The sequence below is a fragment of the Flavobacterium micromati genome (genome assembly GCF_900129585.1).
Lineage (GTDB): Bacteria > Bacteroidota > Bacteroidia > Flavobacteriales > Flavobacteriaceae > Flavobacterium > Flavobacterium micromati.
In genome coordinates, this window is sequence record NZ_FQWF01000003.1 from 115,343 (window position 1) to 230,685 (window position 115,343).

A 115,343-nucleotide genomic window follows, 5' to 3' on the forward strand; every position below is an offset into this window, starting at 1 on the left:
CCGCTCTTACAGCAGTTCCTTTTACTTTTTTAACAACAGCGGATTTATCGGTTGTAGATGCAACATATACAATTAGAGCAGGTATAGACGAAATAGATGGTAATGTAAATAATAACATTTTAGAAAAAGTAGTTTTTAATAAAAATGCTTTGCCAACTAATACTAACACAAATGGTTTTGCAATAACCTCATTACGATGGAACGATGTTGTTAATAATTCTGGCATAACAGGATATTCCGATTTTAAAAATGTTAAAATTCCAGTTTATGCAGGTTTTACCTATCAACCACAAATTACTATTTCAAAAGTTGAGAGACCGTTACCTAATTTCTTGGCGGCGGTACCCGGAGTTTTCACGATGATCGTAATCGATTTAAATGGAGATGGAAATTTAACAGATGAATTTTATGCAGGTACGTTTTGGGTTAATACTTTAAATACAGCAAGTGCACCAGCTATTTTATCCACTACAAGTACTCATAATTTTAGGAATAGTTCTAATCAAACAGGTGGACTAACAATTCCAACTGCAACAACTGCGGGCGAGAAATTAATGCGTGTTATTCACATGTTCCGCTCACCGAATGAGTTCTACAATGTAAATCTAGGACCTACAATAGACGGTTTAACGACTTCGAGAGAAGATTTTGAAATTGAAGAATATACAATTAACGTTCTTCCTTTTACAGCTGCTGACGCAAGTGTGGAAAGGATCACAGCACCGCTAAAACCGGGTAAGAGACCAGTAGTTGTAAGTGCAATTGTGCGAAATTTTTCCAATGCTCCAATCTCAAATTTTCCAGTAGCTTATAAAGTAAATGGTGGTACTGAAGTTGTTCAAACAGTTACAGCATCAATCGCTGCTGGAGCTACTGCAAATGTTGTTTTTACAACTAATGCAGATTTAAGTGTGCCAGGCGAATATACGGTTGAAGTATATACAAAATTAGTTGGCGATACAGATATCACTAACGATTCAAAGTCTATAGCATTATCGCATGTGCCTAATGCTAGTACAAACGTTACTGGAACTTTTGACGGTATTAATGATTACATTGTTTCTGATATTACTCCTGCTTTAAACCTTACAAACAATTATACATTTGAAACATGGATAAATAGAAAGAGTCCAACTGTTTTTGGTAGAATACTAGAGAAAGGTTCAGTTAATCTATTTGTGCATACCAATAATAATGTAGCTCTTTATCGGGAAAACAGTTTGGTATTATCTGTAACAACTGCTACAGGATCTTATGTATTAAATACGGGTTTAAATTCGATGCAATTAAATAAATGGCATCATGTTGCACTCAGTGTTAGTGCTGCTAATGTTTATACTATTTATATCGATGGAGTTGTAGCGCCATTTATTGCAACAGGAACTGCCGCAGCTGCTAATTCTAATGCACTAAACGCTGCTTTTATAGGGAATAATGCTGGCTTAGCACGAGGATTGGATGCTAACATTGACGAAATACGTATTTGGTCTGGCGTTAGAGATCAGGCAACAATTGCGGCAAATACTATGACTAAGTATACCGGCAATGAACCTAATTTATTAGCATATTATTCATTTAGCGAAGGAGACAAGCAATTTGTATTTGATAGCGCGCCGAATGACAATACTGCAGTGGTTACAAATGCAGATACAAATGGAACGGGTGAAGGAAAATTTTGGAATACGCCAGTTCTTTTGCAAGACCTACGGTTACAAAACCAACTTTCATCAGCTTATGATCCTGCATCTAAGACTTATACAATTTTATTAAATGATGGAGTTAACATTACAACTGCAGTAGCTGAATTTACTGCTGGAATGAATTCAATTGCTAAAGTCAATGGAGTAACTCAAGTAAGCGGAATAACTGCAAATAACTTTACAAATCCTGTGACTTTTACAGTTGAAGGCGTTGGATTTAATACTGGAATCACTGAGATTTACACAATAAAAGTTCTTTCAGGATTAAATAGCGAAAGTAATTTACTTACTTATAACTTTAAAACCGCTGCAAATGCTGGTTTGACTCAAGAAATAACAACAGTAATTTCGGGAGCTAATGCCTCAGCAATTGTTCCTTTTGGAATAAATGTGTCACAATTGAAAGCTGATTTCAGCGTATCTCCTGGTGCCGAGCTTTTTATAGACAATGTAAAACAAACATCAGGAATAAATGAAGTTGATTATTCGAACAGTATTTTTGTAACCGTTGTATCAGAGAATAAGCTTTCCAGAACAAATTATATGGTAACGGTAGATGCTAAAAATACTGAAACAAAATTCCTAAGCTATGCCGTTACTAACCAGTTTAGCCCTACCGTTATTACGGATCTGGGAAAAACTGTTCAGGTATTAGTTAATAATAATGCAACGTTAAATGCATTAGTTCCGGTATTTCAAGTATCTCAGAATGCTACAACTACTATTGGAACTTACCGTCAAGATAGTGGCGAAACGAAACTTAATTACACTGCACCTGTTGAATACAATATTATGGCTCAAAATGGAACATTTCAAAAATGGATGGTCACTATTGAAAGGGCAAAACCTGTAATCAGTTTATTAGGTAACCAGGTAGTTTCTTTGTCGGCAGGCTGCGCATATATAGAAGCTGGATTTTCAGCGATCGATAACTTAAGCAAGGACATTACATCGATGGTTGTAACTTCGGGAGCTCTCAATGTAAATATTGTTGGACAGTATGTGATTACGTACCGCGTTTCGGATGATTTAAACAATGAATCATTTGTAACTAGAACTATAAATGTGCTAGCAAATCAAAAACCAGTAATTATTGCCACTGCAAACGTAATAGTAAATAGTGCTTCTACATTATGTGGAGCAATGGTGGTTGTACAAAATGCTACCGCTACAGATGATTGCGCTGTGGGCACACCAGTAGGAGTAAGAAGTGATGGATTAGGACTAAACACTTTATACCCTGTTGGAATTACCACAATTAGGTGGAACGTGAATGACAATCTTGGCAATGCAGCAGTTGAAGTGCTTCAAACTGTAACCGTTGAAGATAAAGTTTTACCGATAGTTTTCACTAAAAATATCACAGTTCAACTAGACGCTTCATCAAATGTTACAATAGCTGTTGCGGCTATTAATAACGGCTCGACTGACAACTGCGCAATACGTGTAATTGAACTTGATAAAACAACTTTCAACTGTGCAAATCTTGGAAACAATACAGTTACGCTGAAAGTCACAGATGTAAATGGCAATGTTGCTTTTGGAACTGCAACCGTAACAGTTGTAGATAGTCAACCTAACTTGATTAGAAGACATTTTGATGATGTTATCTTCTTTGACAATAGTTCGAATAGTTTTAAGGGGTACAGTTGGTATAAAAATGGAGTTCTAGTGTCAGGTCAAACTGCTCAATACTACAAAGATAGCGCGCCTTTAAACGGTACTTATTATGCTGTAGCGACTAAATTAGACGGCACTGTAGTCACTACTTGTCCGTTGACTTTGTCACCTTCAGTGGAACAAGAGTTTTTAAGGATTGCACCCAATCCTGTTAAAAGTAATGCAGCGTACCAAATTAACACTAATGTCGACTCAGCTAAAATTCAAAATGCACGAGTTATGGTGTTCAATATTCTGGGAACTGTTATAACCAATCAGGTGATTGATAAAAACACAATTGATATGGTGGCGCCAAGTGCTGAAGGTGTTTATATTGTAAAATTGACCTTAGCAAACGGCAAAATTTTCACAAAAAACCTATTGGTTAAAAACTAAAACAAAACGCGTATAAAAGGGTATGAAATCCTCATTGTAGAACAATGAGGATGGATTATTCTGATACTAAAAACATAAATAAATATGAAATTTAATATTAAATATATTGCAGGAATTGTAGTAGTTATTTTTTCAACAGCTGCTAATGCACAGTTTTATATTGGCGTACAATCAGGGATCGCCAATATAAAAAGTGACGTGCAAGGAGTTTCAGCATCCACAATGGTTGGAGGAGCCTTGAAGGCGGGATATATTTATTCTATAACTAATAACTTAGGAATTGGTTCAGGAATAGAGTTTTCCCAATATAAACAGAGAGTATTTTTAAATCAAGGATCAACAACACTAACAAATTTTGAAGTTGATGCAACTGGTTCAGCATTCGTTTACAATGTGACGACAGGAAATTATAGAGAAAATCAAACGTTACAAGCTATTCAAATTCCACTTTTTTTACAGTATAAAAAAAATATAAATAAGGGTGTTGACTTTAACTTTAGAGCTGGTGCTAAATATTTTTTACCTATCAATTATAAGATAGAAGCATCTGCAAATTCTGTCAGAGGGACTGCTTTTTATCCTGATGTTAATCTGATTATCGATAATTTGCCAGAATATGGTTTTGGTAACCAAACGAATTATACCGCATCAGGAGAGTATGAAACTAACGGTGTTATAATGAGTTCTTTTGAATTAGGATTTACTTTTAAAGTGAGTGAAAAGAATTCACTGTACGCTGCCATGTTTTTAGAAAACAGTTATGGATCAATTTTGAATCAAGAACGAAGCGAGTCCTTTGTGGGCTATAATCCAGCTTCCATCTCTAACAGAAAACCAAACGGATTGTATAGTACTGACAAAGATGCGAAAATACAACCAGTATCTTTTGGTTTAACATTAGGATTTAATTTTTTATAAACGAGAGCGTTATTAGCTCAAAAAAACATTAAAATTAACGAAAAACAATTTTTTAAAAACTAAATCAGAAGAAACTTAGTTTTGGTTTAAACGAGTGTTTATTGATGTACACTGCGCATAAAGATAAGATTACAAGAAGAGGTTGCCTATTTAATCAGGCAGCCTCTTTTTTCGTTTTTAAAAAAAAATGAAATAATACCCTTTATGTTTTGAATTTACTGTTAAAAAGAATTGAAATTTGTCAGGTTGAGCACCTCATCCTGATTGTAATGAAGCACGACACGTTGTTTGTAAGTCGTTCGTAATCTCAACTGCGCTCATTTTGACAAAAATATTACAATAATTTCAGAGACATTTGACATAAAAATCTACGTTAATATTGCGGTCATGATTTCCTTCTCAAAATTCAATATATAAAAAAAAAGCTATCGTTAATCACCGATAGCTTTTTCTCGTAAGCTTTTATAAATATTAGCAAATTGAATTCTCAATAATAATTTTTGACCGCTAGTTTGAAACACAGCATCAAAACCGATAATTTTAAAATGCTAATAATTATTTAAATTCTTTTTTTTTAACCGCTGATTTTTATATTTTTAAAACTGATTTATTGTTTTTCTGATCGCAACTAACTTTGTCATTAGAGATTCAAAATAATTCAAATGCAACATATTAGCTCCATCGCTTTTTGCATTAGCAGGATCAAAATGGGTTTCAATAAAAATTCCATCAACACCTACAGCAATTCCAGCTTTGGCCACAGTTTCAATCATATCTGGTCTTCCGCCTGTAACACCAGCTGTTTGGTTGGGTTGTTGCAACGAATGCGTAACATCAAGCACCGTTGTCGCGAATTGTTGCATTGTAGGAATTCCTCTAAAATCCACAATCATGTCTTGATAGCCAAACATCGTTCCTCTATCAGTGATCATAACACTTTCATTTTGACAATCCAATACTTTCTGAACTGCATGTTTCATGCTTTCTGGACTCATAAACTGTCCTTTTTTCAGGTTCACTACTTTTCCAGTATTGGCCGCAGCCACAACTAAATCAGTTTGACGTACTAAAAAAGCAGGAATTTGTAAAACATCAACATATTGCGCAGCCATATCCGCATCTTCGTTAGTATGAATGTCTGTCACTGTAGGCACTTTAAATGTTTCTGAAACTTTTCTCAAAATTTTAAGTGCTTTTTCATCTCCAATACCTGAAAAGCTATCAATTCGAGAGCGGTTCGCTTTTTTGAAAGAACCTTTGAAAACAAATGGTATTTGCAAATTATCAGTTATGCCAACTAATTTTTCAGCAATTCGCATTGCCATTTCTTCGCTTTCAATGGCGCAAGGACCAGCTAAGAGGAAGAAATTACCACTTTCGGTATGTTTTATTTGCGGAATATTATGGATGTTCATAGTAGTTATTTTTTGAAAGTGCAAAGATAGCTAGGTTTTGTGACTCTCGTTTATGGTTTTTGCTTTTATTTGGAGCTATTTCCTGCTATACGTTGCAATCTTTTCCTTTTATTTTCATAAAAGGAAAAGGATTTCCACTTCTATTAGGGCTAAGGGATACTGTTACAATCCTATTTTTTCTTTAAAGTAAGCCCAACAGGAACCATCAAAATTCCTTTTTCGTAAATATTTAAATACAGTTTAATTGGTTTTTTTTGTCCAGTCCATTTTAGTTCATAGACATCAAGAAATCCAGCACCTAGGTCAGTTCTCTTCGTTGGGAAAGGACAGCAACTTTCTAGTTTTACAAAGCTAATTTTTTCTCCTTTTGGTCCAGCTAAAGCATTTAAAAATCGCTGTTGGTTGGCAGTATCGTTCAATGTGTTGTAATAAAAAATGTTTATTGGGTAATCAGCGTCATAACCGTATTTTTTATCGGTGCTATAATTGGCAATGACAAAAGTATTTTCATTAGATAGCATTAGATTTGGCGCAGTGTCATCTACATTCTTCAAAGTAGATTTGGTACCAACGCAAGAAACACCAATAATTAACATTGCGATGAAAAGAAGAGGTTTGTTCATGTTGTTCATAATTCTGTAATATTAAATAATTTGTAAATGTTTTAGCAAATTATAAATTAGTGGTACAAAGATAAACAGAAGTTTATTTGATACTATTAATTTTTTTTAGTCAGTAGTATGAGGTCCTTGCTCCTTAGTAAAAAGTCCTTACTCTAATCACTTAAACAGCTAATCCTTCACACCTAATTTCGCTAAAATAGTATCCATCAAACACCATTTACTAATAGATGATTGTAATAAATTGGCTCCTACAAATGCAGTAAACCACAACCAATTTTGGTCAACATAAATTGATAAAAGCAAACTTATTAATATAAAACTTCCGGCTACGAATCTTACTATTCTGTTTTTCATATTGTCATTGCGAGGTACAAAGCAATCTCGTCCTCTGATTTAGTTGTTATTAATTAGATTTTTCGATATTTAATACCGCAATGTGAATGTTTGACATGGTTACTTGTTTACTATTGAATTCAGTAACCAACTCAAATAAGGGGTCGATATTTTCTTTTTTAACAAAAGCGTAAAATAATATTGACTCTGTTTCATCCATATCACCAGCAAACCAATTGCTCTCTATTGCTTCCTCTGAAAGATCTGTAAAACCCCTTACTTCTTTGTAAGTAAAGGTTTTAACATGAACTTTTTTAAGCATATTCTTGATGTCTTTTTCAAAATCTAAGACAGCGGTTATAATTAGTAGTTTCATATTTTTTTTCATTTAAATTTTTAAGTCCAGGGTAGAAAGTCCATAATCCGTAGTCAAGAGTCCAAAAGGCAAATTCCAAATTTTAAAGTCCAAAGTCCAGTGTTCAAATTCCAAAATCCAAAATCTAAAATCTAAAATTCAAAATCTAAAGTCCTTAGTCCAAATTTCAAAGCTCCAGTCCAAAGTCCAAGTCTCTAATAATTAATATTTAAAGACTGTTAAGGAATAGATTGCTTTTACATTTTTTCAGAAATATCAGGTTTAGACTCCCCTACTTCGGAGGGGCTGAGGGAAGCCTCCCATTTTTTTCGCTCTACGATATAATAAATTAATGGCACGACTAGCAATGTCAAAATAGTAGAAACTATCGCACCAAACACTAATGAAATCGCTAATCCTTGAAATAATGGGTCAAATAAGATAATGGATGCTCCAATAACTACTGCTCCTGTGGTCAACAAAATAGGTGAGGTTCGCACAGCTCCAGCTTCAATGATGGCTTGTTTTAATGGAACTCCGTCCTGCAATCTAATTTCGATAAAATCAATCAGTAAAACCGAATTTCGAACCATAACACCTGCTAAAGCAATCATACCAATGAAAGAAGTCGCTGTAAAATATGCACCTAACAACCAATGTCCAAAAACAATCCCGATCAACGATAGCGGAATAGCTAACATCATTACAATTGGTGTTTTAAAGTTTTGAAACCAGCCTACAATCAGCATGTAAATAATGACAATTGCTACTAAAAATGCAACACCTAAATCACGAAAGACTTCCAGCGTAATTTGCCATTCTCCATCCCATTTTACAGTAAAATTGCTTTCATCAGTAGGTTGTTCCATATACAATTCATCTACTTTATACCCTTTTGGTACTTTCATTTTAGTCAGTTGTTCGCTCATTCCTAAAATTGCATAAACAGGACTTTCTAATGCTCCAGCCATATCAGCAGTCACATAAACTACACGTTTTTGATCTTTCCTGTAAATCGTTTTTTGTAGAGTATCTATTTTTACTTTTACCAAATCACTTATCGGAATCATATTACCTTGATTTCCTTTTATTTTTAAATTCTGAATGTCTTGCAAACTACTTTTATCTTTATCGTCTAGCGAAAGAACAATAGCTACATTGTCATTTGAATTTTCGTCGTACAAATTAGAAATCGGATATTCTTTCAACAAATAGGTCAAATTTCCAACCACTTGTTGCGGAGCGATTCCGTTAAGCATCGCTTTTTCTTTATCCACTTCCAGTTTGTACTCGACTTGATTGTCTTCAACCATCCAATCGATATCCACTACATCGGAAGTATTTTCTAAAATAGTTTTTACTTGCTTAGCGACTTTTATTTGTTCGTCATAATTAGGCCCTCCATATATTTCAGCAACTAATGTCGATAAAACTGGCGGTCCTGGCGGAACTTCAATCAGTTTCACATTCGCACCGTATTTTTTAGCAATCTTCTGAACAGCGGCACGCATGTCTCTAGCAATCGCGTGACTTTGTATCGTTCTTTCTTCTTTATGTAATAAATTAACCTGAATGTCAGCCATATTACTACCACCTCGCATGTCGTAATGACGTACTAATCCGTTGAAAGTGATAGGGGCAGAGGTGCCAATGTAATTTTGATAATTAACTACTTCTGGTCTTGCTGATAAGTATTGAGCAATTTCTTTTGTTACGGCCGCTGTGCGTTCTAGCGTAGTTCCTTCTGGCATATCAATTACCACTTGAAATTCATTTTTGTTATCAAAAGGCAACATTTTTACTACCACAGATTTTGTGAAAAACATAAAAACTGAACCAAACAGCAATAAAACTGTCACCGCTAAAAGAATTCTTCTTTTTGAGCTACTTTCTAATAATGGACGCTCTAATTTGTTGTAAATTTTATAAATACGACTTGTCTCTAATCCTTCTGATTGTTTATGTTCTTGCGTATCCTTTTCTTGAAGTAAATGATATCCTAAATATGGCGTTACGGTCAAGGCTACAAATAGCGATAAAATCATTGCGATCGAAGCTCCAATAGGCATCGGGCTCATGTAAGGTCCCATCATTCCTGATACAAAAGCCATAGGTAAAATAGCAGCAATTACTGTAAAAGTGGCTAGGATAGTTGGATTTCCTACTTCATTTATCGCATAAATAGCAGCTTGTTTAAACGGCAGTCGCTTCATCTTGAAATGACGGTGCATATTTTCGGCAATAATAATACTATCATCAACCACAATTCCCACTACAAATACTAGCGCAAAAAGCGTAATTCTATTTAAGGTATAATCCAATAAATAATAGCTAAATAAAGTCAACGCAAATGTCAAAGGAACCGAGAAAAACACCACTAAGCCACCGCGCCATCCCATAGCCAGCATCACTAATACAGTTACCGCCACAATTGCAATAAATAAGTGAAATAGAAGTTCACCTACTTTGTCTGAAGCTGTTTCTCCATAATTTCTGGTTACTTCCACATGAACATCATTCGGAATTAAATCTTTCTTCAATAATTCCACTTTATGAAGTATTTTCTCTGAGATTTTCATCGCATCAGCTCCTTTTACTTTTCCTATAGAAATCGTAACAGCAGGATATTCTGATTTGGCTGTTTTAAATTTTTCATTGGCTTTGCCATAACCAAAAGATACATAACTGCGAGGAGTTTCAGCCCCATCTACCACTTTTGCTACTTGTTTTAAATAAATAGGCATATTTTTATTGACACCCACAACTAAGTTTTCTACATCCTCAGCATTCGATAAAAATTGTCCAGTAGTCACTAAATATTCTTGATCATTTTGAACAAATCCACCGGATTGTGAACTACCATTATTAGCCTGAATCATTTGCATAATTCCCAAAGCATCCACGCCATTTTCGGCCATTTTATCTTTGTCTAAAACTACTTTTAGTGCACGATTACTGCCACCAATTTCTTTAGTAATGGCAACATCTTTTATTTTTTCAATCTCTGAAGTCACTTCTTCAGCAATTTGGCGCAATTGAAAAGCATCCTCTTTTTCACTCCAAAGTGTAATTCCTAACATCGGAACATCATCAATCGAACGCGTTTTCACCATTGGTTTATAGACACCTTTTGGAAACATATCCTCGTGTTTTGCTAACTCGTCATACAATTTTACATACGAGCGCTCCACATCTTGACCTACGTAAAACTGTACAATCAACATCGCTTGACCATTCATGGCCATAGTGTGCACATGCTCAACGCCTTTTATGTTGGATATAATTTTCTCCAGTGGTTTTGCCACACGGCTTTCCACTTCCGTAGGACTAGCACCTGGATAACCTACTAAAATGTCAGCCATTGGGACATTAATTTGTGGTTCTTCCTCTCTTGGAATCAAAAACGAACTGTAAACTCCAATAATCATTAAACCAATCATCAATAAGATGGTCAGTTTTGAGTTCATGAAAAAATTGGCTATTTTGCCTGAAATACCTTCTTGCATTGTTATTTATTTATTTGGGCGTGACCCTCCCAAAAGGTCGGGTCGGGCAATACGTTACAATCTTTTTGTGTCGTTTATTAACGATACAAAAAGGATTTTCACTGCTATCCCTCACGCGGAATTAATGACGAATTCTTCTTCTTTACTTAAACTGATCACTGCTCACTTGCTGACCAAAGAATACTTTTTACTGCTCACTGCTCACTGACCACTACTCATTTTTTTACTGAACACTGACTACTGATCACTGAACACTCACAAAAGCTCCATTGTATAATTTTCCGTCAGCCGATATGATATATTGCTCATTCGCCGAAAGTCCGGATAAAACTTCAACTTGTTCACCAAAGCTTTTTCCAATACGCAACCATCTCAATATGGCTACATTTCCAGTTCCTACTGTATATATTCCAGATAATTGCCCTTGTTTTACTAAAGCTGATTCTGGTACTAAAAGCACTTCGCTTTTTGATGTGTTTACTTTATTTTCAATTGGAAACTGAACATTTACAAACATTCCTGATAGTACGGTAGCATCTTTTTTATCTAAATCTACTTTTACTAAATATTGCCCTCCAGTATTAGTAGCCGAAATGCTTACTTCGCTTACTTTTCCTTTTAATTTCTCATTGGAGGATTTTACTAAAACGCTAACTGGCATTCCTTTTTTAATTGCTGCAATATCATTTTCAGAAACCATTGCCATAACCTGCAATTTAGTGGCGCCTTCCACGCTTACTAATGGCATTCCTGGATTTGCCATATCACCCTGCTTTATAAAAGTATTAGTTACCACGCCCGAAAATGGCGCTGTGATATTCGAATAACTAAATTGTGCCATTACTTCGTTTCTCATTTGTTTAGCGCCTTCTAATCCTGCTTTTGCCATTTCGTAGCGAGCTGTCATATCATCCAATTCTTTTTGTGAAGCACTTTGCTGTTTAAACAAACTCACAAAACGATCATAATCCTTTTTAGCATTGCTAAAACCTGCTGATGCTTGAAGAATACTAGCATCTACTTGCGCTCTTTTAGCTTGTAAATCAGTATTATTTATACTAACTAATAATTGTCCTGCAGCTACTTTTTGTCCCACTTGTACATGGACTTTATTTACATAACCCATCATTCGAGTGCTCAAGTTAGCACTGTTTTTAGCTTCAATTTTTCCACTTGCAGTTACATAAGGACTTGTATTGTTATCAGAAACTCCATTCACTTTTACAGCAATAGCAGGTTCTTTTATAATTTGCTCTTTCTTTTCGCTATTACAAGAAGCCAGAAGAACTAGGGCTAAAACGGATATAAATATTTTTTTCATAGTTTTATTTTTATTGATTTTGCAATTGATCTTTGCAATTATAAGTGAATTTTGATTCCTTTATTTAGTTAAAAATTGCAAATAGTTTTGAGTGAAATTGTATTCAAAAACAGCTTGTAAAAATTCTAATTCTTTTTGAAACATAAGTGTTTCTGATTGCAACAAGTCAGTTGTTTTTTCTAAACCTTGAGTAAAACGGTTGCTGCGAATACGATATGCCTCCTGCGATTGTTCTAAAGCTAGATTAGAAAGATTCACTTTATTTTCAGCGTCTTTAAGTTGACGATTAGTTTTGTTCAATTCCATTTGGCTTTTAGCCTTGTATTGCTGTGTTTCGATCTCTGATTTTTGGAATTCTGCTTTTGCTTTTACCATTTTTCCTATTGATTTATAGCCGTCGAATAAACTCCATGACAATTGCGCTCCCACTACGTATCCTTTTGCATTAGTTCCAAATAGTGTATCGTCGTATAACTCGTAACTTCCAAAAGCATTTAATCTTGGTAAAAAGTTCATTTTGCTGGATTGTAGCATTTTTGCGTAAGCTTCAGATGATTTATCCATCGCTTGAATATCTTTTCTAGTGATTGAAAGGGTAGGATTTATTGTTTCGATAATAATCGAATTTTCTAATACCTCAATTGGTTTATAAACTTTATTTGTATTGTCTTCATCTAAAAGGAAAGCCAAATAATCAGATGCATTTTGTACATTACTTTTAGCATACTGCAACTGATTTTGAATTTCGTTGACACGAACTTGAACCGAAAGTAAATCTGTTTTTTGAAGTATACCTTGCTTAAAATAGTTTTGAATCAGTTGTAAATTGGCATCAGACGTCTTATTAGCTTTTTCTAAAACGCTAACGGCTTTATAACCTAATTGTAATTCCATGAATGCTTTACTAACTTCTAGTTCGAGATATTCTTTAGTGCGTTCTGTTTGCAACGATAAAGCTTCCATCTTGGCTTTAGCAGCTTTTCTTTGATAAATTCCGTCAACATTTATCAAAGGTTGTAAGATTTCAAATTTAGTAGCAAAGTTTCTAGTTCGTGCGGGATTATTGAGTCGACTTGGATCAAAATCAGAGGTTGTCAAAATTTCCTGATTTAGTCTAGAACCAAAAGCCATTAATGGGTTAGTTGTTGAAATGGCAGTATGAGAAGCCGAAATACTAGGTAAAAACAATGAATTAGATTGTCTGTAATCCGCTTGTGCCGATTTGAAATCTTGATTTGCCATTTTGATTTGGAGATTTTTATCGAATGCTTTTAACCAAACATCTTGTTTAGAAATGGTCAAAGTATCTTGACTGTATAAAGCATTAATGGAGATAATTCCAAGGAGTAGTATAAAATTTATTTTGTTCATAATTGTTTTATCAGGATTATGAAGCAAAGATATAGGGACAAAAAAGGCTGTATGGTAACTTATGTCACACTAGGCAAGAAATGTATTTTTTCAGTATATAAAATGTGATATCAAGTTTCCCTACTGCAATTTTAGTTTTCACAATTCTTTCAAGCTTCGCGTAGTTGCAAAATCAGTACATTTCGCTTGAAAAGTCCTTCGTTGTATTGAAAATGCATGCTATCTTTGTAAAAAAATCAAAATATGGAAATAATATTTCAAACGTGGCCTTGGTACGTTTCAGGATTTATAATAGGTTTGATTATGCTTTGCTTAATTTATTTTGGAAAAACGTTCGGAATGTCGTCTAATTTACGTTCACTATGTTCTATTGCAGGCCTAGGGAGAAAAGTATCTTTTTTTGATTTTGATTGGAAATCACAAAGGTGGAATTTAGTAGTCGTTGCAGGTGCAATGATTGGTGGTTTTGTTGCGGTGAATTTTATGAGCGACCCATCAAACGTTGCTATTAATTCTCAAACAATAGAACAATTAGCTGCAATGGGAATTGATGCACCAAACGGTAAATTAATGCCCGAAACACTTTTTGGCACACAAATTTTTGATTCGCCTAAAATTATTTTAATTCTTCTGGTCGGTGGTCTTTTGATCGGTTTTGGTTCTCGGTATGCTGGCGGTTGTACTTCAGGTCACGCTATTTCTGGATTGAGTAATCTACAAATTCCTTCACTAAAGGCGGTAATTGGATTTTTTGTTGGTGGGTTGATTATGGCTCATTTTTTATTGCCACTTTTATTAAGCTAAGACAAAACCCCTTTCAATTCAATTTAGATAAAAAAACAAAGCATGAAAAACATTTTAAAATATATAATAGTTGGTTTCATTTTCGGAATAGTTTTGACTAAGTCAGAAGCCGTTTCTTGGTATCGCATTTACGAAATGTTCCAATTTCAATCCTTTCACATGTATGGCATTATTTCAGTCGCTATTTTGACAGGAATCATTGGAATACAAATTATTAAAAAAAACAATGTAAAAGATAGTTCAGGCGAACCTATAATAATTGAGGATAAAGAAAAAGGTTCTGCTCGTTATTGGCTTGGCGGCTTATTCTTTGGACTAGGTTGGGCTCTGGTTGGTTCTTGTCCGGGACCTATATTTATTTTGATAGGAGCTGGATTTTGGACTGTTTTTATAGTTCTCTTTGGAGCACTTCTAGGAACTTATCTTTACGGCGTTTTTAAAAATAAATTGCCTCATTAATTTTCACTTTTTTAAAAGCATTATCCATTTTTGATTTCATCTCAAATAATACTCTTTCTGTTTAACGATTGTGTCAATTTAGGAGAAAAAATAAGATGGGCTTAACTTTTAAAATAAAAGTTAAGCCCATCTTTGTAAATATTAATTTATTTTTTACTCTTATTTAAAGGATTTCAGCATTAATTCCTGCTTCTAATAACCGTGTACATTGAAGCTTTAATTTGTCATAATCACCAGTTTTTACAATACATTTTCCGTTATAATGTACAATTAGTGAACATTGTTCTGCTTGTTCAGGGGTGTGTTCACAAACTCGAATTAATGTTTCAATAACGTGATCAAAAGTGTTTACATCATCGTTGTAAACTACAATTTCATTATTTAAATGAACTGATTCTTTACCACTTACTTTTTCTCTTACTTTTTCTTTAGTGCTCATAATATGAAATTTTTACTTTTGTAATTAATAGAAAAAAGTAACACTAGTTTACGAATTTTAAAGATGACCAATTGTTTCTTTCCAGTTTTTTAACAAAAGTTAATCCTTTTTCAGTACAAGAGGTATCAATAAATGGAATGTCTTCTTGATAAAAACCACTTAAAAGCAAAGTGCCATTTGTATTTAAACAATCAACATAGCTTTGCATGTCATTTAATAAAATATTTCGGTTGATATTAGCAATAATCAAATCGTATTTTTTCCCTTGTAGCAATGCCGCATCACCTTCATAAACGCTAATGTGTGTGCATTTATTACGTTCTGCATTTTCAATCGAGTTTAGGTAACACCAATTATCAATGTCGATCGCGTCAATAGGTAGTGCACCTTTCATTTCAGCAAGAATAGCTAAAATTGCTGTGCCGCAACCCATGTCTAATGTTTTCATTCCAGCAACATCCATTTCTAATAAATGTTGAATCATCATGTGGGTTGTTTCATGATGTCCCGTTCCAAAACTCATTTTAGGTTCAATTACAATATCATATTCAGCATTAGTTTTAGGATGAAATGGAGCGCGAACATGACAATTCCCGTCAACATTAATAGCTTCAAAATTCTTTTCCCATTCTTCGTTCCAGTTCACTTGCTCGATTTCTTCAAAAATATAATCGATTGTAAACTCCTCCGACTGCAAAATTTGAATATCATTAAGAATCATTTCGTCCCATAAATCTTTTTGCACAAAAGCCGAAACACCGTTCGCAGTCTCTGTAAAGCTTTCAAAAGCTTTTTCTCCTAATTCTGCAATCAAAATTTCTGATCCCAATTCTTTGGGTTCGATAGTAAAATGATAACCGATATAAATATTTGACATCTTGTTTTTTTTGCAAAGGTAACAATCACTTATCAAATCGTATTTGTAAATCAAATTTTATTTTAAATTTGCACCATACACACAACTAACAATGAAAAGAATCATAATTTTTTTTTTACTGCTCCTTAATTTTAAAGGATCAGCTCAAGAAAATATAATACCTACAAAACTAGATAACGATTTGAAATTATCGGCGCTACCTTATTATAGCTTTGGTAAAGGAATCGGTATTACTTCTCCAGATAGTTTGTATCAGCTTAATATTAGATTCCGAGTTCAAAACAGAGTTACTTATACTGAAAATGAGGGTGAGGAAGGCGCTTATGATGGCCAAATTCGGCGCTTGCGTCTACGATTAGATGGTTATGTAGGTAACCCAAAATTTCTTTATGCCGTCCAATTGTCATTTGCTCCCGGCGATGTTGGCGAAATACGAGAAGGTGAAAACATTAATATTATTCGCGATGCTGTTGTTTTTTACAGACCAAATAAGAATTGGAATATTAGTTTTGGACAAACCAAACTACCGGGAAACCGCCAGCGATTAAATTCGTCGGGAGCTTTGCAGTTGACCGATCGTTCTATTAATAATGCGCGCTTTACTATTGATAGAGATTTTGGATTTCAAGTCCATAATTTAAATGAATATAAAGATAAGTTTTCATACAATTTTAAAACAGCCATTTCCACCGGTGAAGGACGTAATGTTACTGGTAATGCTGACTCTGGTGTTGCATTGACTGGGAAAGTAGAATTGCTACCATTTGGTGCATTTGAGAAAGATGGTGCTTATTTTGAAGGTGATATTATAAGAGAAAAAACGCCAAAATTATTACTGTCAGGAGCTTTCCAGCAAAATAATCGTGCAAGACGAACTCAAGGACAATTAGGGAATGATTTATTTGAGGAACGCACAATGAAATCCGTAATGCTAGATGCAATATTGAAATACAATGGATGGGCAGCGATGTCCAGTTATATGTCTAGAACTACCGCTAAAAACGCTGTAACCGTCAATCCAAACGATGCAATGCAATCTAATTTTGTATACGTAGGTCATGGATTTGATTATCAATTGAGTTACAATTTCCCTTCGAATTACGAAGTTATAGGGAGATTTTCAACTCAAAAAGTAGGAGACGATATAAAATTTTTGGCGCCCGATTCTAAACAGTACACTCTTGGTTTGACTAAATATATTTGGGAACATAACTTTAAGCTACAAACTGAACTAACATTTGATACTCTGAATTCGTTCGATGGCAGCAGAACAAAGAATTGGTATGTGCGCTTTCAAGTAGAAATTGGAATATAAAAAAAGCGATGAAATTAATTATTTCATCGCTTTTTTATGGCTGTAATAAAGTCTAAATAGAATTTACTATTGCTACAAAATCATCTGCTTTCAGAGCAGCGCCGCCAATAAGACCACCGTCAACATCTGGTTTTGAGAAAATTTCTTTTGCATTATCAGGTTTTACGCTGCCACCATAAAGAATCGAAACATTTTCTGCAATATCAACACCAAAGGCAGTTTGAACAGTTTGTCTAATAAATTCATGCATTTCTTGCGCTTGCTCTGGAGAAGCTGTTTCCCCGGTTCCTATTGCCCAAACTGGCTCGTAGGCCAAAACTATACTTTCCCAGTCCTTAGCTTCGATATGAAATAGACCCTCTTTTAATTGGTTTTCAACCACATTAAAATGATTTTTAGTCTGGCGATCTTTTAATTCTTCTCCAAAACAAAAAATAACTGTCATTTCATGTTCTAAAGCGGTATCCACTTTATTGGCAATCAATGCATCCGTTTCTTGAAAAATTGCTCTTCGTTCTGAATGTCCAAGGATTACGATATCAACTCCAACATTCTTTAACATGTCTGCAGAAATTTCTCCAGTAAAAGCGCCAGATTCTGATTGATGAACATTTTGTGCAGCAACATTAATGTTAGTGAATTCTAAATGATCTACAGCAGAAGCTAAATTCACAAATGTAGGAGCAACAATAACTTGTACATCAGTATCTGTTGGTATTTTTGCTATTAATTCGTTTAATAAATCTTCGGTTTGCTCTGCATTTTTATGCATTTTCCAGTTTCCTGCAACAATCTTCTTTCTCATTTTTGTTGTGTTATTTTATTTGTGTTTTTCTTTGGAGCGTGAACTCCTCAATCGCTATTGCAATTTTTTTAAAGTTTCATTAATTTTTTCAAAATCAGTTTCTATAGCGCGGTATAAAACGATTTTACCTTCCTTGTCAACAATGATGTATCGGGGAATCCAATCCACATCAACTGCTTTTGCAAAAACCCCTTTCATTTGGTCATTTGCCATGAAATGAGCTCCTTGTAAATCATGCTTTTCAATACCTTCTTTCCATTTATCAGCGGCTCTATCCATTGAAATAAACAAGTAGGAAACGGTTGGATTTTGCGCTTGTAATTCTTTTATTTTTGGCATTGCTTTCACACAATCACCGCACCAAGAAGCCCAAACCTCAATTACTAATGTCTTTCCTTTATATTTTTGTAAAATATCTTTGAAAGCAACTTGATTTCCATCTGTTGCCAAAAGAGTTTCAGATAAGGCTACTTGCGAGAATTCCGTTTTTTCGCTTTTAGAACATGAAAATGCTGAAAAAGCAAATAAAGCTAATATGATTTTTTTCATTTTTAATAATTTTAGTAAAGTTATAAAAAGAATTGGAATCGATAAGTAATTATAAATTTTCAAAAGTGAATATAAAATTTACTATCGATATAGTTAATAAGTTCAACGTCGCTTTACTCTCGTACAGATCTATAAAAAGCACAAGGTTAAAAAGAACTAGAACTTTAAAATTTTTATTTTGAATTAGTTTTACAACTTCAAATCGCTGAGATCATTGTGATGTACTTTTTGCATTACCGTTCCTTTTTCAAGGATGATAATACTTGGATTCGCTCGTTCAATGGTTTTTAACGTAATTGCATCACAAAAATAAAAATCAAATGTCATCCCAAATTGTTTTTTTGCAATAGCAATTTGCTCCGTCGAAGAAGCTGTCATTCCTGCAACCTTATAGCCTTTTACTTTAGCTTCCAAATATAATTTTTCCATTTTGGCTAAACCGTCTTTATCAGCATTTGGTAAATCGTACGCCACAATCAGCATCGATTTTGGAGCTTCTAAAAATTCTGCTGTATAATCAGAATCGTCTATTTCCATCGTGAAATCGTGAATAGGGGCAATGTAACCTTCAGTAATCACTTTGTCCTTACGGTCAATAAATACGGCTCCCTCGGGAATATTCATCAATTCTTTTTCAGTAAATTCTTTATCTACACCGTTTACTTTATATATAAAGATCATCTCAACCACTGATTTTTCAGCATTATCAGGAATACGCATCCCTGCTTGAATATTATTTCCTACTTTGAAAGGTCTAAAATCAATAATTGGAAGGTGATTTAAAACCATAATCCCCATAAATGAACATAAAATAATGCTGAGATAAATAATTACATTTTGAACAGCATTACTGAATAAAGGCTGGACTAATTTTCTATTGAAATATAAAATTAATATAAAAAATAACAGTACAACATCCTTTGTAAACGATTGCCACGGTGTCAATTTTAGCGCATCGCCAAAACAGCCACAGTCTTTTACAACATTAAAGTAAGCGGAATAAAATGTGAGGAAAGTGAACATCACGATTAAAAGTAGCAGACTCCAAATAGTAATTTTACTTTTATATCCAATGAGTAGCATAATTCCTAAAACCACTTCAAGAATTACTATAAATAAAGCCAGTCCTAAAGAGAAAGGAACAAAAAAGGGCATGTTAAAAACAGGTTCACTAAAATATTCTGCTAATTTATAAGAGAATCCAACGGGATCATTGAGTTTGATCAATCCTGAAATAATAAATAGTATTCCGACAAATATTCTTGAAAACTGCGTTAATATATTTTTCATTTTTGATATTTACTTTTATAATTTTTTTCCAAAACCCATTAAAATCAGCGCAAAAACTGAGTAATTAATCATGTCCTGATAATTAGCATCGATTCCTTCAGATACAAGAGTTTTTCCTTTATTATCTTCAATTTGTTTCACACGAAGGAGTTTTTGCAAAATCAAATCGGTTAGTGAACTTACTCGCATTTCGCGCCAAGCTTCACCATAATCATGATTTTTATTCTCCATCAATTCTTTGGTCAATTTAATTTTGGCATCGTATAATTCAGTTGCTCGTTGAACACTTAAATCGGGTTGCTCTACAACGCCTAATTCTAGTTGAATTAATGCCATAATTGAATAATTGACTATCCCAATGAATTCGCCGCTTTCATCTTCATCTATTTTACGTACTTCATTTTCTTGTAAACTTCTAATACGTTGCGCTTTTATGTAGATTTGATCAGTCAACGATGGAAGTCTCAAAATACGCCAAGCACAACCGTAATCTTTCATTTTATTGACAAATAGTGCCCTACATAGTGCAATAACAGTATTATATTCCTTTGAAGTATTCTTCATTATTGATGTATATTTGTATTCAAATTTTTTCAAAAATAAGACATTTTTTTTTGAAAGTAGAATTTTGATCTCTTTTAAACTATAAACGTATGACTATTAACTGCAAAGGAATATTGGTTGATTTAGCAAAGCCAAAAGTGATGGGTATTTTGAATGTCACGCCAAACTCTTTTTACGACGGTGGAAGGTATAAAAATGAAACGGAAATTCTTTCTCAAGTCGAGAAAATGCTAATAGACGGAGCTGATTTTATTGATATTGGTGCATATTCAAGTAAACCTAATGCTGATTTTGTTTCGCAAGAGGAGGAAATTGCACGAATTATTCCTGTTGTCAATTTAGTTCTAAAACATTTTCCAGAAACCTTTCTATCCATCGATACTTTTAGAAGCAAAGTTGCAGAAATGACATTACAAAATGGTGCAGCAATTATTAATGATATTTCGGCAGGAAATCTTGATGAGAAAATGTTTGCAATAATTGGAAAATATAACGTTCCTTATATTATGATGCATATGCGTGGCAACCCACAAACAATGCAAAGTCTAACCAATTATGATGATGTTGTAAAAGAAATAATGTTCTATTTTTCAGAAAAAATAGCTACTGCGAGAAGTTTTGGAATAAATGATTTAATCATTGATCCTGGCTTTGGCTTTGCTAAAACTTTAGATCAAAACTATGAGGTTTTCCAAAAAATGGAATTATTTAAAATGTTGGAAGTACCATTGCTATCTGGTGTATCTAGGAAATCGATGATTTACAAAACGCTTGATATTGCAATTGAAGATGCATTAAACGGTACAACGGTTTTAAATACGTTGGCACTTACCAAAGGGGCAAAAATTTTAAGAGTACATGATGTAAAAGAAGCGAATGAATGTGTTACCTTATATTATAAAACAAATTCATAATTATGAAATATTTCATGCTAATTGTTTTTTTTGTACTAGGTGCATGTGGTAATGAAGAAGATATTTTTTTGCCAAAATCAAATGTTACGGTCGTAGCCGATATACAAGATCATTCTCCAATTTATATATTTTTTAGACCAAACGGGAAGGATACATTGGCAGAAGTAAACAGGAAAAACAGTATCATTTCTACGAATTGGATTTTGAATATTGATAAGCGTTTGCCTCTAAGATTGGTCATTCCTGAAGTTATGAAACTGCAGCAAAAAAAGCGCATTGAAAAAGCGCACAAGAATGAAAAAGCAGAAAATTATTATTCTTATGCTGATACTATTGGTAAAAACTTAGCTTTTATTCCTTTTACGGATGTGTTTTATAAAATGGAGAAACCTAAAAAATTGACAAGTTTTTTTTATTTTAAAAAGAACGGAGTTACACAATATAACAATAAGACGATCTCAAGAAAAGAGTTGGTTACGGTTTTAAATAATAAATATTCTAAAGATGAAGTAATTTTTTGCTTTGACAAGAATATGTCTTTTGGAGAATACGTCCGCACTACAGTTTTTATAATGGGTTTAAAAGACGTTACAAGTAAAAAAATTTGGAAAGATAGTTTTGAGTTTATTTATTAAGAATAAAGATTTAGTCCCACGATCTTAGTTAGAAATAATTAAATCAAATTTATGTAATTCCTGCTGTAAGCTTAAATAAAAAAAGTCTTAACTCATTATTTTTAATGATGTCAAGACTTTTCGTTTTTAAATAAAAGTAAAGAAATAAACGTTAATAGCCTCCTCCAGTTCGTCCTCCAGTGGTAGCTCCTTGAATTAGCTGACCTCTTATTTCTCCCCCAGGAAATGCCGCACTATGCAAATTTACGTAATACAAGTTTGCTTTTAAATCTGCTTCTTGCGAAGGCGTTAGGGCAACACTTGTAAATGCAATAGGTGAGGCAACACTAGAAAACGGAAAAACTACAGCACCATTTGAGCCCACAGCTCCCAGATGTATATGTCCCATTGTGATCGCTGTAAGAGTGTGAGTAACCGTGATAGAAATTACCTTTGTGGTGTTGTTAAACGAAAGCGTTGCTGTTCCTGTTGCAGTTGAATTATTTGCCGGAACCTCATTTGCACCATTTATTGAAGCAGTAAAAGTGGTAATGCTTGGACCATCGTTTGAGTCATCGTCATTACAAGATATTAAAGTCAAAACAAAAATTGAAAAGGCAAAAAATCTAATTAAATTTTTCATGATTAGTTAGTTAGGATTAAGTTGCTCTAAATTTATAGATTGTTTGTGAAGTTTTAATTTTATTTAACATGAAATTATTTGATGTTTAACTTGCTTTTTAATTATTGAAAAATAAATTTAAAAAGATTATTTATGGCTATTCTAGTTTTGATTTTCATCATGAATTATAATTTTTTAAATCTACTTTAGATTTTTATGAAAAAGTAGTCATATGATTTTTTTAAATGTTGTAGAGTAGGTAAAGATTTTTAGTGAATTATTAATGAGCATTGAGACGCTTCCAGCGTGACAAATAGTGTAATAATTATACAAAGTTACATGACTAACTATCTTTGTCTCCATTCCTAGACGCTTCCAGCGTGACAAATAGAGTAGTAATTTTACAACATGGTACATTAATTGCGATGTTGATCTTCATTAAGAGACGCTTGTAGCGTGACAAATAGAGGTGAAAAATTGACAAGATATTTGATAACAACCTAATGCTATCTGACCACTAACCTCGCATCTTGTACTTGGTGCCTCTAACTTCGCACCTCACACCTTTAAACTCGTACCTCTAACCTCGTACCTCTAACCTCGTACCTCGTACCTCGTACCTCGTACCTCGTACCTAATGCCTTTACCGATGATGATATGGTTCATTTTTCAAAATTGTAAAACCTCTATATAATTGTTCGATAAAAAATAAACGTACCATTTGATGTGAAAAGGTCATTAATGAAAGTGAAATTTTTCCTTGTGCTTTTCCATAAACTGTGTCTGAAAAACCATAAGGTCCACCAATTACAAAAACTAGAGTCTTCACGCCTGAGTTCATTTTTTTTTGTAATTCACCAGAAAAAGCAACACTAGAAAAGGTTTTTCCATTTTCGTCTAATAAAATGAGTTGGTCAGTAGGAGTAATTTTAGATAAAATCAACTCTCCCTCTTTCTCTTTTTGCTGACTTTCAGATAAGTTTTTTACATTTTTGATATCTGGGATAACTTCCAAATCAAATTTGATATAAAAACTTAAACGCTTAGCGTAATCTTCAATTAAAGATTGCAAAGCTGTGTTATCGGTTTTACCAATAGCAATTAATTTGATGTTCATATTATTTCAGTGTCAGACGTAAAACTATTTATTGAACCTTAATACTTTCGATTAATAATTTAAAACTTTCTGTTTCTTTATTTCCAATCAAAAAAGCTATTTCTTCCAAAGTGGAACCATCATAATGGGGAATCGATAGGTTTTGACCTCGAAATGCAGGATACAGTTCCTCAATTGGAATAGTAATAGTTTGCCATTCGCCTGATGTTTTAAAAGGGAATACATAAGAATGAGAATCATTTCTATTAGACTTTACCCTAAACTGATATTGCTTATGATCTCCTTTTAATCGGACTACGAAAAACTTATTTAAAGTTAAAGAAACAGGATTACAATTGTATTTTACAGAACAAAATCCACCATTATTTTCTAATGAAATTTCCCCCTCAAATGTTCCTTGACCTTTATCATTGAGGTAAAATTGACTTTTAGACTCTCCGCCCATAACACTGTCATTGACGACTTTCCAATTGCTAAGATCGCTTTTTGAAGTAAAGTCAAAAATCACTAAATCATCCATAAGTATCTGATTAAAAAGAATCGATAGAATTATTATTTCGGCAACGGTGCGCCAACAGCGATATCGCATCTGTGATTAGTTTGTCCGTGTGGAGGATTCATACCTTCTGGAGTTGGAGTAGTTGGATTTGCTACCGGTGGATTTGTAACTGTTGGAGACGCGTTATTTGAAACAGTTGTTGTTGCAGTTGGAGTAATATTTGGAGTAACAGTTGAAATAGCAGTTTTTGATGTTGTAGGGGCAGAGTTTAAGGGTGCTCCTACCGGCAACTCACAAAGATGTCCCGGTTGGCCATGTGCTGGATTTAATCCAGTGCTTTTATCAGGTGTGTTTGTACTTGTTGTATTAGCAACCGTTGTTTGCTGTTGCAATTTCATTTGATTTCCTACTTCAGTAAATGGAACCACTGTTTTTCGGGTGCTATTTGTGTTTTCAACTTCTGCTTCTTTTTTACAAGAAACTAATAAAATGGTTGATGCAAGAGCTAAACTCAAAAAATATTTCATCGACTTGTGTTTTAATTGTATTTTCAAATGTATGATTTTTAAAAATAAGGCACTAACAATTACAATCGATTTTACTGTTAAATTTAACTTTGCAGCGATATGATAATTAAAAGTACATCAAGAAAATTATTTTCTGGGATCTATTTATACTTTTTTTTAAGAAGGGACTATTGATATTTTCAAATCCGTAAAATATACATTACTTTAGCGTTCTATAAATTTTGTAAAATGATTAGTGAATCGCAGTTCGATAGAGAATTAGAATTAATAATTAAAAATGCAATTCGGGAGGATGTTGGTGCTGGGGATTATAGCTCACTTGCGTGTATTCCTGCAACAGCGACTGGAAAAGCTAAATTATTAGTGAAGGATAACGGCATTATTGCGGGAGTAGCTTTTGCTAAAATGATCTTCAAGTATGTTGATCCAAATTTAGAGGTTGAAACTTTTATAAAAGACGGAGATCAGGTAAAAAAAGGAGACATTGTATTTCACGTTTCTGGCAGTTCGCAATCCATTTTAAAATCAGAACGAGTGGTGTTGAATTCAATGCAAAGGATGTCGGCTATTGCATCAAAGACAGCACAATATGTGCACTTATTACAAGGAACAAAGACAAAAATTCTTGATACACGTAAAACAACTCCAGGATTTAGAGCATGCGAAAAATGGGCTGTAAAAATTGGCGGTGGCGAAAATCATCGATTCGCTTTATACGATATGATTATGCTGAAAGACAATCATAATGATTTTGCAGGCGGTATTACTTTGGCTATAGCCAAAACAAAAACGTATTTAAATAAAAATAATTTAGATCTCAAAATTATTGTTGAAGCTAGAAATTTAGATGAGATCAAAGAAATATTGGAAAGTGACGGCGTTTACAGAATTTTAATAGATAATTTTAATTTTGAAGATACTAAAAAAGCGGTAGTTCTGATTGGCGATAAATGCTTAACAGAATCATCTGGCAATATTAATGAAAGCACCATTCGAACTTATGCAGATTGCGGAGTTGATTATATTTCCTCTGGTGCTTTGACACATTCTGTTTATAACATGGATTTGAGCCTTAAAGCAATATGAGTTTAGAAATTGAAGCAAAATTAGAGAGAATCCCACTGGTACGGAATCTTGTTCACGTCCTAAAAAAAGTAAAGTTGCCATGGCTGGCAGGTTTATCCTTATATGATTTACTAGAACTTTATGGTTTAGGAATAGTTGAAAGCGCATTAACTTACCACGCGAGCGCAATTGCTTTTAGCTTTTTTATGGCTTTATTTCCATTTGCATTATTCATTTTAAATTTAATTCCATTTATACCAATTGAAGGTTTTCAGGAAGATTTCTTAATGTTTGTTAAAGAAGGCGTGCCACCCAATACGTACGACGCAATTTATAAAATCATTAGCGATATCCTTAATAATAGTGATTCTGGTTTATTGTCCTCTGGATTTTTACTTTCCATCTTTTTAATGGCAAATGGTCTCAATGGAATTTTAGGTGGATTTCAAACTTCTCGTCATGTCCTAGTAAAGCGAGGCTTTATTCGGCAGTTTTTAGTTGCATTAGCCATGTCGCTTTTATTGTCGCTGTTACTAATTGTTACTGTATCAACAATTGTTGTTTTTGAAGTCATCATACAAAAAACAGTTTTTAGTGATCAAGTTCAGCTTATCGTTTTAGGAAGATATGCATTTGTAATTTTAATGATTTTAATTACGACTTCAATACTGTTTAAATTTGGAACAAAATACAGTAACGAAAGAGCATTTATCTCAATAGGATCGGTATTTACAACCATTTTAATCATTTTAGATTCGTACTTATTTGGGATTTGGGTGATACAATTTTCACAATACAATGAATTATATGGTTCAATAGGAACATTATTGGTGTTGATGTTTTACATTTGGATCAATTGTATGATTTTATTGTTAGGTTTTGAACTTAACGGTACAGTCAACAAATTAAAAAGAAAAAACAATTATAAAAAAAATTAAAAATGAAAATTACAATAACATTCCTGACTTTACTTATATCAATGACTTTTATAGGTCAAAATCAAACTGTTTTAGGGAAATGGAAAACAATCGATGACGAGACAGGTAAAGCTAAATCTATTGTTGAAATTTACGAACGTTCAGGTAAAGTTTATGGCAAAATCATAGATATACTTGACGTAAATAAGAAAAAAAGCTTGTGTACGAATTGTACTGGTGACGATAAAAACAAGCCTGTTCTTGGACTTGTTATAATAAAAGGCCTCAAGAAAGACGGTGCCGAATATAATTCAGGAAAAATTTTAGACCCAATAACGGGAAAAGAATACAAATGCTTTTTAGCATTAGAAGGGAATGAAAAATTAAAAGTCCGCGGTTATATTGGTATTTCATTATTTGGACGTACACAAACTTGGCAGCGAGTAAAATAATTTTAAAATGTGAGTTATGAGTTAATTATACCAATTCAAAACATACCTCAAAACATAACTCATAATTGATTTTCAATGTATTTTGTAGAAGTAATTTTACCGCTTTCGTTAGCCAAAACCTTTACGTACAGTATATCAGAAGCCGAATTTCATTACCTAAAAATAGGAATGAGAGTCGCAGTTCCTTTTGGCAAAAGTAAAATTTACACTGCTTTGGCTATAGAAATCCATCAAAATAAACCCACTTTATATGATGCTAAGGAAATTCATCAAATTCTTGATGAGTTTCCTGTCGTGACACCCATTCAAATTGCTCATTGGCAATGGATTGCTTCCTATTATATGTGTGCAATAGGTGATGTATACCGCGGTGCTATGCCAAGTGCACTCTTGCTGGAAAGTGAAACTTTAATTTCCCAAAATAATCACCAGGTAATTGATCCCAGTCAATTAACTGATGATGAGTTTCTTATTTACGAAGCTTTACAACAACAAAGCTCATTAAAAGTTCAGGATATAATTGCGATCCTAAACAAAAAGAATATATTTCCTGTTATCCAGAAATTGATTGACAAAAATATTTTAGTGCTGCAAGAAGAAATTCAGGAAAGTTACAAGCCAAAGTTAGTTCGATACATTCGCCTTCATCCTAAATACGATTCCAATCAAGGATTGAGCGAATTATTAGAAAGTTTAAAAAACGCTAACAAACAAAAAGCGGTTGTAATGCGTTATTTCCAAATAAGCGCATCGGAAAAAAAACCTATCTCAGTAAAAAAACTAGCTAATGAAGCTAATTCTACTGCTGCAATTGTTAAAGCTTTGATTGAGAAAGAAATTTTTGAAGATTACTTTTTAGAGGAAGATCGAGTAATTTTCAAAGGAAAAATAACTGAAAAAGAACTACAACTTAGTGCACAACAAAACAGGGCTTTTCTCGAAATAAAAGAGAGTTATTTAAAAAAAGAAGTTTGCTTACTTCACGGTGTAACAAGCAGTGGAAAAACAGAAATTTATATTAAACTAATTGAAGAATACTTAGAAACGGGAAAACAAGTTTTGTATTTACTGCCAGAAATCGCTTTGACGACTCAATTAGTAGGTCGATTAAGGACTTATTTTGGAAATAAAGTCGCTGTTTTTCATTCGAAATATAATAATAACGAACGCATCGAAGTTTGGAACCAAGTTTTAAAAAATTCTGAGAAGGCTCAAGTGGTGATAGGAGCAAGGTCTGCTTTGTTTTTGCCATTTGCTGATCTAGGATTTATTATTGTGGATGAAGAGCACGAACAAACTTTTAAGCAAGTGGATCCAGCGCCGCGTTATCATGCACGAGATGCCGCAATAGTATTGGCTTATTCTCATAAAGCAAAAGTGTTATTGGGTTCAGCAACTCCTAGTATCGAAACGTATTTTAATGCTAAAAGTGGAAAATTTGGCTTGGTGGAAATCTCAAAACGTTATGGAAATGTGATGATGCCTTCTATTGAATTGGTTGATTTAAAAGATAAATACTTTCGAAAAAAAATGACTGGGCATTTCAGTGATATTTTAATTGAAGAAATAACTAGCGCGCTATCAAGGGACGAACAAATAATATTATTTCAAAATCGCAGAGGCTATTCTCCCGTTATTGAATGTATAACGTGCGGTCATGTTCCACAATGCCAGCAATGCGACGTGAGTTTGACGTATCACAAACACAAAAACCAGTTGCGCTGTCATTACTGCGGTTATACGATGGCAAAACCCACACATTGCCAAGCTTGTTCCAGTGTTGATTTGACTACAAAAGGATTTGGGACAGAACAAATTGAACAAGAGTTAATTTCAATTTTTCCACAATCTAAAATTGGAAGGATGGATCAAGATACTACTCGAGGAAAATTTGGTTTTGAGAAAATCATTGATAGTTTTAAGAACAGAGAAGTTGATATTTTAGTAGGAACACAAATGTTGGCCAAAGGTTTAGATTTTGATAACGTAAGTCTTGTTGGGGTCATGAATGCCGATAATATGTTGTATCATCCTGATTTTAGGGCGTTTGAACGCAGTTATCAAATGCTAACTCAGGTTGCTGGTAGATCAGGACGAGCCGAGAAGCAAGGTAAGGTAATTATTCAAACGTATAATCCAGATCATAATATAATTCAGCAGGTGACAACTAATAATTATGGCGCGATGTACAATGAACAGTTATATGATCGCCAAATTTATAAATATCCACCCTATTTTAGAATTATAAAAGTAACATTGAAACAGCGTGATTTTGAAAAATTAAAAGCAGGTTCATTATGGTTGTATGAAGTGATGCGTCAAAATCTTCTAATGCCCGTTTTAGGTCCGGAAGAGCCAGTAATTAGTAGGATACGGAACGAGTACATTCGAACTATAATTATAAAAATACCGCAGAATATATCAATTGGAATAACAAAAAAAGCGATCCAAAAAATGTTGAATAGTTTTGAAGCCGTGGCGCAGTTTAGAGCTATTAAGGTAACCCTAAATGTTGATTTTTATTAAAGTGGCAAAAGCGTAAAATTATTAAAACGTAAACATAAAAAAAATTCTAATTCTTGCGATGGCTTATAAAACCTAGTGCAAGAATTAGAATAATTTAACTTGTTATTGTTGCCAGTTTATTGATAAGAAAGAGCTTTAATTAAGTCTTCTTTTTTATGACGACTCAGGGGAATTTTAGTTGGACCAATCTCCGCGAATTTACTATTGAAGCGTTCAACTTTATCAATATTGATAATGTATGATTTATGAACCCTTACAAATTTATCTTTTGCCAAGTCATTTTCAAAAGCTTTCATTGTTGAAAGAACTAGGTTGCTGTCATCTTCAGTTACAACCCGTACATAATCCCCAAAAGCTTCAATCCACTTAATTTTTGAAGTGAAAATTTTTAATTTTTTCAGATTACTTTTGATAAAAATATGCTCTCCCTCTTCCTCTTTGGGATCATTTTTCAGCGCATAAAAATCAATAGCTCGCTTTACAGAGGCATTAAAACGATCAATAGCAATTGGTTTTTGCAGATAGTCGGTTGCATCATAATCAAAAGCTTTCATCGCATATTCAGCCTTGGACGTTATAAAAATAATTTGTGGTTTTACTTTGAGTCCATCAAGAAAATCAAAACCACTAATCACAGGCATTTCGATATCGAGAAAGATTAAATCAACATTGTAAATTGACATACAGCTTTTTGCTTCTATAGCGTTAGAAAAATCGCCGATCAATTTAAGATTCTGATGATTATTAACTAACTTTGCAATAATCATTCTCTGTATAGAACTATCATCTACTACAACACAGTTTAGTTTCATAATTAAAAAATTTAGATTAAGCTTTGTAAACTTAAACTTTTTTATTGAAATAGAAACTGTTGTAACTATTTTTTTTGTTTTTAAACGAATTTAGCAATAAAGCCATTGCTGGATCAGTTAAATTGTTTACTTTTGCACCCAAAATAACAAATAAATATATATTTATGAATCATTATGAAACTGTTTTCATTTTAAATCCCGTTTTATCTGAAGTTCAGGTAAAGGAAACAGTAAGCAAATTTGAAGATTTTCTTACTAGTAGAGGAGCAGAAATGGTGTCGAAAGAAGACTGGGGCCTGAAAAAAATGGCTTACGAAATTCAAAACAAAAAATCTGGTTTTTACCATTTATTCGAATTCAAAGTAGCTGGAGAAATTCTAATTGCTTTTGAAACTGAATTTAGACGTGACGAGAGAATCATGCGTTTCTTGACTGTAAGTCTTGACAAACATGCAATTTCTTGGGCTGAGAGAAGAAGAACTAAATTAAAAGCAACAAAAGCATAATCATGGCTACACTACAACAATCGGCTTCAGGAAAAAAAGACGGAGATATTAGATATCTTACGCCTTTAAACATAGAGACAAACAAACAAAAAAAGTATTGTCGTTTTAAAAAATCAGGTATCAAGTATATTGATTATAAAGATGGTGATTTCTTATTGAAATTCGTAAACGAACAAGGAAAAATTCTTCCTCGTCGTTTGACAGGAACTTCATTAAAATACCAAAGAAAAGTTTCAGTTGCTGTAAAAAGGGCGCGTCACTTAGCTTTAATGCCTTACGTGGCGGATTTACTAAAATAATATTAAACTCAGTTGTTGGTTTTCTGAAATATGAAACCTAACTTCTATAATAAAGGACAACAACATGGAACTTATTTTAAGACAAGACGTTCAAAATTTAGGATTTAAAGACGATATCGTTACTGTAAAAAACGGTTTTGGTCGTAACTTTTTGATCCCAACAGGTCAAGCACATTTAGCGACTTCTTCTGCAAAGAAAGTATTAGCTGAAAATCTTAAACAAAGAGCGCACAAAGAAGCTAAAGTAGTTGCAGATGCTAAAACATTAGCAGAAGCGCTTAAAGCTATTGAAATTAAAATCTTTGCAAAAGCAGGTGGAGAAAAATTATTCGGATCAATCACGAATATTGATATCGCCGAAGCATTAACTAAAGGTGGACAACAAGTAGAAAGAAAATTTATTACAAGCGGTATCGTTAAACGTACTGGTAAATATAACGCTAGCGTTCGTTTACACAGAGACGTAATCGTTGAATTAGATTATGAAATTGTTGCTGAGAAATAGTATTTGTTAATATATTGTTAATAAATTATTAAAATCACTCTTCGGAGTGATTTTTTTTTGTTTAATTTCGCGCCATAAACAACACAAACTAACAAAAATGAACAAGATTATTACATTTTTTCTAATTTTTTGTAGTTTTTACCTTTTGCAAGGGCAAACAACTACATCAAGTATTAAAGGAATTGTTAAAAGCTCAAGCGGTGAAACACTTCCGGGGGCAACTATCCAGGCAGTTCATACGCCAACTGGTTCTAAATATTCAGCGTTATCAAATACTGATGGTAGATTCAATATGTTAAATATGAGAGTTGGTGGGCCTTATAAAGTTGTAGTAACTTTTATTGGTTATCAAACACAAGAGCTTAACGATGTTTACCTTGAATTAGGAAAACCACTTATCTTTGATGCCTTGTTAAATGATGAAAGTCAGCAACTGAATGAAATTAAGATTACGGGTTCAAAAAACAAAGTTTTTGGAAGCGGAAGAACAGGGGCTGAGACGACTATTAGTAGAAAAGAATTGACTGTTTTACCTACAATTTCTCGATCTGCTGCTGATTTTACTCGTTTAGAGCCTTCTGCAAGCAAAGGATCTTTTGGTGGTAGAAATGAAAAGTACAATAACTTTTCTCTTAATGGAGCAGTTTTTAATAATCCGTTTGGTTTAGATGCAGCAACTCCGGGAGGTCAAACAGGTGCTCAACCAATTTCGTTGGATGCCATTGAGCAAATCCAAGTAGCGACTGCGCCTTATGATGTAACTTTATCAGGATTTACAGGAGCATCAGTAAATGCAGTTACTAAGTCTGGTTCTAATGAATTTCACGGTACTGCTTATGCATTTTTTAGAAATCAAGATTTAACAGGAAGTAAAATTAACGGAGAAAAAATATTTGTTCCTTCATTAGAGCAAACGCAAGCGGGATTTAGTATTGGTGGACCAATTATTAGAGACAAATTGTTCTTTTTTGCCAATTATGAAATTGATGAAAGAAGTGATTTAGGTTCTAATTTTGTTGCCAATAATGGAGACGGCATTACTGGTGTAAATGAATCCAGAGTATTAGAAAGTGATTTAATTGCTATTTCTTCTGCACTAGGAGGATTAGGGTATGATACTGGATCTTATCAAGGATTCAAGCATAATTCTAATTCAAATAAAGGAATTATCAAGTTAGATTGGAATATCAATGACAACAATAAATTAGCTGTTATTTATAACTTTTTGAATGCATCCAAAGATAAACCAGCACACCCATCGGCATTAGGTTTTAGAGGTCCAGATGCAAACACACTGCAATTTGAAAAATCTGGTTACCAAATTAACAATGAATTAGATTCGTTTTTAGTGGAATTGAACTCTAAAGTTAGCGAAACAGTATCTAATAAATTGCAAGCCGGATACACGCATTTTAATGATTTTAGAAATCCATTTTCTGCTCCAGCTCCAGTAATTAATATTCAAAAAGATGGATCTAATTATATTATTGCAGGACATGAACCGTTTTCGATAAATAACACATTGGATCAAAAAGTATTGCAAATCACCAATAATTTAAGTTATACCGTTGGTAAACATGCTTTCACATTTGGTGCTTCATTTGAAAAATATCAATTTAAAAATTCATTTAACTTAGGGGGTTATGATAATTTTGGTAACCCTAATGGTTATGCTGGTACTTTCTTCTCTCCTTATTTTACAACTCAGAACTTTTTGGATGATGCTGCAAGACCATTTGCGACTAGTATTATTGCTCAAAATTTGCTATTTGCACAAACTACTAATACTTCAAGAAATTCTTTTGGAGTTGGTGAAGACAATGGATGGAGATTAGCAGAGTTAAATGTAGGCCAAGTAGCTTTGTACGCGCAAGATGATTGGAATATAACTGAAAATTTTAAACTAGCTTTAGGATTAAGAATTGATAAGCCATTGTATTTTGACACTTCTGATTTAATTCAGAAATACATAAACACACAAAATGGAGCTTCTAGAGATAATAATATTTCATACTACAACCCTCAAACTGGAGCGAATGAGCAATTAATTTCTACAACATTGCCAACTGACAAATTGTTATGGTCTCCAAGAATGGGGTTCAACTGGGATGTATTGGGAGATAAAACGACACAAATTCGTGGAGGTTCAGGGATTTTTACTGGTAGACTTCCTTTTGTATGGCTAGGAAACCAAGTGAGTGGTGCTGCTGATGATTTTTTCCAAATCATGGATAAAAATTTCCAATGGCCACAAGTATGGAGATCTAGTTTAGGATTAGATCACCGTTTTAAAAACGATTATATCGCTACATTTGATATGTCATATAATAAGGATATTAACGGAGTTCATGTTCAAAACTGGGGCTTAAGAACACCTTCGGGTACTTTAGCAGGAACAGATAATCGTGCGATTTACAACTCAACTGATAAAGGCGCGAAAAATGCTTATGTAATGACAAATTCTAATAAAGGATATGTTGTAAATACATCTGTTAAATTGCAAAAAACATTTGATAATGGTTTATTCGCAAGTTTAGCTTACAATTATTTAGTTTCGAAAGACGTAAACTCTATCGAAGCTGAAATCACAGGTGATGCATTTGCATTTAATCCAGCGTTAGGCAATGTTAATAATGCTGTTTTATCTAATTCTAAATACGGGGATACACATCGTTTTATAGGTGTAGGTTCTAAGAAATGGAAATATGGTGCTAATGAAAAGTGGGCTACAACTGTATCAACTTTCTTTGAATATGCTCAAGGTGGTCGTTTCAACTATATTTACGGTGGTGATATCAACAATGATGGTTCATCAACAAATGATCTAATTTATGTACCTACTACAGCCGAAATTAGTTCAATGGCTTTTACTGGAGCAAATCAAGGTGCGGCTTTTAATGCTTTTATAGATCAAGATAAATATTTAAGTGAGAGAAGAGGCCAATATGCCGAGCGCTACGGTGCTTTATCTCCATGGAGAGGAAAGTGGGACATGAAATTGATTCAAGATTATAACTTTAAACCTTCTTCAAGTTCTAATCAAACCAACACGATCCAGTTTAGTGTTGATGTGTTAAATGTTGGAAACTTGCTGAATTCTGATTGGGGATTAGTTCAAGTTCCTACAAGTATTCAACCAATTGGTGTAGCTGTAGATCAAACTACTAAAGTTCCTACTTACACTTTCAACGGAACTCAGACTAAAACATTTAATTTTGATGCGAGTTTATTGTCAAGATGGCAAGCACAATTTGGAATTAGATATATATTCTAATATTTAGAAATAATAATTAAAGCCTTCTTGAAAAAGAAGGTTTTTTTTTGGTTTAAAAATTATAAATTTGCACAGAATTAAATAGTTAAAACTTTCTGCTCTCGCGGGCTTTGCAGTAAAATAAATTTCATGAAATATACCAGATTAACAAAAGAACAATTTGAAGAATTACATCAAGAGTTTAGTACTTTTCTAGCTACTCAAACAATTGATAAAACTGAATGGGATACAATTAAAAAAGAAAAACCTGAAGTTGCTGAACAAGAATTAGATATTTTTTCTGATTTAGTTTGGGAAGGTGTTTTAACAAAAGCAGAATATCTAGAACATTTTTCTAAAAGTCATATCTTTCTTTTTCAATGTTTTGACACTTACGTAAATTCTATTGTTTTAAAATCAGTAGTACCAGAAACTGATTTTTTAACTCGAGAAGGTCTGCAATGGCTCAGCGATAATATGTTCACTGATACAATTGAAATGAAGATTGGAAAAAAGGAATTTACAGAGGAACGCAACAGTTCTATATTTGAATTAATTCAACAAGGTGCTTTCTTGAGCGACGGTCTTTTATACAAACAAATAAATTCTATAATTGAGGGATAAAGTTATTGTTTTATACTCAAATTAGTTATTTTAGTGAATTCGTAGAAGAAACCAAATAATTACCTTTTTTATTCAACATGGACATTCAAAATACAATTCAAACTTTACGAGAGGAATTAAATCAGCATAATTATAATTATTATGTGCTGGATCAAGGTATTATTTCGGATTATGAGTTTGACCTGAAATTAAAACAACTTCAAGAGCTTGAAAGTTTATATCCTGAATATTTTGATGACAATTCGCCTTCGCAAAGAGTCGGTGGAGCAATAACTAAAAATTTTCAAACCGTTCCCCATGATTACCGAATGTATTCTTTGGATAATTCCTATTCAAAAGAAGAAGTACTTGACTGGGAAAAACGAGTCCAAAAAGTGCTGGGAGATGTTCCTTTAGAATTTACTTGCGAATTAAAATATGATGGTGCATCGATAAGTATCACTTATGAAGACGGAAAATTAAAACGTGCTGTTACGCGTGGAGATGGTTTTCAAGGTGATGATGTAACTAATAATATCAAAACCATAAAATCGGTACCATTAAAATTAAAAGGAGAATTCCCTGCTAAATTTGATATTCGTGGCGAAATTATTTTGCCCTTTGCCGGTTTCGAAAAAATGAATCAGGATTTAGTCGAAATTGGAGAAACACCTTATTCTAATCCACGAAACACAGCCTCTGGAAGTTTAAAATTACAGGATAGCGCAGAAGTTGCAAAACGTCCATTAGATTGTTTATTGTATTTTATAGTTGGAAACAACTTACCATTTAAGTCCCAGTTTGAAGGGCTTGAAGTTGCCAGAAAGTGGGGCTTTAAAGCTCCTGTAGAAGCAAAATTAGCCCACAATTTAAACGAGGTTTTTGATTTTATTGACTATTGGGACACACACAGACACAATCTTCCTTATGAAACCGATGGTGTGGTAATAAAAGTAAATTCATTCTATCATCAGGATGAATTGGGTTTTACTGCTAAATCGCCACGTTGGGCAATTGCCTATAAATTTAAATCAGAACAGGTTTCCACTAAATTAAATTCTATTTCTTATCAAGTTGGTCGAACAGGCGCGATAACACCAGTTGCTAATTTAGAGGCAGTGCAACTTGCGGGAACTATTGTAAAAAGAGCTTCATTACACAATTCTGATCAAATTGCGAAATTAGATATTCGAATAGGCGATACTGTTTTTGTCGAAAAAGGAGGCGAAATCATCCCAAAAATAATCGCAGTTGATTTGAGTAAACGCTCTGAAGATTCCGAATTTACAGAATATATTACACATTGCCCGGAATGCAAAACTTTGCTAGTACGCAATGAAGGTGAAGCAAATCATTATTGTCCCAATTTTTATGGTTGTCCACCCCAAATTATTGGTCGAATTCAGCATTTTGTTTCAAGAAAAGCCATGGATATTGAAGGTTTAGGCGGTGGTACGATAGATCTACTATATTTTAATAAGAAGATTTTAGATTATTCTGATTTATATTTTTTGAAATATGAACACATTTTTGGCTTAGAAAAATGGTTAGATAATGAAAATGCGGGAAATAAATATAATAGTCAGCTTCAAGTCAAATTAGATAAAGCTATTTATGGCTTGTCAAAAGGATGGGGAAATTTGACTCTTGATGATTGTATAAAAATTGGAAATAAAATTGTATCAATTAATGATGTTTTTAATATAAATGTATTAGAGTCAGAAATTGATTCGAAGAAATACAAAGTCTTTCTAGACAAAATGTCATCTGCTAAAAAAATAATCCAAGAAACTAATTATAGTTCTTTTGATCATTATGTTTCGTTAAATTATTTGTTAGATTTAAAGTTTAGCAGCTATTTTTTAAATGATATTTTTATGCAAAATTCTTTAATAAAAATGAATTATATTGATAATTTATTGACTTTGGAAACTTTAAAAAACGACAAAAAATTTGAAGCTTTTGTTGTCAGTATATCCGATAGAAATCGAGTTGGAATTAAAGACCAATCAGCAAAAATTATAATAGAATCAATTAAAAAGTCGAAAGAAATTCCTTTTGAAAAAGTATTGTTTGCAATTGGTATAAATGATGTTGGTGAAGTGGGGGCAAAAAATTTAGCTATACATTTTAAAAACATTGAAAATTTGTATAAAGCTTCTCATGAAGAGTTAATTGCAATTAGAGATATTGGTGAAAGCACTGCAAAAAACATTATTACTTTCTTTAATAATGCTCATAATGTTGAAATTATTGACCGATTAAAAAACTGTGGTTTAACTTTTCACAGCGAAAGTAAAAAATTAGAATCAAATAAATTGGATACTTTAACTTTTGTGATTTCAGGGACTTTTAGGATTGAAAGGAATCAACTTAAAAAAATTGTAGAAGAAAATGGTGGTAAAGTATCTGGTTCTATTTCTAAAAGTACATCATATCTAATTGTAGGCGAAAATATGGGACCAGCAAAAAGAGAAAAAGCTGAAAAAGATCAAATAAAAATGATTTCTGAAGATGAATTTTTTAAATTATTACAATGAAAAATAATTTTGTAGCTTTTGATTTTGAAACTTCTTTTGGACACATACCTTGTTCTATAGGAATTATGGAATTTATTAATGGACAAGTTGTAAATGAATATTATTCATTAATCAAGCCAATTGACTTAAAGTTTAATCCGATAAATTCTAGAATAAATGGAATTCATTTGCAAGATGTTTTTAATGAAAGAGAATTTGATGAAATTTGGAATGAAATTGAATTTTTTTTTATTGATCGAGTAATAGTTGCCCATAATTCTTCAACAGATATTTCAATTTTAGAAAAAACTTTAGATTACTACAAAATTAACAAACCTAATTATAAATCTTTTTGTACTCTAAGCATTGCTAGAAGTGTATTAAATATTGAAAACTATAAATTATCCACTTTGGCAAAACATTTTACAATCCAGCAAAATAATTACCATAACGCATTAGAAGATGCATTTGTTTGTGGTAAAATTTTTATTGAAATGTTTGAGGACTATCATAATAAAGTTTATTCTTCCAATGACGGTATTAAATCACCGAGATCCACAATTAATAATTACAATAAATACTTGCGGGTAAACAATAGTGTGAAACAGATAAAATCGACCTATGTCTGGTGCATTTCAGATATACTTTCAGGAAAAACATTTGTTGTTTCCGGTGTTTTTGAAAAATTTTCTCGAGACGATCTAAAAAAAGCGATCGAAGACAACGGGGGAAAGGTGGGAAGCTCAATTTCTGCCAAAACAAATTTCGTAATAGCTGGAGATAATATGGGTCCTGCAAAATTAGAAAAAGCTACTAAATTAAATGTTGCAATAATTACTGAAGAAGAATTTATAAATTTGATTAACTTAACTTAAAATTAAGTAAGATGATAGCCATTAAAAAAACAGATATATTTGAAAATGCTACAACGCTGCTGCTGTTCTCGTTGATTTTCTTCGAAATTATTGCCACAATGATGTCGTTTGAGGTTGTACAATTTGCTTTTAGACCGTCTGTAATAGTTTTGATTTTGTATTTATATTGGCGTACTTCCACAGCGAGAAATATACTTTTTTTTGTGCCTTTTGTGTTTTTATTAGTAACTAGTGTCTGTATACTTTTTAAGGATCAATATATTGTTATGATAGGTTTGATAAGTGTTGCGATACATAGAATTATGCTAATTTATTTTATCATTAAACTAAATAAAATTAAAGATTTTATACCAATATTAATTGCAATAGTTCCTTTTATATCTATTTTTTCGCATTTGCTATATCTAGCTGACGAAATTCCTGCTAGAAGTTTTTACCCTTTAGTGATTCAAAATGTCTTAGTTTCAGTTTTTGCAGCGGTTGTTCTCTCAAATTACTTTATGAATAAAAACAGTAACACAGCTTGGTTGTCTATATTTGGATTATTATCAACTTCGCTTTACTTTATTGTATTTATCGAAAAATGTTTTTTATCTAGTTTGCCTCCTACCTATTTTACACCTGTAGGGATGATTTTGTTTGCATCGAGTTACTACGCTTTTTATAAATTAGTACGTGAATCCGAGCGAACAAATACTTATCAAACTAGTTAAAAAGTGAAATGCTGCAATGAAAAATAATTTAAAAGATCAATGCTAAACTATAATTGATTTTCCCTCAAATGCTTTTGCTTTATCGTTATCTAAATAAAAATCGATTCTTCCCAAGTTAATTCCGTAGCAGCCTACCTGATTTACTAAAACCTCTTTACCGATCAAATTTTTACTGATAGTTGGTTTATCTAAAAAAGTGTGGGTATGCCCACCTATTATTAAATCAATGTCTTGTGTCAATTCAGCTAATCTAAGATCGCAAATTTTTGTTTCATCATCTCGGTATTTATATCCCAAGTGCGACAAACAAATTACAATATCACATTTATTTTCTTTCTTTAAAATCCTAACCATATCTTGTGCAGTTTCAACCGGATCATTGTAAACCGTTTCTTTGTACATTCCTTTGTTTACTAGTCCTTCGAGCGCAATTCCTAGACCAAAAACACCGACTTTTATTCCGTTTTTATTGAATATTTTGTAGGGTTTTACAAAACCATCCATAACCGTATTTTTAAAATCATAATTAGCTGAAATAAAGTCAAATTTTGCGTGCGGCAGTTGCGCATGCAAACCTTCAATGCCATTATCAAAATCGTGATTTCCTATAGTTGACGCATCATATTGCATCATGCTCATTAATTTAAACTCTAATTCACCACCATAATAATTAAAATAAGGAGTTCCTTGAAAAATATCACCTGCATCGAGTAAAAGTACATTCGGATTCTCTTTTTTAATACTTTCAATCAAAGATGCTCTTCGTTCCACACCACCCATATTGGCATTTCTTGGATGATCTGCAGGAAAAGGATCTATATAACTATGAACATCATTTGTGTGTAAAACAGTGAGTTGTTTGATGTTAGTGTTGCCAAAACTACTCAATGACACACCTAAACCTAATAATGCTGAACTTGCAGCAGTTTTTTCTATAAATTCTCTTCTTTTCATTTTTAAGACTTTTTGCTCGTTCTATTTTTAAATATAATTTGGAGCTGTTTACTTCGTCAGTTCGCTTCGCTCGTGTCCTGTTTTACGCTGTATCTTTCTCTTTTAGCAAAGAGAAAGGATGCCGCTTCAATCAGGGCTAGGGTTTACGTTTTTTCTGACTACTTTTATTTTTATAATTCGCTTACTTATTCAGTCACTATCCTGTTATCTCTCAAAACTGGAATTGTATCTACTTCTTTAAAATAATCAATAAGAATATTTCTTAATTTATAATCTAAATCATATTTCTGAATTCCTTTTTTAAAGAAGGTCATATTATCACCACCGTCAGATAAATAATCATTGGTTCCCACATAATAGATAGTTTCCTTTTCTACAGGTTTTCCTTGAACTAAAATATTTTTTGGTTGGTTTTTTTTATCGATCAAAAATGTTATCCCAGCAAGCGGGTGTGCTTTTCTATCGGCAACGAAAAAATCCACTAATTCAAATATTTGTTCCCCTTTTAGAGCTATCACAACCATACTGTTTTCAAATGGCATAATTTCAAAAGCATTTCTAGCGGTAACATTTCCTTTAGGAAGTATAGAGCGGATACCACCGCTGTTGAATAAACAAATATCAATATTTTTTTTCTCTCTGCTTTGAAATACTAGATTTCCTCGCTTCAGCGAAACATCAGCCATCAAATTCCCAATAGTTGTTTGCCATTTTCCCGAACTTTTGTCAAGTGTTTCTGGACAATAAGCTAAAACGCTGTCTAAATCTTTATTAATACGTTCTCTGTACGGTTTAATATAATTCTCAATTTCAGGAATTTGAGCTTGTATTTCAGTAATAGGGATTCGTTTTCCTTCAATTTTAGTAACGTCATAACTTCGGGTGCTACACGAACCGAAAGAAAATAATGTTAAGAATATAACAAAAAGTTTAGAAACCTGATTATACTTTTTTAGATTTACCATTTTAAATGCGACTTATTAATTAATTTTGTAACCGGGTAAAAGTAATATGTTTTTAAATTATACAAAGGATTTTATTCTAAAAAAATTAATAAAAAAAAGCTTAAAAAATTTAGATACTAATTATTCTGCTAATAGTATAAAAAAAATTGGTTTATTGGTTGACTCCACATCATTTTTTGAAACAGAAAAATTAATTGAGGATCTAATTGCAAACGGGATTTTACTTGAAAATATTACCACGATTATTTATTTCGTAGAGAATAAAAATATTGAAAAGCCTAATTTCATTTCATTAACAGGATCACAACTTTCTTGGAACGGTAAGCTTACAGGAGTAGAAATAAATGATTTTATCATTCAAAAATTTGATCTTTTAATTAATTATTATGATATCGAAAAGGCAATTTTATTAAAAATTACTCACAAGTCTAATGCTCTTTTTAAAGTTGGTTTTTCGAGTATTGACAATCGTTTCAATCATTTTCTGATTACTACAACGATTGAAAATCATGTCACTTTTACAAAAGAATTATTTAAGTATTTAAAATTATTAAACAAATTATAAATTTCATTATGCAATCATTAATAGGTACAGGTGTTGCGCTAGTAACGCCATTTAAAAAGGATTTTTCAATTGACACTGAGGCGTTAAAAAGAGTTGTCAATTTCTGTGTAGCTGGAGGGATTGAATACTTAGTCGTATTAGGTACAACCGCTGAAAACGCTACACTGTCTCCACAAGAAAAAGAGCAAGTAATAAGTACGGTGATTGAAGCTAATAATGGTCGTTTACCTTTAGTTTTAGGAGTAGGAGGTAATAATACTATGGAAGTAGTCCAAGAATTGCAAACCAGAGATTTATCAGCATTTGTGGCAATATTATCGGTTTCACCTTATTATAATAAACCTACACAAGAAGGAATGTATCAGCATTTTAAAGCTATTGCCGAAGCTTCGCCTATTCCCGTGATTTTATATAATGTTCCTGGAAGAACTGCAAGTAATATGCTTCCGGAAACAGTTGTGCGTCTCGCTACCGATTTTGAAAATATTGTCGCTATTAAAGAAGCGGCTGGAGATATTGTTCAAGCGATGCAAATTCTAAAAAGTAAACCAGAAAATTTTCTCGTAATTTCAGGAGACGATATGATTGCCTTGCCAATGGTTTTAGCTGGCGGTGCAGGCGTAATTTCAGTAATTGGTCAAGGTTTTCCAAAAGAATTTTCTGAAATGATACGTTTGGGTTTAAATAGAAAAGTTGATCAGGCCTATAAATACCAATATCTTTTAGCGGATGTAATAGATATGATCTTTGAACAAGGAAATCCAGCTGGAATCAAAGAAGTATTTGCCTCATTGGGAATTTCCGAAAATACCGTGCGTTTACCATTAGTGAATGTAGATCAAAATCTGTCATCAAGACTCTATCATTTTGTAAAAAAAACTAATAATTCCATTTAAAAATAGTCTGATTTTTAAACAGAAAATATATTTTGAAGTCGCTAAATTAATGACTAAATTTGCCACCGAAACTTCGGTATGATTTTGTGGTTTTTTAACTGCAAAATCATTATAAAAGTAAAAATATGAAAAAAATAGTATCTCTATTATTGCTCATCACTGTATTTAGTTCTTGTGGTGAATACCAAAAAGCCTTAAAATCTGAAGATGTCGCTGTCAAGTTCGAAATGGCCACTAAACTTTATGATGCGGGAAAATATAGCAAAGCGATACGTATTTTTGAACAAATTGCGCCTGCGTACAGGGGAAAGCCACAAGCTGAAAAATTGTTTTATATGTTTGCTCAATCCTATTATAAAACCAAGCAATTTACATTGTCCGGATATCAATTTGAAAGTTTTGTTTCTGGCTATCCTAAAAGTGAAAAGCTACAGGAGGCAGCATATTTAGGAGCAAAAAGTTATTCAATGTTGTCACCGGTTTATAGTTTAGACCAAACTGACACTAACAAAGCGTTAGATAAATTACAAACATTTATAGATCTTTATCCTAATTCTGAATACATAGTGGAAGCTAATAGTGCTGTAAAAGTGCTTGGTGAGAAAATAGAGAAAAAGGTATATGAAAATGCAAAGGGTTACAACACAATTTCAGACTATAAAGCAGCAATTGTCGCTCTCGATAATTTTGTTGCTGATTATCCGGGAACGCCATTTAAAGAAGATGCATTATACTATAAATTAGATTCGGCGTATCAGTTAGGAATTAACAGTATTCCTGCAAAAATGGAAGAACGATTACTTGTAGCTAAAACAGCTCAAGTAAATCTTCTAAAATTTAATGGCGAAACTAAATATAAAAAAGAAGCTGGCGAGATGTTAGTTCGAATAGAAAAAGATTTACAAAAATTTACTAAATAAATAAAGTCATGGATTTAAAAAAGACGAATGCTCCAGTAAATACAATAACATACAATAAAAGTGTTATTGAAGAGCCTACTGGAAATGTGTATGAGGCAATAACCATTATGGCTAAAAGAGCAAATCAAATTAATTCTGAAATTAAAAAAGAATTAACTGAAAAGCTAGAAGAGTTTGCTACATACAATGATAGTTTGGAGGAAGTTTTTGAAAATAAAGAACAAATAGAAGTATCTAAATTTTACGAAAAACTACCAAAGCCGCATGCATTAGCAGTTCAAGAGTGGCTTGATGGTAAAATCTATCACAGAGATTCTAATAAATAATAGTACGATGTCAGTTTTAAACGGTAAGAAAGTTTTACTAGGTATTTCTGGTGGAATTGCCGCATATAAAACAGCAAGTTTAGTACGCCTTTTTATAAAAGCAGGTGCGCATGTCCAAGTGATAATGACACCTGCTTCTAAGGATTTTATAACACCACTTACATTATCTACGTTATCTAAAAATACTGTCTTTTCAAGTTTTTACAACGAAGATGATGAAAATGAAAAATGGAATAACCATGTTGAATTAGCACTTTGGGCCGATTTAATGATTATTGCTCCTGCAACGGCAAATACATTGTCAAAAATGGTTAATGGAACATGCGACAACCTTTTAATTGCCGCTTATTTGTCAGCAAAATGTCCCGTCTATTTTGCACCCGCCATGGATCTAGACATGTATAAACATCCTTCTACCATCAGCAATTTTAAACTACTAAACGAATTTGGAAATACAATTATTCCAGCTGAAACAGGTGAATTAGCCAGCGGTTTATCTGGCGAAGGTAGAATGGCCGAGCCAGAAAATATTGTTAGTTTTATTGAATCTGATTTGAATAATCAATTACCTTTAAAAGGGAAAAAAATTCTTATTACTGCTGGACCCACTTATGAAGCGATTGATCCAGTGCGTTTTATTGGTAATCATTCATCAGGTAAAATGGGTTTTGATATTGCTGCAAGCGCCGCAAATTTAGGGGCTTCTGTAATTCTAGTCTCTGGTCCTACAAATTGTAAAGTATCAAATCCTTTGATTCAATTAATTCCAATAATTTCGGCAGACGAAATGTATAATGTATGTCATCAATATTATGAGGACGTAGATGTTGTCATCGCAGCTGCAGCGGTGGCAGATTACAAGCCAAAAATGGCTGCAGAACAGAAAATAAAAAAAATATCAGATAACTTTGTTATTGAATTAGTAAAGACTGAAGATATTTTAGCATCGTTAGGTTTAAAAAAGAGAAATCAGTTTTTAATTGGTTTTGCATTAGAAACCGAAAATGAATTCGAAAATGCAATACTCAAAATTCAGAAAAAAAACTTAGATTTGATAGTTTTAAATTCGTTACAAGATGAAGGCGCAGGTTTTGGTAAAAGCACTAATAAAGTAACGTTTATTAACAGTGATTTTACTATTGAGGCAATGGAATTAAAATCGAAAGAAGCTGTTGCTGATGATATTTTAAATAAAATAGTATCTCATTTTAAACATATACATAACGCAATTTAATTGTATATTTAGATTTTAAAATTTTAGAAATAAAAAATAATATACTAGCAATGAATAAATTATTTACGTTTTTCCTGCTTTTTGTTTTCGGAATTTTGCAAGCACAACAACTAAATTGTACTGTGACAGTTGACTCGCAGCGTTTAAATGCTACAAATCAGCAAGTCTTTAGAACCTTAGAAACTTCAATTACAGAATTTGTAAACAAAACAGATTGGACAGGAGCGACAGTTAAACAGAATGAAAAGGTAAATTGCTCCATGTACATCACTATCGTTTCAAACAGTTCTGACCAATTTACTGCTACTATTCAGGTTCAGTCCTCCAGACCTATTTATAATTCCTCTTATGCATCACCAATATTTAACTATAATGATAAAGATTTTAGTTTTAGATATGTAGAATTTGAAAATTTAGTATTCAATCCCGCCTCTTTTGATTCTAATTTAGTGTCAATTTTAGCTTTCTATAGTTATGTAATTTTAGGTTTTGATGCTGATACTTTTGTTTTAGAAGCAGGAAATCCACACTTTGAAATTGCGCAAAATATATCCAATGTGGCTCAGCAAGGAGGTTCAAAAGGATGGAGTCAAGCCGATGGTCTTCAATCACGTTTTTTTTTAATTAATGATCTATTGTCACCGACATTTAAGCAAATTAGAACAACAATGTTTGAGTTTCATACTGGATTAGATCTTATGACAAAAGATTTGAAATCTTCTAAGGAGAAAATTAAAGGATCATTAGCAAATTTGAATTTACTCAATAATTCTCGACCAAATGCTTATTTAACAAGAGTGTTTTTTGATGCTAAGTCTGACGAAATTGTTTCAATTTTTTCAGGTGGTCCAAGTATAACAGTTTCCGATCTAACCGATAATCTGAATAGAATTTCCCCGTTAAATTCTACTAAATGGGCTGCAATTAAATTCTAATTGAGTTTTTTTAATTGATTTTCTTTTTATAATTCCAAAATAAACTAAATAAATGATAACGTCACTTTCGATAAAAAACTATGCTTTAATTGAAAAATTGACAATCGATTTTTCAAAGGGTTTTTCTACAATAACTGGAGAGACAGGAGCGGGGAAGTCTATAATTCTCGGCGCAATAGGTTTAGTTTTGGGTAAAAGAGCTGATTTAACTTCATTAAAAAATAAAGAAGAGAAATGTGTTATTGAAGCACATTTTGAAATTTCTAAATATAATTTAGTTCCTTTTTTTGAAGCCAATGATTTGGATTTTGAAAATGAAACAATCATTAGACGAGAAATTTTACCCTCTGGTAAATCACGTGCTTTTATCAACGATAGCCCTGTAAATCTTCAGGAACTTCAAGATTTGAGTTTGTTCTTGATTGATATTCATTCACAGCAGCAAACTCAGGAGCTTTCTGAGGAAAATGTTCAATTTAAAATTATTGACGCTATTGCTAATAATGCAGACATTATTGTACAATATCAGTCACTTTTGAAAGAGTATAAAGCGGAAAAATCTAAATTAAATGCGTTACTAAAAAAGCAAAGCGAATCAAACAAAGAACAAGAATACAATACATTCTTATTAAATGAATTAGTTGCTGCTAAGTTAAAGTCAGGTGAGCAAGAAATATTAGAAGCTAATTTTGAGCAATTAAACAATGTTGAAATTATCAAAGAGTCGGTTGACAAAGCTTTAGCAATTGCTAATGATGAACAGTTAGGCGTGTTGAATAATTTAAAAGAAATTAAAGTTTCATTGCAAAAAATTGCTCCTTTCTCCATAGAATATCAAGTTTTACTTGAAAGAATTTCTAGTATTGCAATTGAATTTGATGATATTTCCGAAGAACTAAATCGAAGCTCGGAAAAAGTAATTTGTGATCCAGAGCAATTAGATTTAATTAGTCAAAAACTGCAAGTTATTTTTAATTTGCAAAAAAAACATCAAGTTTCTACCGTCGAGGAGTTACTCAATGTGCAAAGTAGTTTAGAAAATTTAGTACTTGAATTGGGAAATATTGAGGAGGAGATAGAAAAATTGATAATTGCAATTAACCAAAAAACAATTGAATTAGATTCTTTTGCACATAACATCAGTCAAAATAGAGCAATAGCAATTCCGTTGTTATCTGAAAAGTTAATTGTGATTTTAGCCACTTTAGGAATGCCAAATGTTCGTTTTAAAATTGATGTTGCCGCAACAGAAACTTATTTTCTAAATGGAAAAGATGAACTGCGGTTTTTATTTTCGGCGAATAAGGGAACTGATTTTGGCTTACTTAAAAAAGTCGCTTCCGGCGGCGAAATGTCAAGAATTATGCTCGCTGTCAAGGCAATATTAGCACAATATTCCAAATTACCTACATTAATTTTTGACGAAATTGATACCGGTGTTTCTGGTGAAATTGCAATAAGAATGGGTGAGATAATGAAACAGATGAGTCACGAAATGCAGATTTTTGCAATTACGCATTTACCACAAATTGCTGCGAAAGGTGATGCACATTTTAAAGTAGCCAAATCAACTATTGGCGACGATACACTATCTGAATTGAAGCTTTTAAAGGCTGATGAAAGAATAGTTGAAATTGCACAAATGTTGTCAGGAACCACTGTTTCTGATTCGGCCTTAAATCATGCAAAAGCCTTGCTGAACTGATAAATTCATTTATATTTGTCATTTGAAAACATTGGGCTAAAGCCGTTACAATTATAGAAGATATTAAATTTAAAGTATACCAAATATGATTATTGAACCTAGAATGAGAGGATTTATTTGTACAACTTCTCACCCAAAAGGATGCGAGCAAAATGTTAAAAATCAAATTGATTATATCAATTCGAAAGGGATTATAGAAGGGGCAAAAAAAGTATTAGTGATTGGAGCTTCGACAGGGTTTGGTTTAGCTTCAAGAATTACAAGTGCTTTTGGTTGCAATGCTGCAACTATTGGTGTGTTTTTTGAAAAAGAACCTTCTGAAGGAAAAACAGCCTCACCAGGTTGGTACAATTCTGCAGCGTTTGAAGATGAAGCGCACAAAGTTGGATTATATGCTAAAAGTATTAATGGTGATGCATTTTCGAAAGAAATTAAAAAGCAAACTTTAGAATTAATTAAAGCTGATTTAGGTCAAGTAGATTTAGTCATTTACAGTTTGGCTTCGCCTGTTCGCATGAATCCTGAGACAGGAATTTTGCATCGTTCTACTTTAAAACCAATAGGTGATGTATTTACTAATAAAACAGTAGACTTTCATTCCGGAAAAGTGTCTGAAATTTCTATTCAACCTAGTAGTGGTGACGATATTGAAAATACAGTTGCTGTAATGGGTGGCGAGGATTGGATGATGTGGATTGAAGCTTTAAAAGCTGAAAATTTATTGGCAACTGGAGCAACAACAGTTGCTTATTCTTATATTGGGCCATCGTTAACTGAGGCAGTTTATAGAAAAGGAACAATTGGTCGTGCAAAAGATCATCTTGAGGCGACAGCATTTGCCATAACAGATAGCTTAAAAGCTATAGATGGAAAAGCCTATGTTTCTGTGAATAAAGCACTAGTCACTCAAGCCAGTTCTGCTATTCCTGTAATTCCCTTATACATTTCATTATTGTACAAAATAATGAAAGAAGAAGGAATTCATGAAGGTTGTATCGAACAAATACAGCGTTTGTACCAAGAGAGATTATATACAGGGAATAAAGTTCCTGTTGATGAAAAAGGTAGAATTCGTGTTGATGATCTAGAAATGCGCCCTGATGTGCAGGCCAAAATTGCTCAATTATGGGCTGAGGCAGTGACTGAAAATTTAGCCGAATTAGGAGATCTTGAAGGATACAGGAAGGATTTTTATAATTTATTTGGGTTTGATGTCGACGGAGTTGATTACAAAATTGAAGCCGACGAAATGGTAAATATTGATAGTATTGCTAAAGTGTAGTGATTTATGGTTGTAAAACCAGATAAATTATGTGATAATTATTGAAAACCATCAACTTTTAGTTGGTGGTTTTTTTATCGATAAAGATTACATTTGTTAAAATTTTTTAAGTCGAAAAAATCTAATACTTATTTTTAAGATATGTTGTTTTCTCTAATAATACCAGTGTATAATAGGCCAGAAGAAGTTGACGAATTGCTGGAAAGTTTAACTCAGTCAACATATCAAGAGATATTTGAAATTGTACTCGTTGAAGATGGGTCAACTTTATTATGTAAGGATGTTGCTTTGAAATACAGTGATCGCCTTGATATTTCATATTATTTTAAAAATAATTCGGGTCCCGGAGACTCTCGTAATTACGGTATGAAAAAAGCTAAAGGAGATTATTTTATCATTTTTGATTCAGATTGCATTATCCCAAAACAATATTTGACAGAGGTGGACATGGCTTTAAAACAAGATTATGTAGACTGTTTTGGCGGACCAGACATGGCTTTAGATAGCTTTTCCGATATCCAAAAAGCCATCAATTTTGCTATGACCTCATTCCTTACTACTGGTGGAATAAGAGGTGGTTCTGAGAAAATCGATAAATTTCAGCCACGCAGTTTCAATATGGGTTTGTCCAAAAAAGCATTTGAAGCATCGAATGGTTTTGGAAATATCCATCCTGGTGAAGACCCTGATTTATCAATCCGTTTATGGAATTTGGGTTATGAAACCAGACTTTTTCGTCCTGCTTTTGTATATCACAAAAGAAGAATTGATTGGCAAAAATTTTCAATTCAAGTTAGTAAATTTGGTAAAGCAAGACCAATTCTGAATAGTTGGCATCCCAATTACAGTAAATTAACTTATTTTTTTCCCTCAGTATTTATTATTGGTTTTTTCTACTCAATTTTTCTTTTATTGTTTTTTAATTTTGATCTTTTATTACAATTATATTTTTTATATTTTTTGATATTATTTTTAGTTTCATCTTATCAAAATAAAAGTATTAAAATAGGCTATTTATCTTTAATAGCGGTCTGGAAACAATTCTTTGGCTACGGTATAGGCTTTATGAAATCGTATTTTCAAATTATAATATTGAAGCGTAATCCGCACGAGGCATTTCCAGAATTATTTTTCAAAATTTGATATGACAAAAATCATTGGATTGACCGGCGGAATTGGTAGTGGCAAAACTACTATTGCAAATTATTTTCATGCTTTTGGAATTCCTATTTATATAGCTGATGACGAGGCTAAAAAACTGATGGATTCTAATGAATTAAAAAATGCTGTCCAAAACACATTTGGCAAAGCAATTATGGAAAATGGCATAATGAGCCGCGAGAAACTCGCTAAAATTGTTTTTGATAATCCCGAAGATTTAGAAAAGCTCAACGCTATAGTCCATCCTGCCGTAAAAAGTCATTTTAAGAAATGGTTATCTCAACACAAAGCAGCTGCCTATATAATTTATGAAGCTGCAATTCTTTTTGAAAGTGGAAGTTTTAAAAACTGCGACTATATTGTAACAGTTACGGCTCCTATTGAAACACGAATTGAAAGAGTGATTAAGCGCGATAATTCTAGTCGTGAAAAGATTCTAAAACGTATGGATGCGCAATGGACTGATACACAGCGTATATCAAAAAGTGATTTTATTATTCAAAATCTTAATACTGAAGAAGCTAAGCAAGAAATTAAAAAAATTCTTAATTTTTTAAAGATTAAACAAAAAGATGCATAGGTGTTAATGTTTGGTTAATGCATTATTTAATTTATTGTTAAAATACTAAATTTGTTTCGATGAATAGACTTTTTTTTAAATTATTGGTTTTGTTAATGAGTATATCCCTGATTGGGATAATCCTTGTTCAAGTATATTGGTTTAATGCTTCTTTCAAAAATAATGATGAACAATTTAAATTTCACGTAAAACAAGTTATTAGTAATGTTGCAAATAAAGTGCAAAAACAAGAGGCTTACAATTTTTACGCTAGAATTAATCAATACAAAGATAGCACTGGAAAAGTCCCTAAAAAGAATGATATATTAGAATTTTATTACGTTCAAAAAAATCCTAAGACAAATAAAACAATAATTTATTCAAACAGCATAATTTCTGAAGATTACAATATTTCACCAACGTTCATTGATAAAAAATTCGTTAATGATAATTTTAAAAGCTTTAGTTCCAAACGGGTTACAGAAGTGTATAATGATAAATCTATAGATAAATCTGAGATTTCTCAAAGTTTGATACCTGATGTTCGAATTGAAAAAACTGGAAATTTAGATGTTTTAGACAATGCTTCATTTGAAATATATTATAAGGATTTTGCTTCCGTATTACCTATTCAGGAACGGGTAACAAAAGAAACGTTAAGCAAACTTATAAAAAAGGAATTGCAAGAGGCGGGTGTAAATACAAATTTTGAATTTAGTGTTTACAGTAACAATCTCGCAACTAATGTAAAATCTAAAGATTTTAAATACGATAAGGATGCAACTTATTCAATTCCTGTCTTTACTGATAATGAAGGCAATAGTCGTTACCAATTATTAATAACGTTTCCGTACAAGAAAAGGTTTTTATTGTCTGAATTAGTAAGTATCACTATTTTGTCTATTGTTTTTACGCTAATTATAATTATTGCTTACACAAGTGCTTTAAATCAGCTAATTCGGCAGCGTCAGATTTCTGAGATAAAGAATGATTTTATCAATAATATGACGCATGAGTTTAAAACACCTATTGCAACAATTAATTTAGCATTAGACGCAATTAGAAACCCGAAAATAATTGATGATAAAGAGAAAGTATTTCGATATTTGCAGATGATCAAAGATGAGAATAAGCGCATGCATGCTCAAGTAGAGAATGTTTTGCGAATATCAAAATTGGAAAAGAGGGAGTTAGATATTATAAAAGAGTCTCACAATATTCATGAAATTATAAATGATGCAATAGAGCATGTAAATTTAATTTTAGAAGACAGACAGGGAACTATAGTAAATCATTTTAGTGCTTTAAGAAATACAGTTTTAATTAACGATGTGCATTTTACGAATGTGATCGTTAATATATTAGAAAATGCGGTAAAATATTCTCCTAATATTCCGGAAATCGAGATTTTTACTGAGAATATCAAGGATATGATTATTATTAAAATTAAGGACAAAGGTTTAGGAATGAGTAAAATAGCTCAAAAAAGAGTTTTTGAAAAATTTTATAGAGAACATACGGGTGATATCCACAATGTAAAAGGTCATGGTTTAGGATTAGCGTATGTAAAAAGAATTGTTGACGACCATAACGGTCAAGTCTATGTTGAAAGTGAAAAGGGAAAAGGGAGTACCTTCATAATAAAATTACCATTAATAAATTAGAATATGGAAAATGTAAATAAAAAAATACTTTTAGTAGAGGACGATCTTAATTTTGGTGCGGTGCTAAAGGATTATTTAATGCTAAATGATTTTGATGTCACTCTAGCTAAGAATGGAATGGAAGGATTTGAAAAGTTCAAAAAAGACACTTTTGATTTGTGTATTCTTGACGTAATGATGCCATATAAAGATGGCTATACGCTTGCGAAAGAGATCAGAGAAAAAAATAACGAAGTTCCAATCATCTTTTTGACTGCAAAATCGATGAAAGAAGATGTTTTGAAAGGATATAAAGCAGGCGCTGATGATTATTTAAATAAGCCATTTGACTCTGAGGTGTTGTTAATGAAAATCAAAGCAATTATTCAGAGAAAATCTTCAGATGTTAAAGCCGAGCAAGTGCAGTTTGAATTTAATATTGGCAAATTCCACTTGAATTCCAAGCTTCGTTTTCTGACTTTTAATAATGAAGAGCCAATTAAATTATCTCCAAAAGAGAATGAGTTATTAAAAATGCTTATTCTTCATGAAAATGATTTAATGCCAAGAGAATTAGCATTAACAAAAATATGGAGAGATGACAACTACTTTACTTCTAGAAGTATGGACGTGTACATCGCCAAACTAAGAAAGTATTTAAAACTTGATGAAGATGTTGAAATCCTAAACATTCACGGAGAAGGGTTTAGATTAGTTGTCAAAAATAAAGTATCAGTATAAAGATAATAAGGCTCCAAGAAATTGGAGCCTTATTTTTTTAGATTTATAAACGCATTTAATTATTATCTGGTTTTTAAATGAAATTAATTGCAACTAGTCAAAATAGAATTACATTCAAAAATTTATAAAAGGGTTGTTATTCCCAATTCAATTGCAACGCAAAACTCGTTTTATCATCTTTAGTGATGCTAAAGATAGTTTCTGTTTCTGAAATATTTTCATGAATTAACACTTGGTCCATTAACGATAATTCTTTTAAAAAATTCATTTCAAAACTTTTTAATTTTTGCTTCAGAATCAAATTTGGTGCAACAAAATCCAAGCACCATTCTAGATATTTTACATTATTTACATGGTTAACAATATCCAAATCAGATAAGAAAACAGTTTTCTCAAAAATCGTTTCTCTCTGATAATTCAAATTGATTTTTGAAAATCCTGTTACAGTAGCTTTATTATCTGGGTACAATTCAAAATGTAGAAATGGTAAAGCTAGTGCCTCAGGCCGCCGTTTTTTTGTATTAAAAACTGCCCAAAACGTTTCAGAACCAATTATTTTAGTACCATTTAAGTACATTTCTAAGGCACGTACAGAACGAGAATTTTCTAAAGAATTGATCCATGTTTTTACAGTAACTGTATCTCCTGATTTAGGTAATCTATCAATTTCAACTCGCATTCTGCTTAAAACCCAAGCTTGGTTGGAGACTTGCATATCTTGAAAACTAATTCCCCCTATTTCAGAATGTGCAGCAGCTGTGAGCTGAAGCATATTGCATAAATCAGTGTATTTTAAATATCCATTTGGAGAACATTGCGTAAAATTGATATCCCAATCTTTGCTTAATATTGATGTGAAATTTGATGCTATTGGCATTGCAGTAATCGATTTATTATTTTTATTATTGCTTAAATGTTGTGCTTGTTATTTTTTTAGTTTAATAAAAGAAATTATATCTTCTATTGGTTCATTATAATCAAACCACTTTGTATCTTGATTCCTTTTAAACCACGTTAATTGTCGCTTAGAAAATCGCCTTGTGTTTTTCTTTATTTCCTGAATGGCAAATTCTAATGATATTTCATTTTCAAAATAACTAAAAAGCTCTCTGTAACCAACGGTTTGCAACGCATTTAGGTCTTTATTAGGATATACTTTGTTAGCTTCTTGCAATAAACCTTGGCTCATCATGGTATCAACACGTTGATTAATACGTTCATAAATTATGGTCCTTTCAGCTTCTAAGCCAATTAAAATAGCAGTGAAGTCTCTGGAATTGTGTTTTTGATTTAAAAAGGAAGAATAAGGCTTTCCAGATCCTACACAAACTTCAACAAATCGCATCATCCGTTGCGGGTTTTGTAGTGTTTGTGGATTATTAGCTTTTAAACTTTGATAATAATTTGGATCTAAAAATTCTAGCTGTTGTTGTAAAAATCCGATTCCTAATTTTTCATATTTTGAATTGATTTCTGCTCGTACCTCGGGATCTATTTCTGGGAATTCATCAAATCCTTTTAGAACAGCATCTACGTACAAACCAGATCCACCTACTAAAATTGCGACATCATTTTTAATAAATAATTCGGCTAGTTTTGCGATGGCTTCTTTTTCAAAATCGCCTACTGTATAATTTTCAAAAATAGATTTATTTTGGATGAAATGATGTTTTGCTGCCGCCAACTCAGTCACATTTGGTACCGCGGTTCCAATGGTCATTTCCTTAAAAAATTGTCGGCTATCACAGGAGATAATTTCGCATTTAAAATAATTTGCAATGGCAATGCTCAAGGATGTCTTTCCTATAGCTGTTGGTCCCACAATAGTGATTAGATATTTCATATTTTTTTAGCCCAGATGGAAACGGAAACCCCGAAGCTATTGCAGTTTATTTTTTCTTGGGGTAAAAGAGCGACTGGAAGAAGCTCCTTTTATGCCTTAGAAAAATAACTGGAATAGCGAGGAGTTGCAGTGTACAGCTGGATTAGCTTCAAATTAATAAATTAAAGTTTTTCGCCACAGTTGTAGCAAAATTTAGCATTATATTCGTGCCCTTCAACGCCGCAATTAGGGCATGGATTTATTTTATCGGCAGTTGCTTTTTTATTTCTAAAACTGGCAAATTCTGCCGAAACAATTCCTGTAGGAACGGCAATTATTCCGTAACCCATTATCATTACGAGCGACGCAATAGATTGACCTAATGGTGTTATAGGCGAAATATCCCCGTATCCCACTGTTGTCAATGTTACGATTGTCCAGTAAATACTGATGGGAATACTTGTAAAGCCGCCCTGATCTCCTTCCACAACATACATTATTGAACCTATTATGACACTGCTGACCATCATAAAATATATGAAAATAATAATTTTACCTTTGCTTGCTATCAAAGCTTCCTTTAAATGTATGGATTGATTTGAGAATGTAGGATGTCTTAAAATTTTAAATAATCGCAGTAGCCGCACTGAGCGTAAAATGGATAAAACGCTGGTTCCAACAAAGAACAATGAAAAATACATTGGTACAACTGCTAGTAAATCTATAATACCATAAAAGCTAAAAATATATATCAGTGGTTTTCTGATAGAAATGATTCGTAGGATATATTCGATAGTGAAAAAAATAGTAATAATCCACTCTAGAAGGATGAGTTCTTTGTGATATTTTACATCAATTTCCTTTACAGTTTCCAACATTACCAAAATAACACTAAACACAATCACTGCTAAAAGTACAAGATCAAATAAGCGGCCAGCAACCGTATTTGTGCCGTAAATAATGATGTTTGTATTTTGTCTAAAAGTGTCGAATTTCGACTTTACTTTTTCCATTATCCAGTGTTTTTGAACTTTATTTTTAGAAATTTAAAGTTTTAATAGTTTTACTTTTTCTCATTTGTCCTTTGATGATATTCTTAGTATCGCGATTATTTTGCATTGGAATAATAATATTTCGTAAAATGTCAATATTATTAATTTGGTAATTTAAATCGTAGAAAGCATAGCCTTTGTATATTCCGTTTTCTATTAAAACAGCTGAGCGTTCGCTGATATTTCGACCTCTATCGATCAGAATCATGCTTTGATTTTCAAAACTATTTTTTTCTATAAATTGAGTTACTCGAGCGTTGTAAATTTCTGGTGCTTCGTCGTTAATGCAGGCACCATCGCATTCTTTTATGCTGTATTGGAAACAATTTGATTTAGTGTGGTACAAGCCATTCAATTTTTGGCATAAATTGTAATGAGCTGTAATTTTGAACAATGCATTTTTTCCTTCTTGAATAGAGGTAAAAGAGGTGATTTCTCTTTTTCGACCATCAGCCTTTTGCAATTTTAAATTGATATACCCTTTTTCGTCTTTTTCAGCATACAATGCAAGTTGGAAAATACTTTTACGCTGTGCTCTGTTAAGTATTGGTTTATTTACTTTTATTTCCTGACTCTCTTTTAACAATGCAATTAATTCGCTACCTGTTTCATCATAAGTTACAGTATAAACTTGGTCTTGAATTTTTTTACATTTAGACGATGTTCCTGTAAAATGTTGATTGATGCGTTTTTTAATATTTCGGCTTTTGCCAATGTAAATTAAATTACCTTTCTCATTATGAATGTAATAAACGCCTGTTGTGGAAGGTAAGCTTGCAATTATATCCAGCAATTTTGGTGTAATTCCTTTTTCAACTGTTAGCTTTATAAAATCCTTTACTATTTCTTTTTCTAGATCTTTTTCTAACAGAATTTTAAATAATTTAATCGTTGCTAATGCGTCGCCACTTGCTCTATGACGATCAGCCATAGGAATTCCAAGAGCGCGAACTAGTTTGCCTAAACTGTGAGAAGGTTGCTCGGGTAATAATTTTTTGGATAATTCTACCGTACAAAGTGTTTTCGCTACAAAATCGTAACCCAATCTTCTAAATTCGGTTCTTAAAATTCGGTAATCAAACGATGCATTGTGAGCAACAACTACGCAGTCATTTGTCATTTCGATGATGCGTTTTGCCACTTCATAAAATTTTGGTGCTAAACGTAACATCTCATTATTGATTCCCGTTAATTTTACGACAAAAGGCTGAATAGGGATTTCAGGATTTACTAAACTGACAAATTGATCCACGATTTCATGACCATCAAATTTATAGATTGCGATCTCAGTAATTCCTTCCTCGTTGAATTGTCCTCCAGTAGTTTCTATGTCTAGTATTGCGTACAAATTTTAGTATTCAGTATTGGGTATTCGGTGTTCAGTGCTCAGTTTTTAGTTCTCCGTATTCAGCATCGATCTTTAAGTTTTCAAATCTGAAATCAAAAATCGTTAATCAAAAATCAAAAATCAACTTCTCCCGCCAAAGATACTACTTCCTATTCGAATCATTGTACTCCCGCAGTCAATCGCAAGTTTGTAATCACCTGACATGCCCATTGACAAGGTTTCGAGTTTACAATTAGAAGTATTCATCTTTTGAAGCTTGTCAAATATGGATTTCAAATGCAAAAATTCTTTTTTGATTTGGCTTTGATTATCGGTAAAAGTTGCCATTCCCATCAGTCCGACAATTCGAATATTTTTCATTTCTGGTAGGTTTTCAGGAGAAAGAATTTCATTGAGTTCTTCTTCGTCGAGTCCAAATTTAGTTTCCTCTTCTGCAATGTGCATTTGAAGTAAACATTCTATAATTCGATCGTTTTTTTTTGCTTGTTTATCAATTTCTTGCAACAATTTTAAACTATCAACGCCGTGAATCAAATTGACGAATGGCGCCATAAATTTCACTTTATTAGTTTGTACGTGGCCTATCATTTGCCACTGGATATCTTTCGGCATGGCTTCCCATTTCTCTGCCATTTCTTGAATTTTATTCTCGCCAAAGATGCGCTGACCTGCATCGTAAGCTTGCATCAAGTCAGAAACAGGTTTAGTTTTTGAGACAGCAACGAGAGTCACTTGTTCAGGTAATGTTGATTTTATAGAAAGTAAATTTTGAGCTATTTGCATTTTTCTACTATTTAATACTGTTATTTTTGTTAACCTAAAGTTCGTAGATGACTAGTCCGCTTCTGAATTTAGGTTCGATGTAAGTACTTTTTGGTGGCATAATTTGGTTGGCGTCAGCAAGTGCTTTAATTTCTGCAATGTTAGACGGAAATAAAAGGAAACCAACTGCAAATTCGCCTTGATCAATTTTGTTTTTCACTTCTATTACAGCTTGTTTACCGGAAAGATACTCAATTCTTTCGTCGTTGCGAAGGTCTTCAATTCCTAAAATAGGCAGAAGTACATTTTTGTATAAAATTTGAGTATCTAAACTTTCTAAAGGAGTACTAAAATGCATATCATCTTCTTTTAAAACTAAACTATAAAAGTCATTGTCAAGATACATTCCAAACTGATGTTTTTCCTCAGGTTCAAATGGTTGTTGAAATCTATTTTCAACACTAAAATTCTTTTTTAATGCCTTTATGAATTCAGATTTCGAGTAACCATTCAAATCTTTTATTAAACGATTGAATTCATATATTTTGACGTTATTTTCAGAGATCAAATAACTAAGAATGTGATTTTTAGAGGTGTTTTCTAGTTCATCATTTTCTTCTGCAAGTAGTTTCAACGCTTCTGTTCTATGGTGACCATCAGCAATATAAAGATGTTCTGTTTTTTCAAAAATATTTTGCAGCCAATTTATTTCTAAACTATCTTCAATTTTCCACAAATAATGAATTTCTTTTTTAGTGGTCGAAAATTCGAAATCGGCTAACTTTTGACAGCAGTTAAAAATCCAGTCTTCAATGATTTTATTATCTGGATATGTCATTAATACAGGCTCTGTATTAAACTCGGCATATTTCATATAATCCTTCAAGAGTTGTACTCTAAAAGCAAGTATGTCTTCGTGCTTTTTAATAATGTTGTTGCAATAATCTGTGACACTTGTTCCTGCAATTATTCCAGTAAAGGAATGTGTTTTATTCACAATTTTATGAATATAAATGGCAGGCTTGTTGTCTTTTATTAAAATAATTTCATCTTTAAATTCCTGATATTTTTGATGTACTTGTCGGTATCTTTTTTCGAAAGAAACTGTTTCTTGATTAGTATAAGCGGGTTTTAAAATATGTAAAAAGGATAATGGATTAAAATCTAGCTGCGCTGCTAGCTCAGCATTTACGTACTCTTCATACGAACGACAGGTTACAAGGCAAACCTTATCTCGTGTTGGTCGCACAGCTTTAAAAGGAACTATTTTAGCCATAAATTAATTAAACATTGAAAGATTATAAGCTGAAATTTTAAAAAAAATAATTAATTTCAGGCTTTTAATTGTGGAGCCTACAAAAATTGTTTTGAAATTTTTTCTGCTTTTTTACTTTCAGAATAATCATAAAAACCCGCACCAGATTTAACGCCCATTTTTCCAGCACGCACCATATTTACTAGTAATGGACAAGGGGCATATTTTGGATTTTTGAAGCCGTCATACATTACATTTAAGATTGCTAAACACACATCAAGACCGATAAAATCAGCAAGTTGTAATGGTCCCATGGGATGACCCATACCCAATTTCATTACAGTATCAATTTCATAAACACCAGCAACCTTATTGTACAATGTTTCAATTGCTTCGTTGATCATTGGCATCAAGATTCTATTAGCAACAAATCCAGGATAATCGTTCACCTCCACTGGCGTTTTTCCTAATTTAGAAGATAATTCCATGATACTTTTTGTCACTTCGTCTGAGGTATTGTAACCCCGAATTATTTCAACTAGTTTCATGATTGGTACAGGATTCATAAAATGCATTCCTATGACTCTTTCTGGATGTGATACAACCGCTCCTATTTGTGTGATTGAAATTGAAGATGTGTTAGTCGCTAAAATGGTATCATGAGAGCAAGCTTCATTAAGTTGTTTGAAGATATTAAGTTTTAATTCAACATTTTCTGTAGCTGCTTCTACAACTAAATCGACCCCTACAACACCATCTTTAATATCAGTGTAGGTAATTATATTAGTGATTGTTTTTGCTTTATCGTCTTCTGTTATTGTTCCTTTTGAAACCATTCGGTCTAAGTTTGCAGCAATAGTTGCCATTCCTTTATCCAATGATTTTTCTGATACATCAATTAATTTTACGGTAAAACCGCTTTGAGCAAATGTGTGAGCGATTCCGTTACCCATTGTTCCTGCTCCAATTACAGCTATTGTTTTCATAAAAATTCCCCTAACCCCGCTACAATTGGGGAATTCCTATTAGGGGTAAATAGGTTGATAAATGTTGTTTTTAAATAATTTAGATCTGAAATTGTCTACAATTTATTGTTTTCGTAAAGACATTCCGGCAGACAGTATAAAGTACTTTTATTTCTTAAAGCAATCAATAATCTGATATGCTACTCGTAAAGCTTCTGTAGCATCTTCCAAAGTAACGACAGGTGTGGAATTATTGTTTATTGCATCGGAGAATGATTCGAGTTCATCAAGTATGGCATTATTTTGCTCTACATCGGGATTTGAAAAATAGATTTGCTTTTTTATTCCTTCTGCATTTTGCAAAATCATATCGAAATCACCAGGTATTTCAGGTGCATCTTTCATTTTTACTACCTCACATCGCTTTTCTAAGAAATCAACCGATATGTACGCATCTTTCTGAAAAAAACGAGATTTACGCATATTTTTCATTGAAATTCTGCTGGCAGTTAAATTTGCTACGCAACCATTTTCAAATTCAATTCGCGCATTCGCAATATCTGGAGTATCACTAATAACGGAAACTCCACTTGCACTGATATTTTTCACTGGCGATTGTACCACGCTTAATATCGCGTCAATGTCATGAATCATTAAATCCAAAACTACCGGAACATCAGTTCCACGAGGGTTAAATTCAGCTAAGCGATGCGCTTCAATAAACATAGGATTCTCAATCATACTTTTAGTGGCGATGAAAGCAGGGTTGAAACGCTCTACATGACCAACTTGACCTTTAACATTATATTCTTTTGCTAAAGAAATAATTTCCTCGGCTTCTTCAATAGTATTTGAAATGGGTTTTTCTATAAATACATGTTTGCCTGATTTGATAGCAACTTTGGCACATTTGTAATGGGAAAGAGTTGGTGTTACAATGTCAATTACGTCAACTGCATGAATAAGAGTGGCAATTGTGCTAAAATGCTTGTAGCCAAATTCTTTTGCAACTTTTTCAGCATTTTCTTGATTTGGATCATAAAAACCAACTAATTCGTATTTTTCCGATTGCTGTAATAAGCGTAAATGTATTTTTCCTAGATGCCCAGCACCTAATACTCCAATTTTTAGCATAATGATATTCTTTCTACAAAAATAGGAATAAATATTAAAATTCAGTTCGATAAATACTAGTTTTTAATTAAATCGATAAGTCAAAGAAGTGTGATTTACTATTTGTTTTTTGGCATTTTAACGTCTATTTTTACCAAAAAAACAACATTCAATTTTGGAAGATAAAGCCAGACATCAAGGACTTCGGAATCAATTAGTAAGCGTTTTAGAGCAAAAAGGCATTACTGATAAGAATGTTTTGGATGCGATAAAAAAAATACCGAGACACTTATTTTTGGACTCCAGTTTTGAGGTACACGCTTATCAAGACAAAGCTTTTCCCATAGGATCTGGTCAAACTATTTCTCAACCTTATACTGTAGCTTTTCAATCGCAACTACTTGAAGTCAAAAAAGATCACAAAATTCTAGAAATAGGAACAGGATCTGGTTATCAAACTGCAGTTTTATGTAGTTTGGGTGCTAAAGTTTTTAGTATAGAAAGACAAAAAGAATTGTTTAAGCAAACTTCTAGTTTGTTTCCAAAACTCAATATTCGACCTAAGTATCTTTCTTTTGGAGACGGTTACAAAGGTTTACCTAGTTATGCTCCATTTGATAGCATTATTGTCACAGCGGGTGCTCCATTTATACCGCAGCCCTTGATGGCACAACTTAAAGTAGGAGGTAGGCTCGTTATTCCACTAGGTGAAGATGTTCAAATTATGACATTGTTAATTAGAGTTAATGAGACTCAGTTTGAAAAACATGAATTTGGAGAGTTTCGATTTGTGCCGCTATTGGAAGATAAAAATTAGAAATTTATGATTTATTTTGTAGACATATAAGCGTCTGTAAAATAGTTTAGTGACTAATTTTATTAATATATTGCTCCAGACTTTCTTTTTCCGTTCGAGCAATCAATAGCACAAAATCTTCTTTTACTTTTTTGGTCTGGGTTATTTCTAATGATTGATGATATTCCATTTTGCTATTGGAATCACCTTTTATATTTGCAATTGTATAACCGTTTTGGAGTAAGATTAAGTTCATAATCAACCGAGAAGTTTTGCCATTACCATCAATAAATGGATAAATTGTCACTAAACGCTCATGAATTTCAGCAGCTAAAACTATCGGATGTAATTTACTTTTATTGGTTTCAAACCAAATAAATAATTCGTCCATTTCCTTTGTAATAAGCTTTGATTGCGGCGAAAAATTTGTATTGTCTTCAACTTTGACTATAACTTTTCGATATTTTCCAGCATCTTCGGGGTGAATACCTCTCAAAATTAAATTATGAATGGCTAATATATCACGCTCATTTATTGAAGTACTTTTTAAAGCTAAATCTTTAATAAAAGCAATAGCCTCCTGATGATTTACAGCTTCAAGATGCTCACGCATGCTTTTCCCGGCGATTGTTAAACCTTCATTTATCACTAAAGTAGTTTCACGAAGTGTCAGTGTATTTCCTTCAAGACGATTACTTTCAAAAGTGTATTCTAGTTCTAAATCTTGAGTTATTTGATAGTTGTCATCTTGGTTTAAGGAATCTAGTCTTGCTTTTAAAGTATCTATTTCAGCTAAAAGTTTATGCAACTTGGAAGACAATTTTGGATTAGAAGGTTTACTTTGAAATCGAAGTTCTTCCTCAGCAGCCATTAAAGCTTGCAGTGCAAATTCATCTTGACCTATTTCATGGAGGATTTTCTCTTTTAACCAAGCTATCATTATCGTTTCAAAATCGATTTCTAATAATGAAGCTAATTTAATAACCTGATCTTTTGTCGGTTTGCGATTACCACTTTCAAATTTACTGATCAAAGCTTGGTCAATGCCTAAAATTTGAGCTACTTCTCTAGTTTTAAAACCCTTTGCCTCTCTGGCATTTTTAAGTAATGTTTTCATTTTTTAGAAATTAAAATTCAGGTCATGACTTTTTAGGTCATTATATCTACACAAAAAAAAGGAGAAATTTACTTTCTCCTTTTTGATTTAAAATGCTTTCTTTATTCGATCAAGATCTCGTTTTGTATCTTGTTCTTTCAACGATTCGCGTTTATCGTAGGTTTTCTTTCCTTTACAGAGACCTATTTGCAGTTTTGCCAATCCCTTTTCATTTGTAAACAATTTCAAAGGAACTATCGTAAGTCCTTTAGCTTGAACGCTTTTTAGTAAACCTTTCAATTCCTTTTTGTTTAAAAGTAATTTTCGCTCGCTTCGCGCTTTGTGATTGAATTGGTTGCCAAAAGTGTATTCCTCGATGTAAGTATTTATCGCAAAAAGTTCATTGTTGCTAAACTCACAAAAACTCTCAGTTATATTAGCTTTTCCTAATCGAATAGACTTTATTTCGGTGCCAGCTAAAACGATTCCCGCAGTAAACGTCTCGATAATTTCGTAATCGAATTTAGCTCTTTTATTAAATATATTTATTGTTTTAAGCATAGTTTTGCAAAGGTAGGATAAAAAATAAAAATTGGTAGAATGAATAATAGATTTAGTTCTTACACAATTTAGTTAACAAGAATTATTTATCGTAATTTTAATAATTGATGATTTATTTTATCATCACAAACAACCACAATATAAAGATTTCCAAATGTTGCATCTGCAATGTCTGAATATATTTTTTCATTTATAATTTGATTTACAAAATTGGGTATCGAATTGCTATGTCCCACAATCAAAACCTTTTTACCAACATTCTCCTTCTTAAAAGATTCTATGCTTAAAGTTTTTGGCTCGTATAATTTAATAGCAATTTTTTGAGTTGCTGCAATGGGAGTTACCGTTTGCAGAGTTCGTTTGTAATCAGTTGAATAGATCGCATCAAATTTAATTTCAGCAAATATGTTGTCATAAAGTCTTGCTCTTTCAAAACCAACTGTTGATAAATCAGGATTTTTGGAAGCATCCACTTTTTCGGCATGACGAATAAAATAATAAGTGGTTGTATTGTTTTGACCAAAACTTATTTGGAAAATTAAAAATAAAGCTATCAATAAATATTTTTTCATTTTTTCGAATTTAAAAATTGTTGATTCTCATTTATATATATTTGCACAATGGAAAATACAAAGTCAAAAGATCCGCTTCACGGAATTACTTTACTCAAAATTCTCGAGCAGTTGATTGATCATTATGGATTTGACACCTTAGGAGAATTAATCAAAATTAAATGTTTCACTGATAATCCAAGTTTAAAATCGTCATTGACATTCCTGAGAAAAACGGATTGGGCAAGAAAGCAAGTAGAAGAATTATATGTCGAATCAGTTCATAAATTTAAAGTTTAAACTATTCAAGGCTGTAGGAAACCATAACTCCGCCACGATATGGAAGCCATTCCCCACTTTTATTATAGTTTTTAGCGCTTTCATAGCGTTCTCCTGTAGTTAAATTATAGCCTTTATAAAACCCTTGATGATTTCCTCCTCCTATAAAACAATCTAGCATAAACCGTTTGTTTATTTTTGTTTGGAAACCTATAGTTGCTCCCATAACGTATCCCAGCCCTTTTTCATAAAGATCAGTATTTAAATAATTCCACTTTTGAAAATTAAACAAGGTCATACCTACATGTGCTCCAACATAAAATCCATTGTATTTTTCTTTAAAATGATAGCGGTACTCAGGGATGAACATATAAAATTCTCTAGGTTTTCCGTTGATTGATTTCCAAGGGGAAGCTAAAATATCAAATTGAAAGGTTGATTTTTTTCCAATACTTGTTTCAATACCAATATTAGGAATTGTTAATAAGGTAGTAAGCGCATTCACTTTGACGTAAGTTTGGCTTTGTGATAAAAACGGTAAAATAAGAACTGACAAAACGAGCAATTTTTTCATAGTAAAGATTTTCTGCAAATTTTAATGGTGTCGATTAAAATCTGCGACTGCAAATGTAAATATTAAAGAATTATTATTTTATTCTTTGTCTTGATAAATAACGTCATTATTAAATTTTTATTTATTTAAAAGTGAATAAATAACAGAGTCTAAGTACCGACCATCAAAAAATTCATTTTCTTTCAAATGTGCTTCCTTAACAAATCCATTTTTTTCTAAAACTTTAGCCGAAGCCAAATTTTCAGGATCAATAACTGCTTCAATAGAGTGCAATTTCATTGTTTCAAAGCCATATTTTATAACTGCTTTAATTGCTTCGGTTACAATTCCTTTACCATTAAATTCTGGAAGAATCATATAGCCAATTTCTGAACGATGATGTTCTGGTTTCATGCGATAGTGGCCTATTATTCCAATTAATTGTGGATTATCTTTTAGTGTGATTGCCCAATTTATACCTTCATTTGCTTCAATTTTATCATTAATCATAGCAATGTGATCCAAATCGTCCTGGTCAGTTTTCACTAATGGTCTCGGAATGTATTTCATTGTTTCAGGATTTGAACGTAGTGTAATTACCTCTTTAAGGTCATTATTTACTACTCTTCTAAGCAGTAAACGTTCTGTTTCTAAATTTTGAAAAGGAGTAAAATTTATAGTGATCATCAATTATTATTTAATTTAAAATTTCAATACTAAATTTGGACTTAAAAGTTTCTGCGACATTCAAAATTTGAATTCCTTCTTTATCAAACAGATTTCCCGAGCTTTTGACAGTGTCAGAATACCCAAACCACGGTTCGATACATATAAAGGGCGCATTGACTTTCGTCCAAATTCCTAAGCTGGGAAAATCTTCAAAATTTACTTTTAAAAACGGTTTTTGATTTTCCAGAATGGTAATCGAATTCGATCTGAGTTTTTTAAAAATTAATGCATCATTTTCAAATAACGTGTAATTTAAAGGAACTTGCTTGTCATGATGTATTATTTTTTTAGTTACATCAGAAATGAGATCATTTTCTAAAAGGTGGTAATCTAACGATTCCTCTTTTTCAAATGCCAATGAATAATTTGTAAAATCATTTGGTAAAGCAAAAGCAGGATGCGCTCCAATAGCAAATGGCATCTTGTTATCTCCACTATTTATAACTTTGTATTCAATAATTACGCTAGCATCAACTATGGTGTAGATTAGTTGCAGTTCAAAATCAAATGGAAATAGCTTCAAAGTTTCTTCAGAAGATCGCAACGAGAAAGTAACACTATTTTGTACTTGATCTAGTAATTTAAAATCCATTTCTCGTGCAAAACCATGTCGGAGTAGAGTATATGTTTTACCGTTAAGTTGGTAACAATTATTTTTCAAAGTTCCTACAATTGGAAATAAAATAGGCGAGTGTTTCCCCCAAAAATTAGGATTCCCCTCCCAAATATATTCTTTGTTATTTTGATCCGTCAGAGAACATAGTTCTGCTCCAAGACTTTTAATTGTAGCTGTTAATACCGAATTAGAAATAGTGATTATCAAAATAGTATTTGTTTATGTTGCGCTTTAATTCATCTTGTAAATATATCTTTTTTAAATAAAACGAAGATTATTTAAATCCTAATTTTCCTAAAACTTTGCTAATTTTCATACAATTATAAAAATTTACGTTTAGCATTTAGAATATTTTTCATTTATTTGCTGGATAAATTTAAATAGATGAAAAACTTTCGTTTCGCAGCTGTCTTGCAGTTTGCTTTTATTTTCGGATTTAGTTCTGTATCGGCGCAACAGAAACCGAGTGATGCAACACCAAAGACCATATCAAATTACGATTATCATGACGCCTTTTCTCCGTTTTTTTATTCCAAAAATGGAACTACTACACGCTCTGCAAGTGGTCAGCCCGGAGCTGAATATTGGCAAAATAGAGCTGATTATCAACTCACGGCAAAATTAAATGAGGCTAATAATGAAATTGTTGGCTCAGGAATTATAACTTACACTAACAACAGTCCAGATAAATTGTCATTTGTTTGGATGCATTTAGACCAAAATTTATTTAAAGCTGATTCTCGTGGAAACGCTGTTATTCCATTAACTGGAAGTCGCAATGGAGCTCGTGGACAGGTTTTTGATGGAGGTCACAAAATAAAAGCAGTGAAAGTAATCAGTACTGTAAAAGGTAAATCGTCGGAAACTGACGTAAAATTTTTAATTACTGATACTAGAATGCAAGTTTTTCTTCCGCAAGCATTAAATGCAAAAGGTGGTTCGATAAAGATCAAAATTGATTTTTCTTATATTTCACCAGAAGAAGGTTCAGATAGAACTGGTGTGCTAGAAACAAAAAACGGCAAAATTTTCACAATCGCTCAGTGGTATCCTAGAATGTGCGTTTATGATGATGTGCGAGGATGGAACGTAAATCCGTACCTTGGAGCATCAGAATTTTATTTAGAATATGGAGATTTTGATGTAAAAATAACAGTACCTTCAAATCATATCGTAGTTAGTTCAGGCGAATTACTTAATCCCACCGCGGTTTATTCAACAGTAGAACAGCAACGTTTAGCGCAAGCCAAACAAAGTGACAAAACAGTATTTATTCGCACCGCTGAAGAAGTAGAAAAGACATCGAAAAGTGTTTCAACGACTACTAAAACTTGGAACTATAAAATAAAAAATGCGCGTGATTTATCGTGGGCATCTTCGGCGGCATTTATGTTAGACGGTGCAAAAATAAATTTGCCTAGTGGTAAAAAATCATTAGCGTTATCAGTTTATCCTGTTGAAAGCGCTGGAAATGCAGCGTGGGGACGTTCAACGGAATACACAAAGGCTTCAATTGAAAATTATTCTAAACGATGGATGGAATATCCCTATCCTGCAGCTACGAATGTTGCTGGAAACGAAGGTGGGATGGAGTATCCTGGGATCGTTTTTTGTAGTTGGGAATCTAAAGGAGCAGATTTATGGGGCGTTACAGATCACGAGTTTGGACACATTTGGTTTCCTATGATTGTGGGTTCTAATGAAAGAGTATTTGGCTGGATGGATGAAGGATTTAATACTTTTATTAATTCATTAAGCTCTGCTGATTTTAACAACGGAGAATATAAGGAACCAAAAGCTGATATGCATCAAAGGGCGGAATATTACACGAATCCAGCCCTTGAAACAATTATGTCTTCGCCAGACAATGTTAAGGAAGCTAATATTGGACTTTTAAACTATTCCAAACCAAGTTCAGGTTTAATTATTTTACGCGAACAGGTGCTGGGAGCGGAACGTTTTGACTTTGCGTTGAAAACCTACATTGAACGCTGGGCTTATAAACATCCTCAACCTGATGATTTTTTTAGGACGATAGAAAATGTGGCTGGAGAAGATTTAAGTTGGTTTTGGAGAGGTTGGTTTCAATACAACTGGCGTTTAGATCAAGGAATTAATTCAATCAAATATGTAAAAAATGACCCAAAACAAGGAGTTATAATTACAATTGAAAACTTTGAAAAAATGGCAATGCCAGTAAATTTAGATGTGAAAACTAAAAGTGGAAAAGTAACTCGTGTTAAGTTACCCGTCGAAGTTTGGCAAAGAAACAAGGAATGGTCATTTAAGCATGATTCTACAGAAGAAATTGATAGTATCACGATGGATCCTGAAAATGCATTGCCGGATAGCAATACTGCTAATAACAGCTGGACTTCTGACAAAGGATTGATTGAAAAAGATGTAATCTTAGATGGATTTATAGGAACTTATTCTACTAAAATGGCACCTATAAAAATCACCTTTTCCGAGAAAAATAGTGTCCTTAAAGTGCTGATTACAGATTATCCAAGTTTCTCTGTTGAAAACATTGGAAAAAATAAATTTGAATCTAAATTAGCGGGTCTTAAATTTGAGTTTAACGATAGTTTAGATGGATTTGAAATGTTAATCCCTGACGGACAAAAAATAGCATTTACAAGAGATAAATAATATACAATAAAGCTCAATAATGAAAAAGACTTGCATTCGATAATAGAATGCAAGTCTTTTTTTATATATAATCTAAACCGGAATTTGCTGGCTCAAACAATGCAGCGTTCCAAAACCCCAAATAAAATCAGTGCAATTGATTCCAATAATTTCTCGATCTGGAAAACATTCTGACAATATGTTTAGGGCAACGCGGTCATTAGCATCATTGAAAGTAGGAACCAAAACACAATTGTTTAAAATCAAGAAATTAGCATAACTAGCTGGCAATCTAAGACCATCAAAATCTATTCGTTTTGGCATTGGCAGAACAACAATAATTGGAGATTTTCCATCTTCTAGCTTTGCATTTTGTAGCCGTTTTAAATTATCTTGTAGCGGTTTGTAGTTATGATCTTTCGGGTCGGTTTCCACAATTGTAACAATAGTATCTTCATTTACGAATCGGCATAAATCATCAATATGTCCATGCGTATCATCGCCTTCAATTCCATCACCAAGCCAAATAACATTGCTAATTCCCAGATATTCTTTAAAAACAGCTTCGTAATCTGCTTTAGTAAAATTTGGATTGCGAACTTGAATATCGGGATGCATTAAACATTCTTCGGAAGTTAACAAAGTTCCTTTTCCGTTACTGTCAATTGCGCCACCCTCGACAATTACTGGTTTTCCTTTATACATCACTTGCGTAACAGGAATATTTAAGAAATTGCCAACTTTACTAGGAATAAATTTGTCTAATTGGATGTTTTTATATTTGGCCCAACCATTGAAATTAAAGTTCAAAGCCTCTAGTTCATTCCCTTTTTTAACAATAATTGGTGCTGAATCGCGCATCCAACTCCGATTCGTTTTATGAACGATATAAGAAATATTTGAAAGATTAATTTGTGCTTTTTCCAGCATTGAATTTACTTTTTCTTCATGACTTTTATCAGCAACGATTAGAAAAACGGTTTCAAAAGTGGCTACTTTTTTAATAAATTCTACAAAAGCCCATTGCACTGCTTCATATTTTCCGGGCCAATCATTACCATTGTGCGGAAAACAAAGTAAAATTCCTTGTTGCTTTTCCCATTCAGCGGGGAATCTTCTGTTGTTTGTATCCATGATCAATCTATTGCTCTTTTTGTAATATCTTCAAAAGCGTCTATTCTTCGGTCTCTAAAAAACGGCCAGTTCTGGCGTACGTTTTCTTGTAAGTCTAAATCGACTTCGGCAATTAGGATTTCTTCTTTGTCGTGAGAGGCTTGCGCCAAAATTTCGCCTTGTGGTCCCGCAATAAACGATGCACCCCAAAACTGGATTCCATCTGTATCAGGTAAATATTGTTCTAAACCAATTCTATTTGCTGCGGCTACATAAACTCCGTTAGCAACTGCATGTCCTTTCATTACGTTCATCCAAGCACCGTATTGATTCTCGCCATATTGCTCTTTTTCTGCTGGATGCCAACCTATAGCTGTTGGGTAAAATAAAACTTCGGCACCTTTCAATGCTGTAATTCGAGCCGCTTCTGGATACCACTGATCCCAGCAAATTAATGTTCCAATTTTTCCTTTCTGAGTTGGAATTGTTTTAAAACCTAAATCTCCAGGTGTAAAATAAAATTTTTCATAGAAATGAGGATCATCCGGAATGTGCATTTTACGGTATAATCCCGCTTCTGATCCATCGATGTCAATAATATAAGCACTATTGTGATAAATTCCAGCCATTCGTTTTTCAAAAAAAGGAACAATAATTACAACCCCCAACTCTTTTGCTAGAGCACTAAAAGCAATGAATGAAGTGCTGTACAATGGTTCTGCTAATGCAAAATTATCGACATCTTCACTTTGGCAGAAGTAATGACTACTGTATAATTCAGGTAACGAAATTACTTCTGCACCAAGATTTGCTGCGTCACGTACCCATTTTAAACATTTTTTAAGGTTGTTCTCAGCAACATCGTTTAAATTTAATTGAATGACTGCTATTTTGTATTTCTTATTTGGCATGACTAAAAATTTAGGTGCAAAAATAGTTATTTTAAAGAAGAGTAGAAAATAGTGAAACTGTGATTTATCGGTTTTATTTGGTGCACTTTGACATTTATTGATTTTGGTTGACATCAAGCCGCACAGAATTTAATTAATAAATAGTCAGAAGTACGTTTCCCAAAACTCGCATTAACAAACATTAATAAAAAATTGGCAGAAATAAAAGTACCGGATTATATTTTTGCCTAAAATATTAGCAGTTGGAATGAACTTCGACCGCAATAATCCACTAAAATATTAATAAATTATACAAATTATGACAACTGAATTCGAGATCGTTGATAAAGAGCATATTGCAATTCTTAAATTTCCGCAAACTGATGTTCTTAGTGATGATGAAGAAATAAAAACGAGATTAGGCGAAATCAACAGAGCTTTATCATTGGGAAATTTAGAGCATTCAAAATTAAAAATTTACTTTGAAGACTCTGAATCTAAGAAAGTTGTCGACACGACAGTTTGGGGAGTTACAGATAAAAATGTAATCCTAAAACAGGGCGTGCTGATTCCTATTCACAGAATTCATAAATTGTTCTAAATTTTTTATAAATAAAAATTTTTCAATAGAACTACAAATTCTAAATATAGTCACCAGCCCTTTGGCTGGTGATTTAGTTATAATAAAGAAGTTTATAATTAACTAAAAACTTCTGTTTGATTTCTAAAAAATAATTTTCCAAAAAAAGCGTCGATGAGAACAATGCATTCAGTAGTTGTTTTGCCGGATAATATTTCTTTTGACATCTCATTTTAAAGATTTTACTAAATGACTCTTTTCTAGGATTTGTATTAAATAGAGGATAATATTTTCACTAGTCCCGATTTTAATTTATAGAATCTTTTTGGAGTTTAAACGGCTGAATAAGTGCTAGCAGGAATTGATCATTGTGCATCGTTATTCGGATTTTCAAACACAATTTTAATTACATTTGTAGTATGTTATCAAAAAGTCAATTACATATCATAATCGAAACTTTAAAACCCTATCATCCCAAAAAGATAGGATTGTTTGGCTCTGTGGCTAGAAATGAAGAAAACATAGAAAGTGATATTGATATTCTTTTTTCTTTGCATAAACCTATTGGATTGTTTACGCTATCCAAAATTCATTTTGAGTTAGAAGAAAAATTACATAGAAAAGTAGATTTAATTTCTGAAAATGGCTTAAATAAATTTATCAAGGAAAAAGTATTAAAGGAAGTACGATATTTTTATGAAAACTGAAAAATATAAAATCTATTTTCTTCATATCCTTGAAGCTATTGAAAAATTAGAGTTGGTTGCCAGTACAACAACAAAGGAAGAATTTTTAGAAGATTGGCTTAAACAAGATGCAGTTCTTAAAAATTTTATTGTAATTGGCGAAGCTATTGCGCAGATAGATGAAGAAATAAAACAAAAATTTCCTGATGTAGATTGGCGTGGAGCGAAATCCATGCGTAATTTTATTGTGCACGAATATTTTTCGGTTGATAATAGTTTTGTGTGGGAGACAATTTTTGAAACTATGCCTGATTTCAAAATTCAAATAAGCGATATTCTTAATTCGTTAAAATAAAAAAAAAGCAACATTAATATTACAAATTAGCACAAAGTATATTCGGAGTCAGTAAATTTATTTAAAATCTTTTTATGTCCTTGATTACACTTTGCGCTTCTGTTTTTATTCAAAATTGTATACTTTCCGTTTAAAAGTGGTGCAATTTTAGAACAACTCGCTTTGATTTCTAAAAACTAATTTTCCGTCAAAGGCGTCGATGAGAACAATGCTGTCTGTTGTAATTTTCCCTGAAAGAATTTCTTTCGATAATTCATTTAAAATATCCCTTTGAATCACGCGCTTAACTGGTCTTGCTCCAAATTGTGGATCGTAACCTTTTTCAGATAAATATGCAATGGCTTCTGGAGTCGCACCCATTGATATTCCTTGTAATGCAAGCATTTTTGTTACACTTTTCAGTTGGAGTTCTACGATTTTAGCTATATTTTCTGTCGTAAGAGGTGTAAACATTACAATTTCATCAATTCGATTGATAAATTCAGGTCGGACGGTTTGCTTTAAAAGTGCTAATACTTCGACTTTTGCCGCCTCGATAGCCGCTTCGACGTTTCCTTTCATCCCGAAGTCTCGGGAATCAAATTTCTCTTGAATAATTTGGCTTCCCATATTAGAAGTCATAATAATAATAGTGTTTTTAAAATCAGCCAATCGACCTTTATTGTCTGTCAATCTTCCTTCGTCTAATACTTGCAACAAGATATTGAACGTATCAGGATGTGCTTTTTCAATTTCATCAAGCAAAATCACTGAATAGGGTTTTCTGCGCACGGCTTCTGTTAGTTGTCCGCCTTCGTCATAACCTACATATCCGGGAGGCGCCCCCACTAATCGGCTTACGCTATGACGCTCCTGATATTCACTCATATCAATACGAGTCATCGCATTTTCATCGTCAAATAAATATTCGGCTAAGGCTTTTGCTAATTCCGTTTTTCCTACTCCTGTTGTTCCAAGGAAAAGAAATGTTCCCACTGGTTTTTTCATGTCCTGTAAACCAGCTCGACTTCGGCGTACAGCATCACTGACAGCCTGAATTGCTTCTTCCTGACCTACAACGCGATGATGTAATTCGTCCTCTAATTTTAGAAGTTTTTCTCGTTCTCCTTGTAGCATTTTCATTACTGGAATCCCTGTCCATTTGGCAACGACCTCTGCAATATCCTCTCGAGTAACTTCCTCTTTTATTAACGAAGTTCCTGACTGATTTTCTTGCAATTGTTTGACAAGTACTTCTAATCTTTCTTGTGCTTCTTTAATTTTTCCGTATCGAATTTCGGCTACTTTTCCATAATCGCCATCTCGTTCGGCGCGCTCTGCTTCATATTTAAAATCTTCAATTTCTGTTTTTACGGCTTGGATATTATCAACTACATCTTTCTCTGATTTCCATTTGGCATAAATTTCGTTGCGATCTTCCTTAAGATTTGCCAAATCCATTCCCAAAATTTTGAGTTTACTTTCGTCTTTTTCACGTTTAATAGCTTCAATTTCAATTTCTAACTGCATGATTTTTCGATCTAAAACATCGAGTTCTTCAGGTTTGGAGTTTATTTCCATACGCAGTTTTGAAGCGGCTTCATCCATTAAATCAATCGCTTTGTCTGGTAGAAAACGATTAGTAATATAGCGTTGTGACAATTCAACTGCGGCAATAATCGCATCATCTTTAATCTGAACTTTGTGATGTGTTTCATATTTTTCTTTAATTCCGCGCAATATTGAAATAGCACTTTCAGTATCTGGTTCCACAACTACTATTTTTTGGAAACGTCTTTCAAGAGCTTTATCTTTTTCAAAATATTTTTGGTATTCATCTAATGTTGTAGCTCCAATTGCACGAAGTTCGCCACGAGCCAAAGCAGGCTTTAAGATATTAGCTGCATCCATTGCACCTTCGCCACCACCAGCACCCACTAAAGTATGAATTTCGTCAATGAATAAAACAATATCTCCTTCGGCAGAAGTAACTTCTTTTACCACTGCTTTTAAACGCTCTTCAAATTCTCCTTTGTATTTGGCACCAGCAATTAGCGCTCCCATATCAAGAGAATAAACAATTTTATCTTTTAAATTATCAGGAACATCACCATCAACAATTCTATGTGCTAATCCTTCTGCGATGGCCGTTTTCCCTACACCTGGTTCGCCCACTAGCATTGGGTTGTTTTTTGTTCTACGCGTGAGGATTTGTAACACTCTTCTAATTTCTTCATCACGCCCAATGACTGGATCAAGTTTACCAGCGCGAGCTAGTTCATTCAAGTTTTTAGCATACTTGTTTAAGGAATTATACGTTTCTTCTGCAGATGCGGATGTCACACGCTCTCCTTTTCGCAATTCTTCAATAGCAGCTTTCAACCCTTTTCCAGTCACTCCTTGATCTTTTAAAATTTGTGCTGCTTTAGTTTTGGAATCAAAAATGGCTAAAATTAAGTGCTCGATCGAAACGAATTCATCGTTCATTTTTTTAGCAATTATTTCCGCTTCATTAAGTGTTGTATTTGCTGTTCTTGAAAGCATTAATTCGCCACCAGAAACTTTTGGAAAACTTTGAATAGTACTATCCAATATTTGGATAAATAGCGGAACATTTACATTCAGCTTTTTTAGGATAAAAGGGGCAACATTTTCGTCAACCTCAAAAATGGCCTTAAAAATATGTTCATTTTCTATTTGCTGCTGATCGTGGCTTTGCGCCAATTGTTGCGAAAGTTGTATTGCTTCCTGTGACTTTATTGTAAATTTATTTATGTTCATGATTTTAATTGTTTCGTTAATTGATTAACTTTGAAAATTAATGTTCAATATATATTCCATCACAACAGTACAGACAAATTGTCAGAATTTAGATGATTGTTATCATTTATTAATGTCGAATTGTCTTAAAATAAAACAATTATGAGTTTTTTTAAAAACATTTTTTCTGGTTCTAGCGAAACAGGAATAAACGAAAATAAGTGCAACTGGACTGAATTAACTGATTTAGGGCAATTGAATGAAATTATCACTTTATCAAATGAAAAACCGGTAGCTATTTTTAAACACAGTACACGCTGCAGTGTAAGTAGAATGGCTTTGAAACAGTTTGAGAAGGAGTTTAATATCGCAGATAAAGTTACTCTTTATTTTTTAGACCTGATTGAAAACAGAGCTATATCTAATGAAATTGCAACACGGTTTAATGTTGCGCATCAATCACCACAGTTACTTTTAATAAAAGAAGGAAAAGCAATTTACCACGTTTCTCACAGTGATATTGACGCCGAGGTTTTGAAAGATAAAGTATAGTTCTTAAAAACTGTAGCCAGCTTGCCACGAGTTTATTAATTATTTATTAATTTCTAATCCCGTGGCTTTTTCTATTACAAAAGCTATAATTTTATCTGTTTGTTTTGTTTTTAATCCGTTTCTAAAATTACTTTTTTTGCTTTTTACAACTGTTCTTCTCCTTCAATAGCTTTTTTATTTTAGTTAAAATTACAAAACCATTTCATCTTTATATTTTCAAATACTTACTCAAAATTTTTCATTTTCATTTTGTTTTCGAAAACTTATTGTTTTGATACCTCATTCTACGTTTTCTTAATTGTTTCATAATGGTTGATCAAAATATCTTAATCGTAATTATATAAAAAAAATCTTTAAAAATATAATTTTTAAGAAAATTCATTTACCTAACTTACGCAATATTAAGTTTATACATAATTTAATTGAGTATGGGTGACCGTTTTTTAAAAATTAGAGAAAATTCAGAACAGCTTTGTAAACCTTTAATGATCGAAGATTATTCGCTTCAAGCGAGTGAATTTGTATCTCCGCCAAAGTGGCATTTAGCGCATTCCACTTGGTTTTGGGAAGAATTTGTGTTGACAAAATATGTCGAAAACTATGTTCTTTACAATGAGGATTTTCATTTTTTATATAACAGTTATTACAATAATGTTGGTAAACGTGTTTTGCGTCCAGCGAGAGGTTTAATGTCTAGGCCTACGGTTGCTGAAGTTTATAAGTATAGAAAATATGTTACTGCTGCTGTAATTGCTTTTTTAAATACAAATCCAAAGAAAGAGATTTTAGATATTATTGAAATTGGTATCAATCATGAAGAACAGCATCAAGAACTTTTGGTTTACGACATTAAATATATCTTAGGAAATCAGCCTACCTTTCCTGTATATCAAGATAGTTTTAAAACTAAAGTTATATCGCATGCAGCTGGTTTTATCAAGATTGACGCAGGTTTGTATCAAATAGGTCATCAAGGAAATGGTTTTTGTTTTGATAATGAATTAGAGAGTCATAAAGTGTATGTAAATGATTTTGAAATTAGTAATACGCTAGTTACCAATCAAGAATATTTAGATTTTATTTTGGCTGGAGGCTATGGAAATTTTAATTTTTGGCACGATGACGGTTGGAGTTGGATAAATAGTAATAAAATTGAAGCGCCACTATATTGGTACAAAATAGAGAGTGAATGGTGGAATTATACTTTAAATGGTTTAGAGAAAGTAGTTCTTGATTTACCTGTGATGCACATTAGTTTTTATGAAGCTTTTGCATACAGCGAATGGAAAGGCTGCCGTTTACCAACCGAATTTGAGTGGGAAATTGCAAGTGATAAATTCCAGTGGGGACAATTGTGGGAATGGACAAATAGTGCCTACTTAGCTTACCCAGGATTTAGTAAATCACCCGGCGCGCTTGGAGAATACAACGGTAAGTTTATGATTAATCAAATGATCCTTCGAGGAGCATCGGTAGCAACTCCAGAAGGACATAGTCGAAAAACATATCGCAACTTTTTTCCTCCAGATATGCGTTGGCAATTTGGCGGGTTGAGACTAGTAAAATAATTAAAAATCAATATTATGAAAGCAATATTTAACAAAGTAGTGATTGCTCAAAGTGAGCATCCTGTGGTGATAGAAGGAAATTATTATTTTCCGCTAGAAAGTGTCAATATTGATTATTTGAGCGAAACGAGTCATCATTCGACTTGCCCATGGAAAGGAGAAGCTTCTTATTACACTGTAAAAGTTAATGATGAAATTAGTGAAAACGCGGCTTGGTTTTATAAAAATCCTAAAGATGCGGCTAAGGAAATAAAGAATCATGTAGCATTCTGGAAAAACGTTTCGGTTGAAAAATAAATTTTTAATTTATAATGCAGATGAAAAAGTTTGATTTTGTAATTATCGGTAGCGGGCAAGCGGGAGTACCTTTGGCATTTAGCCTTTCAAAAAAAGGGACGGTGGCAATTATAGAGAAAAGTTTTTTAGGTGGAACTTGCGTTAATAATGGTTGCGTTCCTACAAAAGCTTATGTGGCCAGCGCACGCAGGATGTGGGATAGCTTGCATGGTGAAGAAATGGGAATTGAGATTCCAGCTGGCGCAAAAGCCAATCTTGAAAAAATAAAAGAACGAAAAGATATTTTAGTAAAAGGTTCCCGAAAAGGAATTGAGAAAAGTATTGCCAGTAATGACAAGATCACTCTTTTTAAAGGTGAAGCGCATTTTATTTCTAATAATGAAATTGCGATTAACGATGACACAATTACCGCGAAACAAATTTTTATAAATGTGGGAGCGAGGGCAATGATTCCTTCAGATTTTACGCACGTAGATTATTTAACTAATATCGATATTTTAGAGTTGACAAAATTACCTGAGCATTTAATAATTATTGGCGGAAGCTATATCGGTTTGGAATTTGGACAAATGTTTAAGCGTTTTGGTAGTAAAGTAACAATCATTGAAAGCGGGGATCGACTCATTAGTAAGGAAGATGAAAATGTAAGCAACGCAATTGCTAAAATTTTGCAAGATGAGGATATAGCAATAGAGTTTAATGCTAAAGAAATAAATGTAACTCAGGATAGTAACGTAATTCTAGTAAAAGTAAAAGGATCCGATAAAGAAATTACTGGCACTCATTTACTTCTAGCTGTAGGTCGGGCACCAAACACAGACACATTACAGTTAGATAACACCTCAATTATCTATGATGAGAAAGGATATGTTGCCGTAGATGATTATTGCAAAACGAACATAGAAGGTATTTTTGCGATAGGCGACTGTAACGGAAAAGGTGCGTTTACTCATACTTCTTACAATGATTTCCAAATTGTAGAGGAGTATATTCTTGGAGATAAAAAAAGGAAAATTAGTGACAGAATTACTACTTATGGATTATTTATAGATCCACCATTAGGAAGAGTAGGGTTGACAAAAGCGGAAGCAGAGAAAAAAGGTTTTTCCATTTTGACAGGGTACAGGCCAATGAATAAGGTGGGTCGTGCTAATGAAAAAGGAGAAACTAAAGGTTTTATGGAAGCAATTATTGATGCGAAAACTAAACAGTTCTTAGGCGCTTGTGTTTTAGGTGTAGGTGGTGATGAAATCATAAATGGAATTACAAATTTGATGTATGCAAAACAACCTTATACGATTTTTAGAGATGCAATTCATATTCATCCTACCGTTAGCGAATTAATACCTACCATGCTAGAAGATCTACAACCAACTACTAAAGGATAATATTTTGATCACAAAATTATACGGTCATTCACGGCCAAGTAGCTTATTATTTTACGGCGCACTATTTGGCTTATTTTTCTTTCTGACTGGTTTATTTGCACCAGCATTTTTATCACAAGTATTGAATAAAGTAAACCAAAATTTATTAACTGTCTTTGGCACCTATTATTTATGGGTTGGCTTGATTACAGTCATAGCAGCAGTGGCTATTTTATTTATGCCTTTGCGAAAGCAGCGTTTAGGAGATGAAAAACCCGCTTTTTCTTATTTCAGTTGGGTTGCTCTTTTATATAGCACTGGAATGGGTTCGGGATTGTTGTTACGCGCAGTTCAAGAGCCTGCATACTATCTCAACAATCCTCCTGTTGCCACCGCTAATAATAAGGTCACGGCTTTACAATACACTTTTTTTCATTGGGGTTTTACACCGTGGGCCATGTACAGTTTATTTGGATTGATTGTGGCTTACAATCTTTATGTAAAAAAAGTCCCAAATTTATTAGATGCCATTGTTCCTTACACTAAAAGTAAAATGATAAAATTCATAGCTACACTATTTATTGTTTTAATTACAATAACCGGAGTTATAGCATCAGTAGGGTTAGGCACTGCCCAAGTTGTAAATGGGATACAGTATGCTTTTAAAGTGGATTTTGGTACTAATTTTTTATTATTAATGGTTGTCTTTATCGGAATTATAGCTACCTATTCAGCTTTGACAGGAATAAACAAGGTGATCAAATTTTTAGCTGATTTTGATTTTACATTTTCAATTTTACTAATGTTGTTTATCGGTTTTTTTCTTAATTTTAATTCTTTTTTGTACCAAACTGCTTTAGCTTTTTATAATTATGTAATTCATTTTTTTGAAATGAGCCTGTCATTTGGAAGCTTTAAGACCTCTGAAATTTTTACGCAAGAATGGACCGTTTTTTATTGGGCCTTTTGGTTAGCTTGGGTTCCATTTACGGGAATTTTTATCGCTAGAATATCAAAAGGTAGAACGATAAAAGAGTTTTTAATCACAACGATTTTCGTTCCAACAATAGCAACCGTTATTTGGTTTTCCATATTTGCAAATTCAGCTTTTAATATAATTTCGATGGGAGATAAGACACAATTTGATACGATTTTCAGTTCATTATTTATTTTTTTAGAGCATTTTCCGTTTCAGTACATTACCTTTTTTATCGCTGGATTATTGGTGCTTATTTCCATTATAAATTCTGTGGATTCAGCCATCTTTGTATTAGGAATGTTCAGCGATAACGGAAACGAAAACCCTTCTAAAAGGCATAAACTAGGCTGGGGATTTATAATAACAGCTACCGCACTTGGACTTACTGCTATTGGAACTAATGAATTACTCAATGGGATAAGTAATTTATTAGTGATTATGGCTTTACCTTTTAGTTTTTTATATGGTTCTATTATTTTTTTATTTTTTAAAAATATAATTATAAACAAAGAATCTTCAAGTCAAATAAGTAAGCATTGAGTTAGTGTTTGAGCATTGTAAATGTTAAATATTTTAAACCAAGTAAAGATGAGCGAGACAAAAATAACAAAGAAAAAAAAACACGATAATAGCATTATTAACCACTTTAAAAAAGAGGTTGATGAAGGATTAAGTAACGCAGAAAAGTCTTTGCCTTCAAAGTATTTTTATGATAAAACTGGAGATGCTCTATTTGTAAAAATCATGCATTTACCAGAGTATTATGTAACACGATCAGAACACGAAATTTTTAAAACGCAAAGTCAGGTCATTATTAAAGCGTTGCAGCTTAATCCCGAAACTTATTTTGAATTAATTGAGCTTGGTGCTGGCGATGGTTTAAAGACCAAGGAATTGTTAAGAGAATTAATCCAATTCAACTATAGGTTTGAATATATGCCAGTAGATATTTCTCAAAACGCTTTGGACAAATTGGAAACGAATTTAAATCACGAATTACCAAAATGCAAAATTACTAAAGAACACGGCGATTATTTTGAGGTTTTAGAATTATTAAAAGAAAATATGCATCCAAAAGTGATTTTGTTTTTAGGGTCAAATATTGGAAATATGCCTGATGCTGTTGCTACTGATTTTTTGTCGAAATTAAGCGATAATTTACAAAAAAAGGATAAGTTATTTTTAGGAGTAGATTTAATTAAACCGGCCTCCATTGTGCTTCCTGCTTACAATGATAGCCAAGGAATTACAGCGGCTTTTAACCTAAATTTATTAGATAGAATAAACAGGGAGTTAGAAGCCAATTTTGATTTAAAATTTTTTAAACATCAACCTGAATATAAGGAGAGCGACGGAATTGCTAAAAGTTATTTGGTTAGTACCAAAGCGCAACAGGTTTACATTGCTCGACTCAACAAAAGGTTTGATTTTTATAAAGGTGAACGGATATTAACAGAAATATCCAGAAAGTATAATGATACGATCTTAAACTCAATTTTAAGTAAAACCGATTTTGTAATTAAAGGTAGAATAACAGATAGCAAAGCGTATTTTGCTAATTATATTTTAGAGCGGAAATAAAATGAAATATTGGATAAATTCAGTTGTTAATTTTGCAAGTTGTAAAGCTTTTTTTTAATTTAAATGTTATCTAGCTTTAATTTTTTAAAGTTGATTTTATTTACTTGACCGATCAAGTTGTTAAAATAAATTTTGATTAGGTTTCTCTAAATATAACTCTTAAAATTCAGTTTCATTCTGAAGTTATAAATAAAAAAAGCACTGTTATTTATAGTATTTTTTGATACGACAAGGTTATTACTTTTGATATGCTAACACCATCTTTTCTTTTATTTCTGCTAAACACAAATTATTAATACTTCCTTCGTGAGTATGTTTTGTTTTTTTTGGAGACTGGAATGACCCATTTTCTAATTGTTCTGCCACTAATTTATACGCATCTCTAAAAGGCACTCCTGCCACAACCATCTCGTTCAAGGCATCTACTGTAAACAAATAATTATATTTTTTATCTTCTAAAATATGTTCTTTGACTTTGATATCCTTTATTGAAAATATAGCAATATCTAAGCAAGCTTTTAAATTTTGAATGGCTGGAAACAAACCTTCTTTCAACAATTGTAAATCTCTGTGATAGCCACTTGGAAGGTTATTTGTTATTAATGTGATTTCGTATGGCAAGGCTTGAATTTTGTTACATTTCCCACGTATCAATTCAAAAACATCAGGGTTTTTTTTGTGAGGCATAATACTTGAGCCTGTTGTAAGGTGCGAAGGCAATGTAATAAAATCAAAATTTTGACTCATGTATAAACAAACATCCATCGAGAATTTAGACAAAGTTGCTGCGACGCTGCTCATGGCAAAAGCAACTATTTTCTCTGATTTTCCGCGACTCATTTGGGCTGCAACTGAATTGTATTTTAAGGTTTCAAAACCCAATTCTTGAGTTGTAAAGGTTCTATTTATAGGGAAAGAGCTCCCGTAACCTGCTGCTGAACCTAATGGATTTTGGTCCACAATTTTTAAGGCGGCATTTAGCATCGTGATATCATCGATTAACGTTTCGGCATAAGCGGAAAACCACATCCCGAAAGAAGATGGCATTGCAATTTGCAAATGCGTGTAACCTGGTAATAAAACATTTTGGTGTTTTTCTGCTGATTCCATTAGCAAATCAAAAAGGCTTTTTACTTGACGTTTAAACTCTAAAACAACATCCTTTAGATACAAATTGACATCCACTAAAACCTGGTCGTTACGCGATCGGGCGGTGTGAATCTTTTTTCCGGCATCACCTAGTTTTACCGTCAATAAATATTCGATTTTGGAATGTACATCTTCAAAACTGTCTTCGATTATGAAATTGCCTTTTTCGACATCTGCGATGATTTCTTCTAAAGCAACTACTAAGGACTCGGTTTCCCCGTTTGTAAGTAATCCAATTTGGCCTAGCATTTTTGCATGAGCGATTGAGCCTAATGCATCGTATTTGGCTAAAACTAAATCCAGTTCTCTGTCGTTTCCAACGGTGAATTGTTCTATTTGTTTATCGGTTGGTATTCCTTTTTCCCAAAGTTTCATAGTTTTATTTTTTTGTTGTAAGGACAATTCGTGAACTGTCTGTACTTATTGTTTTTAGCCCCGATAGCAGTGAAAATCCTTTTTATTTTTCTTTAAAAATAAAAAGATTGCAACGGATAGCGGGAAGCAGCTCCAAATTATTTTAGTGCTTAAAAAAATCTGTCAAAATTTTAATATACAAATCAATTCCTTCTTCAATTTCATTCAAATATATAAATTCATCCGCAGAGTGGGACCGTAATGTATCGCCAGGACCTAATTTTAAGGATTGGCAACTCAAAACCGCTTGATCTGAAAGGGTAGGAGAGCCATAAGTTGTTCTTCCTAATACCATTCCAGCTTGCACTAATCCATGAGTTATAGGGATTGAGGATGCGTTTAAATGCATCGAGCGCGGAGTGACTTCGGCTTTTACATGTTCTTTTACTACTTCTAAAATTTCAAGATTAGAATAACAATCATTGACTCTAATATCGACAACCAAATGACATTCTGCAGGAACTACGTTGTGCTGTTTTCCAGCATTGATTAGCGTTACAGTCATTTTTACAGCTCCTAAAACTTCCGATATTCTTTCGAATGTATAGTTTTTGAACCATTCTATAACAGGCATTGCATTGTAAATAGGATTGTCAGGATTATTGTGTGCGGCGTGACTGGCAGTTCCTTTGACAATTACGTCGAGCACAAGTAATCCTTTTTCGGCTATAGCTAATTGCATCAATGTTGGTTCACCCACAATGGCACAATCGAGCTCAGGTAAATGTTTTAAGACGCTGTTTAATCCCTTTTTGCCACTGCTTTCCTCTTCTGCGGAAGCGACTACGATAATATTGTAAGGCAGATTTTCATCTGAATAAAAATAAGCAAAAGTTGCTAAAAGCGAAACCAAACAACCGCCAGCATCATTGCTTCCTAATCCATATAATTTGTCTTCCTTTACGATAGCTTCAAATGGATTATTTAAATATCCTTGGTTTGGTTTTACAGTGTCGTGATGCGAATTTAGTAAAAGCGTCGGTTTTGTTATATCAAAATTTTTATTAAAAGCCCAAATATTATTATTCTCTCTTTCGAAAGGAATACTATTTTGAGTAAACCATTTTTCGATTAAGAGTGCCGTTTGATCTTCTTCACTTGAAAAGGAGGGAGTTTTAATTAGCGATTTTAATAACTCAATGGCTTCTTCTGTTAGGATTTTTATGTTTTTCATGTTTTATTTGCCACAAGGGCGCTATTTTTTTGCCACGAAGACACAAGGGCACAAAGTTTTTAATCTGTGTAAAATTGTGAAATTTGCGTTATCATTTTATAATTCTATCGTTGTGCAAATTGAATCGTCATTTTGCAACATTCTGTGATGGCCAATTTTTATTTTTTGAACTCCTTTGGACAAGCTGTGAAAACAATTATCCAGTTTTGGAATCATGCCAGAATGTATCGCCTTTTCGGCTTTTAATTTGGAATACAATTCTTGATTTATGGTTGCAATTACGGTAGAATCGTCTTCAGCATCAAGTAAAACACCGGGTTTCTCAAAGCAGTAATTCAAAGTTACATCAAAAACCTTCGATAAAGCAATCGCTAATTCACTGGCAATGGTGTCTGCGTTTGTATTTAATAATTGCCCTTTCCCATCGTGCGTAATCGCGCAAAATACAGGAACGATTCCGCTCAAAAGTAAATTGGTTAGCAAATCAATATTTACTTTTTTGACATCTCCTACAAAACCATAATCGATGCTAGGATGGTTTCTCTTTTCGGATTGGATTAAATTCCCATCAGCACCGGAAAACCCCATCGCATTGGTATGATTTGCCTGCAATTGAGCAACGATATTTTTGTTGATTTGTCCCGCATAAATCATCACAACAACTTCAAGCATTGCTGCATCAGTAATGCGTCGTCCATCAATCATTTGAGGAACTAAACCAATACTTTTAGCCATTTTAGTAGCTGATTTTCCGCCGCCATGAACCAATATTTTATAACCTTCTCCCGAGTATTCGGGATTAGAAAAATCAGCTAAAAACTGAGATAATTCGGTTGGATTATCAATGATGTTGCCGCCTATTTTTATGATCCTCACCCCCAACCCCTCTCCAAAGGAGAGGGGAGCTGAAACTGGCAGATGGGAGTTTTGAAATGGTAATGTCATAATGCACTATTTTTATTTTGCAGATTTACTTTTAAAAAGCACCTCCTTTGGAGGGGTTGGGGAGGATTTCAATATTTTATGAAGCACTAATTGTACCGCATACGTTCTATTATTGGCTTGTTCAATTACAATCGAATTCTCGCTGTCAATCACTTCATCAGTTACAATTACGTTACGTCTTACGGGCAAGCAATGCATGAATTTAGCATTATTTGTCAATTTCATTTTATCAGCTGTTACAGTCCAAGTGGGGTCAGTGTTGGTGATTTGACCATACTCCTTGTAATTACTCCAGTTTTTGGCATAAATGAAATCGGCATTTTTAAAAGCTTTATCTTGATCGTACTCAATTCTTGAATCTTTGGTAATTTCTGGATTCAATTCATAACCTTCGGGATGTGTAATAACAAAATCAGCATCTTGTAACTGCATCATTTGCACAAAGGAATTTGCAACCGCTTGCGGGAGCGCTTTAGGATGAGGTGCCCAAGTCAAAACGACTTTTGGTCGGTGTTTTGTTTTGTGTTCGGTCATTGTGATAGCATCGGCAAAAGCTTGCAAGGGATGCCCTGTAGCGCTTTCCATATTTACAATTGGAACCGTGGCATGTTTTAAGAAACCCATGAGTACAGTTTCAGCATTATCTTTTTCCTTATCTATCAATCCTGCAAATGCCCTGATAGCAATAATATCACAATATTGGGAAACTACCTCTGCCGCCTCTTTAATATGTTCCGAAGCGCCAGAATTCATGACAGCACCGTCTTCAAACTCTAATGTCCAACCCTCACTGGTAAAATTCATTACCATTACGTTCATTCCAAGATTTAAAGCAGCCTTTTGCGTGCTCAAACGCGTTCTTAAACTGGAATTAAAAAACAACATGCCTAAGGTTTTGTTTTTACCTAGTTTCTTGTTTTTAAGTGGTTTTTGCTTAATCTTGAGGGCTTGTTTTACCCATTTTTCGAGCGAATCTATATTTTGGATGGAGATGTAGTTCATTGCTATAGTTTATATTAGGTTTAAAATAATTCAACGGTTGTAAATTTAGAAAAAGAACAAAGTGAAACCTTTCTACTTTTTTTTATGTTGAAAAATAGTACGATTACTTCACAGCCGCGTTACAGTTAATACGGCTTCATCTATTTATGTTTCTGTTTAGATTATTTGTAATTCGGCCAAACTTTCTTTTAAAGCGGTAATAAAAGTATCTATTGCTTCTTTTTTTATTGTCAATGGTGGAAGGATTCGCAATAAATTTTTATTGCTGGCACTTCCTGTAAAAATATGCTTTTCAAGAATTAGTTTTTTTCGTAGGGCACTAACATCAAAATCAAATTCGACACCCAGCATTAAACCTCTGCCTTTTACTTTAATTACTTCTGGAATAGATTTTATTTGTTCCTGAAAATAAGCAGAAATAGATATTGCATTTTCCATCAGTTTCTCTTTTTCTATAATATCCAAAACAGCAATTCCAGCGGCGCAAGACAAGTGGTTTCCACCAAAAGTAGTTCCTAACATTCCATACACTGCTGCAATATGATTGCCAATTAAAACGCCTCCAATAGGAAATCCATTTCCCATTCCTTTAGCAATAGTAATTATATCGGGTTTGATGTTATGGTGTTGAAAACCAAAAAACTTACCCGTTCTGCCATAACCAGCCTGCACTTCATCTAAAATAAGAACGACGTCGTAGGTTTTACACAATTGTTCTAAAGCGTGAAAAAACGTGGTCGAAGCTTGGTCTAAACCGCCTACACCTTGAATGGATTCGATTATAACAGAGGAAACATCTCCTTTTTTAAGTTCATTTTCTAAGGCAGCAACATCATCAAAAGGCAAAAAAGTAACTTTTTGTTGCTTGTTTAGAGGGGCATTAATTTTTTCGTTATCAGTAACAGCGACAGCCGCAGAGGTTCTTCCGTGAAAAGCGTTGTTAAAAGCAACTATTCTTGATTTGCCATTAGCAAAGGAGGCTAACTTCAATGCATTTTCATTGGCTTCAGCCCCAGAACTGCACAAGAATAAATTATAATCTTCACAACCAGATAGTTTTCCTAGTTTAGTAGCTAGTTCTTCTTGAATTGGATTTTGAATCGCATTGGAATAAAATGCCAAATGATCCAATTGATCTTTAAGTTTTGCCACATATTCTGGATGCGTATGACCTACTGATATGACGGCATGACCACCGTAAAGGTCTAAATATTCTATTCCTTTGTCATCTGTAATGATGCAATCTAGTCCTTTAACAGGAGTTACATCATATAATGGGTAAACGTTAAATAAGTTCATATTGTTCCTCCCCCTAACCCCCTCCGAATGAGGGGGAATCTATAACAACGGGGGGTGTTGCTTTTAAAATCAAATGAATATTTATGATGTAATTTTTAATTTTATTTATCAGTATTTTTTTTGTTCCCCGGCCGTGGCTGTATCAGGGGGATCTAAAACCCACTTGGTTTCAATTTTAATCCTGTCGTTTCATCCAATCCAAACATCAAATTCATGTTTTGAATCGCCTGTCCCGAAGCACCTTTTGTTAAGTTATCAATTACGGAAGTAATCAGTAACCGATTTCCTTTTTTCATTAAACTGATGATGCATTTGTTCGTTTGCACTACTTGCTTCATGTTGATCGCGCTAGTTGTCACGGTTACAAAAGGCTGATCAGCATAGAAAGTTTCATATTTTGACACTATTTCTTCTAAACTTTCCTCGATTGTAGTGTACAAAGTCGCGAAAATTCCTCTGGCAAAATCGCCTCTGTTCGGTATAAATATTAATTCATTTTTATAATTGACTTGCAATTGGTTTACACTTTGGTTTATTTCGCCCAAATGTTGGTGTTCAAAAGCTTTGTAATGCGACATATTATTGGATCTCCAACTAAAATGTGTCGTTTCCGAAGGGGTAACTCCAGCGCCGGTGCTTCCTGTTGTGGCGTTTATGTGAACATCAGTTGTTAGTACTCCGGCTGTCGCCAAAGGCAATAATGCCAATTGAATTGCGGTTGCAAAACAACCGGGATTAGCTAAAAATTGCGCGTTTTTGATACTCGATTTATTTAACTCAGGTAAACCGTAGACAAATGATTTTCCTTCGAATTCTGCGTCTTTTGTCAAACGGAAATCATTTCCTAAATCAATGATTTTAGTGTGAGTTGCAAATTTATTTTGCTCTAAAAATGATTTGGATTTACCATGACCTAAACAGAGGAATACCACATTTACATTAGGATTAATAGTGTTGGTAAAATTCATTTCAATATCCCCAAGTAAATCTTGGTGCGCAACCGAAACTGGTTTTCCAGAATTAGTGGTACTGTAAACAAAATCAATTGTTGCATTGGGATGAAACATCAATATTCTGATGAGTTCTCCCGCTGTATAACCGGATCCACCTATTATTCCAACATGTATCATTATCTCTTTTTTTAAATATTTTTATTGTTTTAACAGGTAAGGAATCAAGTCACCTTTAGTACAAAATTCATAATTTTTTAAAAGTTTATCTAAATTTCTTTTGAAAACTAAAACTTGATTTTTAGCCCCGATTGAAGTGAAAATCCTTTTCCTTTTTATTTTCAAAAAGGAAAAGATTGCAACGAAAAGCGGGACAAATTTTCTTCAAAAACAAAGTATTTCTGCTCCTAAAAAAGCATACTATTTTACACGTACGTTTCCTTATTCACCGATGAAAATATGTTTTGCGCATTGCCTAAAATTTTGATAAACCCTTTGGCATCGTCAGCGGTCCACGCATTGTTCATTTCGCCATATTGACCAAAACCGGTGTTCATTAAATCATTATCAGATTCAATTCCGTCCAACGTGAAATGATAGGGTTTTAACGCTACTGTCACCGTTCCATTTACTGTTTTTTGCGTGTCTTCAAGGAAAGTTTCGATATTTCGCATCACTGGATCCAGAAATTGACCTTCATGAAACAGCATTCCGTACCAGTTTCCCAACTGTTCTTTCCAGTGCTGTTGCCATTTTCCAAGGGTGTGTTTCTCCAGTAAATGGTGTGCTTTGATAATAATTAACGGCGCGGCAGCTTCAAAACCAACTCTCCCTTTTATTCCTATTATCGTATCGCCAACATGTATGTCTCTACCAATTGCAAAGGCGCTTGCGAGTTTTTCCAATAAAATGATATTTTTTACAGGCGTATCCATTTTGTTATTGATCCCTACCAATTCTCCTTTTTCAAAGTGCAAAGTCACTTTTTCTTCGCCCTCTCTTTGCAATTGCGAAGGATATGCTTCACTTGGAAGCGGAAGGTTTGAGGTCAAGGTTTCTTTGCCGCCAACACTCGTTCCCCAAAGTCCTTTATTGATGGAATATTGTGCTTTCTCCCACGAATATTCTACACCGTTGGCCTGTAAATACGCCACCTCTTCCTGTCTTGATAATTTCAAATCGCGGATAGGGGTGATGATTTCTATTTCGGGAGCGATGGTTTGAAAAATTAAATCAAATCGGATTTGGTCATTTCCTGCGCCAGTGCTTCCGTGAGCAATTGCATCAGCACCAACTGATTTGGCATATTTAATCGCTTCCATAGCTTGAAAAACACGTTCGGCACTTACTGATAGTGGATACGTATTATTTTTTAACACATTTCCATAGATCAAATATTTGATTGCCTTATCATAATATTTATCTACAATAGTAAGATTGATATGTTTTGCGCTTCCTAAATCATAAGCTCTCTCTTCAATTGCTGCTAATTCGGCTTCGTCAAATCCTCCTGTGTTGATAAGCACGGTATGAACTTGGTATCCTTTTTCGTTCTTCAAATATCTCAGGCAGTAGGAGGTATCTAATCCTCCGCTATATGCTAATACAACTTTTTTCATAATATTATTTTTTTCCTTTCCCTTCCCGACGCTTCGGGACGCTCCAAAGGAGGGGGAGCCAAAACTGGCAATTGGGAATTTTTATTTATTGATACTAATTATTTTTTTTCCTCGATTCCTTCTTTTTTAGTGAAGGCTATGGAGGGAATTATTATTTTAAGAATAATGCAGCTTTTATTGATTTTAGTCTTTTGAGAACCCGGACATTAAATGGATGTTTTGGAGGATCTTTCGGTTGTTCTTTCGGGTCATAAAGCATTCCTGTGCAGAGACATAACTTATTGTCTTTGCTTTTTAGGATTTCATAATTAGTGCAGGTTTGGCATCCTTTCCAAAAACTCGGATCGTTAGTCAATTCTGAAAAAGGAACTGGCTTGTACCCTAAATCTGAATTTATTTTCATCACAGCTAAACCTGTTGTAATTCCGAAAACTTTGGCATCTGGATATTTCTCCATTGAATAGTCAAATACTTTTGATTTGATTTGTTTTGCCAAACCTAAATTTCTATAATCGGGATGTACAATTAAACCAGAATGCGCTACAAATTTCCCATGTTGCCAACTTTCGATATAACAAAAACCGGCAAATTTTCCGTTATCTAAGGCGATAACTGCATCCTGGCTTTCCATCTTTTTCTGGATGTATTCAGGTGTTCTTTTTGCTATTCCTGTACCTCTTAATAAAGCAGACTGTTCAATGGTATCGCATATTTCCTGCGAATATTTATAGTGTTCTTCCTGTGTTATAATTATAGAAATATTCATTTTAAGAGTTGAATTTCAGAGTTAAAAAATGAGCTGTAAGTTTGTTTTGAAACGTATTTTTTATCCCACTAAAATTAAAACTTAAATACGAAATTACAATCCAATAAATTGAATAACAATGTATTAGTCGTATTAGTCTAATGATTTTGGAATATGCTATTCCACCAGAAATTAAATGTGATTTCAAAACGATAAAATGAAAAATTAATAAAAATATATCAGAACACTTGTGGAAACTATACTAATAGCGTCCGTACTTCGGGAGAAGTAGTAGGTCTGTTTGTCCGTGAGGTTGGATTTATATTTAAATTATTATTTAGCATTGGGTCAAAAGTAAACAAATTTTTGTAATGAATGACTCAATTAGTCATTTGTAACAAATTTTTATGGTATTGTTGATTTTTGTTCAAAAAAAACCCCTGATCGTTTTAAATCAAGGAGTTTTATAATAATTGTATTTATGTTTTGAATTTACTGTTGAAAAGAATTAAAATTTGTAAGGTTTACCACTTTAACATGATTGTAATGGAGCACGAAACGTTGTTTGTAAGTCCTTCTTAATCAAGCCTGCGCTCGATTTGACAAAAACATGACAGTAATTTCAAAGACTATTTTGTATAAGTAAGTAGTAACACTAATTTCTAAATCGATTTTGGCTAATTATTCCTTTTAATTTTGCTTTTAAATCTTCACCAGTGTCATAAACCATCTGCTCGCTATCAGGAAACTGAACTGATGTTCTGTCAAAATATGAAAAATAATTATCATCTGATGCTCGTCTATCTCCTTGATAAGTGGCATATATGTTTTCAAAAACATATTCGCTAGTTAACGGGAAGGTTTTTAGTAATTGATTGTTTCTCAGATTTGTATAATCAATTTTAGCTGTAATTTGGCATGACTTAAATTGTCTAAATTCGTAAATACTCGCTGTGACCGTTCTTAAATTATCAACTAGAACTACTTTCCCTTTTTCGTCAACAACTTCTTTTCCATTGGCATCGATTAGTTTTTTGAAACCATCTTTAATGATTCGTTCTTTTGCAAATTCTCTTTCTTTGATTTGCTCTGGCGAAATAAATATTTGTCTAAAATTGATTATCATTCCGTAATCATAATTAGTTCCTTTTTGCTTTGAACTATGGTAGACGGTCCATCTATCATTAATTCCCAAAGTGCTAAAATCTAATAAATCATTTTGCAACCGAACAGGAATAATCATATTGGTTTCATTTTTAGTATAAACCCAAACAAAATCCAGTCCTTTAAATTTAGCTTCATCCATTAATTGTAGAACATTTTTGTAATTTGGATTTATTTGATTCAAATATTCCAAATCGTCAAACGCTTGCCTAAAATTCATTTTATCTGAAGTGATCATTAATTTCTTAGCATTGGCATACAAATAGGCTGCCAAGGCGTTTTTACTATCTATAATTTGATCGTTATAATTTTCAAATGGAAATATAGCATTTCTTCCTTCGCGTAAAAGTTTAAGTGGCAATATTGGTTTGATTTTTTCTTGACGCTGGTTTAGTTGTAAGTAAGTATTGTACATCTTTTCCAACTTTGCAGGATTTGCATCTTTTACAAGTAAATTGATCGCGTTTAAGTCGCGCTCCTTTGCTTTGGCGAAAGCCTCTTCAATTAAATAGACGTAATCTTGCTTGCTTTTTTTGTCTTTATTAGTCCGTAGATTAGAAATAGCGTTGTCAATTGCTTGATCATAATTGCCCGAACTTAAAAAGTTTCGTGTTTGCTTTAAACCGCAGCTAATGATAATAATAAAGAACGAGAATAGTAAGGTAATTTTTTTCATAAGCATTTTTATAAATTGGAGTATTTCTGAGCCTTTCTTATTATTGAGATTATATAGTTTTAAGTTTGAAGCCAAAAATAATGCCATAAAAAAACCTAACAAAAATAAAGAATTGTTAGGCTTAAAAACTTTTATTTTTTACTTTATTTTCGGACGAATGTTGGTAATAATTTACTGGAAACTTCACCAAAACCAATTCTTACATTTTCATTTTGAGAATATCCTTTCATAATTACCGTATCATTGTCATTGATAAATTTACGTTCGGTTCCATCATTCAACTTGATTGGGTTTTTTCCTCCCCAAGTTAATTCCAGCATCGAGCCAAAACTACTAGGTGTAGGTCCTGATATAGTACCTGAACCCATCATATCGCCTGAATTTACTCGGCAACCATTTGAAGTATGATGCGCTAATTGCTGACTCATTGTCCAATACATATATTTGAAATTAGAACGTGATATTACAGTTGGCTCTCCCTTTTCAGGCTGTATTGCGACTTCTAGATTTATATCAAAAGAGTGTTTTCCTTTTTGTTGTAGGTAGGGAAGTGGTGTTGGTTCTTGCTTTGGGCCTTTAGTTTTGAAAGGTTCTAACGCATCCATAGTTACAATCCATGGCGATATTGAAGAGGCAAAACTTTTTGCTAAAAATGGACCAAGTGGCACATATTCCCATTTTTGTATATCTCGAGCGCTCCAGTCATTTAGCAAAACCATTCCAAAAATATATTCTTCGGCTTCGGTAATTAGAATATTCTCGCCCATAATGTTGACATCAGTAGTAATAAAGGCAGTTTCTAATTCGAAATCTACTAAACGTGACGGACCAAAAACAGGAGTTGATTCACCATTTGGCAATGTTTGACCCATTGGTCTGTGAACCGGAATTCCTGATGGAACTATTGTAGAACTTCGTCCATGATAACCTACTGGAATGTGAAGCCAGTTTGGTAATAATGCATTTTCTGGATCGCGAAACATTTTCCCCACATTAGTCGCGTGCTCCTTGCTAGAATAAAAATCAGTGTAATCACCTATTAGAACCGGCAATTGCATTTCCACTTCATCCATCTTAAAAATGATGGTTGCACAATCTTTAGCGTTTTCCTGTAATTTTGGATTTTCCACGTCAAAAAGTTCTGCAATACGATTGCGAACTAAACGCCATGTTTTTTGACCATCTGAAATAAAGTCATTCAAAGTATCTTGCATGAACATGTCATCCGTAAGTTCAATTCCCTCGAAATAGTTTAATTGCTGGAGTGCTCCAAGATCAATGGCAAAATCGCCAATTCTAGTTCCTACAGTTACTATATTTTCTCTTGTAAGAAAAACTCCAAAGGGTATGTTTTGTATTGGGAAATCACTGTTTGAAGGAACTTCTAACCATGATTTTCTATTAGTATCGTTAGCTGTTATTGGCATATCGTGTTAATTAATTTGTTAAAAAATAACTCGTCAAATATATTATAATCTAACTATTAACCAAACGTTTTTTTGTATTTTTGCATCAAATTAACGAAAATCAAAAAAATGCAACGCGACAAACAAATTTTTGACCTTATTCTAGAAGAACAAGAAAGACAAATTCACGGATTAGAACTTATTGCCTCAGAAAACTTTGTAAGTGACGACGTGATGGAAGCAGCTGGTTCAGTGTTAACTAACAAATATGCTGAAGGATATCCTGGCAAAAGATACTACGGAGGTTGCGAAGTGGTTGATGTTGTGGAGCAAATTGCTATAGATAGAGCCAAAGAATTATTTGGTGCTGAATATGCCAATGTGCAACCACACTCGGGATCCCAAGCAAATACTGCAGTTTACCATGCTTGTATTAAACCGGGAGACAAAATCTTAGGGTTTGATTTAGCTCATGGTGGTCATTTAACCCACGGTTCGCCGGTTAACTTTTCAGGCCGTATTTATACACCTTCGTTTTATGGTGTTGATAAGGAAACTGGATTATTGAACTACGATAAAATTCAAGAAATAGCAACTAGAGAACAGCCAAAATTAATTATTGCAGGAGCATCAGCATACTCTCGTGATATGGATTTTGAGCGTTTTAGAGTTATCGCAGATAGTGTAGGCGCAATTTTATTAGCCGATATTTCTCATCCTGCTGGGCTTATCGCCAAAGGTTTGATGAATGATCCGTTACCGCATTGCCATATTGTTACCACTACAACACATAAAACATTACGAGGTCCTCGTGGTGGATTAATTATGATGGGTAAAGATTTTCCAAATCCATTTGGTTTAACAACTCCAAAAGGAGAAATAAGAATGATGTCATCTTTATTAGATTTAGCGGTTTTCCCCGGAAATCAAGGTGGTCCATTAATGCACATCATTGCTGCTAAAGCTGTCGCTTTTGGTGAAGCATTACAAGATGAATTCTTCACTTATGCTTTGCAATTACAAAAAAATGCAAAAGCTATGGCCGAAGCATTTGTAAAAAGAAGTTACGAACTTATTTCGGGAGGAACTGACAATCACATGATGTTGATCGATTTAAGAAACAAAAATATTTCTGGAAAAGACGCTGAAAATGCTTTAGTAAAAGCAGAAATCACAGTAAATAAAAATATGGTTCCATTTGACGATAAATCGCCATTTGTAACTTCTGGAATTCGTGTAGGAACAGCAGCGATTACTACTCGCGGACTTGTAGAGGCAGATATGGAAACTATTGTTGAATTAATCGACAGAGTTTTAGTCGATCATACTAATGAAGATGTTATCGAAGCGGTTGCTAATGAAGTAAACGAAATGATGAGCGATAGATCTATTTTTGTGTATTAATACATATTAGCATTCAGTTTTAAGAGTCGAAAGTTAAAATTAGAAAAGATAGTTAAGTATTCTTTTCCAATTTTGATTGTCGACTTTTGATTTCAACTAAAAAAATAATAATTATGTCAGTACTAAGATTGAAATTACCAACGGATCCAAGATGGGTCAATATTGTAGAAAAAAATATAGAAGAAATATTGACAGATCACGCTTGGTGTGAACAAAAAGCAGCTACCAATGCAATTACTATTATCACAAATAACTCAGAGCATCAGGATTTAGTGCAGGATTTATTGGCTCTAGCCAAAGAAGAGCTTGATCATTTTGAACAAGTGCATAATATAATCATCAAACGTGGATTAAAGTTGGGACGCGAGCGCAAAGACGATTATGTAAATGAACTGTATTTGTACATGAAAAAAAGCGGTAACGGCAGCCGCGTGTCCAGTTTAGTAGAACGATTACTTTTTTCGGCTATGATTGAAGCTAGAAGTTGTGAACGTTTCAAAGTGCTTTCTGAAAATATCCAAGATGAAGAATTATCAGTATTTTATCGAGATTTGATGGAAAGTGAAGCAGGTCATTACACCACTTTTATTACATACGCCAGAAAATACGGAATAGGAATAGACGTAGAAAAAAGATGGAGGGAATGGATTGAATATGAAGCATCGATCATTGCAAACTATGGCAAAAGCGAGACAATTCATGGATAATGTATAAGTAATACCTTTTATTTTAAAGATGTCAAAGTCACTCCATAATGTAAATTCGATTTACAAGAAATCCCAATTTTGAACTCAAATATCCATTTAATTATATCGAGGAAATAATATCTAAAAAAACGTAAAAAATTATACTTAAGAATTAACTCTCCTAAATGAGTTACTCAAATCGTCGTTTCAACTTTTTTACTTGTTCAAAAATGTATATTTTAAGTCGGAATTATATAACAATAAATCTCTATGGAGCTTGGTTATTTTTTTGTATATTTATTTAAGGACTGACTTCAATTTAATGCCAAAAAAATAGGTAAAATGATTTCGAAAATAGCTCTATCATTTTTTATTCTAGCTTTTAATTTAACTTCTTGTTCTAAAAAAGAAATAGAAGAAATACAACCTACGATAGGTGAAGTTACTGAAAGCGTTTATGCATCAGGAGTGATAAAAGCGGAAGGCCAATACACTGTTTACTCTACTGTGAATGGAACATTACAGAAGATCAACGGTAAAGTTGGTCAGTTTATAAATAAAGGACAAACACTTTTTGAACTAGAAAGTGACAAGGCAGAATTGAATATTGAAAATGCTCGATTGGCTTATCAATTAAATGAAGAAAGTAGTCGATATAACCGAGATAAAATTGCGGAGATAGAGCTGAAAGTCCAATCAGCAAAAGATAAATTAGTGTTAGACGAATCCATTTTGAATCGCAATAAAAATGTGATTAAACAAGGCGGAATTTCAGAGGTTGATTTTGAAAGAATTGAGTTAGCTTACAAAAGTTCCAAAATTAATTATCAATCTACTCAAAAACAGCTGACGCAACTCAAAGCGCAATTGAAAAATGATCAAAGTAGAAATTCTAATAATCTAAGGTTAAGTCAAGAGTCCAAAAATGATTTTAATATTAAAAGTGCTTTTTCGGGGCAACTATTTGATGTCTCAGTAAAAGAAGGAACTTTTATTACTCCTCAAGTGCCGCTAGCTATAATTGGCCAAGCCAATTCTTTTTTATTAGAATTAGAAGTCGATGAAAACGACATGGTCCGCGTAAAAATTGGACAAAAAGTAATTGTAACAATGGATAGTTACAAAGGAAAAATTTTTGATGCCAGCATTGATAAAATTTATCCTATTATGAATGAGCGTTCGCGTGCTTTTAAAATTGAGGCGCATTTTATAAAACCACCTGAAAAATTATATCCAAATTTAACCGCTGAATCTAATATAATCATCCAAATAAAAAAAAATGCGATTACGATTCCCAAATCATATTTAGTTGACGGAAAATACGTTTTAGTAAATAAAGACGAGAAGAGAAAAGTAATTACAGGCCTAAGCGATTATGAAAAAGTTGAAATTTTATCCGGACTAACAGCCGATGAAACGATTTATAAACCTAAATAATGAACACGAAACTTATTTTGAACATTGCACTGCATTTGCTCCAAGCACGACTAAAACAAACGATTGTGGCAGCGGTTGGAGTAACGTTTAGTATTGCTATGTTTATTGCTTTAGTAAGTTTTATGAATGGATTAAATGATTTGTTAGATGGATTGATGTTAAACCGGACACCGCATGTGTTGTTGTACAACGAGATCAAACCTTCTAAAATTCAACCTATTTTTTTAGCGGAAGATTTTAAAAGTAAAACTAATTTTGTTCATTCTATCAAGCCAAAAGATATTGGAAAATCTATTTACGATAGCCAAACAATTATCTCGGTTTTAAAAAAGGATGAACGAATAATAGACGTTGCGCCAAAGGTAACATTGCCTGTTTTTTTTAATTCAGGAACTATAGAAATTTCAGGAATAATAAACGGTATTGATGTTTTGCCAGAAGAAAAATTATTTAATATTAGTGATTATATTATACAGGGGAAAATTGCCGATTTGCTACAAAATAACAGTATCATAATTGGAAAAGGTTTAGCAGACAAAATGTTGCTTACTCTGGGCGATATTATTAAAATTACAACTTCTAAAGGAAACTTGGCATCGCTAAAAATTGTTGGAATTTCTGAAATTGGAATAGCAGAAATTGATAATACAATGAGCTATACTTCATTAGTTACGGCCCAAAAAATATTAGGTGAGCCTACAAATTACATTACTGATATTCAGTTAAAATTATTTGATATAACGTCAGCTCCGGCTATTGCAAAAGAATTTAAGGATAAATTTAATGTTGATACCATTGACTATCAAAGTGCAAATTCTCAGTTTGAAACTGGAAGTTCAGTGCGGAGTATTATTTCTTATGCGGTGGGATTTGTACTTTTGATTGTGGCTGGATTTGGAATTTATAATATTCTAAACATGATGATTTATGAAAAAATGGACAGTATTGCGATACTCAAAGCAACTGGATTTTCTGGGAATGATGTGAAGTGGATTTTTATTTCATTATCAATTATTATTGGATTGGTGGGTGGAATTTTTGGCTTAATCTTTGGCTACGCTTTTTCAGCACTAATAGATAATATACCGTTCAATACTACTTCGTTGCCCACAATAACCACCTATCCTATAAACTACAATCCAATGTTTTATTTTATTGGGATTACTTTTGCATTATTTACAACAATCATTGCCGGACTTTTCCCAGCGCTAAAGGCTAGTAAGGTCGACCCGGTTGCAATTATTAGAGGAAAATAATAATGGAAAAAAGCGCTATTTTACAAACCGTAGGTTTAAGTAAATATTTTTACGATCCAGTAAAATTTAAAGTTTTGAACGAAATTGACCTTTCAATAAAACACGGTGAATTTGTTTCAATAATAGGTAAATCGGGATGTGGAAAATCAACATTGTTGTATTTATTATCTACAATGGACACGGATTATGAGGGACAAATATTGATTGATGACGAATTGATGACTGGTAAAACTGATAGGGAATTAGCAATTATTAGAAATGAAAAAATAGGCTTCGTTTTTCAATTTCATTATCTTTTAGCTGAATACAGCGTGCTAAAAAATGTAATGCTCCCCGGAATGAAGTTAGGTAAATATTCTAACGCGGAACTAGAACATCGTGCAATGGAACATCTAAAAACGCTAGATATGGGAGATCAAGCGCTCAAAATGACAAATCAGTTAAGTGGTGGACAAAAACAGCGAGTTGCAATTGCTCGAGCATTAATTAACGATCCCGTATTGATTATGGGCGATGAGCCTACAGGAAATTTGGATAAGAAAAACAGCGACTTAGTTTTTGATATTTTTAAGAAATTGACACAAGTTGAAAATCAAACATTACTAGTTGTTACGCATGACACTGATTTTGCAGAAAGAACTCAAAGAATAATTACGATGGAAGATGGGAAAATAATTTCCTAATTATTGAACTATAATATCGTGTTTATAAAGCAAACCTTTGACGCCTTCTAATGAGAAAACGGCTTTCTTTATTTTAGTTTTCGTTGGATCAATGGTATAGTTTCGACTCGTTTGGAAATTAGCTTTATTGGCTATTGCTTTTGCAAATTCGGCGCGGTATAAATCACAATTATCAAATACGACTTCGGTTAAGTCTGTGCTCATAAAATCGACTGCAATCAAACTGCAATTTGTAAAAGAGGTTCTTTTTATTTTTAGAGTGTAAAATTTGGAGAAATCCAAAACACAATTATTGAAAGCAATTTCAAAGATTAATTTATCACACATTGCAAAATTAACATCTTTGATTTCACAATGGTTAAAAATCACGGTTCTAAACGCAACGTAATTAATTTTGGCTTCACTAAAAATACAGTTGTTGAAAGTGCAATCAATAAAAGTTACTGCGACAAAAACGCATTGCGAGAAATTGCAATTTGAAAATGTGCAGCATTCATACTCCTTAAAGTTTGCTTCTTGCTGCGTAAAAGTGGTATTGTTATACTCAATATCGACAAAATATTCTGGCATTTATAACAGTTATAGTTTAATTGTAGTAAGCATTGATAAGCTGGAAATAAAAGTCAAAAAAGCTACTAAATTTTTTAGAAATAGTACTTTAATTAAATTTTATACGCGCTCGTAATCACCTTTCCAGTATTGAATTGATTTTTTAATCTTGTCTCCCGATAAATTTTTAGTTAGCACTTGTTGAACAAGCTCTTCGAGTTCAATATCAGCAGCAAATCGCAAAGCAAATAGCTGATCATCATTGAGTTGCTCTTCAATATCTTCCAATTTTTTTCCTGTTACAGCTAGGTATCGGTATCTTAATTCTAGGCGCACAATTCTATTTTGTAATGTCAACGCATAATGCTGTCGAAGCATAAATGCTAAGCAAAAAAGTATAATAAAAATAGCGCTAATAAATGACCACAGAATCACGTCTTTTGTGGTAAAAGCAAAAAATACGCTGAATGACAAAAAGGCAATAATTATTGGATAGTAGACAAAATGATGTGGCGGGTAAAAGCGAATGTGGTTTTTATAAGATTGCGTTTTCATCAGAATTTTTTTTAAAGGTACAGTAAAACCATCAGTTTGAAGTGCATGTAGTATTTTATAAATAAAACAAAAATTTAAAGCGCTTTTTGTAGGTAAGACAATGCCTGGCATTACTATTTTAATTTGAGAATATTAGAGATTTTTAATCAATTTATTACAAAATAAAAAGATAAATAATATTTATTTTTGTTTCATAATTTACATTTATAACAGTAAAAATATTACTAAAACGAATTTCATCGATAATATTTGCTTTACAAGGAAAAGAAAAGTATTACTAATATTTTTTGCTTTCTTTTGCTTCATATTCTGTTCATAATTTACCCGCTGACTTGTAAGCTGAATCATTTTTTACAAGATTACAATTGCACTTTAATATTTATTTGGAACAAAAATTTTCGTCTCAAAACAATATAAAATTACCATTTGTATTTCTCAGTTTTAACGAAATGGCTTGTTATGGAATGACATATTACAACAAAAAACAAACTAAAAAAAACAAAAAAAAACAAATGAAATTAAAATTACATTTTTTGATAGGCTTACTGTCAGTACTATTTACTACTTCTGTGTGTGCAGCAGCTGAAACTTCAATTTATGGAGGTATTGAAATAGGGAGTAAAGGGATTAAAATGACCGTGCTAGATGTTGACAATATCAAGAAAGGGAAGTACACTATTAAGTTATTCTGGACTGAAAACATTGGTATCGCAAAAGGAATTGCAAAAGACGGAAATTTAGCTAAAGAAGATATTGATAAAACTGTTGCAACAGTTCTTGCAAACTATACAAAAATGCTTAATGAATTTAAAATTGCGAATGAAAATATTTTTATTGTTGGATCATCAGGAGTTGCGATGGCAAAAAACACGCAATTACTGGCCGATAAAATTTATTTAGCAACCACTAAAACGTTAGAGTTTATTGATGCACAAACTGAGGGAAAAATGTTATTAAAGGGATGTGTACCTCCGCAAGAATATTCAGACTCAGTAATTTTAGACATAGGTGGTGGCAATACTAAAGGTGGTTACGTTGATGTGCGCAATAATGATGTTTTTGTGTTTTTTCCATTGAGTGTAAATTATGGCACTATCACATTAACAGAGGCTGTGATAAAAAATACAAAGAAAGACGATTTATCAGAATTTAAAGAAAAGTCATTTGGATTTCTACCTATTTTAAGAAAGCAAATAGATGCGATGTATGCCTCAAATCCAGAAGCTTTAGATAAAAAGAAAGTTTTCATGTCTGGTGGAGCAGTGTGGGCATTTTACACGCTATATAATGGAGTGGCAAAATCAAGTTTTAGTAAATTTACGATAGAAAATGTACTTGACTATGATGCGGTTTTAAAAAATAATTTTGGAAAGTTTGAAGAATTAGCTAAGACCGATAAAGAAATAGAAACGGTGCTTAAAACATACTCGCAAAAATATTTGATATCGGGAAGTAATATGCTGCTAGTAACTCTTGAGGCAATTCCAGACATAAATAATAAAAAGCTTTTTTTCGCCAAAGAAGGTCAAATAGCGTGGTTAGTAACCTACATTGCTGAAAGATCTAAAACGGTTAAAAAAATCTGGTAAATAACGTTATCCATATATTTTTAATACTTAAAAAAAATCGTTGTATACTTTGATTTTTGCATCGATTTCTGTTTTTTTAAAACAAGTATGTTTTTATAAATTAAATAAGCTAAAAAGTTTTTAAACAGATAATTTTTCACCGTTATTTAAATGTTTACAAACGGTGAAGGGAATCATAGATCACCTACTTTTTTAATGATAAATCTCAACTTTAGCTTTGGTAAAGGGAATTTTACTTAATCGTATAAAAATTTATCGTCCGTCCATGATTAAAATAGGTTTGTAAGTCACGAGGCACAAGCGCACAAAATCAGAATTTATAAATTTTAGCTTTTTTATAAATGACCTAATTATAATCTTTAAGATCTGTAACTCTAGTGTTATTAAACATATTTTTTAGGTTTGGCAGAATATCGTAGTTGTTGTTTAAAAAAATACATTGGTCATGACAGCTCCTAACTTTAGTTGATTTATCTAAATGGTCGAGTAAATTATTTGTTGTATTAATTGTTTTCTATCAAAATAACCAGAATAAATTAAAGAAATATTATCGAAGAAGAGACAGCAAAAATTCAAGAATTTCGTAATTTTAGTAAAAATTTAAAATTTAAAAATCATGATAGCAACGAAAGGATACGCGGTTGAAGATAAAAAAACAGATCTAGCGCCATGGAATTTTGAAAGAAGAGAAGTAGGACCGCACGACGTACAATTTGATATTCAATTTTGTGGTGTTTGTCACAGTGACTTACACCAAATAAAAGACGATTGGGGAGGATCAATTTATCCAATGGTTCCAGGTCACGAAATTGTTGGAAAAGTTGTTAAAGTGGGGAGTCATGTCAAGAAGTTTAAGATTGGTGATCTCGCTGGGACAGGATGTTTAGTCGATTCTTGTAGAACATGCGAAAATTGTAAGGAAGGATTAGAGCAATTTTGTTTAAAGGGAAGCACAGCAACTTATAACGCTCTTGAGCAAGATGGAAAGACACCAACTTATGGTGGATATTCGAATACAATTGTGGTGCATGAAGATTTTGTGCTTCACATATCTGATAAATTAGACTTAGCGGCTGTCGCTCCATTGCTTTGCGCAGGAATAACAACGTATTCGCCGTTGAGACATTGGAAAGTTGGAAAAGGACACAAATTAGCAGTTTTAGGCTTAGGAGGTTTAGGCCACATGGCAGTGAAATTTGGAGTTGCTTTTGGGGCAGAAGTCACCGTACTAAGTACATCTCCTGACAAAGAAGTCGATGCTAAGAAATTAGGTGCTCATAAATTTATTGTCACTAAAGATGCCAAACAACTTAAAGGTGCTGCTGGCTACTTTGATTTTATTTTGGATACCGTTTCAGCGCCACATGATTTGAATTTATATCTTTCTTTATTAGGTGTAAATGGAGTTCATATATGTGTGGGAGTTCCTCCAACGCCTTATGAGATTCATGCATTCAGTTTAATAGGAGGAAGAAAAAGTTTAGCAGGTTCATTGATTGGTGGATTACCAGAAACTCAGGAAATGCTGGACTACTGCGCAGAACATGACATTGTTTCAGATATCGAAATGATTGATATTGAAAATGTGCATAATGCTTATGATCGAATGATAAAAGGAGATGTGCGCTATCGTTTTGTAATTGATATGGCAACTTTGTAACAATAAAATATTTTTAATGTGCATAAAAAAACTGCAAGTTACTGCAAGGTTTCTGGAATGTATTCATTTGTCTCTAAAACGCGTAGTAACTTGCTTGTAAACAAAGTGGCATTTCACCTATTTCATCTAAAAACAAAGTACCACCATTTGCTTCTTCAATAAAACCTTTTTTGTCCTTTATAGCCCCGGTAAACGCGCCAAGCTTGTGTCCAAACAATTCGCTTTCTAAAAGTTCCTTGCTAAAAGTACTGCAGTTTAAAGCGACAAATGATTTTCCAGCTCGTGTACTATTTTCATGAATTGCTTGCGCAAAAACTTCTTTTCCTGTTCCTGTTTCACCTGTTAAAAGAACAGTAGAATTAGTTTTAGCTACTTTTTTAGCCAAATCTATTAGTTGTTCTAAAGCTTTTGATTTTCCAATAATGGTGTTGAAAGAATATTTATCGGTAATACGTTTTTCCAGTTGTTGGACTTTCTTTTGGAGTTGGACTTTTTCCAAAGCTTTGTGAAGTAGCGGAATAATTTTATCGTTATCATCGCCTTTAACAATGTAATCAAAAGCGCCATTTTTCATAGCTTGGACACCATCAGCTATATTGCCATAGGCTGTTAAAAGAATTACTTCGATTAAATGAAAATTTGTTTTTATTTTTTCAAGAAAATGAAAGCCACTGCCATCGGGGAGTTTTACATCGCACTCACTACAACAATATCGTTCTGTTTTAACTTTTTAAAACCAAATTTCAAATTGGCTGCCTCAAGTACTTCAAAACCTTCTGACCTTACAAATTCGGGTAAGTAGACCACGCAATTTTTCTTCGTCGTCGATTATTAGAATATCTCTCAATCCGTTTAAAATTAAATTTTGGTAAAATTAAATATTATTATTTAGAGGATTACTTTTTCTAAATCATATTGAAATGGCGTCATACCAAAATAGAAAAACTAATTTTTTTGCAAAATAAAATGTGATTAAAAAATAGATTTGTAACAACGGCTAACTAAGCCGCTTTATTTTAAAATAAAAAAGAGATAACTTAAAGTAGTTATCTCTTTTAAATATAAAATTACACATTAATGGCTTTCTCAATCTTTACGACCGTGATCCTTATCTTTTTTCTTGTTTTGACCATGTTTATCGTTTCCTTTATAATCATCGTTACCGGAACGTCTGTTATCCATATAATCGCTACGGTTTTTATTATTACCCTTGTAGCCTTTATAGTACTTTATTTTATGACTTTTAAAATTGTTGTAAGGTTGTGCTCCATGATAATCATGTAAAACTACTTTGTACCCGCCATATAAATCATAATTTCTGTATTGGCCAGGTAGGTATCTAGAGCGCATCCATCTGCCATTCCCATAATAAATAAATTGTGTTTGCCTTACATCATAATAAGCTTCTACGTCAGGTAGATAATAATATTCAGCGTCTGCATAACCTACAGGAGCCCATGCTGGTGGTCTACCAATATTTACATTGACTGAAACTTGTGCTTGTGTTATAGCTGAAAAAAGTAGAACAGTTGCGATAACGAAAAATTTTGTTGTTTTCATATTTGGGGTATTTGTTACAAATCTTTTTTAGATTTATAAATTGTATATTTTATCTTGTAAGCCAAAGATTGTGCCATCATTACTTCTGTAAAACTAATTTACATTGTACTAAATTTAGCTTTCATCGGTTTTTAAAATGAAGCGTTGATTTACAGATATTTGGTAATAAAAAAAGGAAACAATTTATTTAGTTTCCTTTTTTTTAATGAATTTAAAATTTTTACAGCAATAGAATTAATAATAAAATTACAATAATTATCGCACCTACTGATAAATAAATTCCATTTCCTGTTGATTTTAATTCTTTTTTAATAGTGCGAACTTCTTTTCGCAATTCCTTTTTCTCAACTGAACTTAGTTCAGATTTATCCATTGATTTGATTTCGTCAAGACGATTCAACATCACTTTAACTTCTGCAGGAACTTCTTTTGGGCTATCAGTTCGCAAAGCAGGATTTTTTTCACTTGCAAATATTTGAGTTGGCATAACTGTTAATGACAAAACGATCATCATTAAGTAAAAGGAAATTTTTTTCATTTTTAAGAATTTATGGATTAAAATTTATTTTCAAATATAAAAGTTTTATTATTAATCCACTTTACATAATATCTTTCATTTTTTGTATAATTTACTGTTAATTAATTTAAGAAGTAGAGGAATAGAATAAACAATCTTATTTTACACATTCGCAGATTTTATATTTCCAATTTTATTTTTTTTGATTTTCAGTTTTAATTCTAAGTGATCAAAATCTTTACATTATTTTTTAAAAAGTTTTAAAAATTAATAAAATTGTGTTTGTATAAACTAAGTAATCTTAATAAATGAACGATTAGAACCTTTCAACTATGAAATTACTAAACTATGATTTTATGTAAAATGTATCATCTATAAATGACTGTGCGAGGTTTAGCCAATTCAAATTCTTGAAAACCAAAATCGGTTGTCTCAAATGAATTATTTCTAAAAACATTTTGTCCCACACCGGGAATAGTTGGAAAATAGGAAAGCGAAATTTGGAACGAACTAAAAACGAGATAATCATTGTTGATAATCAAGCCGATACCAATTTTATTATAAATTTTGCTTTTTAATAATCCTCTTTCGTTATTTCCAAGAACAGCCACCGAGTAATTAAAATACGGATTTAGACGAAATCCCCAAAGATTCCAAGGCGAATATAACTGCGTTTGGGTGGTAATTATTGCTTTTTTAGTACCAAATTCAGCTATTCTAAATCCACGAAGTCCAAAGTTTTCATTAATTGATAGCTGATCTCCGATAACATTTGCACGATTTGAACCTAAAACTAATTGTGGTTTTACAAACTGTCGAACTTTCCATTTTCCCAAAGTCAACAAATTGGTAAAATAATTTGCTTGAAATGAAAATGAAGTTTGCTTTGTTACTGAATTTTCAAAAAATGTTCCTAATTCAAAATTAGCGCTTAAAAATCCCCATTTAAAAAAATTACCAAATGTAGCTTGACCACCTACATAAAATCTACCTCCGTTATTTTTATATTGGTATCCAGTTGTAATTCCGTAAATCTTTCCAATGGGTACATCTTCGATAATACCATTTTGAAAAATATAGCGGTCTCTAATAAATTTTCTGGAGGAAATACCAATGCCAATTAACGCCAGTTTTTCATTTGAATAAAAATCATCGCTATCATATAAAATACTCGGACTTTCTGTAAATTGTACATTCAGAAATCGAGCGGATGTGATTAGGTTAGTGGTTCGCTCTCTTTCGGTATTTCCTTTAAATATTTTAAAAGATCTTGCCGCCCAGAAATCATGTGTATTGAATTTGAAATTTTGCCTTGTAAATAATGACGTAGCATCGGGCAGCGTATCTTGTCTAAATTGTTGATCTATAAAAATTCCGCCAGCCCATTTTGTCAACGGCGAATAAAAAGGGCGATCAATTGCGATAGTTTTTGCATAAAAATCATCTTGATCAATGAAGTAACTTACTCTTGTGCGTATAAAAGTGTTCTTAATATTTGGAATTGTGTAAGCCGTATTATAAGCTGTTTTGCCGTCATCAAATCGATTTCTAATTTGATTTTCAAACTGATGACCAGAACCTAAAATATTGCGTTCGTTCAATGCAAAATTGATTCTCGAACCTGACGCAGAACCCTTTGGAATAAGACTCCAGGAGTCTAATACACGGATCGATATATCTACAGAATCGACGTTATTTTCGATCAATTTTGGCAATATATCTACGCGATTAATAAAACGCTGCGTTCTAATTAAACGTTCGGATTCCCTCACTAATAACGAATCAAAAGGTTTATTCTTTTTTATTAAAATCAAATTTAAAATAGCTCTTCTATTTGTTTTAACATGGATTTTATTTCCAGTTCTTTCAGCCCAATTTTTAGGTTTTTTTAAAGTATCAATTTCAGAATAGCCAAACGGATCGAGAGTTACAATTGTAATGTTTCTAATAATTTTTCCGTTGTAATTTGTATATTCTTTTTGGATTTTCTTTATCGTTTTCTTTTGTAACACGGGAGCTCTAAACACTAATTTGTGCATGAATTTAGTAAACTTATTGCGTTGAGAAAACTTTTGTATGTTACTATAAACAGTAGACGTGTCTTTCTTAGTGATTGTTTGTTGAGCCAATAAACTCTGAAAACAACACCAAAAAAAAAGCAACAAAATCAGATATATTTTCTTTTGCATTAGATGCTTATAAGCTATAATTAAAACTCCAATGTAATTATTTATTGCTGCACATCAAAGATCAAGCTTTTTTAGAAGCCTATTTTCTCTAGGATTTATCGTTTCTAACCGTAACTTCTTCGGTAGTATTTTCGGTAAATTCAGGTGCTATAGCTGCCGTTATAATAACAGTATTTTGAGAAGATTCTTCAGAGTCAAATAACGGTAATTTTATGTTGCGCCAAGTATAAGTTTTAGGTAAATGGTCGCCCAGTAAGTACCCCCAAGGTTTTAAAGATTCTATACGGTCAAAAATTACTTTCATTATTGCGAGAACAGGTAGTGCTAAAAACATACCAGAAATTCCAGCAATTGCTCCACCTATAATGATCCCAATAATTGAGATAAAGGCATTAATTTCAACTTTAGAACTCACAACTAACGGAACTATTATATTATTATCAATCAATTGAACTACAATTGTAACAATAACTACACCTATAATAATGGACAAATCAGGCGATCCAGTTAGCGTAGCAATTATGCTTAATAATCCAGCAAACAAAATTCCGATGTACGGAATTAAATTTAAAATTCCAGTGATCACCCCCAATAGAATGGCGTATTTGACTCCAATAATCATATAGCCAATAGTAGTAAGTGTTGCAATAACAAATAGTTGAATGATTAAACCCACAATATAACTATTTATGGCAAGTCTAATATTTGCTAAAATATTTTTTAATTGTTCGTGATTTTCTTTTTTTACTAATTTGGTTAAAAATAGTAAGAAATGAGTTCTGTATAAAAGTATTAAAAATGTATAGATAGGAATCAACGTTAAATTCAATAGCGTGTCAGTAAAAGATAATAAAGTAGTTCCAATGATTTCTTTTCCTTTCTCCATTGAGTCCTCGGTAGCTGTTTCTATATACTCTTTTTGCTCTCTTGAACTTAAATGAAAGTTATCTCTTATATACCCTTGTACGTTAGTAAGATGAATATTTATATTCCTCTCTATTTTATCAAAATCGGTAGCAAAATCAGTTATTTGAATCGACAGAAATACGAACAATCCAACAAAAAATAACACCATTAGGATCACGGCCATAATGACCGCTAAAACATGTGGAAAATGAATTCTGGTTTTAAAAAATTGTACGATGGGGTGCAGCAGTATTGCGAATAGAAAAGACATCATTACCGGTACTATAATGTTTTGACCAATATGAAGAGTGAATGTTAAAGCTATTAACCCTATCAAGATCAGCGTCAATTTAACGTAAAACGGAAATTTTAAAATGGTATTCATGTATTTGTCGTTGCTTAAAATCAAATTCAAGTATAAATTCGTCACAAATATGTATTAAAAAACGCTAAATTACATTACATTTTTTTTAATTATCGTTACATAATTATCACTGTTTTAGTTTTTCATTTTATTGTTTTAGAAAATTTACAATGAAATGTTAGGATACAACTGAAGAGAAAACTTTAATTTTATTTCGTTATTGAACATTTAAATTTTTGAGATGTTCCATTTATTCGATATAAGAAGCGTAATCATGATCCTCTTTAAGAATAGATATTCCTTTTTGTAACAGTAAATTATTAGGGTAAATAATTTGCTCTCCTTCTTTAGTTTTCAAAATCACATGAAAAGCCGCAATATCCTCTATTTCTGCAACAATTGGAAAATCTTTGTCATGAATTTTGATGATATCGCCAATTTTGAAAGGAAATGAAAAAAATAAAATGATTCCAGATGTTATATTGCTTAAAATAGACCATTGTGCAAATAAAGCAACTCCTACGACTGTTGTTATAGATGAAAACGCTAAAGTCAGATCTTTAGTTTGTACACCCCAAATAATGATTACAGCAATGCTAGCTAAAATATATAGAAATATACGAATGTACTTCACTACTAAGTTCGTGCGTTTTTCAACAGTGTGATTAGATTTTGCGTAGCGCAACACTAATTTTGTGGTTGCTGATCTAAAAAAAATCAGCAATAGTATCAAAATACCTGATGCTATTAGTTCCCTTGTATATTCTTGCATGATCAACATTTTAAAATTTTATTTAGAAAATTTAGATAAATATTCAAAAACTTTATCAGTAGGCATTCCCATTACATTAGCATAGGAACCCTCAATTTTTGAAACCCCTATTAATCCTATCCAATCTTGGATTCCATAAGCACCTGCTTTATCATAAGGTTTGAATTTTTCTAGGTAATACGCAATTGCTTCATCACTCAATTCGTTGAAAGTAACTTTTGTTATTTCGGTTATAACATCTGATTTGTAGATAGTTGTAAAACAAACAGACGTAATGACTTCATGTGTTGCATTTGAAAGTGATCGTAATATTTCAAATGCATCTTGTTCATTTTTTGGTTTACCCAAAGCTTTTTTGTTATGCCAAACAATTGTATCGCTGGTAATTAAAATTTCATTATTTAAAAGTTCTCCCGCGAATGCACTGGCTTTTAAAGTGGCTAAATAACTCGTAATTTCTTCTGCCTTAAGTTCTGAGGGGTAAATTTCGTCAATTTCTTTCAGGCGGATTTCGTAATCTAAATCTAAATCTTTAAAAAATTGCTGGCGTCTTGGCGAAGCTGATGCAAGAATTAAACGGTATTTTTTTAATTGATCTTTAATCATTGTATTTCATATTAAAACTTATTACTGCAACTGATAAAATTCCGAAAAACAAAATCAGTTTTAAAAGGAAACTAAGGAAGTGAAACTGCTGTTTTGATTTGGCATTCCATATTTTTAAAATAAAAACCAGTAACGGTCCGCAAACAAAAAGTAGCAGGTATATCGTGACAAAAAGTAAGTCAAGCAAATATCGATTGATATAATAAATCACTAAAATTAACGGTATAAAGCTCAACGCAAAAACTATTTTTGTGGCTTTTTCTTCGCCAACGAAAATAGGAAATGTAGTCATTCCTTGATTGTGATCTCCTTCAAAATCTTCGATGTCTTTTGTAATTTCTCTAAGCAAATTAATAATAAAAGCAAAAATGGCAAAATCAAGTAACATAGAAAAAAAAATTCCCATTTGTTGTTGATTTTCGCTAGTGGTTGCGGGAAACAAATCAAAAATACCTACGATGATAACACTAAAGGACAATAATAATGCTACTACAATGTTCCCAATGAGCATCATTTGTTTTAAACTTGTGGCGTATAAATAAAGCGTCGCTGCAATCAAAATAAAAATAGCGGCAAAGCCCGGTTTTTCAATCACATTCGATAAGTAAAATCCCATTGCAACACCGATTGATGTCAATGCTAGATAAATATTGTACGCGTGCGTTTCGGAAATACTTGCGCCTACAATTACATTTTTAGGATTATTAATCAAATCAGTATCTTGATCAAAAATATTATTTATTACGTAACCGCCTGCAGCTATCAAAACAGTCGATAAAACCAGCAAATTGTATTGCCAATCGGCCAATGCAAGCGGAATATTTTGATATTTAAAAAATCCGTACCTAAAAATAAGCTGCATAAAAGCTAACAGCAGTAAGTTTTGGTATCTGATTAGTTTTAGAAAATTCATTTATTAAAGTTCAGTGTTCAGAGGTAAGTGTTCAGTGTTCAGTGCTCAGAGTTCAGTGTTCAGAGTTCAGTGTTCAGTTTTGAGTGTTCAGTTGTCTTTGTTGAGATCTATCTGTTTTCCATCTTAAATCATCAATCTTAAATCAAAAATCTTAAATCATCAATCTTAAATCTACAATCTAATCGTGTTTTCCATCAAAGTGAGCCATCCATTTTCCTTGTGTTTTCATCACTTGTTCAATTACGTCTCGAGCGGCACCTTTTCCGCCGTTTTTGTGCGAGATATATTTGCAAATTGCCTTGATTTCAGGACTTGCGTCTTGCGGGCAAGTTGGTAATCCTACTAATTTCATTACATGAAAATCAGGAATATCATCACCCATGTACAGGACTTGCTCTGGATTGATGTTGTAAACATCAGTATATTCATCAAATGTTTCAACTTTGTTTGGAGTTCCTAAATAAATATCAGTGATTCCTAAATTTCTTAGTCGTACACGAACACCTTCGTTACTTCCTCCAGAAATGATACAGACATTATAACCACTTTCCACAGCTGCTTTCATCGCATAACCGTCACGAATATTCATTGTTCTTAGAATTTCTCCTTCATTGGTTACAAAAACGGAACTATCAGTTAGCACGCCATCGACATCAAAAATAAAAGTAGTGATATCGTTCATTAATTCTTTATAACTTTTTGCCATTATTATGTATTGCTTGCGTTAATAATTTATAAATCATCAGGTGATTTTCATCTAGTAAAAAAGCTTCGTGCGTTAGAGTTGTCTCGGTATCATTCCTTTTCGCTGGACCAGTTTGTGCTTCTTGCGGCGAAAGTACCATTATTTTATTTGCGGTTTCAATGATTAATGGTTTTAATATTTCAAAAGAAACTTGATGTTGCTCACAAATTTCATTACCTATTTGGTACAAATGATTCGTAAAATTATTGACAAAAACTGCCGCAACGTGCAGCGCTTTTCGTTGTTCCGAATTAATTGCAAAAACTGAATCAGAAATTGATTTAGCTACAGTATTTAAAATTTGGTAATCAAATGGATTTTCGCTCTCCAAACAAATAGGAATAGTGGTAAAATCGACTGCTTTATTTTTAGAGAATGTTTGTAAAGGATAGAAAACCCCTCTTCGATTATTATCATTCAATGCATCCAAAGGAAAACTTCCCGATGTATGCACCACCAAACGATTTTTAAACGGTAGATTATCTACTACTTTGGCAATCGCGTCATCAGAAACAGCAATAATATAAATGTCAGCCTCTACTAATTTTTCGTAATCGTCTGTAATTCGGTCTAAATCTACTAAGCGAGATAATTTCTCCCTTTTGCGCGAAAAAATCTGCACGAGTTCAATGGAATTCCCTTTTTTTTGAGCATTTTCAAATGCAACTATCAAGTGATGCGCCACATTTCCGGAACCTATAATCACTATTTTAATCATCTGCCAAAAATAGCAAAAAAAAATGAAGTTATTATAGAGAAAGTAGACTCTAAAAACCATTAAAAATGACGGAGGTAGTCGTCACATTCATCGCTTTTAGGACCTATTTATTTTGCAATTAATTAACAAATGTCTGAATTATTGAACCAACATTTTTGAGTACTTTTGTGCTCTCAAACATAATCCCATAATAATGGACAAAAAAATATATTCTTTTTTGTTTTCAACAAGATTGATGGCACTCCTTTTTATTTCTTACGCAGTAGCGATGGCAACTGGTACTTTTATCGAAAGTAAATACAATACTGATACCGCAAAAATTTTAATATACAACGCCTGGTGGTTCGAAGCAATTCACGTTTTTTTTCTTATCAATTTTATCGGAAATATAAAGCGTTACCAGCTTTTAAAAAAAGAGAAATGGGCGACATTAATTCTTCATATGTCGTTTATTTTTATACTTTTAGGTGCTTTTGTAACTCGATATATTAGTTATGAAGGAATGATGCCCATTCGCGAAGGCGCATCGGAAAACCAAATTTATTCTGATAAAACGTTTTTGACTGTTTTTGCAGACGGGGAGTATAAGGGCGAAATGAAACGTAGAATTTTTGAAAAAAAACTATTGCTTTCCCCAGCAACTAACAATAATTTCAGCATGTCTGAAAATTTTGCTGACACACATTTTGAAGTGGAATACCAAAATTTCATAATGGGAGCAAAGGAGTATATTAAAACAGATCCCAAAGGCGTCACCTATTTGAAGCTGGTAGAAGCCGGAGACGGTGGTCGTCATGAGCATTATTTGAAAGATGGTGATGTTCAAAACATTCATAATGTGTTGTTTGCTTTAAATAAATTTACAGATGGTGCGATAAACATAAATACCTCTGGTACCAAATACACCATTCAAACGCCTTTTGAAGGAAATT

At 32.8% G+C, this 115,343-nt stretch carries 107 protein-coding genes and 5 pseudogenes (2 of these 112 running past the window's edge); 53 read left to right on the forward strand and 59 right to left on the reverse strand.

The window, feature by feature from the left end; translation table 11 throughout:
* Both BUB42_RS04200 and BUB42_RS04205 read left to right on the forward strand, forming a co-directional pair.
* Positions 1 to 3,755, forward strand: the 3' portion of a protein-coding gene (locus BUB42_RS04200; protein WP_170857184.1) for a S8 family serine peptidase. 3,850 nt of this gene lie to the left of the window's left edge; only the last 3,755 of its 7,605 coding nucleotides appear in the window; its start codon lies beyond the left edge, outside the window; the stop codon is at positions 3,753 to 3,755.
* 84 nt (positions 3,756 to 3,839) lie between these two features.
* The gene (locus BUB42_RS04205) at positions 3,840 to 4,673 is read left to right on the forward strand and encodes a hypothetical protein (RefSeq protein ID WP_073017529.1); all 834 of its coding nucleotides are present in this window, start codon (positions 3,840 to 3,842) and stop codon (positions 4,671 to 4,673) included.
* Between the two features lie 596 nt (positions 4,674 to 5,269).
* Here BUB42_RS04205 and kdsA read toward each other — a convergent pair.
* From kdsA to BUB42_RS04240, 7 genes are all read right to left on the reverse strand, one after another.
* On the reverse strand, positions 5,270 to 6,088 hold the full coding sequence (gene kdsA / locus BUB42_RS04210) for a 3-deoxy-8-phosphooctulonate synthase (RefSeq protein ID WP_073017531.1): 819 nt from the start codon (positions 6,086 to 6,088) through the stop codon (positions 5,270 to 5,272).
* Positions 6,089 to 6,258: 170 nt separating this feature from the next.
* Positions 6,259 to 6,711: a 2-dehydro-3-deoxyphosphooctonate aldolase gene (locus BUB42_RS04215; RefSeq protein WP_073017850.1), complete on the reverse strand. Its 453-nt coding sequence runs from the start codon at positions 6,709 to 6,711 to the stop codon at positions 6,259 to 6,261.
* Positions 6,712 to 6,879: 168 nt separating this feature from the next.
* Positions 6,880 to 7,065: a YgaP family membrane protein gene (locus BUB42_RS04220; RefSeq protein WP_073017533.1), complete on the reverse strand. Its 186-nt coding sequence runs from the start codon at positions 7,063 to 7,065 to the stop codon at positions 6,880 to 6,882.
* A gap of 49 nt (positions 7,066 to 7,114) precedes the next feature.
* Complete coding sequence (locus BUB42_RS04225) at positions 7,115 to 7,420, reverse strand: hypothetical protein (protein ID WP_073017852.1); 306 nt, start codon at positions 7,418 to 7,420, stop codon at positions 7,115 to 7,117.
* Positions 7,421 to 7,656: 236 nt separating this feature from the next.
* Positions 7,657 to 10,905 (reverse strand): efflux RND transporter permease subunit, encoded by a 3,249-nt coding sequence (locus BUB42_RS04230; protein WP_073017535.1) that lies wholly within the window; start codon positions 10,903 to 10,905, stop codon positions 7,657 to 7,659.
* Positions 10,906 to 11,149: 244 nt separating this feature from the next.
* Positions 11,150 to 12,226: an efflux RND transporter periplasmic adaptor subunit gene (locus BUB42_RS04235; RefSeq protein WP_073017538.1), complete on the reverse strand. Its 1,077-nt coding sequence runs from the start codon at positions 12,224 to 12,226 to the stop codon at positions 11,150 to 11,152.
* Positions 12,227 to 12,286: 60 nt separating this feature from the next.
* Complete coding sequence (locus BUB42_RS04240; RefSeq protein WP_073017540.1) at positions 12,287 to 13,597, reverse strand: TolC family protein; 1,311 nt, start codon at positions 13,595 to 13,597, stop codon at positions 12,287 to 12,289.
* Between the two features lie 243 nt (positions 13,598 to 13,840).
* Between BUB42_RS04240 and BUB42_RS04245 the strand changes: the two genes are divergently transcribed.
* Both BUB42_RS04245 and BUB42_RS04250 read left to right on the forward strand, forming a co-directional pair.
* Positions 13,841 to 14,401 (forward strand): YeeE/YedE family protein, encoded by a 561-nt coding sequence (locus tag BUB42_RS04245; protein ID WP_073017542.1) that lies wholly within the window; start codon positions 13,841 to 13,843, stop codon positions 14,399 to 14,401.
* A gap of 42 nt (positions 14,402 to 14,443) precedes the next feature.
* Entirely contained in the window at positions 14,444 to 14,860 is a 417-nt protein-coding gene (locus BUB42_RS04250; RefSeq protein ID WP_073017544.1) for a DUF6691 family protein, read from the forward strand.
* Between the two features lie 163 nt (positions 14,861 to 15,023).
* Here BUB42_RS04250 and BUB42_RS04255 read toward each other — a convergent pair whose 3' ends face one another.
* Together BUB42_RS04255 and prmA are read right to left on the reverse strand one after the other, a co-directional pair.
* The gene (locus BUB42_RS04255; protein ID WP_073017546.1) at positions 15,024 to 15,299 is read right to left on the reverse strand and encodes an ATP-dependent Clp protease adaptor ClpS; all 276 of its coding nucleotides are present in this window, start codon (positions 15,297 to 15,299) and stop codon (positions 15,024 to 15,026) included.
* A 43-nt stretch (positions 15,300 to 15,342) separates the two neighbouring features.
* The gene (gene prmA, locus BUB42_RS04260; protein WP_073017548.1) at positions 15,343 to 16,176 is read right to left on the reverse strand and encodes a 50S ribosomal protein L11 methyltransferase; all 834 of its coding nucleotides are present in this window, start codon (positions 16,174 to 16,176) and stop codon (positions 15,343 to 15,345) included.
* Between the two features lie 91 nt (positions 16,177 to 16,267).
* On the opposite strand from prmA, the gene BUB42_RS04265 reads away from it, so the two are divergent.
* Complete coding sequence (locus BUB42_RS04265) at positions 16,268 to 17,491, forward strand: porin (protein ID WP_073017550.1); 1,224 nt, start codon at positions 16,268 to 16,270, stop codon at positions 17,489 to 17,491.
* Positions 17,492 to 17,543: 52 nt separating this feature from the next.
* On the opposite strand, the gene tpiA is transcribed toward BUB42_RS04265, so the two are convergent.
* The 4 genes from tpiA to BUB42_RS04285 all read right to left on the reverse strand — a co-directional run bounded on the left by tpiA (position 17,544) and on the right by BUB42_RS04285 (position 20,699).
* Positions 17,544 to 18,296, reverse strand: a complete 753-nt coding sequence (tpiA, locus tag BUB42_RS04270; RefSeq protein ID WP_073017552.1) for a triose-phosphate isomerase — start codon at positions 18,294 to 18,296, stop codon at positions 17,544 to 17,546.
* A 54-nt stretch (positions 18,297 to 18,350) separates the two neighbouring features.
* On the reverse strand, positions 18,351 to 18,845 hold the full coding sequence (locus tag BUB42_RS04275; protein ID WP_073017554.1) for a TlpA family protein disulfide reductase: 495 nt from the start codon (positions 18,843 to 18,845) through the stop codon (positions 18,351 to 18,353).
* Between the two features lie 189 nt (positions 18,846 to 19,034).
* Positions 19,035 to 20,135 carry a BT_3928 family protein gene (locus BUB42_RS04280; protein ID WP_073017556.1) on the reverse strand — a complete coding sequence of 367 codons (1,101 nt, stop codon included), beginning with the start codon at positions 20,133 to 20,135 and terminating at the stop codon, positions 19,035 to 19,037.
* A gap of 15 nt (positions 20,136 to 20,150) precedes the next feature.
* A complete protein-coding gene (locus BUB42_RS04285) occupies positions 20,151 to 20,699 on the reverse strand; it encodes a DUF1599 domain-containing protein (protein WP_073017558.1) in 549 nt (182 codons plus the stop codon).
* Between the two features lie 89 nt (positions 20,700 to 20,788).
* On the opposite strand from BUB42_RS04285, the gene folP reads away from it, so the two are divergent.
* Positions 20,789 to 21,613 (forward strand): dihydropteroate synthase, encoded by an 825-nt coding sequence (gene folP / locus BUB42_RS04290; protein WP_073017560.1) that lies wholly within the window; start codon positions 20,789 to 20,791, stop codon positions 21,611 to 21,613.
* Between the two features lie 2 nt (positions 21,614 to 21,615).
* Positions 21,616 to 22,248 (forward strand): hypothetical protein, encoded by a 633-nt coding sequence (locus BUB42_RS04295; RefSeq protein ID WP_073017562.1) that lies wholly within the window; start codon positions 21,616 to 21,618, stop codon positions 22,246 to 22,248.
* Between the two features lie 151 nt (positions 22,249 to 22,399).
* Here the strand turns inward: BUB42_RS04295 and BUB42_RS04300 are convergent, their stop codons facing one another.
* From BUB42_RS04300 to BUB42_RS04315, 4 genes are all read right to left on the reverse strand, one after another.
* Positions 22,400 to 22,870 carry a CHRD domain-containing protein gene (locus BUB42_RS04300; protein WP_073017564.1) on the reverse strand — a complete coding sequence of 157 codons (471 nt, stop codon included), beginning with the start codon at positions 22,868 to 22,870 and terminating at the stop codon, positions 22,400 to 22,402.
* Between the two features lie 622 nt (positions 22,871 to 23,492).
* Entirely contained in the window at positions 23,493 to 23,966 is a 474-nt protein-coding gene (gene rlmH, locus BUB42_RS04305; RefSeq protein ID WP_073017566.1) for a 23S rRNA (pseudouridine(1915)-N(3))-methyltransferase RlmH, read from the reverse strand.
* 28 nt (positions 23,967 to 23,994) lie between these two features.
* Positions 23,995 to 24,486: a CIA30 family protein gene (locus tag BUB42_RS04310; protein WP_073017568.1), complete on the reverse strand. Its 492-nt coding sequence runs from the start codon at positions 24,484 to 24,486 to the stop codon at positions 23,995 to 23,997.
* Between the two features lie 32 nt (positions 24,487 to 24,518).
* Positions 24,519 to 24,992 (reverse strand): hypothetical protein, encoded by a 474-nt coding sequence (locus BUB42_RS04315; protein ID WP_073017570.1) that lies wholly within the window; start codon positions 24,990 to 24,992, stop codon positions 24,519 to 24,521.
* A 228-nt stretch (positions 24,993 to 25,220) separates the two neighbouring features.
* On the opposite strand from BUB42_RS04315, the gene nadC reads away from it, so the two are divergent.
* The 4 genes from nadC to priA all read left to right on the forward strand — a co-directional run bounded on the left by nadC (position 25,221) and on the right by priA (position 29,952).
* On the forward strand, positions 25,221 to 26,078 hold the full coding sequence (gene nadC, locus BUB42_RS04320) for a carboxylating nicotinate-nucleotide diphosphorylase (protein ID WP_073017572.1): 858 nt from the start codon (positions 25,221 to 25,223) through the stop codon (positions 26,076 to 26,078).
* Positions 26,075 to 26,995 carry a YihY/virulence factor BrkB family protein gene (locus tag BUB42_RS04325; RefSeq protein WP_073017574.1) on the forward strand — a complete coding sequence of 307 codons (921 nt, stop codon included), beginning with the start codon at positions 26,075 to 26,077 and terminating at the stop codon, positions 26,993 to 26,995. Before nadC ends, BUB42_RS04325 begins: the two co-directional genes overlap by 4 nt.
* 2 nt (positions 26,996 to 26,997) lie before the next feature.
* Positions 26,998 to 27,426 (forward strand): DUF2147 domain-containing protein, encoded by a 429-nt coding sequence (locus tag BUB42_RS04330; protein WP_073017576.1) that lies wholly within the window; start codon positions 26,998 to 27,000, stop codon positions 27,424 to 27,426.
* A 75-nt stretch (positions 27,427 to 27,501) separates the two neighbouring features.
* Positions 27,502 to 29,952 carry a replication restart helicase PriA gene (gene priA / locus BUB42_RS04335; protein WP_073017577.1) on the forward strand — a complete coding sequence of 817 codons (2,451 nt, stop codon included), beginning with the start codon at positions 27,502 to 27,504 and terminating at the stop codon, positions 29,950 to 29,952.
* Positions 29,953 to 30,068: 116 nt separating this feature from the next.
* Here the strand turns inward: priA and BUB42_RS04340 are convergent, their stop codons facing one another.
* Positions 30,069 to 30,764 carry a LytR/AlgR family response regulator transcription factor gene (locus tag BUB42_RS04340; protein WP_073017579.1) on the reverse strand — a complete coding sequence of 232 codons (696 nt, stop codon included), beginning with the start codon at positions 30,762 to 30,764 and terminating at the stop codon, positions 30,069 to 30,071.
* A gap of 164 nt (positions 30,765 to 30,928) precedes the next feature.
* On the opposite strand from BUB42_RS04340, the gene rpsF reads away from it, so the two are divergent.
* From rpsF to BUB42_RS04380, 10 genes and pseudogenes are all read left to right on the forward strand, one after another.
* A complete protein-coding gene (gene rpsF, locus BUB42_RS04345) occupies positions 30,929 to 31,270 on the forward strand; it encodes a 30S ribosomal protein S6 (protein ID WP_073017854.1) in 342 nt (113 codons plus the stop codon).
* Positions 31,271 to 31,272: 2 nt separating this feature from the next.
* Positions 31,273 to 31,569, forward strand: coding sequence for a 30S ribosomal protein S18 (rpsR, locus tag BUB42_RS04350; protein ID WP_073017581.1), 297 nt, complete (start codon positions 31,273 to 31,275; stop codon positions 31,567 to 31,569).
* Positions 31,570 to 31,633: 64 nt separating this feature from the next.
* On the forward strand, positions 31,634 to 32,074 hold the full coding sequence (rplI, locus tag BUB42_RS04355; protein WP_073017583.1) for a 50S ribosomal protein L9: 441 nt from the start codon (positions 31,634 to 31,636) through the stop codon (positions 32,072 to 32,074).
* A 97-nt stretch (positions 32,075 to 32,171) separates the two neighbouring features.
* Positions 32,172 to 35,348, forward strand: coding sequence for a TonB-dependent receptor (locus BUB42_RS04360; protein ID WP_073017585.1), 3,177 nt, complete (start codon positions 32,172 to 32,174; stop codon positions 35,346 to 35,348).
* Between the two features lie 129 nt (positions 35,349 to 35,477).
* Positions 35,478 to 35,951, forward strand: coding sequence for a DUF6495 family protein (locus tag BUB42_RS04365; protein WP_073017587.1), 474 nt, complete (start codon positions 35,478 to 35,480; stop codon positions 35,949 to 35,951).
* Positions 35,952 to 36,028: 77 nt separating this feature from the next.
* Positions 36,029 to 37,552, forward strand: a pseudogene (ligA, locus tag BUB42_RS16895) (NAD-dependent DNA ligase LigA); the annotation flags it as partial.
* Between the two features lie 456 nt (positions 37,553 to 38,008).
* Positions 38,009 to 38,470: pseudogene (locus tag BUB42_RS16900) on the forward strand (helix-hairpin-helix domain-containing protein); the annotation flags it as partial.
* Positions 38,467 to 38,925 (forward strand): annotated as a pseudogene (locus BUB42_RS16680) (exonuclease domain-containing protein); the annotation flags it as partial. The pseudogenes BUB42_RS16900 and BUB42_RS16680, both read left to right, overlap by 4 nt.
* Positions 38,926 to 39,096: 171 nt before the next feature.
* Positions 39,097 to 39,324, forward strand: a pseudogene (locus tag BUB42_RS16685) (BRCT domain-containing protein); the annotation flags it as partial.
* Positions 39,325 to 39,335: 11 nt separating this feature from the next.
* A complete protein-coding gene (locus BUB42_RS04380; RefSeq protein WP_073017592.1) occupies positions 39,336 to 40,037 on the forward strand; it encodes a hypothetical protein in 702 nt (233 codons plus the stop codon).
* Between the two features lie 42 nt (positions 40,038 to 40,079).
* On the opposite strand, the gene BUB42_RS04385 is transcribed toward BUB42_RS04380, so the two are convergent.
* Positions 40,080 to 40,991: a bifunctional metallophosphatase/5'-nucleotidase gene (locus BUB42_RS04385; protein ID WP_073017594.1), complete on the reverse strand. Its 912-nt coding sequence runs from the start codon at positions 40,989 to 40,991 to the stop codon at positions 40,080 to 40,082.
* Between the two features lie 185 nt (positions 40,992 to 41,176).
* Positions 41,177 to 41,956 (reverse strand): 5'-nucleotidase C-terminal domain-containing protein, encoded by a 780-nt coding sequence (locus BUB42_RS04390; RefSeq protein WP_073017596.1) that lies wholly within the window; start codon positions 41,954 to 41,956, stop codon positions 41,177 to 41,179.
* A 46-nt stretch (positions 41,957 to 42,002) separates the two neighbouring features.
* Between BUB42_RS04390 and BUB42_RS04395 the strand changes: the two genes are divergently transcribed.
* The 12 genes from BUB42_RS04395 to BUB42_RS04450 all read left to right on the forward strand — a co-directional run bounded on the left by BUB42_RS04395 (position 42,003) and on the right by BUB42_RS04450 (position 53,923).
* A complete protein-coding gene (locus tag BUB42_RS04395; RefSeq protein ID WP_073017598.1) occupies positions 42,003 to 42,521 on the forward strand; it encodes a DUF6913 domain-containing protein in 519 nt (172 codons plus the stop codon).
* An 8-nt stretch (positions 42,522 to 42,529) separates the two neighbouring features.
* Complete coding sequence (dapA, locus tag BUB42_RS04400; RefSeq protein WP_073017600.1) at positions 42,530 to 43,417, forward strand: 4-hydroxy-tetrahydrodipicolinate synthase; 888 nt, start codon at positions 42,530 to 42,532, stop codon at positions 43,415 to 43,417.
* Between the two features lie 125 nt (positions 43,418 to 43,542).
* Positions 43,543 to 44,337: an outer membrane protein assembly factor BamD gene (locus BUB42_RS04405; RefSeq protein ID WP_073017601.1), complete on the forward strand. Its 795-nt coding sequence runs from the start codon at positions 43,543 to 43,545 to the stop codon at positions 44,335 to 44,337.
* Positions 44,338 to 44,345: 8 nt separating this feature from the next.
* Positions 44,346 to 44,663, forward strand: a complete 318-nt coding sequence (locus BUB42_RS04410) for a DNA-directed RNA polymerase subunit omega (RefSeq protein WP_073017603.1) — start codon at positions 44,346 to 44,348, stop codon at positions 44,661 to 44,663.
* A 7-nt stretch (positions 44,664 to 44,670) separates the two neighbouring features.
* Positions 44,671 to 45,897 (forward strand): bifunctional phosphopantothenoylcysteine decarboxylase/phosphopantothenate--cysteine ligase CoaBC, encoded by a 1,227-nt coding sequence (gene coaBC, locus BUB42_RS04415; RefSeq protein ID WP_073017856.1) that lies wholly within the window; start codon positions 44,671 to 44,673, stop codon positions 45,895 to 45,897.
* Positions 45,898 to 45,947: 50 nt separating this feature from the next.
* A complete protein-coding gene (gene porD, locus BUB42_RS04420) occupies positions 45,948 to 46,832 on the forward strand; it encodes a type IX secretion system protein PorD (RefSeq protein WP_073017605.1) in 885 nt (294 codons plus the stop codon).
* A gap of 52 nt (positions 46,833 to 46,884) precedes the next feature.
* On the forward strand, positions 46,885 to 48,537 hold the full coding sequence (gene recN, locus BUB42_RS04425; RefSeq protein ID WP_073017607.1) for a DNA repair protein RecN: 1,653 nt from the start codon (positions 46,885 to 46,887) through the stop codon (positions 48,535 to 48,537).
* 85 nt (positions 48,538 to 48,622) lie between these two features.
* Positions 48,623 to 49,819, forward strand: coding sequence for an enoyl-ACP reductase FabV (gene fabV / locus BUB42_RS04430; RefSeq protein ID WP_073017609.1), 1,197 nt, complete (start codon positions 48,623 to 48,625; stop codon positions 49,817 to 49,819).
* A 141-nt stretch (positions 49,820 to 49,960) separates the two neighbouring features.
* Entirely contained in the window at positions 49,961 to 50,962 is a 1,002-nt protein-coding gene (locus tag BUB42_RS04435) for a glycosyltransferase family 2 protein (protein ID WP_073017611.1), read from the forward strand.
* A gap of 1 nt (position 50,963) precedes the next feature.
* On the forward strand, positions 50,964 to 51,560 hold the full coding sequence (gene coaE, locus BUB42_RS04440; protein WP_073017613.1) for a dephospho-CoA kinase: 597 nt from the start codon (positions 50,964 to 50,966) through the stop codon (positions 51,558 to 51,560).
* A gap of 59 nt (positions 51,561 to 51,619) precedes the next feature.
* Complete coding sequence (locus tag BUB42_RS04445; protein ID WP_073017615.1) at positions 51,620 to 53,203, forward strand: sensor histidine kinase; 1,584 nt, start codon at positions 51,620 to 51,622, stop codon at positions 53,201 to 53,203.
* 3 nt (positions 53,204 to 53,206) lie between these two features.
* The gene (locus BUB42_RS04450; protein WP_073017617.1) at positions 53,207 to 53,923 is read left to right on the forward strand and encodes a response regulator transcription factor; all 717 of its coding nucleotides are present in this window, start codon (positions 53,207 to 53,209) and stop codon (positions 53,921 to 53,923) included.
* Positions 53,924 to 54,059: 136 nt separating this feature from the next.
* Here the strand turns inward: BUB42_RS04450 and BUB42_RS04455 are convergent, their stop codons facing one another.
* From BUB42_RS04455 to BUB42_RS04490, 8 genes are all read right to left on the reverse strand, one after another.
* Positions 54,060 to 54,800, reverse strand: a complete 741-nt coding sequence (locus BUB42_RS04455; protein WP_073017619.1) for an acyl-[acyl-carrier-protein] thioesterase — start codon at positions 54,798 to 54,800, stop codon at positions 54,060 to 54,062.
* Between the two features lie 48 nt (positions 54,801 to 54,848).
* Entirely contained in the window at positions 54,849 to 55,766 is a 918-nt protein-coding gene (gene miaA, locus BUB42_RS04460) for a tRNA (adenosine(37)-N6)-dimethylallyltransferase MiaA (RefSeq protein WP_073017621.1), read from the reverse strand.
* 161 nt (positions 55,767 to 55,927) lie between these two features.
* On the reverse strand, positions 55,928 to 56,758 hold the full coding sequence (locus BUB42_RS04465; RefSeq protein WP_073017623.1) for an ion transporter: 831 nt from the start codon (positions 56,756 to 56,758) through the stop codon (positions 55,928 to 55,930).
* Positions 56,759 to 56,783: 25 nt separating this feature from the next.
* Entirely contained in the window at positions 56,784 to 58,145 is a 1,362-nt protein-coding gene (locus BUB42_RS04470; protein WP_073017624.1) for an exonuclease domain-containing protein, read from the reverse strand.
* A gap of 120 nt (positions 58,146 to 58,265) precedes the next feature.
* A complete protein-coding gene (locus tag BUB42_RS04475) occupies positions 58,266 to 58,952 on the reverse strand; it encodes a YggS family pyridoxal phosphate-dependent enzyme (protein WP_262987398.1) in 687 nt (228 codons plus the stop codon).
* Between the two features lie 10 nt (positions 58,953 to 58,962).
* Positions 58,963 to 60,183, reverse strand: coding sequence for a DUF1015 domain-containing protein (locus BUB42_RS04480; protein ID WP_073017628.1), 1,221 nt, complete (start codon positions 60,181 to 60,183; stop codon positions 58,963 to 58,965).
* A gap of 77 nt (positions 60,184 to 60,260) precedes the next feature.
* Complete coding sequence (locus tag BUB42_RS04485; protein WP_073017630.1) at positions 60,261 to 61,148, reverse strand: 3-hydroxyacyl-CoA dehydrogenase family protein; 888 nt, start codon at positions 61,146 to 61,148, stop codon at positions 60,261 to 60,263.
* A 147-nt stretch (positions 61,149 to 61,295) separates the two neighbouring features.
* Positions 61,296 to 62,261, reverse strand: coding sequence for a Gfo/Idh/MocA family protein (locus BUB42_RS04490; protein ID WP_073017632.1), 966 nt, complete (start codon positions 62,259 to 62,261; stop codon positions 61,296 to 61,298).
* A gap of 154 nt (positions 62,262 to 62,415) precedes the next feature.
* Between BUB42_RS04490 and BUB42_RS04495 the strand changes: the two genes are divergently transcribed.
* Complete coding sequence (locus BUB42_RS04495; RefSeq protein WP_073017634.1) at positions 62,416 to 63,057, forward strand: protein-L-isoaspartate(D-aspartate) O-methyltransferase; 642 nt, start codon at positions 62,416 to 62,418, stop codon at positions 63,055 to 63,057.
* Positions 63,058 to 63,103: 46 nt separating this feature from the next.
* Here BUB42_RS04495 and BUB42_RS04500 read toward each other — a convergent pair whose 3' ends face one another.
* From BUB42_RS04500 to BUB42_RS04510, 3 genes are all read right to left on the reverse strand, one after another.
* Entirely contained in the window at positions 63,104 to 64,153 is a 1,050-nt protein-coding gene (locus tag BUB42_RS04500) for a Fic family protein (protein WP_073017635.1), read from the reverse strand.
* Between the two features lie 87 nt (positions 64,154 to 64,240).
* Positions 64,241 to 64,693: an SsrA-binding protein SmpB gene (gene smpB / locus BUB42_RS04505; RefSeq protein ID WP_073017636.1), complete on the reverse strand. Its 453-nt coding sequence runs from the start codon at positions 64,691 to 64,693 to the stop codon at positions 64,241 to 64,243.
* Between the two features lie 86 nt (positions 64,694 to 64,779).
* A complete protein-coding gene (locus BUB42_RS04510) occupies positions 64,780 to 65,265 on the reverse strand; it encodes a phosphoglycerate mutase family protein (protein ID WP_073017638.1) in 486 nt (161 codons plus the stop codon).
* Positions 65,266 to 65,313: 48 nt separating this feature from the next.
* Between BUB42_RS04510 and BUB42_RS04515 the strand changes: the two genes are divergently transcribed.
* A complete protein-coding gene (locus tag BUB42_RS04515) occupies positions 65,314 to 65,544 on the forward strand; it encodes a VF530 family protein (RefSeq protein ID WP_073017640.1) in 231 nt (76 codons plus the stop codon).
* 1 nt (position 65,545) lies between these two features.
* On the opposite strand, the gene BUB42_RS04520 is transcribed toward BUB42_RS04515, so the two are convergent.
* The 3 genes from BUB42_RS04520 to BUB42_RS04530 form a co-directional block, all read right to left on the reverse strand.
* Positions 65,546 to 66,097, reverse strand: a complete 552-nt coding sequence (locus tag BUB42_RS04520) for a DUF3575 domain-containing protein (protein WP_073017642.1) — start codon at positions 66,095 to 66,097, stop codon at positions 65,546 to 65,548.
* Between the two features lie 117 nt (positions 66,098 to 66,214).
* Positions 66,215 to 66,763 (reverse strand): GNAT family N-acetyltransferase, encoded by a 549-nt coding sequence (locus BUB42_RS04525; RefSeq protein WP_073017644.1) that lies wholly within the window; start codon positions 66,761 to 66,763, stop codon positions 66,215 to 66,217.
* A gap of 10 nt (positions 66,764 to 66,773) precedes the next feature.
* A complete protein-coding gene (locus BUB42_RS04530; RefSeq protein WP_073017646.1) occupies positions 66,774 to 67,628 on the reverse strand; it encodes an aldose 1-epimerase family protein in 855 nt (284 codons plus the stop codon).
* 177 nt (positions 67,629 to 67,805) lie between these two features.
* Here BUB42_RS04530 and BUB42_RS04535 point away from each other — a divergent pair, with 177 nt between their 5' ends.
* Entirely contained in the window at positions 67,806 to 70,073 is a 2,268-nt protein-coding gene (locus BUB42_RS04535; protein ID WP_073017647.1) for a M1 family metallopeptidase, read from the forward strand.
* A gap of 72 nt (positions 70,074 to 70,145) precedes the next feature.
* Here BUB42_RS04535 and BUB42_RS04540 read toward each other — a convergent pair whose 3' ends face one another.
* Both BUB42_RS04540 and BUB42_RS04545 read right to left on the reverse strand, forming a co-directional pair.
* Positions 70,146 to 71,186 carry an agmatine deiminase family protein gene (locus BUB42_RS04540; protein ID WP_073017649.1) on the reverse strand — a complete coding sequence of 347 codons (1,041 nt, stop codon included), beginning with the start codon at positions 71,184 to 71,186 and terminating at the stop codon, positions 70,146 to 70,148.
* 2 nt (positions 71,187 to 71,188) lie between these two features.
* Positions 71,189 to 72,076 (reverse strand): carbon-nitrogen hydrolase, encoded by an 888-nt coding sequence (locus BUB42_RS04545; protein ID WP_073017650.1) that lies wholly within the window; start codon positions 72,074 to 72,076, stop codon positions 71,189 to 71,191.
* A gap of 298 nt (positions 72,077 to 72,374) precedes the next feature.
* Here BUB42_RS04545 and BUB42_RS04550 point away from each other — a divergent pair, with 298 nt between their 5' ends.
* The 3 genes from BUB42_RS04550 to BUB42_RS04560 all read left to right on the forward strand — a co-directional run bounded on the left by BUB42_RS04550 (position 72,375) and on the right by BUB42_RS04560 (position 73,676).
* Positions 72,375 to 72,656, forward strand: coding sequence for a hypothetical protein (locus tag BUB42_RS04550; protein WP_073017652.1), 282 nt, complete (start codon positions 72,375 to 72,377; stop codon positions 72,654 to 72,656).
* Between the two features lie 398 nt (positions 72,657 to 73,054).
* Positions 73,055 to 73,342, forward strand: a complete 288-nt coding sequence (locus tag BUB42_RS04555; RefSeq protein ID WP_073017654.1) for a nucleotidyltransferase family protein — start codon at positions 73,055 to 73,057, stop codon at positions 73,340 to 73,342.
* Positions 73,332 to 73,676: a HepT-like ribonuclease domain-containing protein gene (locus BUB42_RS04560; protein ID WP_073017656.1), complete on the forward strand. Its 345-nt coding sequence runs from the start codon at positions 73,332 to 73,334 to the stop codon at positions 73,674 to 73,676. The genes BUB42_RS04555 and BUB42_RS04560 overlap by 11 nt, the downstream gene beginning before the upstream one ends.
* Before the next feature lie 147 nt (positions 73,677 to 73,823).
* Here the strand turns inward: BUB42_RS04560 and clpB are convergent, their stop codons facing one another.
* The gene (clpB, locus tag BUB42_RS04565) at positions 73,824 to 76,436 is read right to left on the reverse strand and encodes an ATP-dependent chaperone ClpB (RefSeq protein ID WP_073017658.1); all 2,613 of its coding nucleotides are present in this window, start codon (positions 76,434 to 76,436) and stop codon (positions 73,824 to 73,826) included.
* Between the two features lie 141 nt (positions 76,437 to 76,577).
* Here clpB and ytxJ point away from each other — a divergent pair, with 141 nt between their 5' ends.
* The 6 genes from ytxJ to BUB42_RS04595 all read left to right on the forward strand — a co-directional run bounded on the left by ytxJ (position 76,578) and on the right by BUB42_RS04595 (position 82,759).
* The gene (ytxJ, locus tag BUB42_RS04570; protein WP_073017660.1) at positions 76,578 to 76,967 is read left to right on the forward strand and encodes a bacillithiol system redox-active protein YtxJ; all 390 of its coding nucleotides are present in this window, start codon (positions 76,578 to 76,580) and stop codon (positions 76,965 to 76,967) included.
* A 428-nt stretch (positions 76,968 to 77,395) separates the two neighbouring features.
* Positions 77,396 to 78,535, forward strand: coding sequence for an ergothioneine biosynthesis protein EgtB (gene egtB, locus BUB42_RS04575; protein ID WP_073017662.1), 1,140 nt, complete (start codon positions 77,396 to 77,398; stop codon positions 78,533 to 78,535).
* 15 nt (positions 78,536 to 78,550) lie between these two features.
* Positions 78,551 to 78,832 carry a DUF427 domain-containing protein gene (locus BUB42_RS04580; protein WP_073017674.1) on the forward strand — a complete coding sequence of 94 codons (282 nt, stop codon included), beginning with the start codon at positions 78,551 to 78,553 and terminating at the stop codon, positions 78,830 to 78,832.
* Between the two features lie 20 nt (positions 78,833 to 78,852).
* Complete coding sequence (locus tag BUB42_RS04585) at positions 78,853 to 80,220, forward strand: mercuric reductase (protein ID WP_073017676.1); 1,368 nt, start codon at positions 78,853 to 78,855, stop codon at positions 80,218 to 80,220.
* A 4-nt stretch (positions 80,221 to 80,224) separates the two neighbouring features.
* Entirely contained in the window at positions 80,225 to 81,718 is a 1,494-nt protein-coding gene (locus BUB42_RS04590; protein WP_170857185.1) for a BCCT family transporter, read from the forward strand.
* A 48-nt stretch (positions 81,719 to 81,766) separates the two neighbouring features.
* Entirely contained in the window at positions 81,767 to 82,759 is a 993-nt protein-coding gene (locus BUB42_RS04595) for an L-histidine N(alpha)-methyltransferase (protein WP_084118291.1), read from the forward strand.
* A 237-nt stretch (positions 82,760 to 82,996) separates the two neighbouring features.
* Here the strand turns inward: BUB42_RS04595 and argH are convergent, their stop codons facing one another.
* The 10 genes from argH to fahA form a co-directional block, all read right to left on the reverse strand.
* Complete coding sequence (gene argH / locus BUB42_RS04600) at positions 82,997 to 84,283, reverse strand: argininosuccinate lyase (RefSeq protein ID WP_073017680.1); 1,287 nt, start codon at positions 84,281 to 84,283, stop codon at positions 82,997 to 82,999.
* 142 nt (positions 84,284 to 84,425) lie between these two features.
* Positions 84,426 to 85,496 carry a M20 family metallo-hydrolase gene (locus BUB42_RS04605; protein ID WP_073017682.1) on the reverse strand — a complete coding sequence of 357 codons (1,071 nt, stop codon included), beginning with the start codon at positions 85,494 to 85,496 and terminating at the stop codon, positions 84,426 to 84,428.
* A gap of 96 nt (positions 85,497 to 85,592) precedes the next feature.
* On the reverse strand, positions 85,593 to 86,378 hold the full coding sequence (gene argB, locus BUB42_RS04610; protein WP_073017860.1) for an acetylglutamate kinase: 786 nt from the start codon (positions 86,376 to 86,378) through the stop codon (positions 85,593 to 85,595).
* A gap of 75 nt (positions 86,379 to 86,453) precedes the next feature.
* Positions 86,454 to 87,443: an N-acetylornithine carbamoyltransferase gene (locus BUB42_RS04615; protein WP_073017684.1), complete on the reverse strand. Its 990-nt coding sequence runs from the start codon at positions 87,441 to 87,443 to the stop codon at positions 86,454 to 86,456.
* 156 nt (positions 87,444 to 87,599) lie between these two features.
* Positions 87,600 to 88,742 (reverse strand): aspartate aminotransferase family protein, encoded by a 1,143-nt coding sequence (locus BUB42_RS04620; RefSeq protein WP_073017686.1) that lies wholly within the window; start codon positions 88,740 to 88,742, stop codon positions 87,600 to 87,602.
* A 152-nt stretch (positions 88,743 to 88,894) separates the two neighbouring features.
* The gene (gene argC, locus BUB42_RS04625; protein WP_073017688.1) at positions 88,895 to 89,872 is read right to left on the reverse strand and encodes an N-acetyl-gamma-glutamyl-phosphate reductase; all 978 of its coding nucleotides are present in this window, start codon (positions 89,870 to 89,872) and stop codon (positions 88,895 to 88,897) included.
* A 245-nt stretch (positions 89,873 to 90,117) separates the two neighbouring features.
* Entirely contained in the window at positions 90,118 to 91,311 is a 1,194-nt protein-coding gene (locus BUB42_RS04630; protein ID WP_073017690.1) for an argininosuccinate synthase, read from the reverse strand.
* A 151-nt stretch (positions 91,312 to 91,462) separates the two neighbouring features.
* Positions 91,463 to 92,077 (reverse strand): GNAT family N-acetyltransferase, encoded by a 615-nt coding sequence (locus BUB42_RS04635; RefSeq protein WP_073017691.1) that lies wholly within the window; start codon positions 92,075 to 92,077, stop codon positions 91,463 to 91,465.
* 634 nt (positions 92,078 to 92,711) lie between these two features.
* Positions 92,712 to 93,896 (reverse strand): hypothetical protein, encoded by a 1,185-nt coding sequence (locus BUB42_RS04640; RefSeq protein WP_073017861.1) that lies wholly within the window; start codon positions 93,894 to 93,896, stop codon positions 92,712 to 92,714.
* Between the two features lie 143 nt (positions 93,897 to 94,039).
* Positions 94,040 to 95,323 carry a fumarylacetoacetase gene (fahA, locus tag BUB42_RS04645; protein WP_073017693.1) on the reverse strand — a complete coding sequence of 428 codons (1,284 nt, stop codon included), beginning with the start codon at positions 95,321 to 95,323 and terminating at the stop codon, positions 94,040 to 94,042.
* Positions 95,324 to 95,431: 108 nt separating this feature from the next.
* Here fahA and glyA point away from each other — a divergent pair, with 108 nt between their 5' ends.
* The 5 genes from glyA (at position 95,432) to BUB42_RS04670 (ending at position 100,768) form a co-directional block, all read left to right on the forward strand.
* Positions 95,432 to 96,706, forward strand: coding sequence for a serine hydroxymethyltransferase (gene glyA / locus BUB42_RS04650; RefSeq protein WP_073017695.1), 1,275 nt, complete (start codon positions 95,432 to 95,434; stop codon positions 96,704 to 96,706).
* A gap of 113 nt (positions 96,707 to 96,819) precedes the next feature.
* Positions 96,820 to 97,413 carry a MiaE family protein gene (gene miaE / locus BUB42_RS04655; protein WP_073017697.1) on the forward strand — a complete coding sequence of 198 codons (594 nt, stop codon included), beginning with the start codon at positions 96,820 to 96,822 and terminating at the stop codon, positions 97,411 to 97,413.
* Between the two features lie 321 nt (positions 97,414 to 97,734).
* Positions 97,735 to 98,829, forward strand: coding sequence for an efflux RND transporter periplasmic adaptor subunit (locus tag BUB42_RS04660; protein ID WP_073017698.1), 1,095 nt, complete (start codon positions 97,735 to 97,737; stop codon positions 98,827 to 98,829).
* The gene (locus BUB42_RS04665; RefSeq protein WP_073017700.1) at positions 98,829 to 100,085 is read left to right on the forward strand and encodes an ABC transporter permease; all 1,257 of its coding nucleotides are present in this window, start codon (positions 98,829 to 98,831) and stop codon (positions 100,083 to 100,085) included. Before BUB42_RS04660 ends, BUB42_RS04665 begins: the two co-directional genes overlap by 1 nt.
* A 2-nt stretch (positions 100,086 to 100,087) precedes the next feature.
* Complete coding sequence (locus BUB42_RS04670) at positions 100,088 to 100,768, forward strand: ABC transporter ATP-binding protein (protein WP_073017701.1); 681 nt, start codon at positions 100,088 to 100,090, stop codon at positions 100,766 to 100,768.
* Here the strand turns inward: BUB42_RS04670 and BUB42_RS04675 are convergent, their stop codons facing one another.
* Both BUB42_RS04675 and BUB42_RS04680 read right to left on the reverse strand, forming a co-directional pair.
* Positions 100,769 to 101,338 (reverse strand): pentapeptide repeat-containing protein, encoded by a 570-nt coding sequence (locus BUB42_RS04675; protein ID WP_073017703.1) that lies wholly within the window; start codon positions 101,336 to 101,338, stop codon positions 100,769 to 100,771. It abuts the gene before it with no gap.
* A 99-nt stretch (positions 101,339 to 101,437) separates the two neighbouring features.
* Entirely contained in the window at positions 101,438 to 101,872 is a 435-nt protein-coding gene (locus BUB42_RS04680) for a DUF6526 family protein (RefSeq protein ID WP_073017863.1), read from the reverse strand.
* 512 nt (positions 101,873 to 102,384) lie between these two features.
* Here BUB42_RS04680 and BUB42_RS04685 point away from each other — a divergent pair.
* Positions 102,385 to 103,461 (forward strand): Ppx/GppA phosphatase family protein, encoded by a 1,077-nt coding sequence (locus BUB42_RS04685; RefSeq protein ID WP_073017865.1) that lies wholly within the window; start codon positions 102,385 to 102,387, stop codon positions 103,459 to 103,461.
* Positions 103,462 to 104,077: 616 nt separating this feature from the next.
* Positions 104,078 to 105,121, forward strand: coding sequence for an NAD(P)-dependent alcohol dehydrogenase (locus BUB42_RS04690; RefSeq protein ID WP_073017705.1), 1,044 nt, complete (start codon positions 104,078 to 104,080; stop codon positions 105,119 to 105,121).
* 53 nt (positions 105,122 to 105,174) lie between these two features.
* On the opposite strand, the pseudogene BUB42_RS04695 reads toward BUB42_RS04690, so the two are convergent.
* From BUB42_RS04695 to BUB42_RS04740, 10 genes and pseudogenes are all read right to left on the reverse strand, one after another.
* Positions 105,175 to 105,968, reverse strand: a pseudogene (locus tag BUB42_RS04695) (sigma-54-dependent transcriptional regulator); the annotation flags it as partial.
* Between the two features lie 239 nt (positions 105,969 to 106,207).
* Positions 106,208 to 106,681 carry a hypothetical protein gene (locus tag BUB42_RS04700; RefSeq protein ID WP_073017707.1) on the reverse strand — a complete coding sequence of 158 codons (474 nt, stop codon included), beginning with the start codon at positions 106,679 to 106,681 and terminating at the stop codon, positions 106,208 to 106,210.
* A gap of 220 nt (positions 106,682 to 106,901) precedes the next feature.
* Positions 106,902 to 107,219, reverse strand: a complete 318-nt coding sequence (locus BUB42_RS04705) for a hypothetical protein (RefSeq protein WP_073017709.1) — start codon at positions 107,217 to 107,219, stop codon at positions 106,902 to 106,904.
* A gap of 347 nt (positions 107,220 to 107,566) precedes the next feature.
* Complete coding sequence (locus BUB42_RS04710) at positions 107,567 to 109,237, reverse strand: hypothetical protein (protein ID WP_244533881.1); 1,671 nt, start codon at positions 109,235 to 109,237, stop codon at positions 107,567 to 107,569.
* A 238-nt stretch (positions 109,238 to 109,475) separates the two neighbouring features.
* Positions 109,476 to 110,678: an AI-2E family transporter gene (locus BUB42_RS04715; RefSeq protein WP_073017712.1), complete on the reverse strand. Its 1,203-nt coding sequence runs from the start codon at positions 110,676 to 110,678 to the stop codon at positions 109,476 to 109,478.
* Positions 110,679 to 110,907: 229 nt separating this feature from the next.
* Positions 110,908 to 111,438 (reverse strand): mechanosensitive ion channel domain-containing protein, encoded by a 531-nt coding sequence (locus tag BUB42_RS04720; protein ID WP_073017714.1) that lies wholly within the window; start codon positions 111,436 to 111,438, stop codon positions 110,908 to 110,910.
* Positions 111,439 to 111,447: 9 nt separating this feature from the next.
* A complete protein-coding gene (locus BUB42_RS04725; RefSeq protein ID WP_073017715.1) occupies positions 111,448 to 112,035 on the reverse strand; it encodes a Maf family nucleotide pyrophosphatase in 588 nt (195 codons plus the stop codon).
* Positions 112,028 to 112,948 carry a geranylgeranylglycerol-phosphate geranylgeranyltransferase gene (locus tag BUB42_RS04730; protein WP_073017717.1) on the reverse strand — a complete coding sequence of 307 codons (921 nt, stop codon included), beginning with the start codon at positions 112,946 to 112,948 and terminating at the stop codon, positions 112,028 to 112,030. The genes BUB42_RS04725 and BUB42_RS04730 overlap by 8 nt, the downstream gene beginning before the upstream one ends.
* 178 nt (positions 112,949 to 113,126) lie before the next feature.
* On the reverse strand, positions 113,127 to 113,654 hold the full coding sequence (locus BUB42_RS04735; RefSeq protein WP_073017719.1) for a KdsC family phosphatase: 528 nt from the start codon (positions 113,652 to 113,654) through the stop codon (positions 113,127 to 113,129).
* Positions 113,638 to 114,411, reverse strand: a complete 774-nt coding sequence (locus tag BUB42_RS04740; RefSeq protein WP_073017720.1) for a Rossmann-like and DUF2520 domain-containing protein — start codon at positions 114,409 to 114,411, stop codon at positions 113,638 to 113,640. Before BUB42_RS04740 ends, BUB42_RS04735 begins: the two co-directional genes overlap by 17 nt.
* Positions 114,412 to 114,604: 193 nt before the next feature.
* Here BUB42_RS04740 and ccsA point away from each other — a divergent pair, with 193 nt between their 5' ends.
* Positions 114,605 to 115,343: the 5' portion of a cytochrome c biogenesis protein gene (gene ccsA / locus BUB42_RS04745; protein WP_073017722.1), read on the forward strand. It continues 2,495 nt past the right edge of the window; the window shows 739 of its 3,234 coding nt (coding positions 1–739); it begins with the start codon at positions 114,605 to 114,607; the stop codon falls past the right edge of the window.

What these genes read in the sequence shown, in the direction of transcription:
- BUB42_RS04680 (WP_073017863.1), bottom strand. Translation starts at nt 101,872, where the DNA reads ATGAAAACGCAATCTTATAAAAACCACATTCGCTTTTACCCGCCACAT.
- BUB42_RS04725 (WP_073017715.1), bottom strand. Translation starts at nt 112,035, where the DNA reads ATGATTAAAGATCAATTAAAAAAATACCGTTTAATTCTTGCATCAGCT.
- BUB42_RS04285 (WP_073017558.1), bottom strand. Translation starts at nt 20,699, where the DNA reads ATGAAGAATACTTCAAAGGAATATAATACTGTTATTGCACTATGTAGG.
- BUB42_RS04490 (WP_073017632.1), bottom strand. Translation starts at nt 62,261, where the DNA reads ATGCTAAAAATTGGAGTATTAGGTGCTGGGCATCTAGGAAAAATACAT.
- BUB42_RS04510 (WP_073017638.1), bottom strand. Translation starts at nt 65,265, where the DNA reads ATGAAAAAATATTTATTGATAGCTTTATTTTTAATTTTCCAAATAAGT.
- egtB (WP_073017662.1), top strand. Translation starts at nt 77,396, where the DNA reads ATGGGTGACCGTTTTTTAAAAATTAGAGAAAATTCAGAACAGCTTTGT.
- clpB (WP_073017658.1), bottom strand. Translation starts at nt 76,436, where the DNA reads ATGAACATAAATAAATTTACAATAAAGTCACAGGAAGCAATACAACTT.
- glyA (WP_073017695.1), top strand. Translation starts at nt 95,432, where the DNA reads ATGCAACGCGACAAACAAATTTTTGACCTTATTCTAGAAGAACAAGAA.
- BUB42_RS04520 (WP_073017642.1), bottom strand. Translation starts at nt 66,097, where the DNA reads ATGAAAAAATTGCTCGTTTTGTCAGTTCTTATTTTACCGTTTTTATCA.
- BUB42_RS04635 (WP_073017691.1), bottom strand. Translation starts at nt 92,077, where the DNA reads ATGAATATTTCTATAATTATAACACAGGAAGAACACTATAAATATTCG.
- BUB42_RS04325 (WP_073017574.1), top strand. Translation starts at nt 26,075, where the DNA reads ATGAGTTTAGAAATTGAAGCAAAATTAGAGAGAATCCCACTGGTACGG.
- BUB42_RS04720 (WP_073017714.1), bottom strand. Translation starts at nt 111,438, where the DNA reads ATGTTGATCATGCAAGAATATACAAGGGAACTAATAGCATCAGGTATT.
- smpB (WP_073017636.1), bottom strand. Translation starts at nt 64,693, where the DNA reads ATGCTTAAAACAATAAATATATTTAATAAAAGAGCTAAATTCGATTAC.
- coaE (WP_073017613.1), top strand. Translation starts at nt 50,964, where the DNA reads ATGACAAAAATCATTGGATTGACCGGCGGAATTGGTAGTGGCAAAACT.
- porD (WP_073017605.1), top strand. Translation starts at nt 45,948, where the DNA reads ATGAATAAATTATTTACGTTTTTCCTGCTTTTTGTTTTCGGAATTTTG.
- BUB42_RS04235 (WP_073017538.1), bottom strand. Translation starts at nt 12,226, where the DNA reads ATGAAAAAAATATTTATATCCGTTTTAGCCCTAGTTCTTCTGGCTTCT.
- rpsF (WP_073017854.1), top strand. Translation starts at nt 30,929, where the DNA reads ATGAATCATTATGAAACTGTTTTCATTTTAAATCCCGTTTTATCTGAA.
- BUB42_RS04380 (WP_073017592.1), top strand. Translation starts at nt 39,336, where the DNA reads ATGATAGCCATTAAAAAAACAGATATATTTGAAAATGCTACAACGCTG.
- BUB42_RS04410 (WP_073017603.1), top strand. Translation starts at nt 44,346, where the DNA reads ATGGATTTAAAAAAGACGAATGCTCCAGTAAATACAATAACATACAAT.
- BUB42_RS04245 (WP_073017542.1), top strand. Translation starts at nt 13,841, where the DNA reads ATGGAAATAATATTTCAAACGTGGCCTTGGTACGTTTCAGGATTTATA.
- BUB42_RS04525 (WP_073017644.1), bottom strand. Translation starts at nt 66,763, where the DNA reads ATGATCACTATAAATTTTACTCCTTTTCAAAATTTAGAAACAGAACGT.
- BUB42_RS04730 (WP_073017717.1), bottom strand. Translation starts at nt 112,948, where the DNA reads ATGAATTTTCTAAAACTAATCAGATACCAAAACTTACTGCTGTTAGCT.
- BUB42_RS04480 (WP_073017628.1), bottom strand. Translation starts at nt 60,183, where the DNA reads ATGGCTAAAATAGTTCCTTTTAAAGCTGTGCGACCAACACGAGATAAG.
- ytxJ (WP_073017660.1), top strand. Translation starts at nt 76,578, where the DNA reads ATGAGTTTTTTTAAAAACATTTTTTCTGGTTCTAGCGAAACAGGAATA.
- BUB42_RS04685 (WP_073017865.1), top strand. Translation starts at nt 102,385, where the DNA reads ATGAAATTAAAATTACATTTTTTGATAGGCTTACTGTCAGTACTATTT.
- BUB42_RS04605 (WP_073017682.1), bottom strand. Translation starts at nt 85,496, where the DNA reads ATGAAAAACATAAAAATCCTAACAGAAGAAGCCATTGAGTTATTAAAA.
- BUB42_RS04500 (WP_073017635.1), bottom strand. Translation starts at nt 64,153, where the DNA reads ATGAAAACATTACTTAAAAATGCCAGAGAGGCAAAGGGTTTTAAAACT.
- BUB42_RS04435 (WP_073017611.1), top strand. Translation starts at nt 49,961, where the DNA reads ATGTTGTTTTCTCTAATAATACCAGTGTATAATAGGCCAGAAGAAGTT.
- BUB42_RS04675 (WP_073017703.1), bottom strand. Translation starts at nt 101,338, where the DNA reads ATGCCAGAATATTTTGTCGATATTGAGTATAACAATACCACTTTTACG.
- BUB42_RS04240 (WP_073017540.1), bottom strand. Translation starts at nt 13,597, where the DNA reads ATGAACAAAATAAATTTTATACTACTCCTTGGAATTATCTCCATTAAT.
- BUB42_RS04710 (WP_244533881.1), bottom strand. Translation starts at nt 109,237, where the DNA reads ATGCACAAATTAGTGTTTAGAGCTCCCGTGTTACAAAAGAAAACGATA.
- recN (WP_073017607.1), top strand. Translation starts at nt 46,885, where the DNA reads ATGATAACGTCACTTTCGATAAAAAACTATGCTTTAATTGAAAAATTG.
- BUB42_RS04705 (WP_073017709.1), bottom strand. Translation starts at nt 107,219, where the DNA reads ATGAAAAAAATTTCCTTTTACTTAATGATGATCGTTTTGTCATTAACA.
- BUB42_RS04670 (WP_073017701.1), top strand. Translation starts at nt 100,088, where the DNA reads ATGGAAAAAAGCGCTATTTTACAAACCGTAGGTTTAAGTAAATATTTT.
- BUB42_RS04230 (WP_073017535.1), bottom strand. Translation starts at nt 10,905, where the DNA reads ATGCAAGAAGGTATTTCAGGCAAAATAGCCAATTTTTTCATGAACTCA.
- BUB42_RS04295 (WP_073017562.1), top strand. Translation starts at nt 21,616, where the DNA reads ATGAAATATTTCATGCTAATTGTTTTTTTTGTACTAGGTGCATGTGGT.
- folP (WP_073017560.1), top strand. Translation starts at nt 20,789, where the DNA reads ATGACTATTAACTGCAAAGGAATATTGGTTGATTTAGCAAAGCCAAAA.
- BUB42_RS04450 (WP_073017617.1), top strand. Translation starts at nt 53,207, where the DNA reads ATGGAAAATGTAAATAAAAAAATACTTTTAGTAGAGGACGATCTTAAT.
- BUB42_RS04595 (WP_084118291.1), top strand. Translation starts at nt 81,767, where the DNA reads ATGAGCGAGACAAAAATAACAAAGAAAAAAAAACACGATAATAGCATT.
- BUB42_RS04205 (WP_073017529.1), top strand. Translation starts at nt 3,840, where the DNA reads ATGAAATTTAATATTAAATATATTGCAGGAATTGTAGTAGTTATTTTT.
- BUB42_RS04550 (WP_073017652.1), top strand. Translation starts at nt 72,375, where the DNA reads ATGACAACTGAATTCGAGATCGTTGATAAAGAGCATATTGCAATTCTT.
- BUB42_RS04390 (WP_073017596.1), bottom strand. Translation starts at nt 41,956, where the DNA reads ATGGTAAATCTAAAAAAGTATAATCAGGTTTCTAAACTTTTTGTTATA.
- miaA (WP_073017621.1), bottom strand. Translation starts at nt 55,766, where the DNA reads ATGAAATATCTAATCACTATTGTGGGACCAACAGCTATAGGAAAGACA.
- BUB42_RS04535 (WP_073017647.1), top strand. Translation starts at nt 67,806, where the DNA reads ATGAAAAACTTTCGTTTCGCAGCTGTCTTGCAGTTTGCTTTTATTTTC.
- BUB42_RS04560 (WP_073017656.1), top strand. Translation starts at nt 73,332, where the DNA reads ATGAAAACTGAAAAATATAAAATCTATTTTCTTCATATCCTTGAAGCT.
- BUB42_RS04630 (WP_073017690.1), bottom strand. Translation starts at nt 91,311, where the DNA reads ATGAAAAAAGTTGTATTAGCATATAGCGGAGGATTAGATACCTCCTAC.
- BUB42_RS04220 (WP_073017533.1), bottom strand. Translation starts at nt 7,065, where the DNA reads ATGAAAAACAGAATAGTAAGATTCGTAGCCGGAAGTTTTATATTAATA.
- BUB42_RS04615 (WP_073017684.1), bottom strand. Translation starts at nt 87,443, where the DNA reads ATGAACTACATCTCCATCCAAAATATAGATTCGCTCGAAAAATGGGTA.
- argC (WP_073017688.1), bottom strand. Translation starts at nt 89,872, where the DNA reads ATGATACATGTTGGAATAATAGGTGGATCCGGTTATACAGCGGGAGAA.
- fabV (WP_073017609.1), top strand. Translation starts at nt 48,623, where the DNA reads ATGATTATTGAACCTAGAATGAGAGGATTTATTTGTACAACTTCTCAC.
- BUB42_RS04735 (WP_073017719.1), bottom strand. Translation starts at nt 113,654, where the DNA reads ATGGCAAAAAGTTATAAAGAATTAATGAACGATATCACTACTTTTATT.
- argH (WP_073017680.1), bottom strand. Translation starts at nt 84,283, where the DNA reads ATGAAACTTTGGGAAAAAGGAATACCAACCGATAAACAAATAGAACAA.
- rplI (WP_073017583.1), top strand. Translation starts at nt 31,634, where the DNA reads ATGGAACTTATTTTAAGACAAGACGTTCAAAATTTAGGATTTAAAGAC.
- BUB42_RS04640 (WP_073017861.1), bottom strand. Translation starts at nt 93,896, where the DNA reads ATGAAAAAAATTACCTTACTATTCTCGTTCTTTATTATTATCATTAGC.
- BUB42_RS04330 (WP_073017576.1), top strand. Translation starts at nt 26,998, where the DNA reads ATGAAAATTACAATAACATTCCTGACTTTACTTATATCAATGACTTTT.
- prmA (WP_073017548.1), bottom strand. Translation starts at nt 16,176, where the DNA reads ATGTCAAATATTTATATCGGTTATCATTTTACTATCGAACCCAAAGAA.
- BUB42_RS04365 (WP_073017587.1), top strand. Translation starts at nt 35,478, where the DNA reads ATGAAATATACCAGATTAACAAAAGAACAATTTGAAGAATTACATCAA.
- BUB42_RS04580 (WP_073017674.1), top strand. Translation starts at nt 78,551, where the DNA reads ATGAAAGCAATATTTAACAAAGTAGTGATTGCTCAAAGTGAGCATCCT.
- BUB42_RS04585 (WP_073017676.1), top strand. Translation starts at nt 78,853, where the DNA reads ATGAAAAAGTTTGATTTTGTAATTATCGGTAGCGGGCAAGCGGGAGTA.
- rpsR (WP_073017581.1), top strand. Translation starts at nt 31,273, where the DNA reads ATGGCTACACTACAACAATCGGCTTCAGGAAAAAAAGACGGAGATATT.
- BUB42_RS04515 (WP_073017640.1), top strand. Translation starts at nt 65,314, where the DNA reads ATGGAAAATACAAAGTCAAAAGATCCGCTTCACGGAATTACTTTACTC.
- BUB42_RS04275 (WP_073017554.1), bottom strand. Translation starts at nt 18,845, where the DNA reads ATGAAAAAAATCATATTAGCTTTATTTGCTTTTTCAGCATTTTCATGT.
- BUB42_RS04405 (WP_073017601.1), top strand. Translation starts at nt 43,543, where the DNA reads ATGAAAAAAATAGTATCTCTATTATTGCTCATCACTGTATTTAGTTCT.
- BUB42_RS04280 (WP_073017556.1), bottom strand. Translation starts at nt 20,135, where the DNA reads ATGAAAAATATATTAACGCAGTTTTCAAGAATATTTGTCGGAATACTA.
- BUB42_RS04455 (WP_073017619.1), bottom strand. Translation starts at nt 54,800, where the DNA reads ATGCCAATAGCATCAAATTTCACATCAATATTAAGCAAAGATTGGGAT.
- dapA (WP_073017600.1), top strand. Translation starts at nt 42,530, where the DNA reads ATGCAATCATTAATAGGTACAGGTGTTGCGCTAGTAACGCCATTTAAA.
- tpiA (WP_073017552.1), bottom strand. Translation starts at nt 18,296, where the DNA reads ATGAGAAAGAAGATTGTTGCAGGAAACTGGAAAATGCATAAAAATGCA.
- rlmH (WP_073017566.1), bottom strand. Translation starts at nt 23,966, where the DNA reads ATGAACATCAAATTAATTGCTATTGGTAAAACCGATAACACAGCTTTG.
- BUB42_RS04340 (WP_073017579.1), bottom strand. Translation starts at nt 30,764, where the DNA reads ATGAAACTAAACTGTGTTGTAGTAGATGATAGTTCTATACAGAGAATG.
- BUB42_RS04315 (WP_073017570.1), bottom strand. Translation starts at nt 24,992, where the DNA reads ATGAAATATTTTTTGAGTTTAGCTCTTGCATCAACCATTTTATTAGTT.
- BUB42_RS04445 (WP_073017615.1), top strand. Translation starts at nt 51,620, where the DNA reads ATGAATAGACTTTTTTTTAAATTATTGGTTTTGTTAATGAGTATATCC.
- priA (WP_073017577.1), top strand. Translation starts at nt 27,502, where the DNA reads ATGTATTTTGTAGAAGTAATTTTACCGCTTTCGTTAGCCAAAACCTTT.
- miaE (WP_073017697.1), top strand. Translation starts at nt 96,820, where the DNA reads ATGTCAGTACTAAGATTGAAATTACCAACGGATCCAAGATGGGTCAAT.
- BUB42_RS04690 (WP_073017705.1), top strand. Translation starts at nt 104,078, where the DNA reads ATGATAGCAACGAAAGGATACGCGGTTGAAGATAAAAAAACAGATCTA.
- BUB42_RS04555 (WP_073017654.1), top strand. Translation starts at nt 73,055, where the DNA reads ATGTTATCAAAAAGTCAATTACATATCATAATCGAAACTTTAAAACCC.
- BUB42_RS04700 (WP_073017707.1), bottom strand. Translation starts at nt 106,681, where the DNA reads ATGAAAACAACAAAATTTTTCGTTATCGCAACTGTTCTACTTTTTTCA.
- BUB42_RS04385 (WP_073017594.1), bottom strand. Translation starts at nt 40,991, where the DNA reads ATGAAAAGAAGAGAATTTATAGAAAAAACTGCTGCAAGTTCAGCATTA.
- fahA (WP_073017693.1), bottom strand. Translation starts at nt 95,323, where the DNA reads ATGCCAATAACAGCTAACGATACTAATAGAAAATCATGGTTAGAAGTT.
- BUB42_RS04465 (WP_073017623.1), bottom strand. Translation starts at nt 56,758, where the DNA reads ATGGAAAAAGTAAAGTCGAAATTCGACACTTTTAGACAAAATACAAAC.
- BUB42_RS04360 (WP_073017585.1), top strand. Translation starts at nt 32,172, where the DNA reads ATGAACAAGATTATTACATTTTTTCTAATTTTTTGTAGTTTTTACCTT.
- BUB42_RS04255 (WP_073017546.1), bottom strand. Translation starts at nt 15,299, where the DNA reads ATGAGCACTAAAGAAAAAGTAAGAGAAAAAGTAAGTGGTAAAGAATCA.
- BUB42_RS04395 (WP_073017598.1), top strand. Translation starts at nt 42,003, where the DNA reads ATGTTTTTAAATTATACAAAGGATTTTATTCTAAAAAAATTAATAAAA.
- BUB42_RS04540 (WP_073017649.1), bottom strand. Translation starts at nt 71,186, where the DNA reads ATGGATACAAACAACAGAAGATTCCCCGCTGAATGGGAAAAGCAACAA.
- BUB42_RS04715 (WP_073017712.1), bottom strand. Translation starts at nt 110,678, where the DNA reads ATGAATACCATTTTAAAATTTCCGTTTTACGTTAAATTGACGCTGATC.
- BUB42_RS04225 (WP_073017852.1), bottom strand. Translation starts at nt 7,420, where the DNA reads ATGAAACTACTAATTATAACCGCTGTCTTAGATTTTGAAAAAGACATC.
- coaBC (WP_073017856.1), top strand. Translation starts at nt 44,671, where the DNA reads ATGTCAGTTTTAAACGGTAAGAAAGTTTTACTAGGTATTTCTGGTGGA.
- BUB42_RS04300 (WP_073017564.1), bottom strand. Translation starts at nt 22,870, where the DNA reads ATGAAAAATTTAATTAGATTTTTTGCCTTTTCAATTTTTGTTTTGACT.
- BUB42_RS04215 (WP_073017850.1), bottom strand. Translation starts at nt 6,711, where the DNA reads ATGAACAAACCTCTTCTTTTCATCGCAATGTTAATTATTGGTGTTTCT.
- nadC (WP_073017572.1), top strand. Translation starts at nt 25,221, where the DNA reads ATGATTAGTGAATCGCAGTTCGATAGAGAATTAGAATTAATAATTAAA.
- BUB42_RS04620 (WP_073017686.1), bottom strand. Translation starts at nt 88,742, where the DNA reads ATGAACTTATTTAACGTTTACCCATTATATGATGTAACTCCTGTTAAA.
- BUB42_RS04545 (WP_073017650.1), bottom strand. Translation starts at nt 72,076, where the DNA reads ATGCCAAATAAGAAATACAAAATAGCAGTCATTCAATTAAATTTAAAC.
- BUB42_RS04265 (WP_073017550.1), top strand. Translation starts at nt 16,268, where the DNA reads ATGAAAAGAATCATAATTTTTTTTTTACTGCTCCTTAATTTTAAAGGA.
- BUB42_RS04740 (WP_073017720.1), bottom strand. Translation starts at nt 114,411, where the DNA reads ATGATTAAAATAGTGATTATAGGTTCCGGAAATGTGGCGCATCACTTG.
- BUB42_RS04250 (WP_073017544.1), top strand. Translation starts at nt 14,444, where the DNA reads ATGAAAAACATTTTAAAATATATAATAGTTGGTTTCATTTTCGGAATA.
- BUB42_RS04665 (WP_073017700.1), top strand. Translation starts at nt 98,829, where the DNA reads ATGAACACGAAACTTATTTTGAACATTGCACTGCATTTGCTCCAAGCA.
- BUB42_RS04660 (WP_073017698.1), top strand. Translation starts at nt 97,735, where the DNA reads ATGATTTCGAAAATAGCTCTATCATTTTTTATTCTAGCTTTTAATTTA.
- BUB42_RS04485 (WP_073017630.1), bottom strand. Translation starts at nt 61,148, where the DNA reads ATGAAAACAATAGCTGTAATTGGAGCAGGAACAATGGGTAACGGAATC.
- BUB42_RS04310 (WP_073017568.1), bottom strand. Translation starts at nt 24,486, where the DNA reads ATGGATGATTTAGTGATTTTTGACTTTACTTCAAAAAGCGATCTTAGC.
- kdsA (WP_073017531.1), bottom strand. Translation starts at nt 6,088, where the DNA reads ATGAACATCCATAATATTCCGCAAATAAAACATACCGAAAGTGGTAAT.